The organism is Tolypothrix campylonemoides VB511288_2 (assembly GCF_045999855.1).
Classification (GTDB): domain Bacteria; phylum Cyanobacteriota; class Cyanobacteriia; order Cyanobacteriales; family Nostocaceae; genus Scytonema; species Scytonema bouteillei_A.
The window spans coordinates 115,344-230,686 of record NZ_JBFPMW010000010.1 but is presented as its reverse complement, the minus strand read 5'-3'; the positions used below and the strand labels follow the sequence as shown (position 1 = coordinate 230,686).

Sequence of the window (115,343 nt, the reverse complement as noted above, 5' to 3'; positions counted from 1 at the left end):
GCGCTGGGATGACAAGTTATTGGCTTGGGCGATGAGCAATCCTGGGTTACGGGTGCAGTTATTCCGTTTTATTGATACTCTTCCTGCTTTACGCAGCAAACCAGAAATTGCAGCACACTTACAAGAATATTTGGGTGATGAGTCGGTAGAATTACCAGCAGCCCTAAAGGGGATGCTCAACTTTGCCAACCCTGATTCTGTACCGGGACAAGTCGCTGCTACGACTGTTGCAACAGCGACGGAAACATTAGCTCATAAATATATTTCTGGAGAAAACATCAAACAGGCGCTCAAAACGATTGAGCGCCTGCGGAAGGAAAAAATGGCTTTCACCGTAGATTTGCTGGGTGAAGCGGTTATTACAGAAGCAGAAGCACAGTCTTACTTGGAACGGTATCTGGACTTGATGCAACAACTAGTGGAAGCATCTAAGAATTGGTCGCCAGTTCCTGCAATTGACTTAGCTGATGGAGAACCTTTGCCAAAAGTCCAGGTTTCTGTCAAACTGACAGCGTTTTATTCTCAGTTCGACCCTCTCGATGCTAAGGGGAGTGAGGAACGGGTGAGCGATCGCATCCGCATTCTTTTGCGTCGTGCTAAGGAACTTGGTGCTGCGGTTCACTTTGATATGGAACAGTACGCCTACAAGGACTTAACTCTCAGCATCCTGAAAAAAATCTTGCTGGAAGAGGAGTTTAGAAATCGAACCGATATTGGTGTCACCATTCAAGCTTACCTGCGCGATAGCAATCGAGATGTACAAGACTTGATTGCATGGGCTAAGCAGCGCGGTTACCCAGTCACAATCCGCTTGGTAAAAGGTGCTTATTGGGATCAGGAAACTATCAAAGCGTCTCAAAAACACTGGGAACAACCTGTCTATAATGACAAAGCTGCTACAGATGCTAACTTTGAGCAACTGACAGAATTGTTGTTACAAAATCACCAATACGTATATTCTGCTATTGGCAGTCATAACGTGCGTTCTCAAGCACGAGCTATGGCGATCGCAGAAACCTTAAATGTCCCCCGTCGTTGCTTTGAAATGCAAGTTCTCTACGGTATGGGTGACAAAATAGCTAAAGCTTTGGTTGATAGGGGATATCGGGTGAGAGTGTACTGTCCCTACGGGGAACTCTTACCGGGAATGGCATATTTGATTCGGCGTTTGTTGGAAAACACGGCTAATAGTTCTTTCCTGCGTCAAAATATGGAGAACCGCCCGGTGGAAGAATTGATTGCACCCCCTGTTGTAGGACAAGGGGACAAGGTAGACAAGGATAACTCCCCATCCCCCCCTCTCCCCCTCTCCCCCTCCTCTTTCATGGGTGCGGCGGATACTGATTTTGCTGAAGAGGCGGAGAGAACAGAGGCGAGTCAAGCTTTTCAAGCCGTGCGCGAGCAACTAGGTAAAACTTATTTACCGTTGATTAATGGTGAGTATGTCAGTACCCAACAGGTTATAGATTCTGTTAACCCTTCTCATTTTAGTGAAGTGGTCGGTCAGATTGGGTTGATGAGTGTAGAACAAGCCGAACAAGCTATGCAAGCCGCAAAGGCTGCTTTTCCTGCTTGGCGCAAAACTCCTGCAAAGGAACGGGCTAACATATTGCGGAAAGCCGCCGATCTGATGGAACAACGCCGTGCGGAACTGTCTGCTTGGATTGTTTTAGAAGTTGGAAAACCAGTGCGGGAAGCTGATGGCGAGGTTTCGGAGGCGATTGATTTTTGTCGCTATTATGCTCTGGAAATGGAGCGGTTAGATGAGGGTTATAATTACGACATTTCTGGGGAAACCAACCGTTATATTTATCAGCCTCGTGGAATTGCTGTAGTGATTTCGCCTTGGAATTTCCCACTAGCGATCGCAACGGGAATGACAGTTGCTGCTCTAGTTGCTGGTAACTGTACTCTCCTCAAACCCGCAGAAACATCTTCTGTGATTACAGCAAAACTGACAGAAATTTTGGTGGAAGCGGGAATCCCTAAGGGTGTCTATCAATACGTCCCAGGAAAGGGTTCTCAAGTGGGTGCTTATTTGGTGAACCATCCCGATACTCACGTCATTGCTTTTACTGGTTCTCAAGAAGTTGGTTGTAGAATCTACGCAGAAGCCGCAGTTCTGAAACCCGGTCAAAAGCATATGAAACGCGTCATTGCTGAGATGGGTGGTAAGAATGCCATCATCGTAGATGAAAGTGCCGATTTAGACCAAGCTGTAGTTGGCACCGTACAGTCAGCATTTGGTTATAGCGGACAAAAGTGTTCTGCTTGTTCGCGAGTGGTGGTGCTCGAATCGGTATATGATACCTTTGTACAAAGGTTTGTAGAAGCGACGAAATCTCTAAATATTGGTGTAGCTGAGTACCCCAGCACCCAAGTAGGACCCGTGATTGATGCTAATGCTCGCGATCGCATCCGGGAATATATTGAAAAAGGTAAGGCTGAGGCAAAAGTTGCTTTGGAAATGCCTGCACCGGATAATGGATATTTCATCGGTCCCGTGATTTTTGCAGATGTTTCTCCAAATGCCATCATTGCCCAACAAGAGATTTTTGGTCCTGTTGTGGCGGTGATTAAAGTGAAGAATTTTCAGGAGGCTTTGGATGTTGCTAATGGGACTAACTATGCCTTAACGGGAGGTCTTTATTCTAGAACTCCTTCCCACATTGAAATGGCTCAGGAAGAGTATGAGGTGGGCAATTTGTACATTAACCGCACGATTACGGGTGCTATTGTCGCTCGACAGCCATTTGGTGGTTTCAAACTATCAGGAGTTGGTTCCAAGGCGGGTGGACCGGACTACTTGCTGCAATTTTTGGAACCCCGTACAGTAACGGAGAACATTCAGCGTCAGGGTTTTGCGCCTATTGAAGGGGCTGAATAGATGAGCTAATGGCTAATGGCTAATGGCTAATGGTAGAAACACAATTAGCTATTAGTCCCTTTTATGCCATTTAATAACCTATAGGTGTAGGGGTGGGCATTGCCCACCAATATTAAATGTGCAGCACAACCCTACCTACTAATGGTAGAAACACAATTAGCCATTAGCTATTAGCCATTAGCCATTAACTAATATGAAAAATTACAACCACCAGGGAAAGAAATTTAACAGCCTACTGATACTTGGTATTATTTGGTTTTTGGGGGCTGTGTGCGATCGCATTTGGTTTGCTTTGGATCGCTCTATTCCTGCGTGGGATCAAGCAGATTACCTAACAGGTACATTAAACTATTGGCAAGCGCTGCAGAATCCGCAGTGGTGGAACTTGGATTGGTGGCAGGGTCTGTGGTTGTTGTCTTCTAAAATACCGCCTTTGACGTATATACTGGCAGCTGGTGTTCAAAACATGTTTGGCACTGGACCGGATGAGGCGGCTCTGGTCATGCTTTTATTTAGCGGGGTTTTACTGGCATCGGTTTATGGTTTGGGTAAAGTATTGTTTGATGAGTCTGTAGGTTTGTGGGCGGCTTTTTTGTGTCAAGTTTTACCTGCTCTTTATCAACTGCGTCTGGATTTTCTACTGGATTATCCTTTAGCGGCTGTTGTGACTTTGAGTTTCTTTTGCTTGAGTGTTTGGCGCAGTTTTGGAACTGTAGAGACGGTAAGGGCGCAGAGGAAGAAGAGGGTTGTTGAATGGTTGTGGGTGTTGGCTTTTGGTTTGTCGTTTGGGTTGGCGTTGTTGGTTAAGCAAACGGCGTTGATATTTCTTTTCATTCCCATAGTATGGCTTGGAGTGGGATCTTTACGCGATCGCCGTTGGGGTCGTTTGGCTCAACTGGTAGGTGGCTTGTGTCTGTCGGTGTTGGTTTTTGGTCCTTGGTATCGTACAAATTGGCTGATTGTTCTGACTTCTGGAAAACGAGCGACTATAGATTCTGCGATCGCTGAAGGTGAAGCACCTCTCAATACATTACAAGCATGGATTTATTACTGGCAACAATTACCGAATCAAGTTTCTCTTCCGTTGTTGTTGGTACCTGTTGGTGCTCTACTGTTTTATTGGGGTTGGTCAAGGTTTAAAAAGGGGATAGGGGGACAGGGAGACAAGGTAAAATCTTCACTTAAATGGTTGGCGGTATTTCTGGTAGGTTCATATTTATTGTCGTCTTTGAATATTAATAAAGATAGTCGCTATGCGTTACCGTATTTACCAGCATTAACCGTATTTTTAGCATATGGTTTGACACGGTTGTCTCATCTTTGGGGAAAGCGGATTCGATGGGGTACGGCTGCTTTGGCTATCTTGCTTATGTTGTGTAACTTGTTTCCTATTGCGGGTGTTATCGGTGGTTGGATGACACAAGCTTTAAGTCCCAATCAGTATTATCCTTACATGGCAGAGGAGTTTCCGCACAAGCAAGCGATCGCTCATATTGTGCAAACAGAACCGTATTTACGTTCTACTTTAGGAGTTTTGCCATCAACAGCAGCAATTAATCAACACAATTTCAATTACTATGGGGCGCTACAAAATTTTCAAGTTTACGGACGTCAAGTGGGGACGAGAAAAAAATTTGTAGATAGGGATGTGCGATCGCTAGAATGGTTTCTTACCAAAACGGGCGACCAGGGATCGGTTGGAGAAACTCAAGCCAGTATTGCACGAGCTGTAGAGCAAAGCAAAGATTTTCAACTTAGCAAATCTTGGAATTTACCTGATGGTAGCCCGCTCAAGCTTTTCCATAAAAAAACACCAGCAGTAGAAGTAAAACAAATTGGTGTGACTGGTGTCTCGAGCGATCGCCTAACTTTATCTCAAGTCGCAGTCCCACAAAAAGCTCCACCAGGAATTCCAGTCCCAGTAACTTATGAATGGTCTGGTTCCTGGGAGCAACTACAAAATGGCTTACTCCTGCTAACTTGGAAAACCAACTCCCCAGTCTCCAGCCCCAAGTCCCCATCTTCGTGGATACACGATCGCGCTATAGGAATGGGGGCTTTGCGTTCTGGTACCAAAAAACCAGAGGGTACATTCAGGGCGATCGAAAGAATGGCAATGCTTCCTCCTGCTAATGTAGCACCGGGGATTTACTCATTAGAGGCGATTTATCTCAACAGGCTTTCGGGAGAAAGTTATCCAATTCCAGTACCAAAAGTTACATTACAAATCGACCCTAAAGCCCCTGCTACACCTGCGCCAGAGTTGGATTTGGTCACTCAATTAAGAATTTTAGGTACAAATTTACCTAAAGGACCGAAAGCATTAAGTCAAGTCTTTGATGAAGTAGGACGTATTAATCAGTACGATCCAATTCAGGATTATTTGGTACAAGCACGATTAACTTTAGAATACCGCTTGCAACAAATTCCTTCAAATATAGAATGGACATATGCTTTGGCTTTAGCAAATGTCTTACAGCGACGGGTAGATGGAGCTATTGCTGCTTTACAACAAGTGACTCGACTAGATTCAGAAAACCCTTACTCCCACGCTTACCTGGCATTTGTTCAACTGTATAATTGGCAACCTGCTGCTGCACAAAAATCCCTTGAACCCAGTTTAGCGAAAAACCCAAACGTACTTGAAATAAAAGCTCTTTCTGGCGCGGCTGCTTTAATGCAAGGTAATTTAATTAAGGCATGGCAAATTTTGAAAGAGATTAATGGTTAGAGGATGTTTGTAAGGTTCCTCTAATGAGTTTCTAAGAGGTAGACGCGATTTCAATCCCAAACGTGTTTTTTCACTCATTGGGATGCTCCCTTTTCAAACATCCTCTAAGTCAAATACCTTAGAAGCACTGATTCTAGTTGCACAATACCAATGGGTTTGCTCAGACAGTCGTTAGCACCGACTTGTTTGACTCGTTCGCGATCGAAAACTACAACTAATGGTGTCATCATCACAACGGGCAAATTTTGTAAATCGGGTTGTTGTCTCATCTGTACCAGCAAATCCCACCCGCTAACATCTCCCAACTCCACATCTAACAAAATTAAATCGGGATGTTGGGTTCTCACTAATTCTAAAAATCCATTACCGTGGTTCACTCGCTCAACCTGGTAACCTATTGTCTGAAGATAATCTTGCAGCAATATGGCGGTATGTTCTTCATGCTCCACAAGCAAAATACGTTTTTTCTTGGATAGGAGGGAGGATGGGGTAACAGGGGAAGAGGCGAAAGGATTACTCTCTACATCCTGATGTTGTTCATTGGGCAAAAATAAGGTAAAACGGCTTCCCTGTCCCAAGGTTGATTCTACAGTTACATCTCCACCATGCAACCGCGCTAACTTGCGTGTTAGTGCTAAACCCAAACCAGTCCCTTCGTATTGACGGCTGAGGCGACTATCAAGTTGTTTAAAAGGTTCAAATAAAAATTGAAACTGACTGGAGTCGATACCAATACCCGTATCTATCACAGTAAATGCAATACCTTGTGGTAATTTTTTGACTTCTAGCGTTACCTTACCTTTCTCTGTAAATTTGATAGCATTTGATATAAGATTCAGTAACATTTGTTTCATTCGACGCTCATCTGCTACACAAAAGCTAGCTTCTTCATCAATTTCTACTGTTAGGAGCAGTCCCTTTTCTATAGCACGCTCGCTGACTGTTGATATGACATAATTACAAATATCATTTATATGTATGGGTGATAGAAAAAGTTCTTCTTTACCTGCTTCTACTTTAGATAGATCTAGAATATCATTTATTAGTTCTAGAAGATGTTCTCCACTACTATAAATACAGTTAATATATTCTTTTTGCTTGTCATTTAAAGAACCAACAATTTTCTGTTGCAGTAACTGAGACAATCCCATAATTGCGTTTAAAGGTGTTCGCAATTCGTGACTCATTGTTGCCAAAAACTCACTTTTTGCTTTACTCCCTGCTTCTGCTGCATCTTTACTTTCAAGGAGTTTCAATTCTGTTTCTTTGCGCTCGGTAATATCCTCTATCATAACTAAGTAAAATTTGGGCTCTCCATTTGTATCGGGAATCAAAGATATTCTTAAATGCGCCCACATCAAGCGCCCATCTCTATGCAGAATACGCCTTTCCATATCCAAGCGTTCCCGCACTCCCGATCGCAATTCTTGATAAAGTTCCAAATCATCTGTATTATTGAAAATATAATCTGTGAAGTTTCTACCGCATAGCTCTTGTTGAGGATATCCCAACATTCGACACAACGCCGGATTGATATCCGCTATTTTTCCGTGCATCTCAACCAGTGCAATCCCCATAGAAGAATTTTCTACAATGGCTCTGAACCATGCTTCGCTCTGCTGTAAAGCTTCACGTGCAGCATTGCGCTCGCTCACTTCTACTGCTAGGGCTACAAAATCTGCGATCGCACTTGCAAAATTCTCTTCGTCCGATGTCCACTGACGGCTACTTCCTATATGTTCGTGACGGACAACGCCAATAGGACGACCTCCCAAGCAAATTGATACGTCTAATAGAGATGTAATACCCAACACGGAAAGATAACATTCCGATAATTCTTGAGTTCTCTTATCTTCTAGGGCATCATCAGATGCTATAAAATTCTGTTCTTCTAAAGCTTGGAAATAGGCAGGATAATTCGCTTTTATAAGTGACATACCAAAGGTATGACACATTGTCATGGAATTGTATAAATCTATACACTCTAGTTTGGAACCATCTCGATCGTACAACCACACACTAACGCGTATCACCTCTAAAGCTCTGGCGGCGGCTTCTGTGATTTCTTCTATGGTCGCTTTGAAATTTCCTTGCCCAAAAGTACGATTTCGCGCAAGTTTTACCAAAGTTTGGCTTTGTCCGCGCAGACGTTTTTCTCTTTCTCGCCAAACATCTTCTGCTTGCTTTTGGGTTGTGATATCTCGAATCGCGACCACCTGTATTTGCTGTCCTTGGTAAGGAATGTTCTTACCTTGTATTTCAACCGGAAAAGTGACACTATCTTTCTTAACTACAGCTCCTTCATAGGGTTTTCCGTATCCAGAAAGAATATTTTTTTTTACTAATTCCTGTGAATCAGGGGTAAACAGAGCAAAAGCACTTTTGCCAATCAATTCAGAGACTTCATAGCCACTCAGGTTTACTAAAACACTGTTGACATCAATGATAATACCATCTCTGTGTATGATAATCCCTTCAGAACTAGCGTCAGACAGATATTTAAATCGTGCTTCTCTATCTTGCGAAGATGGTGTGTCCTTCTGCTGAAGGCTTTCCTTAGCTATTGGCACATCAATTTGCTTGCTTTGAGAAGTCTTTACCTGAGGTTGATTGTTCTTTAAAGATTCACGCGGCTGTTGTTCGCTTGCACATAGTACGATTGGCTGCAACCGTTGAGAGACGATCGCTCTATTCATGAAAAAGTCCGGTGTGCTCATGGTTACTACTTGTTGTTGCGTCGCCTTATCCTACAAGTTACCCGCTACCACAATTGCTAAATTTAGAACTAGCACGTGCTATGGTGAGACCATCTATAATTTTTAGCATCGTAATAAATCTCCAATATAAATTCAAATTTGCCTTTTTAAATATGTAATTGCTATTCCACACACTTAGTAATCTTTCAACTTCAGTTACTCTTTGTATGATTGACCTAGAGAAAGATTCGGAAGTGCGTGAGTTCTGTAACAATCGATCGTATATCCTTGTGGAGGTGGAGCAATGGCGGATGATGGCGTAAGAATTGTCTCCTTAATTCCTGGAGGGACGGAAATCTTGGCAGTCCTGGGGTTAACTGATGCAATTGTGGGTCGCTCTCATGAATGTGACTTTCCCCCAGAAATTAAAGATCGCCCTGCTTGTACGCAAGCGCGTATAAACACCAATGCCTCTAGTAATGAAATTCATGATAAAGTCAATAATTTGTTACAATCTGCCCTTAGTATTTATCAAATTAAAATAGATCTTTTAGAAAAGTTACAACCTACTCACATTGTGACACAAGACCAATGTGATGTCTGTGCTGTTAGCCTAAAAGATGTAGAAGAAGCAGTTGCGACTCTTACCAATGTTGCGCCCAAGATCGTTTCTTTACAACCAAATGTTCTTCAAGATGTTTGGGCAGACATTGAAAGAGTGGGTAAAATTTTTGGGGTAGACTCCCGACCGATACTAGAAAATTTGGAAGCTCGGGTAAAGATAGTAGAACAAAGAACACAAGGTTTGTCCCAAACAGAACATCTGCCCACAGTGGCTTGTATTGAGTGGATTGACCCTTTAATGGTGGCTGCTAATTGGATTCCTGAGTTGGTGACTCTAGCGGGAGGTCAACCTCTTTTCAGCGTTACAGGTCAACCTTCCCCTCATTTAACCTGGGATACGCTAATTGCCAGCAATCCGGATATCATTATTTTCATGCCTTGCGGCTTTGATTTAAGTCGAACCCGTCAGGAAGCCCAGTTGATAAGCAACCACCCACAATGGCAACAACTCCATGCTGTTCAAAGTGGCAGAGCCTATATTACTGATGGAAACGCCTACTTTAATCGTCCGGGACCGCGATTGGTAGATTCATTAGAAATCTTGGCTGACATTTTGCACCCAGAAATTTTCCAATATGGCTATAAAGGACAAGGTTGGGAAGTTTTATAAATTATAAATTATGAATGATGAATGATGAATGATGTTTTTGTTTCACAATTCATAATTCATAATTCATAATTCATAATTCATCCATCCATTCAATTAGCGGTCTTAGCGTAGTGGGTAAGGCAGTTTCACTAACAGTGACAGTATGTTCTTTTCCGTTATCTTCTACTGTCAATTTATATTGAAAGCGGTCAGGTTGAGTGGGGGAGGCTGTTATATGTGCTGGTAAATTGAAAAAATTGGCTGCTTCTACTAATTGAGGTAGTTGTTTTGCTTTCTCTTGAGAGAGGTTGGCTGTATCAACAGTTTTTTTCTTCGTTATTCCAGCAAAACCGCCCATTCGTTCGCACGAGACTCGCATAATCAATAATTAAGAAATTTTACAAAACTCCTACCGTTTGCCAAGCATTTTGCACCGCTTTTTGCTCTCGACTTCCTTGACCGTAGAGTTCTCCTGCGACTTGAACGGTTGCATTTGCCCCTCGTTTAAAATTCGCGCCAGAACGCAAGCGATCGCGTAAAGTTACATACCATATTTTACCCGCTTTCTCCCAAGCATAACCACCAATTTCTGTTGCTGCTAGATAAAAAGCACGGTTGGGAATTCCCGAGTTAATATGAACTCCTCCATTATCATCGCTACCAGTATAGATATCATCAACTGACCCTGGTTGTGGATCTTTTCCCAGTACGGGATCGTCATAGGCGGTTCCTGGAGCTTTCATCGAACGAATACCTACACCTTTGACATTTGAGGTCAATAAACCTTCCCCAATCAGCCAATTGGACTGTTCGGCGGTCTGATTTTTAACTCGTTGTTTCACTAAAATACCAAAAACATCGGAAAAGGATTCGTTAAGCGCTCCCGATTCTCCGTAGTATCTTAGGTTGGCTTCATACTGAGTGACACCATGAGTCAGCTCGTGTGCAATCACATCAATAGCTTTGGTAAAGCGCTGAAAAATTTCTCCATCGCCATCACCGTAGACCATCTGGTCACCGTTCCAAAAAGCGTTATCGTAATTTACACCATAATGTACGGTAGAGTCCAAACGCAATCCTTTATCATCAATAGAATTTCGCTCATACACTTGGTAATATAAGTCATAGGTTGCGCCCGCCCCATCATAAGCTTCATTAACTGCTGGGTCTTGGCTGGGAGGATCGCCCTCAGAACGTACAAGTTGACCGGGGAGATTTTCATTGCTTTTAGCATCAAAGACACTTCGGCGCTTTTGACCTGGAGAGACGGCAAAATTGACAGCACCTACGGTATTTCGCCGCCCGCGAAATTGCGCCGAAACATTTAATGTGCGAAAAGCCCATTCACGCTGTTGGGTATTGCCATTGACTGCTAGGTTTTCCAGTATATAAGGTGGAACAATACAGCATATGGAACATCTAACGTTCATTTGATGCTCGCATCCAAAGCCGAGAGATTTTTTCTTTTTTTGAGACTGCAAAAGATTTTCTCCTTTCTAGAATTCTATAAAGAATGATAGATGACGAATAAAGTATAAGGGATGAACTATATTTCACATATGAATCTAAGGTTTGAGAGAAGGTCGCTCTCTGATATTTTTTCACCATGGGTTTTGAGAAACTGTATCTCTAGAACAGATAGAATTTTCATCCTTTATTCTTGATACTTCATAGTTGATTGTAAAAATTATTCAAAATCAGTACACTGAGATGAAGTCAGAGTGCTGGAGCAGGTTGAAAGATGACTATTGAAGAAGCATTAGTTCTTATAGATACAGCGCTGCATCCAGAGTCTTTAAGTGACTTGCAAGAGTTAATATTACGTCATTCCTGGGAAGGCAAGAGCTATCCTGAAATTGGAGAAATCTGTGGTTATGACCCTAACTATGTAAAAGACGCAGGGTCAAAGTTATGGAAATTACTTTCTAAAAGCTTGGGTGAAGAAATATCCAAAAGCAATTTCCGAACGATTATAAGACGCCTTGCTGCAGCAGAAGGAAAAGCGGTACAGGCTCAACAAGGGGGAGATAGTGAAAATTCTAGCCTCCCACCCACCACTCACCACTCACCACTCCCTAAAAGAGATTGGGGTGATGCGGTGGATGTCCCCATTTTTCTTGGGCGCATGCAGGAATTCAACACGCTTCAGCAATGGATCGTAGAAGACAAATGTCGCTTAATTGCATTGTTAGGGATGGGAGGTATCGGGAAAACAGCACTGTCTATCAAATTTGCGGAACACATTCAAAATGAGTTTGAGTATGTTTTTTGGCGGTGTCTTCGGAATGCGCCACCTGTAGAAGATATGTTGCTCAGCTTACTGCAATTTTTATCCAATCAACAGGCAACAGAAGCAACTCTACCAAAAGATACAAATGGCAGAATTTCCCAATTGATAAATTATTTACGCTCCTCGCGTTGTTTGCTCGTTTTAGATAATGCTGAAACAATTATGGGTGGAGGGAATCGCGCAGGACAGTATTTAGAAGGGTATGAGGGCTACGGTGATTTGTTCCGACGTATAGGAGAAGCTCGCCATCAAAGTTGCTTGCTGTTAACAAGTCGGGAAAAACCTAAGGAATTTGTTGTGCTCGAAGGGGAAATGCTTCCCGTTCGCTCATTACCGATCGCTGGTTTACCGGAAACAGATGTTAGAGAAATATTAAGAGTCAAAGGTCAGTTTTCTGGTTCTGATAATGACTGGCAATTGCTAATTTCTCACTATGCAGGCAATCCTCTAGCACTGAAAATAGTGGCGGGAGGAATTCAAGATTTATTTGATGGGAATATTTCCAATTATCTAGAAATTTTAAATCAAGGAACTTTGATTTTTGATGATATACGGGATTTATTAAAACTCGATTTTTGCCGTTTGTTAGAGCTAGAAAAAGAGGTGATGTACTGGCTGGCAATTGAGCGAGAACCAGTTTCCATATTAGAGTTAAGAGAACATATTATTTCCCCAGAATCGAAGCAAAAATTACCGGAAACTTTAAGAGCTTTGGGTCAGCGATCGCTTATTGAAAAAACAGCGCATGGTTTTACTCAACAGCCCGTAGTTATGGATTACATTACAGAACGATTGATTGAAGAATCTCATCAAGAGATAGTCAGTGGAGAAATAAAAATTTTTCACAATCATTCGCTGTTAAATGCCCAAGCCAAAGACTATATCAGAGAAGCTCAGATTCGCCTGATCGTCAAGCCGCTGATAGACAAGCTTCTGGTTGCTAGCAATCAAATGAAATTAGAAAATCGGCTAAAGCAAATTATAGAACAAGAGCAACAAAAAACTCCACCAAAACCGGGATACGTAACAGGTAATATTGTCAATATTTTATCTCAACTAAAAGTCGATTTAACAGGTTATGATTTTTCTCATTTAACTGTATGGCAAGCTTATCTACAAGATACGTGTTTGCAACAAGTTAATTTTGCAGGAGCAGACCTGACAAAATCAGTTTTTGCAGAAACGTTAGCGAGTGTAACTTCAGTTGCTTTTAGTTCCGATGGCGAGTTGCTGGCAACATGCGATGTGAATTGTGAAGTTCGCTTGTGGGAAATTAAAGACGTTCAAATCAGATACATAGCATCTTTACAAGGGCATACAAACTGGGTACATTCTGTAGCGTTCAGTCCTGTTTCATCTAGCAAGCCTGAAGGAATGATAGCAAGTGGAAGCGAAGATGGAACTGTTCGGATTTGGGATATCAGCAAGGGTGAGTGCATCCAAGTGCTGCAAGGACACACCCGCAGGGTTTGGTCAGTAGCTTTTAGTCCAAATCCAACGGATTCTCCACTAGGAGGTATTGTTGCTAGTGGTGGTGATGACTGCACCATTAAACTCTGGGACATAACTGCAGGAAAATGTCTGAAAACTCTGCACGAACACACTGAAGGAGTGAGTTCAGTTGCTTTTCATCCTCGAGGACATTTACTTGCTAGCGGTAGTGGAGATGGTACAATTCGTTTTTGGGATGTTGCAGGGGGTCAGTGTCTGAAAATCCTGGAGGGACACGAGGGTGGCGTTAGTTCGGTTGCTTTTAGCCCTGATGGCAGTTTACTGGCAACTGGTAGTGAAGACAGAACCGTGCGGTTGTGGAATATAAAAGAAGCACGCTGTCTCAAAATTTTTCAAGGACACGTGGGTTTAGTTTGGTCAGTTGCTTTTAGCCCTGATAGCAATTTGCTGGCTACTGGTTGTGAAGACAGAACCGTGCGTTTGTGGGATATTTCTGAGGGAAATTGCATTAGGGTTTTAGATGGACATACCAATCGTGTTTGGTCTGTGGCTTTTAGTCCCATTTTGCAAAATGGGTTCGGTAGCATTTTAGTAAGTGGTAGCAAAGACCAAACTGTAAGACTGTGGAATGTCTCTAACGGTAGTTGCTTGAGAACTATACGCGGATACACTAATTGGATAGGATGGATCGCCTTTAGTCCTAATGGGAAGTTATTGGCGAGTGCAAATGAAGATCGAACAGTTAGGCTGTGGAATGTTGCTGATGGCAAATGTCAAGTAGTTCTGAAAGGACATACCCATCAAGTTTGGTCTGTGGCGTTCAATCCTAATGGAAAAATTGTAGCAAGTGGCAGTGAAGACCGTACAATCCGTCTGTGGAATGTGGATGAGAGCCGATGCACTCATGTTTTATCAGGGCATACCAGTCGTGTTTGGTCGGTTGCTTTTAGTTCGGATGGTAAAACTTTAGCAAGTGGTGGTGGGGATTATACGATTAAAATATGGGATGTGGATAGCGGTAAGTGCAGGAAAACATTAAACGAACACGCGAGTTTGGTTTGGTCAGTTGCTTTTTGTCCTACTCCTGCGAGTGCTTTATATCAAGAAGGAATATTGGCAAGTGCTAGTGGCGATCGCACAATTAAAATATGGGATATTCACACTGGCGAATGTATAAAAACTTTAGAAGGGCATAAAAGTTGGGTTTTTAGTGTTGCCTTTAGTCCTGACGGCAAAATGTTAGCTAGTTCTGGTGCTGATGGAACTATTAGGTTGTGGGATATCTCGGAAGGAACTTGTATAAAAGTTTTACAGGCAGATACCAAACTGATTTTACAGATAGCTTTTATGCCAGACCTAAAAAAGCAAAACCTTCCGCCCTTACTAGTAAGCGGTACTGACGATCGCAAAATCCTAATTTGGGATATTTCCCAGGGCAAATGTATTAAAGTTATACAAGGGCATAACGCTTGGATTTGGTCAGTTGCACTTAGCGCGGATGGTAAAATTTTAGCAAGTGGCAGTCAGGATGAAACTATTAAGTTATGGGATACGAACACCTATGAAAATATTAAAAATCTCGTGCCGGAAAAACCCTACGAAGGAATGAATATTACCGATATTAAGGGTTTAACCCAAGCAAATATTGCTACTTTAAAATCTTTGGGTGCAGTAGAATTTGGGAGGGAGGAACAAGAGAAAGATTCATTATAAGGAAAAGCGGCTATCGAGTGGGTATATATATATGTTGTTGAACACATATTAAATTGCTGAGTAACTGCAAATGTTAAAGCAAAATAATAAACCCTCCAAAACAAAAAACCCCCCAATCACCTTAATACTTCAGGTTTTTACCTGGATAGAAGTGATTGTATTGGTAGCAGCAAGCATTCTTTTATTCTTTTTTCCGGAGCTAAGCAATTCTCGTTGGGTATGGAAAATAGCCCCTTTCAACTCACACTTTTTAGGTGCAGTTTATTTAGCAGCAATCGTACCAACAGCTATGCTATTAGTCGTGCGCCAGTGGAAAATTGCACGGCTGATCGTACCCATGCAGTTAACTTTTACCATCGTTTTGTTAGTAGTTTCACTATTTTATCTAGATCGTTTTAACTTTAGCAGACGGATCACCTGGGGTTGGTTCTTCCTTTACACTATTATTCCCTTCACCGCAGCCTGTCATATTTGGCTGTATCGGCGTTTGCGACCGGTTGAATCTACTTTTGTGTCTTCACCATGGCGCTTTTACCTGCGAGTACAGACATTATTACTGACTTTTTACGGTTTGGGTTTACTATTTATCCCAAATACTTTTACTGCTTTTTGGCCTTGGAAAGTCGATAGCTTTCACAGTCAGTTGTACAGTGCTGTGTTTTTTACTCTTGCTATCGGTGCGTTTTTGCTATCCCGCGTCTGTTTGTATACAGAACTATTTACATTAGGATTAACAGAATTTGCTTTAGGATTGGCACAGATTTTAGGAGTTTTGAAAGCTAATGCAAAACTTCATAAAATTAACTGGTCGATTCCCAGTACCTGGTTTTGGATTAGCATTTTTGTGTTGCTACTGATTTCTGGAGGCGCGATGATGTTGCAATCTCGTACTTCTCAAAAAACAGCGATCGCCGATCGGTGACCATTTGAATTACATTTGAAAATTTGAATGTACTATAAATTTAAAAAAAGAGTCAAAAATCTTACGGTTTTACGCCTGTATCTCTGGTTAATAGGTAGTAGTTTGTTTGTACAGGGTATGGTGTCAATGGTTGTGACAGTAGCCAACTTTCATCTACCCACCTTCATTCATAAACTCATCATTACGGACCCTTTGCATTCTTTTATTCATATAAGCTGGGGGTTAGCAATATGCATCTTGCTTGGGATCGGAATCAGCAAACCTCGGCTTGTCCTCTTAGCTTTATCATACGGTATTTTTATACTTCTTCTGGGATTTACAGGCATATTTATCCACCATCCCTTTGGCATGCAACTTGGAAGAGGTGAAAATGCCTTTCATTTCCTGAGCAGTACAATAGCTTTGCTACTTGGTATTAGGGTGATGAAAGATTTCTAAATTCTCTGCTGGTTTTAAACCCAGGAAAAAGGAAATATGCTCGGCAATTTGCTGTTGTTCTTTCAATTGAGAACTGAAATAGAGGGTGAATGGAACACGTTCCCCACATTCCATTACCAAAACGACTCGATAAGTAAATCTTTTTGTATTGTTTCGATACTTTTCAACCACTACACGGAGAATATCTTGAGTTGCATATTCTGTTTGAGAATGGTTGAGCAACCCGCGATTATGCAGCGTTAGTTTTCCCAAGTTTTTGTTAATTGTGCAGGTGCTAACCGTGCCAAATATAGCTAAAGTCATAACACCTGCAAGGACAAATATGCTTCCAAATATACCACCAACAATATATCCTTCCAAGCGATAATCTTCCTGTATGACAAGTTCTTTTATATGAGGTTTTTGGAGAAATACCTCTATCTGCTTTGCCCACATTTCTACCGTTTCATAGTCGGACGTACTTACAATGACAGGAATTTTTTTCCGATCTGTTAATAATAAAACCTGATAATAGGAATTTTGTTTCTTATCTTTTAAAATATCAATTTCAGCACTCTGGATGTTAGCGATCGGTATAGTTTGTTGAGTTGACCAAAGCAGACTAGCAGAAGATGCTTCACAGACAGACCGATCGCGGCGACATTTTAAAGTGTGTACCTGTCCACCAAAAACCGCTAGTGACAAACCAGCTAAAAAGAATGTTGCACTAAAGATCCATGTGAACCAGGGTCGTAGTTGTAGTGTTAAATTATTAGGATTTTCTTGAAGAATTTTCATGGCAAACCTTTATTTTAAAAATAAACGAGAGGTATTTTTTGGTATAATCGAAACTGTATATTTTTCCGATAATTCAAGTCCTTATTTAATTACTATAAATATTTCTTGTAAATTTGACAGTCAAAAATAGTCAGAATAGGTGAGGAGTTTTTTACAAAAAGCATGACTTCTCTGAGCTAAAAAGACAAAGGTCATATTTAGTCATATTTAGTCATATTTTTACTATGTAAGACTCGGAATTTTTGGAAAAATGGCTGCAATATTATGATAATTAATATAGGTATTGCTGAAGGTCACCCTATACGTAATTCCTTACCTCCAGAAGATTACCAATCTTCGTTCTCTCTTTCTTCGTGTTCTTTGTGTCTTTACGGTTCATTCAAATAAATCATTTGCTCGTAAAAAGAGAGAATTGGAATTAAGTTCCCCCCTTTTTTAAGGGGATTAGGGGGATCGCAACCGCAAGAATGTACTATATAAGACTTGTGTACGCCACCGTAGCCTAACAGGTGAGGGGAGTGAGTTTGAGGTCTGTCGAACTCACATGAACTTGGAAGTATTATCGTAAAATGAACTATGAACATTGAAGAAGCTCTTATACTTTTAGATAATTTACTCAAACCAAAAAGCTTAAATTCCATTCAAGAAATGGTGTTTCGTCACGCTTGGGAAGGAATGGGCTATCAAGAGATGGCGCGTCATTGCGGTTATGATGCAAACTATTTAAAGGATGTCGGTTCTAAATTGTGGAAATTACTTTCTCAAACACTGGAACAGGAAGTAACAAAAAGTAATTTTCGTGCTGTTTTAGGAAGATACACGCGCAGTCTTTCCACGCAACCGTCTTTACAATCTCCTCAAACTCAGTTAGAGCATGCGATTGTTTCTTCTCAACGCACTTCTGAAGCAATTTCTCATCAAAATGATAAAGTGGCTTCAGATCGAGAAAGTACTCACTCAAATTTAGCAGTTTGCGAACAAGCGATCGCACATCCACGTGTCGATTGGGGAGAAGCTGTTGATGTTGTCGTTTTCTACGGACGGAATGAAGAGCTTACAGAGTTTCAAAAATGGATTTTTGATGAAGAGTGTCGGCTCGTCGCATTATTAGGTATGGGAGGACTTGGTAAGACAGCGCTATCGGTGAAGTTAGCAGAACAGCTTCAAGAACGCTTCGATCGCATTATCTGGCGTTCTTTACGCAATGCTCCCACCATTGATGAAATTCTTGTTGATTTAATTCAGTTCCTTTCTCAATCTCAAGAAACTGAGGTGACTTTAGCAGAAGATACTGATGGTAAAATTCTACGCTTGTTAGAGTACTTGCGTTCTTCACGCTGCTTGCTAGTTCTTGATAATGTAGAAACAATTTTATGTGGAGGAGATTCACTGGATGAAACTGACACCATACGTGTTGGTAACTATTTACCTGGATATGAAGGTTATGGAAAACTTTTTAAACAAGTTGGGGAAGTCCGACACAAAAGTTGCTTGTTAATAACGAGTAGGGAAAAACCAAAAGAGTTTGGTGCTTTAGAAGGGAATGGTTTTCCAGTTCGTTCTTGGCAATTAACAGGATTACAAGCAGCAGAAGCACGAAAAGTTGTTCAACTGAAAGGTGGTTTTGTAGGTTCAGACGAAGATTGGGAAACTGTTATTAAATATTATGCGGGGAATCCCCTAGCATTGAAAATAGTGTCTGCGGCTATTCAAGAAATATTTGATGGAGATATTTCTCAGTTCGTAGAATTTTTAAAGAAAGGACTGTTTGTTTTTGACGATTTGTACGATTTACTGGAGCATCAATTTAACCGCTTGTCTAAAGCAGAAAAGGAAATTATGTACTGGTTGGCAATTGAGCGAGAACCAGTTTCCTTATCTGAACTACAGAAAAATATTATATCACCGCTTGCCAAACAGAAATTACCGGAGACTTTAAGAGCTTTGGGACAGCGATCGCTTATTGACAAGCAAGGGATATTTTTCACTCAAAAACCGGATTTAATGGAGTTAGTCACTCAGAAATTTATTGAACATATCTTTGAAGAAATTACCAACATTCAATTTTCTGTTTTGCACAGTCATTTTTTGGTTAAAGACCGGGCAAAAGACCAGATTAAAGAATGGCAAACACGATGGATATTAGCACCACTTACAAAGAAATTAATCGAACGGCTAGGTAGTGAAGCTAATTTAGAAAATCGACTCAAAGATATTTTGGAAAATCTCAAAGAAACTCAGAGTTTGGAATTGAGTTATGCAGAAGAAAATATTATCCACATACTTCGTTATTTAAATGAGAATTTAGAGGATATCTGAAAGACTTCAATCGGGGAAATTAGGGAGCATCCCAAAGAGCGCCAAAAGCCTGCAAGAATAGAATTCACCAACGGCAGGCGCTATCTCAAGAGCGGAGAAGCTACGCGAACAACGGGTGGCTTTGGGATCCCCACTTCATGGGGATGGGGTCAGAATCCCCATTCCATCATTCCTTCTGCCATCTGCCTCCTGCCTTCTGCCTTCTTCAATACAGTGTTACCACAAGCAACTGTTGCAACATTGAAATCTTTCGGTGCGGTAGAAGTATAAGACGATAGGATTGTTAAGTATAAGTAAGAGTAGGTTAGATATGAATAACGTTAATCCCGAGGAATTCAGTACCAAAGATAATGATACGCCTTTAGAACAAGAGCTTACGGGTAGTGAACGTGGAAAAAATTACCAAGTTTCTCGGCGATCGCAGTCCGTTACCATTCAGCAAACAGATGGTACAACCATTGTCCACCACTATACTCGTGAAGATGGAATAGTTACGATTGACCCAGACGTCAGAGAATATTTTCCCAATGCAGAAGCAGTTAACAATGCTTTACGCACGCTGATTAACTTGGTTCCCAAGAAACACAACTAAAGAATAGTGATAATAAGCGGTTGATGAAAGCTATATATTAAAGATGATGGTTGTGAACTTGTAGCGCAAGGGCGTTTAAGTGAAGGTGATGTACAGTTTTTTCAACGATTGTAGCAGTTGTTTATAGAAGCACGAGAAACAGAGCAATTGGAACGGGAGCAAACAAAAAATTAAAAGAGAACATAAATCTCAAAAAGTGAGGAGAATCCGACAGACTAGAGATAAAAACAACTAATAACAATCCAATCCATAAGTTTTGAACAATGGGTGCGTATGAGCCACTCTAATATAGAGTCTTTGCTGGAAGATTGTCTTTCAGGCGATCCTTCCAGACAAACACCAGCGATCTTGAAGCTACAAGATTTGAAAGCTTATGAAGCTGTTCCAATCTTAGTAGAATTGCTCAGTTCCTATGAAAGCAATATTAGAGGACTTGCGGTGCAGACACTAGGATGGCTTGGGGATGAAGAAATTCAGACAGTTGGTCCTGCGCTGATGAAAATGTTAGCCGATTCAGAAGAGCTTGTTAGGTCTGAAGCAGTGGATGCACTCGCCACGCTAGACTACAAACAAGCGATTGAAGCAATCAAGTCTCTCCTACGCAGTGACTCTAATTGGATTGTAAGAGCTTCAGCAGCAGAAGCATTAGGTGATTTGGCTGAAGTAGGAGACTCAGAGGTTTTGGCAGAGCTTGAGTTAGCCCTCAACGATCCCATTGAGCCCGTGCGAGCTTATTCAGCTTGCGCTATTGGGCTTTTAGGGACACAAGAGATTCTACCCAAACTTGACGTATATTTCTTATCAGAGGAGTCTTTAGACACAAAAGCTGAAATTTTAGCCGCCAGATACCGATTAGGTGTTCGCAATGATTTAACCGAGCTACTAAAGTTACTTGAAGGTGCTGATGACCACCTAGTATGTGTCATTCTTAACATTCTAGGAGACTTAGTACAACGTAAAGTCCCTGTAACCCTTGCAGATGATGCGCTGCAGATTCGTCAAATTCTGACTGGGATTGCACAGTCTTTCCCTATTCACCAAGGTCATGCTGAAAAAGTTATTGCTCGATTAGAAGCAGTAGAACTCCAATTACAACTCGAATGAGAGCATATCGGGTAGGGGATCGAGACAGATGAGACAGAAAATGGCTTCTGGTTTCTCAGTCGCTAATCTGACTGATACTGACTGGAGTGAGGACCCGAAACGAATGCAATAAATTCCAAAACTTATCAAAATCAAAACTTCTTGGATCAATTCTTTGACCGGAACGATCGACCGCTTTGTGAGTTGTAATTCTTTCATCAGGTACGTTACTTTGAGCAATCAACCAGGCGAGAGAGTAATACTGCTCTTCCGTGTAACCACTGTGAGTTGTTTCTTTAGTCCCGACACCAGAAGGTGGAGTTTCTAAACCGATGTGATAGGCAAAGTTATTTACAGATGGTGGTAAATCTGGGTTAGTCTTTACAGTCTCTGCTCCTTGAGGACCTTCAAAAACTGAATTACCCGCACCAAAAGCTCTCTTATCTGGTGGAACCAAGTAAACGACAGTACCATCAAGCTTAATCATGGTGTGGTAACTAGCTTGGACATTCTCATCCTCGTGGGAATTTTTAAAAAAATTAATGGCACTCGATGCAGGAGCAGCCGTTTCATGAATCACTACAATAGGTTGATTGTTAACAGGTGTACCATTAACATCTGTTGCAAACCGATCGCCATAGTTACTTGCATTTGCCCAAGCGATCTCATATCTAGGTTTGTAAGCTGCATAAGCTGCAGTGGTTTTTACTGAATAACTCAGAGTTTTTAGAGAGTTATTCTTTTGAGTTTTCTGAGCTTTTAGACGAGAATCGGAAACTTGGTTGGGGATCGCCACCTTTACCTTTGGTGTTGGTGCTGTTGTTACCTGTTTGAGTCGAGAATCTGCTTCAGATGCAGTCTTTTGTGGAGTTGGTGTGATTTCTGATTCTTTGGATTGAGATTCTAAATCTTCACTCTTGATAGTAGCTTTTGTATCCAATGCTTTTGTGTGTTTCTCAGGTTGGAAATCCACGTATTGATTGGAAACGGCGGGTGTTGAATTAGAAGCAACTTCTCGATCTTGGAGAAAATCTGCTCTTCCAAGAAGCAACCCCAACATCAAACCGACAAGCGCCAGCATTCCCAGTACGACACCAGTTGTTTTTATTCTAATTCTCATTTTTTAACACTTTTATCAAAACTTTTACATTTCAGATGTAAAAGCAATAATTTTTAATATAATTTACAAATATAAAATTATACTCAAAATTCCAATCTGTCCATAGGTATAAATATGGCTAATAGCTAATAGCTATTAGCCCTCCCTTGTATCTCCATTACGGAGACGCTGTGTGTAAGGCACACGCTCCGCAATGCCGCAGGCTATGTCTGTAAGGGCTATAAGCCAGTCGCCAGGGTGCGGGTTTCCCGCACCGCACTAATCTCACCATTAACCATTAACCATTAGCCCTCCCTTGTTTGCCCTCCCTTGTTCGCCAGTCCCCAGGGCGTGGGAAACCCCTCCCTTGTTCGCCAGTTGCCTACGGCGGGAAACCCGCCTACAGCACTGGTCTCACCGCCTGCTTTCTCTGGACTCACCATTAGCCATTAGCCATTAGCCATTAGCCATTAACCATTAGCCATTAGCCATTAGCAAAATTTACTCGTCAGATTGCCCAACTCTACGAATATTGAGAATGTCGCTCAGTTTCTTAATTTGGGTGAATAGCTGTTCTAGTTGAGAGCGATCGCGTATCTCGATCCCCAAGTCAATGAGCGCTGGTTGACCGTTGGAAGTTTTAACTTGCGCGTGACGCACGTTAATACCTTGGTCGCTCAGGCGTGAAAGAATATCCTTCAAAACTCCCACTCGATCTAATGCTTCAATCTGAACATTCACTGGATATGTTTGAGGACGACCGTAGGGTTCACCTGCTGGGTTCCAATGAACTGGAACTAAGCGATCGCATTCCACATTATCTAAATTTTGACACCCCTGGCGATGGATGGAAATACCCCTACCGCGAGTCACAACACCGATAATTTGTTCTCCAGGAATGGGGGTACAGCAACCAGCTAAATGGTGTACCAATCCTTCGACTCCGACAATGGGCGAATCTGTGGAACGTGAGGTTGTTGGCGTGGATTCTTTTAGGTTTTTTGCTGCTTGAGATAATTCCTTCGCCAGATCGCTTGTTGAAACTGCTATTGCTGGTTGTTGTGCTTTTACCAGTTCTCGCCAACGGTTAAGCACGAGGCTTAGGGTCACTTCACCGTAGCCTAAAGCAGCAAGCAAATCTTCACAAGAATGATAATTACATCGCTCTGCAACTGTCTGCATTGGTTGCGACTTAATCAAGTTCTCCACACCGGATTTACCCAGTTCCTTTTCCAATAACTCCCGACCGCGAGCAATATTTTCTTCCCGGCGCGATCGCTTGTACCATTGCTTAATTCTGTTCTTTGCGGCTGAAGTTCTGACAAAGTTCAACCAATCCAAACTTGGATGGCTGTTCTTTTGCGTCACAATCTCTACAATATCGCCATTTTGCAGGCGGGTTGACAGGGGAACCATTCGCCCGTTCACCTTTGCACCCGCACAGTGGTTTCCTACCTCTGTATGAATGCGATAGGCAAAATCCACCGTACTGGAACCGGGGCTCAAAGAAATCACATCTCCTTTGGGCGTAAAGACATATACATCATCTTCAAATAAATTGTCTTTAACACTTTCAAGGTATTCCTGAGCATCTTTTAGGTCATTCTGCCATTCTAGTAACTGGCGCAACCAAGTAAACTTTTCATCGGTTGCTGTCATATGAGTTGTGAAAGAACCGCCCGTTTCTTTATACTTCCAGTGAGCCGCAATTCCATATTCGGCAATCCTGTGCATCTCCAACGTCCGGATTTGCACTTCTAAAGGTCGCGCCCACGGACTGATCACACCTGTATGCAGTGATTGATAACGGTTTGGCTTGGGTAATCCAATGTAATCCTTGAATCTCCCAGGAATCGGGCGGAAAGCATCGTGTACTATTGCCAAAGCACGGTAACATTCTTCATTGGTATTTACGATAATTCGCAGCGCTGCCAAATCGTAAATTTCGTGAAATTCTTTATTTTGGCGCTGCATCTTTTGAAAGATACTGTAGAGGTGCTTTGGACGCCCGCTGATATCAAGGCATTGAATTCCTGCTTCTACCAACCGATTCCGCAAAGTTTCGGCGACACTTGCCAATCTCTCTTCTCTCGCGCCTCGTTTTTCCGCTACGTACTCTTGAATTTGACGGTATGATTCCGGTTCTAAGTACTTAAAGGAATAATCCTCTAATTCCCATTTAATCCGCCAAATCCCCAACCGATTTGCCAAGGGCGCAAAAATTTCTCGTGTTTCTAAAGCGATCGCTTTGCGCTTGTCTTCGCTAAGGTGCTCTAGAGTCCTCATATTGTGCAAGCGGTCTGCCAACTTTACCACAATCACCCGAATGTCCTGCGCCATTGACAAGAACATTCGACGAAAATTTTCTGCTTGGCTTTCGGTTTTGCTTTTGAAGTTAATTTTAGAAAGCTTTGTTACACCTTCTACCAATTGCCGAACTTCCGTACCGAAGTGCTGCTCGATTTCTTCAATTGTGACATTTGTATCTTCTACTACATCATGTAGTAGCCCAGCTGCTATCATAGCAGGACTACCACCTAGATCTCTGAGTATACCGGCAACAGCGACTGGATGAGAAATATATGGCTCTCCCGACTTGCGGTACTGACCTTGATGCAATTGGTAGGCAAATTCAAATGCCCGAAGAATTAAAGATGTTTCATTATGCCTTCGGTCATCTTCAGCTTGGGCGCTTAGTGTAGATGACCCATCTAGGCATTGCTGTAGCCATTCCGGAAGGGTAATATCAATTCTGGAAGTTAATACAGTGCTGCTCATAGAATAGCGCCAATGGTAATTTAGTGATAAGGTGCAAAAGGGTAAACGGTTGGCGGCGATACCGTCAACAGAAAGACTAACTAACTGACAGACGCAAGGAGAATTTGCGTTTTGGCTGTTTGTCGCCTTAAGGTGTCAGTGCAAATTATCCAGTGCGAATGTCCCGTATCATAAGTTGTAAGTGTTGATATATAGCAAATACCGCCCCGAATACCATTCGAGACGCCAGATTTTGAGATAGAGTTTAGAAAAGTTTAGTCTATCAAATTTTTTTTTGACATTACCTTGTCTTTAAATACTATCTCAATAACTGCTGCATGTCTCTAATTCGTCAGAAATACGACTCATTTGCAACTCAATTGAAGCAACTGCATTCCGAAATTGCTGCTACTCAATTGGATGCACCCGAAATCAGGCAACGTGTAATAAGCCTGCAGAATTTTTTTCAGCAACAGATTGTACCTTTAGTGAATGAGGACACAAGCAGTCTCAACGGGCGAATCCAGTCTTATTCGACTGAAATGAGCAAGCAGCTGCGACTGTTGGAAATAGATATCACGTTTCTCCAAGGAGCGCGGCAAACTTCCACTGCCAAAGGTAGGCTAGATGCCATCGGCAATCGCCTAACCACTCTCATTGAATACTGCAATGCCTTATTGGAATAAATAGTACCAGCAGAAGAAGCAATATAACAAAGGAAATAATTAAAAATAATGAAAATAATAATTTGAATTTACTATTGCATTTTAGATTGATATTTTTCTTGTAGCTGTCGTAAGCTTGACATATTTATAATTGGCTTAACTGTGCCTAAAATTTGACAAGATTTCATGTCAAGAATTCTTCAAATTTTTAGTTTGGGAGCCAAAAAGTTAACAAAAACAAGCTTTTATCAAGTCCAATCAATCTAAATTTCGATGCAAATCTTGGATTTTTCCATGGGGATCGCAATAAATTTATTTTCTCTAAATAAAAAATATTATCTAAATAAAACTTACAGAGTTATTTATGAACCTCAGGTTACGTGTTACTGAATTTTCTCTATAAAAAGATTAAAATAATTCATTAACCAGTTATCTCTTATACCATTTTGAATTTTGGATGTGTAGATTTTGGATTGGGAAAGCTTTGCCTGGATTAAATTTCACACAACAATCGGGTCAACTATGTATGACTTTTTAGCAGGGGGAATAAATCAGTCATCGAGCCGGGGAGCGCGGGTGAATCTAGCGATCGACGAGGGCGTCCCTCGCCCTAGCGACGGGCGTATAGCTCTTGCTTGTATAGCTTGCAGTATCACGTAACCTCTCTACCCAAAGGGTTTGTGACACTAAGTTGAAGGAGAAAAAGACTTCTGCGATAACCCTGATGTCATTGATGCAGTCGTGTATCCTAATGTTAAAACTTGGTAGATAAAAGCTAATAGTTATGAATGAATCTTTATTTTGTATTGACAATTTGAGAGTCGCCTATCCGCGCCGAGGTGATGAAGAAATTAAGTGGGCAGTAGATAGCGTGTCTTTCACGCTACAGCGCGGTGAAAGAATGGGATTGGTAGGAGAATCTGGTTGTGGGAAGTCTACTTTAGGACGAGCTGCAATGCGTTTGCTCCCCTTATCGACACAAATTGAGGGAAGAGTGACTTTTCAAGGACAATCTGTGTTTGATATGAAGCCCGAACAGTTACGAAAATTTCGGGGAGAAGCAGTAGCGCTTATTTTCCAAGATCCAATGACTCGTTTAGATCCATTAATGACCATTGGAAATCATTGCTTGGAAACTCTCAAGGCGCACTCGCCTCAGTTATCTACCCGAGAAGCTAAGGAAATTGCGATTGCTACTTTAGAAAAAGTGAAAATTCCTGCCACTCGTTGGAATCAGTATCCTCACGAATTTAGTGGCGGTATGAGGCAAAGAGTCGCCATCGCTCTAGCTTTACTCCTTAAACCCAAGTTGATTGTCGCTGATGAACCCACCACTAGTTTAGATGTAACGGTTTCTGCCCAGATTTTACAAGAACTCACGCGGTTGTGCGGTGAAGAAAATATGGGTTTGTTGCTGATTTCTCACGATTTGGCACTGGTGGCGGAGTATTGCGATCGCATTGGGGTGATGTATGACGGCAAAATGGTAGAAATGGGTTCATCCAAAACAGTCTTTCAACAGCCGCAGCACGAGTACACACAATCGCTTATTAAAGCAGCTTTGCACATTCAAACAGTGGATGAGGGGTTAGGTGCTGACGATGGCGGGACAGGGAAAGACGCTTCCCAATTACCAATCCCCAATACCCAAACCCCAATCTTGCGAGTGACAGAACTGCAACAGCACTACACCTTAGAACCCAATTTTGTAGAACGATTGTTGAAAAGGGAAAGTCAAACGATCAAAGCAGTCGATGGGATTGACCTCGAACTCTACCCTGGGGAAATTTTAGGATTGGTTGGGGAATCTGGTTGTGGAAAGAGTACCTTATCGCGAACAATACTCCAACTGATTCGTCCGACGGGAGGTAAAGTTGAGTTTTTGGGACAAGAGTTGACCGCTCTTTCACGTCAAGGCATTCGCACTTCGAGACGACAAATGCAGATGGTGTTTCAAGATCCTCATGCTTGTTTAAATCCAGCAATGACGGTAGGACAAAGTATCGCCGATCCTTTACTAATTCATAAGTTGGCGAGTCCAGATAAGGCAAAACAAGAAGTGTTGTGGATGCTGGAAAAAGTAGGGTTAAAGCCATCAGAGGTTTATTATCAGCGATATCCTTCTGATTTATCTGGGGGACAGCAGCAACGAGTCGCGATCGCTCGTGCATTAATTACTCGTCCCAAACTCCTGATTTGTGATGAACCGGTGAGTATGTTAGATGCTAGCGTACAATCACAAGTTCTGGACTTAATGTTACAACTGAAAGAGGAATTTGAGTTAACTTACTTGTTCATTACTCATGACCTTTGGTTGGCAAGATTTTTGTGCGATCGTATTGCCGTCATGAACAGTGGCAAAATAGTAGAAATCGGGCAGACAAAACAGATTTTTGCTTATCCACAACATCCGTATACAAAAACCCTTTTGTCTGCCGCACCTCTGTTAGCACGAGTCTAATTTCTACCTATTTTAGAGTCTTATTCAGCACTTGCTTCAATCAACTTAGGAACTCTTACACCCGAACCATGTAACTCAACAAATCTATTAAACAACCACATTGTTTCATGTTTTGAAAGCCTGTTGCGGTCAATAAGATTGCTAAGATTTCTCTCAGCTAATTTACGATAGTAAGGCAAATCTTCAACCAATGTTAAATAAGAGGCAAGGTGGAGCAGAATTTGCAGGAATGGTTTTGGCCAATCCAAATCGCTGTAAATGTCAATAAAGAAATAATGCTCGTTCTCTGTTAAAGGATGAGCGGTAAACATGACAGTAATTCTTTTTTCTTTATAGACTGGAACGCTGAGTTCCACAGTATAGGGAGTGTGCAAGATTAAATCCACCTCTGCAATTGGTTGTCTCCAAATTCTTAAGACATTAAAAGGAGAATCCAAATATGTTTCAAAGGTAATTGTGCCTCCAATCGGTGTAGATTTGATTTGGTTAATTCTGACAACCTTTAAATTATTGAGACTAAATTTATGAATTGTCTCTAAATGTCTTAAATTTAACAAATGATAAATCTGACAGAGATAGGGAAAAGGTAAGATATATTCCTGACTTATCATATGTCGTCTTTTCAACTTCAAACTTCCTGTTTGAGCGTCACATTCCACGCTTTCTTCAGGTTTCAGATACAGCCAAGTTAAGAAAAAGAAAGAAGCTGTTAAGAGATGGATTAACTCTATAGTTGATAGGTAACCGTCAGCAAACGCTGCGATACTTCTATCGGTAATGCCAAAAACCCAAGATGGAATACCAAAGAGCCAGACTCCATTTTTTACCTTGATGAAAAAAAGACCAATTTCTTCTTCTATCAATGATGTATTGTTCTTTAATTCAATACTTTCATTTTCAATGATATTATTTTCAGGCATAATAAATTACAACCCCAAGATTGACTTGGTATAATTATTTTTTCTATTTAATTTCAGTTTAAAAACTGATATTTCAATCAACCTCTACCTATAGCTGTAAGTATTCTTCATATTGATTTTGAAAATTTTGGCTTATAGTAATAGATATATTTTGAAAATCATATATGTTCTTCAAATGTAGATATTTCTATTGAGAAAAAGTCATCTGTCTTATGAAGGGATAGCTATTAGACTTAAGTAGTAATTGCGTAAGAAAGTTTAGGGCTAACGAAATTCACAGCTAAGAGGATGGAGAGTATCCCAATTTGGAAAAAACAAGTTTGCGATTGAAATCGCGGCTATACAAACGAAACCTGCCTACGCAGGTTATTTTTTAAGAAAGTCCACGTAGGTGGTGAGTCCAGAGAAAGTAGGCGAGTTTCCCACGCCCTGGGGACTGGTGAACCCAGAGTGGGGTTTCCCCCAACCCCACTTCGTGGGGACCCCAAAGCCCCCCGTTGTTCGCGTAGCGTCTCCGCTCCTGAGATAGCGCTTGCCGTCTAGAATTCTATTCTGAGGGCATTTTGCCAAAACAGGATGCTCCGAGAGGATGTTTGAAAAGTCTTGGTTGAATGTAATTCGCTGTTATTGGAATGAAGTCTACCTGCGCGGACTCATAGATTTTTCAATAAAAGAGCTAAAATTTCTTATTGCTTTGTTAGAGATCCATGAAAGTTGTATGGCAATCCTGTTTAATTTGCAAAATCCTCGTAGTACAGGCATTGCCAACCTTAGCGATGTTCGCAATCGCAGCTATACAAGCAAAAACCACCTACATGGGTTTTAATATCTTGATTTTCCGTTAGTCCGCGCAGGCGGACTTCGTTTGTATAGTAGCTAATTGTATTCGCCCGAGACTTTTCAAACATCCTCTTAGTAGTGGATATTGCCGACCTTACAGTCGTTAAAATTTTTCCTGGATGATTGGGATTGTTATATAATTTGCTAATATTTTTATTTTTCAATTTTTATTTTATACAGTAAATAATGATGATCCGCAATGCCACTGAAATTGATTTACCTGTAATTGTGGCAATTTACAATGCTGCTATTCCCAGTCGTTTGGCAACTGCTGATTTAGAACCAGTGTCTGTGGAAAGCCGCCTTGCGTGGTTTAAGGGTCGTTCACCCTTGAAATATCCCCTTTGGGTTATAGAACTAGATGGTCAGGTAACGGGCTGGTTGAGTTTACAATGTTTTTACGGGCGACCGGCTTATCATGCTACTGCTGAAGTCAGCATTTACATTGCCCCAGAATATCATCGACGTGGTTTGGGACAACAACTGCTATCCCAAGCGATTAACAAAAGTCCGAGTTTGGGTATCAAAACTTTATTAGGCGTTATCTTCGCTCACAACGTGCCTAGTTTGAAACTTTTTGAAACATTTGGCTTTCAATCTTGGGGACGTTTGCCTAATGTTGCAGAACTAGACGGTATTGAGCGCGATTTGGTTATTATGGGACTCCGAATTAAATAGATATAGGGAATCGACGATAGGGAGTAGAGAATTTTCACTCCCTGACCTCGTTTTTCGGAATCGCTTCAGGGTAAGGGGTAGTTTTGTACAAGTACTACTGACTTCTATCCTAATTTTAAAAACTTCTATGAGGATACCATCTTTACAAACTTATAATTCCATCTTAGCTTCAACGGCTTTAACTTGCATTGGTATTCTAGTTACTACCGTTGGTATCACAACAGGATTAAATAATTATTCTTTTGTTAAAAAAGCAATATCAACACAAGGAACAGTCATTAATAATTTGCATGACTCAACAAAAAGCTCTAATTCCTATTACCCATTGGTAAAATTTACAGCACGTACAGGAGAAACGGTTGTATTTGAATCTAAGGTGGGAAGCAGTTCTCCTAAATATACGAAGGGCGATCGGGTAGAAATATTGTACCAACCTCAAAAGCCCAATGCTGCCATGATTAATACCTGGATACATCTGTGGTTTTTTCCTATCATTTTTTCCACTACTGGCTCTCTTTCTGTATTGATTGGAGCCGCTTTACTAGCAAGAGAATTAAAGCAAAATAAGTTTTTAACATTTACCAATGACCAGTTAACAGTAACTGGCGATCGCTAACCAGTTGATACTTGGAATTAACAGTAATAGATTTGAATTAAAATTTTAAAATTACGTATATTTAAAAAAAATCAATTGAATTATTAACATCTTTATTTTTCGTAATAAAAAATATTTTTGTAACTGCAAGCTTTTATTTTAAGATAATTTCTATAGCAATCCCAAACCATTCACGAAAAATTTTAAGTACAGTAGGGTGGAGAATGCCCATCAGATTAGGCTATTAAGCTTTTTATTTGTTACTAATGGTTGCCTTATTTACACCTAACTGTACTAGTCATCGAGTATTGGACATGGGTTGTCAGTGATTTTTCCTTGTTTCCCTTGTCCTCATTTCTGGAGGGACTTTATGCAGGAAGAGAGAAGGCAAATTAGAAGAACAGGGTGGGAAATTACAGAAGGTGTAGCCGGATACATATTTATGGCACCCACTCTTCTGGTGTTAGGAACTTTTGCGATCGCGCCCATTCTCTTGGCTATTTTTCTTTCTTTCCATAAAGTTAAACTGTTAGGTGGAATCAAATATGATTTTGTTAGTTTTCATAATTTTCAAAGATTAGTCGAAGATGACAGACTTTGGATTGCTCTACTCAATACAGTTCAATATGTTGCTATAGTCGTTCCGCTCCAAACTGCTCTTGCTCTCATTCTTGCTGTCACTCTTAATTCAGGTATTCGAGGAAAAAACTGGTGGCGTGTTCTCTACTTTTTGCCAACAGTGACATCTTCCACTGTGCTGACGCTCATATTCATGTGGATTTATAACACTAATGGATTGCTGAATGATTTTTTGGCTTTTCTAAAATTACCGACTTATAACTGGTTGGGAGATCCAGCAGTTGCGCTTAAAGGAATTATGCTTATGAATATTTGGTCAACAGCGCCATTGTTCATGGTCATTTACTTAGCAGCACTACAGGATATTCCACGTTCTCTTTACGAAGCTGCTGCAATTGATGGAGCTAATAGTTGGCAACAATTTATTTATATTACGATTCCCATGCTTAAACCAGTTACCTTCTTTGTGGTAACAATGGGAGTTATTGGCACTTTTCAACTGTTCGATCAATCGTATATCTTTTCCAATGGCAGTGGTGGACCCAACAACTCCACCCTAACAGTTGTTTTGTTGATCTACCAAGCTGTGTTCCGGAATTTACAAATGGGTTATGCTGCTGCGATCGCTTTTATACTTGCAGCCATCATTATTAGTATCACCTTAATCCAGCGGTATTTTTTTGGAGGAGAAAGGATTTGAAAAAAATATCCCATCACTTTTGGCTGAAAATCTTGCTCTATACGGTACTGACCTTTTACGCAGTTATTACGGTTATTCCCTTTTTATGGGCGCTTTCAGCATCATTTAAAACCCTTTCTGAAATTGCCAGTGGAGAGCCAACATTCTTTCCCAAGAACTTCACTCTTGATAACTACAAACAAATTTTTTTACAAGAACCTTTGTTTTTGCGCTGGCTATTTAACAGTACAGTCATTGCCATCAGCGTGACTCTCTTAAACCTAATTTTCAATTCAATGGCGGGTTACGCGCTAGCAAGGTTAAATTTTCCAGGTAGGCGCTTTTGGTTTTTCCTGATTTTAGCAGTGTTAGCAGTTCCCGCACAAATCACTTTAATTCCTACCTTTTTGATCCTAAAAAGCTTTAACTGGTTAAATTCTTATCAAGGAATGATTGTTCCCAGCATGGTAAATGCTACCTTCATTTTTATGATGCGGCAATTTTTCATGAATTTTCCCAAGGAACTCGAAGAAGCCGCCCAGCTAGACGGACTTACTACTTTTGGTATTTTTCGACGCATTGTTTTGCCTTTAGCAAAACCCGCACTAGCTGCACAAACAGTTTTTGTGTTTATGGGGAGTTGGAATAACTTTTTGCTACCTGTCGTGATTTTGTTTGACCCTGAAATGTTTACCCTTCCCCTAGGTTTAAATACTTTCAAAGGTCAATACATTAGTTACTGGAACTATATTATGGCAGCTTCTATGGTGTTCACGTTACCAGCACTCGCGATCTACGCCTTCTTCAACCGATACTTTATTGAAAGCGTCACTTTTACGGGAGGGAAGGGATAGAAATCATTCAACAGGCGTGATTTAAATTTTCGAGAATATTTTGCATATTTATTTAAGAATTTGAGAAAGAATTGTTGGGTCTTGAATTTCCTTGTCTCGTGCCAACAGTAAGACTTTAGAAACGATTTCAGCGGTTTTGGGGTCATTATCAGCAAAAGGTAAAAACAGCCGTCTTCTATGTTGGGAATAGGCGGGAACAATACATAATGCCCCGCCTGGTTGACGGTGAACGATACCACTGCCTAAATGAACCGAATAACTACCAAGATGCCCTTCGATAAATGCGCGTGAACCTTGATGTTTGACATTCGTTAGTTTTAACAATCGGCAAGTTTCCCGAATTAGGGATGCCCGCATTTCCACAGTTGAAGCACTTGCTTCTGGATCGACGCTGGATTGGTGGGCAACGCTGACAACCAAATCTAAATCGCGCATCGCCTCACTAAAAATTTGAGGTGGGATTTCCTCCAATGGTAAGGGTTTCCACTCACCTTGCTTGGAGAAGTAGGTGCCTTCTATAGTCAATCCGTCCGCTGCTATAGAAGTAAAGAACCCATTTACAAACGTCACCCAAACAGCAATTCCCAATTCATGAAAAGTTCGCCGCACCCCTTCATCTAAGTGTGTTACCCATCCCCTTTGAGCGAATAACCCCAGTGCTTGTCTGGTATATACTTGATGTCCGGCGTAGCGACGTGAAATTGTCCCTTCTGCTTTTTCTGCTTGTGTTAAAATGTATAACTCGCGAAAAACTTGCTTGAAGGGTTGTGTACGCCCTTTGCGAAAGCAGTCTTGTTGCCAAAGATGCCATTCCCCTGTTTGCAGCAAATTGTAGGGGTGGGCAATCTGGAAATGAGAGGAAGTTATCGGGGTGATACGATCGCCTTGAGATTGTAGTGCTTGCCCTTGTTGCACTAGGTAGCCAAGCTCGCCTTCTTCACCAAGAAAAATTAACTTTGCCAGCATTGGGGAGAGGACGGGATGTTTTGAGAGTTGCTGTAATTCTTCCCTTGTAAAGGTATCCCCCCTACACATAGCTTGCTCTAAAGACAATCGCATCCGTGAAGCTTGTCTGCTTATCTCCTGCTTGCGGACTTGCAGTTCCTTAACTTTGGGATCTTTCTTAGCTTTCGCTGGAATGGATTTTAAGGGTTTTCCCTGTTTTATCGCTGTTATTTTAGCTTCCCCTGTTTGTGCGATCGCCAAAGATATCGTAACCCCATCAACTGCAACAGTTAACGGATTATCTACTAAATCCGCTACAGCTTGGGCTTCCATTGCCCACTCCAAACGCTGTGGATCGGGGTAGCCTGCAGTGCGAGCAAGATTTTCCATTGCAATTCTCGCTGCTAAGAGCTCGTTTGCCTGCTTTTGAGAGCCAAATTGACGGCTGGTTCGCAAAAAATCTTGTATAATTTGATATCTTTCTAAAAGATCGCTATTGCGCTTCTTGCCTTTTGCCAATGGCAACAGCCCCAATGCCCGCACGGAATCTTGATGGCGTTTTTGAGTGATGCTTGTCACCAAAGCTGCTTTCTCGATTTGCCCCAACATAGCATTGGCAAAAAGTTGTACTCGTTTATAACGATGACCTTTTGATGCATACTTGGCTACTTTGTCAAGTTCTCGCCATTTTTCTTTACCAAGTACTTTGTAAATACGGGCAAACCAATCCACATCAACAGCACCGTCTGTAAGGTTTTGCCCGGACAGCGGAGTGCGATCGCTAACTTGCGCTGTCCAAGTTTCGCGGATTTCCTCGTCAACATACCACCACTTATAATCTTGAATGTGGGCATGAATCCACCACACGGCTTCCGCAAAACCCGACCAATTCAATGCCGCCTCAACATAACTAGCCCATTGTGGTGCGTAGAACGCTAACTCAATTAGCCTTTTTTGAGAAATTTTTGCAGCGCTGGCTTGTTGAGCAAACTCCTGGGGCGTATCGGATTCCGCAGGAAAGGAAACTCGAATCAGGTGACACAAGACATCAGCTTTACTACTAACATAAATGTCGCCTCGGATAAACTTCCCTTTGGCAAAAGCTTGCAGTAACCGCACTAGGGTATGACTTCCCTCCACTGTACTTATCGCTGTAGCGAGTACAGATGCGGCAGTAGGTACATCTTTCCGCATGAGTTCTACTTCAATAATACGCTGGCGGCAAAGAGCACCTACTTCTCGAAGTATGGGATATTCTACTAACTCAGCAGGCAGTTTCCGACCTGTTACCCGACGCAAGTCCTGAAGCTCATACCGCCCTGGCTCACAGTCGAAAACGAGCAGTTGCTCTATTAAATCAGCTTTAGTGGCAGCACCAAGGCGAAAAGCCATCAAAACTTCTTCAAGTTCATGTCTGTGACGTGATAGTTTGGGTGAAGGTTTTTTTAACCAGTGCAGCAGTTGCCATAAGCGTATCTGTTGGTTGTCATTCCACTCTTGTGGACACACAGACCAATGATACTTTGCTAAGTTCAGCCAACGCAGGAGTGTCTCGCTAGATCGCCACCAATCAAAACCGTCACTACAGTCAACATAATAAGTGTCTACAGCAACTACTCCTGTGGTATTTTCCCAGTCAGTCCCGTCAATATAATAAATGTCTTCAGCAGCTACTGTCGGGTAATTTTCCCAGTCATCACAGTCATCATATACCCCGTCAGGAACTTGTGTTAGCTCTTCATTGGGAATTAATTCGAGAGTTGCTTGTACTGAAAGAGATTTGGCGGGAGCATCTGCTTCAGGTTCTTCAGGAATTAATGTGAAAATTGTTGCTACTGCGTCCAGTAAAAAATCTGCTGCTCCTGGCGGAGAATGAAGCCGCAATAGCCATTTGCAAACTATCTCAATAGTCACGTGATACCGCAGTTTGCACTCTTGGCTGTCAGCATAAAGAGTCTGCAAAGCTTCTTGCCACCAAGAATCCTCTAGGTAGATTTGTTCGCAATGAGAGTGACATAACGGTGCCAATACTCGCAAAATGTCTAACCCATCAGCATCTCGTAGTTCTTGAGGTCGCTCATTCCACCAATGCTCCCACAATTCTCGCAATGGCAAACGAGTTAAAGCTTCCTCCAAGGTTTTCTTGTAATCTGGTGCTGAAAAGTTTTTACCAACACTACCCAGTAATTCTTCTGTATTCCCCTGCCCGGTTTCAATAATAACAACAGTCTGGCGGTGTTCGTGGATAAGGTTATCAAGAGACTTGAGACAAGCCACAGCCGCAGGAGTCACGAATACGCGAGGATGCTGAACTTGGGGCTGAACCCGTGGACTGAGTTCCTTGGGATCGACCAGTCCCAGTCCATCCTTTAAGGTTGGCACATCATCACTTTCAGTATTTAAAATAACTTCTAATAGTTCAGTTTCTGCTGTTGTTCGCTTTTTGCGGTGCAATTCGTACTCTCTAACACGGGCTTGACATTTGCTAACGGCACGCTCTTTAGCTATCATTTCTCGCAGCAGTTCCAGCCCTGCAAGACGTCGATTGACGTTACCAGCACCAAGTAATCTTTCCGCAGAAGCTAAAGTTTCCTCATCCGACTGCTTGAGCAACAGCCCCAGGATACCCCGCCGCAAATACGCCGACTTCCGAGTTAACCGCTGCTCTAAATTTGTTGCTTCCACGACTGAAATATGACAAGTGGCAAGAGCTGCCAATGCTGCTTGCTGTACCCAACTACTTACATCACCTACCAGCGAAAACAAAGCATTGCGAATTTCATCATCCCACGGCTTTTCATCAGCCAATATTCTCGCCACCTCGCTGCGCTTATCAGCACTCATGAGAGACAAGTAGGGAAGCAACCGCTTGGGAGAACGCACCCCCAAATTACTGACTAAAGCATCTGCAACCGCTTTTTGTTCTGCTTTCAGTGTTATCCAATTCCAAACCAAAGGTTGTAAACTTTCTAACTGCTTGGGAAAACGTGGCAGAATTCGTTCTAAACGTTCAAATATATCGATATGTTGTAAGCTATGATCGGGATGTTCTACCTCCATCAAAGCAAGAGTGACAATACGTAAATCCTCATCCTCAAAAGCTGGTAAAAGTGCAACTTGCGCTTCAGGGACTTTTAGTTGACTCAGCAAATAAACTGCAACAAAACGACACTCGACATCAGGATGATTGAGAAACTCCGATATCCTAGCAATAGCAGCAATCGCATCCTCAAACGCCAGCGTCCACAAGGCAAAATAAACCCTTTGAGCATTTTCCTTCTCTTCCCTTTCTCTGCGCCCCTGCACCTCCTGACTCCTCAAAACTTCCCAACGCAACTCCGAGCTTTCCAAAAAGCCCAAAATTCCTGTCAAAACCTCCTTAACAACACGGTTATTCACCGACTCCAAATCAAAACCCAACCAGACACCGACAGCCCGAACTATCGCACCAAATCGGCTCAGATCGTGCTCTAAAATCAATCGCAGCATCCGTCGGAAAGCCTCCGGATGCGCCTCATCGATCGTTTCCAGAATCGTTTGTCTTAAACCCTCCTGTCGCTGTGCAGTCAACAGCAAATTTTCCACAAATGCCCAACCATCAGGACGAGAAGCAATCAGCAAAGCGCGGGTTACATGGCATCCCATCGCCCCAATTTCATGTTCTCCCCGTGCCGATGCTAGGAGAATGTTAAAAATTTCTTCTCCCTGGGAATCCCCTGTATCGATCGCGGCTGCAAACAAAATTCCCAAGGTATCTTCTGTATAAGCTCCAATGTAGGCGCACCAGGCAGCAAACCAACTTAGATCTCGGTCATATCCTTCGACAATGTAAACCAGATTGCTCAACCAATCACAACGCCTTGATTGGGTAAGTTCTGGGTTCGATGGAACACGGAACGATTTGCGAAGGTAACCAGACTGATAGGGAAGACGAGAGAACAATTGCCATGCTTGTTCCACATAAATACCTATCTGAGGGAAAAGCGCCGCAAATAGAGTTTCCCTTTCCTCTGAGTTGAAACGATCGAGCTTTTTAGCAGCAACCAATAGAGCTTCTCTAGCTTCCCAGTACCCAGCGAGAGGCTGACCATCTGAGTGCAGCCCTAAAATTCCCCATCCAATTTCACGAAGTGTTTCCGGTAGATGGGCGATACTCTCAACTCGCCTTTGTTTCCAATCCTGAATGCGGATAGCTTGAAGTTGCGCTTTTGCCTGTTCTGGATTTAACACCATTTATCCTCCCACCAGTGGTACTAAGCGCAAAAAGGTAAGGTGACTGTTGGGTTTGAGATAGACTTCCCCATCTAAGTCCAGCTGCTGTTCTTCATCAACAAAAACAAAGTACAGACCATCCTTAAAAGCTTGCAAAGCGTTGTCTACAGCCGCTTGTGAATCCACTTCGTGCTGTAGGACACGTCCTCCCATTTCTACTTTTCCCAGTTCCACGCCCTGCTGAATTTGTGATTTTGTAAGTACGTGGGTTAATCGTCGCTGCTCTTGCCTGGTGCAAAAAGCTTCTATATCTTTCAGTATAATTTCGGTAAGCAACTCTCGGAGTGTTAAACGGTTACTATCGGAAGAGAATTCAATTGGGAGAGGAACGCACCAATTAGCAAATAAAGGTTTAGCACGTCCCAATAGCTTGCCTTCAATAGCGACGGTGAGTTGCATAAATCACACTTGATTGCTGTTACCAGTTTAACTGAGGCAAATTGCGATCGCCATTTCTTGCCATGACGTAATCCAAAACTCTATCAGTGGTTTGGGCAACAAATTGCACGCGTGACGTGATATTGGTATTACAGCAGCTCAATTTCTACCAATTAAGTGTTAATCGCTCGTGGCTTATGGCAGTTGGCAGTTAGCCATGAGTTAATAGCACTGGAAATTAAGCATCGCAATATTTAGCTGTGTTGAGTGTCAAAAATTGTTAAGGGGAAATAATGTTGAGAAGAGTTATTGGCATTTTGGCGGCTACTGTTTTGCTGACGTTTCAATTTATTGTTGGTGATGCGTCAGCAGTGGAACTAGATGCAGCTACCCGCACTGTAAAATTAAATGAACAAGGTGAGAGTGTTGTTCTCAGCCTCCAACAAGTTAAATCAGGCAAAAGCTTATTTCAATACGCTTGCGCTCAATGTCACGTTGGCGGTGTGACCAAGACCAATCAAAACGTAGGGCTAGAACCAGAGACTCTAGCAGGGGCAACTCCACCTCGCGATAACATTGAAGCGTTGGTGGACTACATGAAAAATCCCACAACTTACGATGGCGAGGAGGAAATCTCTGAATTACATCCGAGCACCAAGAGTGCTGATATTTTCACAGAAATGAGAAATCTAAAGGATGACGATTTAGTAGATATTGCCGGTCATATTCTCTTACAACCCAAGGTTATTGGTTCCAGATGGGGCGGCGGTAAAATATATTACTAAATCCAGGTGAACCATCCAGTCAATAGTCAACAGTCTGTCGTCAATGGTTAACGGTCTATAGTCAAATAACGATTTCGTTATGGACTTTTGAGAGCAAACTATGGGCGATAGACTGTGGACTGTTGACTCTCTTTGTTTGGGGAGTAGGGAAGTGCGACGAGCAACGTCAGAGCAGGGGTCGATCGCTAAGTGTATTTCAGCAGCTAAAGGCTTAGTTACTATCTAACCTATCGTCGGCTGCTGCTTAAAAAAAAGTATCTACGACAGATTGTCATATTTGGGCTAATTTTTATTTAAAATGAATAGTGAAAGATAAAACCTGCTGTTAGGAGAAAGGTATGACATTCATTGCGTCAAGTTTACGGCGCTTTGGCTTAGCATTGTTAACACTCTTTTTAGTAGTTAGCAGCTTTGCAGTTTTCACTCCCAGTGCTTCTGCTGATACATACACTATAAAATTGGGTAGTGATAAGGGAATGCTGGCGTTTGAACCAAGCAAGTTGACAGTTAAACCAGGGGACACCATTAAGTGGGTTAACAATAAAGTTCCTCCCCACAACGTTGTGTTTGATGCCGCTAAAAACCCTGCTAAAAGCGCTGATGTAGCTAAGAGCTTCTCTCACAAGCAGTTGCTCATGAGCCCCGGTCAAGAATACGAAACAACTATCCCAGCAGACGCAACTCCTGGTGACTACACCTTCTATTGCGAACCTCACCGTGGTGCGGGTATGGTTGGTAAACTCACTGTTGCAGGCTAGTAGAGACACCTTTAACTCAAAATACTTTCCCCGACCAAGTACGCGAGAATCGCAGCCGCTTAGAGGGGAATATTGATGGTGACGAGTTTTATCCTCTCTTATGGTGATAAGAGCGATAGAGGAGGGGAAGCTCGTCACCGTAAATTTTTTATAGGAAAAAGAAAAATCGCGTTTGACACAAGGCTTTTCAGTAAAGCTTCTAGCAGACCGTAAAATATTTACTGGAGCGGTTTTTTTAGTTGCACCGAAGCCAGTTACAAGGAGAAGCCCTTGAAAAAAGTGTTATTGGTTGTGTTCGCGATCGCAGTATTAGTTATATTTACGTTTACGAGTTCAGTTCTTGCAGCCGAAACGTCCAATGGTGCTCAAATTTTTAAAGATAACTGTGCTTCTTGTCATATAGGTGGAGGAAACATCCTTATTGGCGAAAAAAATTTAAAAAAGGAAGCTTTATTAAGTTATCTGGAAAATTTTGAAACCGATTCCATTCAAGCGATTGTTTATCAAGTACAAAATGGTAAAAATGCCATGCCTCCTTTTAAAGGAAAATTAAGCGAATCAGAAATTTTACAGGTTGCTGCTTATGTTTTCCAAAAAGCCGAACAAGGCTGGTAAAAAAATCCTCTGGCTTACACACCAGAGGCTATCTTAATCGGGAAGCAAAGGTTTATTTTTATTAGTGGTTAGTTGTTCACCACTAACCACTAACCAACTTAACGATTCTCAAGCTGTCTTTTTTCTCGAATTTGGCGTAATTGCCGTATGAGTTTGTTTGGTTCATTAGAAGCTGAAGGCTTGTTGCTCTCTTCTTCCTGCGGTTGCGATGCTTGTTCTTGACTGGCTTGAGAAGTCGGTGCAGGCTGCTTGATAACTACCTGCTGTGGTTGAGATGATTGTTCGCGATCGCTTTGGGGTATTGTTACGGGCTGCTCGATCTTGGCTTCGCGTCGAGACGCTTGCTGGGGATTGGCTGGTAATACTAACGGAGTCCGCTTCAGAACCACTTCTCGATTGGTTTGTGTCACGGCTGCTGCTTCATTACCTTGAGGACGCAAACCACTGGCGCGATTGGTTTGGGGTTCTTTAGAAGATCCCTGTAAATTGACTCTTTGAGATTGACTGACGTTATCTTCTTGTCGTTCTTGAGGTAATTGAGGATTTAACTTTGGCGAACGCAAACGCTGAATAAGATTCTTTTGTGGATTGGAAGATGCTTGTACGGGAGTGGTTTGAGAGGGAGCAACGATTTCTTGAATCGTTTCTGGTTTGCTAACATCACTGTCGGATCTAAAAGCGATGTTAAATGGGTAAAATTTTGGTTTGCCGTTTGCTGATGTCGGGTTGTTTTGAAAATATTCTCTGATATATTCTCTCGCAGCCGTTTTCATCTCAGACGAGATTGAGTTATTGCGAAAGTTGATAGATTCTACTTGACCTTGGCTGTTGATCACCAAATCACCATCAACATTGCCTTCTTGAGCAACTTTTGAATTAACTGTTGCTGATATAGGCAGTCGTGTTTCGATGTTTGGGTATTGCCCTTTGATTTCCAAAAAGCGGTCAGTCGAAGAAGTTGTGCGTGATAACATCTCCCGAGATGCCACGGATGGCAATCCAGGCACTTTTACACCAGATTCTTGTTGCGGCAATTGCTCTATTTGAGGACCCAAAGCTATATTATGTTCAGCTTTTGGAGCTTCGCCAAGAGGAATGAGTGGTTTATAAGGGGAGGCGCTAGATACTTCCGTTCCTGGCTGTGTCGTTTGTGATGCCACGTTTCCATCTGCTGGCATTGGCATTTGCTCGGGAGTCACAGGAGCACCATTGTTAATCATCTCCTGTTGCTGCCTCAAATTAGCCGCTTGTACTGGAGGTACACTGTAAGGAATTGGAGAGCTAGTGAGGGGCTTAGCCTCGCCCAAGCTTACCCTTGGGTTTTGGTATCGAGGAAAAGGTTGTACTTGTTGACTGTATGAGGGTCTAATTTGGAAATCCCTGCTTGAGGCAATTTTTACAGACTGACTTTTTGGGAAAGACGCGATCGATACGTTAGTTGAGCTTGGTAGAGGAGGAATTGTCAAATTGCTAGCTGTTGCCGTTGGCGGTGGCAAAGGAGGTAATGCTGGAGTTGATTGAGGCAGCAAATTTGGTGGGGGGACTTGCGGAAGTATCGCCGCTTGAGTTGGGAGAGCGATTTGAGGCATGCCAGTTTGTGGCAAACGGTTCATTTCAGCCTGGTTCAACTCAACCAGTCCGACTGTTTTTGGTTTTGATGTTGATTGTTTGGAGCTAGATTCCATTGGCATCAACGGCATAACAAAAGCAATCACACCGTGAATGCCAAGAGAAGCTAGAGCTGCTATCCCAGTAGGCTGGCTTAAGAATTCTGGTATATTTTTCAGTAGGGAAACGTAAGACATAGCTATTCTCGTTCACTCGGCTCGCTTGGGATTATCTAGCAATTTTATATAGATCTAATGAAAAAAGTAGGAACTTTAAGTATCTTCCTCTACAAATAGTAACTTCTTAACAGAGACCGATGACCAGTGAAAAGTAGAAATCTCTATTTTTGTATACGACGTACTATTTTACTAGAAAGTTGCGCCTGTGGATACACCGACTGAAAGTTTGGGGAGTAGGGATCGGGGGTGGGGGGTTAAGGAAAAAATTAACGTTCTATTCCCTACTCCCCGATTTCAATTGCCGACCTTCACTATCAGCAATGAAAAGTAAGGTAACTTCAAATTTGGGCGATCGCTCAGGTCTGAATGTACAACCATATCAGGTAAAGTTGCCCTTTCAATTACCCAACTACTTTTTAGCAATCCTTTCTGTTGCAATATTTGCCACACTTGCTCGTATACCGAACTGACTTTTAGAAGTACGACAACATCTGCCCAATCTAAAACTGTTTTTAACTCTTCTACATTATAGATTGCTGGTAACACGACTAGCTTTTGTTGTCGAATAGTCAACGGTAATCCCAACACCGATGCTGCTGCCACGGGCGAACAAACACCTGGTATAAATTGTACTTTTGCCTCTGGATATTGCTGTTGTATTGTCTGTGCTAAATAAGTAAATGTACTGTAGAAACTGACATCACCTTCACAAGCAAAAGCAACATCTTGACCAACTTGTAAATATTGCCAAACCTGTTCTGCTGCTTTCTGCCATGCTTGTGTCAAAACTTTTAGATCTTGTACGTAAGGAAATGTTAAAGGTAGCAACAATTGCTCCGAACTCAGCCAAGGAGCCACAATTGTTTGTGCCATTCCTGCTTTATCCTGCATTCCTGCAGGGAATGCGACTACCGATGATTTTTGAAGTAACCGGAGACCTTTGACAGTAATCAGTTCTGGATCTCCCGCCCCTACGCTGATGCCGTAAAGAGTGCCAATCCTACTACTGACCGATAACCAACGACCAATGACCATTATCTTTAAATATTTTTAAGATTCTTAGATACAATTTAATAAAAATAAACATTTGTTGAAAAACAAGGAGTACGAGAACCATGCAAAGTACTCAGTTCGATATGGTTCTGCGGCGAATAGCAACAGTATTGTCTGTAGTCATTATTACTTTGACTATCATTGGTGCTACAACGGGCATTTTGCTATCTTTTTACTACGAACCCGCAGCAGGTAGGGCTTACCAATCATTGAGAGCGATCGACACTCAATTAAATTACGGTTGGTTGTTCCATAAAGCACACGCTATTGCAGGGAATGCAGTCATTGGGGTTTCGCTCATCGAGATCGTAATTCTGTTTGTCAGCAGGCAATTTACCAAGAGTTGGTTGACTGCTTGGATAAGTGGGATTTTGTTTACTCTCAGTGCAATCGGTTTGGGCTGGACGGCAATGATTCTCTCTTGGGATCAAGAAGGATTTTGGCGTTTTAGCATTGAACTGGGAACAATTGAGGCTATCCCCTTTATCGGTTCTTTATTGAGAGATATTTTGACAGGTGGTGCAGGAATTAGCACTGTAACCGTGCAACATTTGTACACCATTCACAGCTATATTGTCTCAGTGGCTGCTCTGGTGCTGGCTGTGGTGCATCTAGCAAGCGTGCTTTGGCAAGACAAGCAAACTTACAAAAAAGCAGAAGTTATTGAGAACAATAACTTACCACAGCAACCAATCAATGCTCAAGGTTAATGAAATTTCAAGAGGTAGGAGCATCGCTGGTTGAAAGTTGAGCTAAATTTGTTAGCGGTATTTCTTCAACCTCAGATAACTTTTCTAACGAGAGGCGAGTTGATTGCTTGCTACCGGACAAGCGTTTTAAAAGGCTTGGTCTGGGGTCGTGTAATAGGTAGATAATGCGATCGCCTACAAACCATTCTTGAGAAGCTGGCATAACCTGAATGCGCTCTTCTCGTTCTACCAAAAGCGGTACTAACTCGCCTCCCCCAATTAATCCTTGTAAATGCTCTTGCTGGCGTTCAAAATCAGCAGCACTGAGTGTTGTTGTGCCTAATTTTACCCGTCCGTCATTGAGGTAGTCATTCCAGGTTTTGATAGATAAATCTGAAAGGAAAGCTTGATTTACCTTGTTTTCTTTGACTGTTGTCGTTGCTTGCGGATCGCGAGGAAATACTGCTAAAACTCGTGGTGGATCGAACTCCTCAGCAGCGCGTTGCGCCAAAACAAAATTGACTTCGCCATTGCTAGTCATTGCTAAAAAAGTTCCTACTGAAGCGAGTCCAGCCTCTTCTAGGACCCCAGTGTCTAGAGCGCTACTAGCAATCACCCTAAGATTTTCTGCTTCTGCTTCAAGACAGCGTTGTGGATCGGTATCAATCATCACCACTTGTTCGCCCCGTTCTTGAAACAACCGAGCAATTAACAAACTCAAAGGATTGCAGCCAACAATCACTGCTCCAGTAGCCTCTGTTGAGGTAATTTGCAACCATTTGGCAACCCAGCCAGCAGTAAGTCCTTGGCAAACCACTGTCATGATAATGGTGAGGAACACCAATGCTTTAATCGCCTCACCACCGTTCACACCTCGTTGTGTCAGCAGAATTGCGAATAAGGATGCAACCGAAGCAGAAACAATTCCCCTTGGAGCCACCCAACTGAGAAATAGCTTTTGTCGCCAGTTGAGACCGCTATTCCAGGTACACAAGAGGATGTTAACCGGGCGGACAACAAACATCAGGACCAACACCGTGTACACACCGCCCCAACCTAAAGCAAACAAACTAGCAATAGATAGGTCTGCGGCAAGCAAAATAAATAAAACCGAAACACTCAGAATTGTCAGTTGACCTTTAAAGCGTCTCAACAATCTTTCTTCTGGGACTGAAGAATCTCCAAACACCACCCCGGCGACAACAGTTGCCATCAATCCCGATTCGCTGATAGCCATTTGAGACAAAGCAAATAAACCCCATAAACCTGCTAAAACGACTAGGTTTTTGACCTCAAATGAGAGAAAATTGGCTCGTTTGCAAATAAAAGACATCAGCCAGCCGCCGGTTGAACCAATAGCGCCACCAATGCTCAAGCGCATCATCAGGTTGCTAGCAGCTGAGACAAAGTCAGTATGGTTGTTAAGAATTGTGTTAAGTACTACGACAGCAAGAATTGCTCCTACTGGATCGACTAAAACGCCTTCCCCTTCCAACAAAGTTGCAACCTGTCTGTCAACATTGACTTGTTTGAGCAGGGGACTAATAACAGTGGGACCTGTGACGACTACTAGAGAAGCGAAGAGAAAAGCAATAGGCCACGGAAATTCACCCAACCAGTGAGCTGCCATACTACCACCAAGCAGCGTGATTAGAGTTCCGAGAGTGACAAGCAATTGAAGGCTAGACGAAACTTTACCCAATTCCTGTAGATCCAGATTCAACCCGCCTTCAAACAAAATAACTGCCGTTGCTAGGGCGACTATAACTTCTAACCCAGTGCCTAGCATATGGGGATGCAATAGCCCAATACCATTAGAGCCAAGCAGGATGCCAAACAGCAACAAAAAAACGATGCTGGGTACCTTGAGGTATGCAGCCAGCACTTGAGCGCTAATACCTGCAAAGACGGCTATTACCATCTGCAGGGTCATGTCAAATGATGCTTCCATGTTGTAGATTTTGACCGATATATTTCAAAATCTCTTATCAAGAACAGTATAGTTAAGTCGGTTGAGCGCAGTGTCACACCAGCTGTGTCTTGGTAAACCAGATATTTTTTTTATACTTAGTCTGATATGGTACTCCATTTTTTGAGTTTTGTTGCAATGGCATTGAGAATTGGGGGATGGGGAGATGGGGATTGGACGTGAGGCAAACGGAAATTTTTTCAAAAAATCTGTTGACATCTAAAGGAAAAGCCGTTAAATTAATAAAAGTGTGAAGCCAAGCGGTGACGCAAACGCGCCCCCATCGTCTAGAGGCCTAGGACACCTCCCTTTCACGGAGGTAACGGGGATTCGAATTCCCCTGGGGGTATTTAAAAAAAGCGAAAATAAAAATTAAAGAAGCAAATGCCATTTTACGGAATGGCATTTGCTTCTTTGCGTTATGTAGTTTGCACGCGGTGACATATAGCAGCCAAATTCAAGCGCATATCATTGCTCAAGCGGCGTTCGATCAACCCCACTGGCATGGTTAGTTTGGGCCAAATCTTAACGGTGTAGCAAAGACGAGTTCCACTACCTTCGCTTTGGGAACAAGGCGTTAATTGCCAGCTACCGGAAAACTCTTTAAAATCTCCCTCTACCATACGAAAATTAATTTCTTTGGGAAAATATTCCTCAAGATCGAGTACGACACGCGCACAAAAGTTGATGTTGAGAAATCGTTGAGCGCCAACTTGTTCTAGACGAATACCTCCTTTTGGGTGTTTTAGCAAACAACTTTTGGTAAGGTTGGGAACAAACTCAGGTAACGCTTCATAGTCTGTCAGCACTTTCCACACCTTATCCACTGGATGAGGAATTTGAAGCCAAGCAGTGATTTGTCTCTGTCGTTCTGTGATTTTCTCAATTTGAACCTCTACAGATTGCAAAGCAACCGCATCAATCTCCGAATCTAGTTGTTGACTGGTGTCTTCGCAAGCAACTACATCAAATTCTTTTGGGATGTTATGTTCTTCAATCACTTTTACCAATTTATGATTCGCTATCGTTAGAAAATTGGGGCAAAGTCAAACTAAAGCAAATTTTACTCAAGCTAGACTCCTCAAGTGGCTTGCTTTCAACGGCAATCTCGCCACCTAGGTGCTGAACCAAAGATTTTACCAACGCAAGTCCCAAGCCAGTACCGGGAGTCCATCTTCCCTTACCCCGACGGAACTTATCGAAGATGTAGGCAGCTTCTTCTTCAGAAATGCCACGTCCCACATTAGTTACCTTAATAATAACCCGATCGACTTGTTGGTTAACTTCGTGGCTGGCTTGTATGTTGACAACTGTTTCGTGCTCTGAGTACTTATAGGTATTTGTCAATAACTCTTGGAAAATTCTGTCAAAACTCTCCAATTCTGTCTGTATCGAGAGAGGCTCTTCTGGCAAGTTTAGGGATATAGCGATCCCTTTGTCTGCTAGTTTCTTCTCGAAAGATGCAGCTATATCCTGAATTTTTGTATTTAAATCTATTGTTTCTAGTTGCGGGCGCTCTGGATCGTTCTCCAGTCTTTGGAGTGTCAGCAAGTCATTAATTAAGTTAATTTCCTTATTACACTCTTCTTCTAGAATATCTAGATATTTCACTTGGCGATCTGCACCAATTCCAGGTTGGCGCAGCATACGCAATGCCATACGCATATTCGTTAATGGGTAGCGCAGGCGATCGCTCAAATTGCTTAAAAATTCATCTTTAAGTTCGTTGAGTTCTCTGAGTTGCTCAACGTATTGCCGAGTTCTTTCGTGCAGTTTTGCTTGTAGTTCCAAGCTACTTTGTAGTTTTGCCGTGCGCTCATCTACCAACGTTTGGACTTGGCGCAAAGTCTGGTTTTGGATGATGGCATTGCTTAATTGAGCGCAAATCATCTCCAATATATTGAGTTCTGAGGATTGCCAGCTCCGAGCATTTGCTTGCTGCAATACCATAAATCCCAAAACTTTACCCTGAATTTCTAATGGCATTAACAGCATTGCGGGCAGTGCTTCCATTGCGAATACTGAAGCTACTGTTGAATTATCTCTTATATCTGTACTATCATTAACGATTACAGGTTTTCCGGCACTGACAAAAGCACGCTGGCACAAACCACAATCGGAAAGGTAAAAAGAATTTTCCGAAGTACCCGATTTGTTTGTTGGAGCGCCTTCTTTGTCCCGGCACCACTCACCCACAACGTTTGCTTTCGCCTTGGGAATTTGTTTTTTTGAATTATTTCTAATAGATAGTGGATCTGTGTATTTCAAAAGGATCAGCAAACCCCTATCTGCCCCTAATGTTTCGGCGGTAGATGCTAATGCTAACTGGAGCATTTGATTTAATTCCCAGTTGCTACGACTGAGTATCGTTAATTGCTTGATTAAGTTTTGGTGCTGAGCACAAGTTTGTAAGTATTTGTGTTGGCTGGCAATTTGCTGTACCTGTACCACGTGGGAAAATGCGATCGCACAAGAAGATTCGACAGATTGTAGCAATTGTTTTTCTGATTCAGTCCAACTGTAGGGCTGTGACTTGATCAAGCTAATTACACCGTTATTTTTACCACCAAACCGGGTAGGGATTGATAAAACGGCTTTTGCGAGCGGTAAGTACTGACATCCATGGACCAGACTTTTTTGAATTGTCGCAATATCTTCTATCGTTATTGGTTCAGAAGCACATTCCATCACTGGTAAGTCCAACTGTTCCATCGCTGTAAATACTTCTTCTGAGGGAAGTAAGCCTGAGTACTCTTTAGCGTGCCAATTTGCACTCATGACTTCATTCGATACCTCAGTTGGTACCGTTACCAGACAACAGCAATCTACATCAAAGACAACTCCCAGAACTTTGGCAATTTCTTGCAGCATCATTGTTGGAGTCAGATCGCTGGCAATGATTTGGTTAAGTTTTTGTGCCAACTCGAAGGCAGGTTCTTCCTGATGCTGCATCAGCTTGACCGAATGTTGTTGTTGCTTTTCTATATCATCATTTGGGCGCTTTAGCGACGATGATAAAGGTTTGTTCATTCCTAGCACACTCTTGGACATTGACCCCATTTTCTTTTTACAAAATCTTTTAGCACATCATTCCTCGATCTCTCTGCTGCTGCACCCTAACGAACCTCAAATCTTTCCCTCACCTGTTATAGCCCCTTTCTATTTCAGATGACCAAGTTTCCGGTATGTTAAACAAATTTCTAAAAAAGTAAAAAATATGAAAAATATATTAAGATGCTTCAGCAGAATAATTGTTGGCTTTGGTGTACCTCGATAATTGACTAACTTGGACTTAGGATATCTCGCTTGTAACTATATATAAACCGTAATTTCTCTAGATTTGGAGCAAATGCTTCTTAAAGTATTTCCGCGCTAACACTGAGATGAAAAAATGTAAAAACGTAATATTTAATTCATATTCTCTAGATTCATTCCAGTACCTCTATTCCAGGATTTTACGAAGAAAACTCTTTTATTACCTGGTTTTATCAAAGAAAACCTCAATGTTTTCCACAGGTAAAAAAATATTTTTTCAAGTCTTTTTATATAACTCCATATACTTCATAGGTTCTTTATTTTTAAACAGAGGAAAATGTTAGATTATGTTAATTTTTTTTAAAAAAATCCTGTGACAGCAGAAACTACACAGAACCTTTAGCCTTTTCCCAATAACATTTTTTACCACTAATTTAAATTACTTATATTATAAAATAAAATAATTAATATAATTAATGTATTTAAAGAGAAAAATGCAGCCCGGTTGCCTGTGAGGAGTGCAACCGAGCTGCATTTAGTGCCACAAAAGTTTAATCGGCGACCAAACTTTCGACACTCAGAGGAACCATTTCGCCATTTCTTGTTAATCCTAATAACATTGGTTGTTTTGGTTGTATCAATTGACCGGTGAGCACACAGCGCTCTTCCTGTTGTGCTGTGGCGGATATGCTGGCTCGAATATCAGAGCGCGAAAACCTCGGCTTCCACTCACCCGACTTCTGCTGGACGTAATTCCAAAGGATATCTCGGATTAAAGCCTGATATCCCTGATTGCCAGCTAAGTCTTTTAGCTTATCCTTCAGTTCCCGTTCCAAACGGATGCTGGTAACTTCCATATCGGTGGTTGGGGTGCGAGCGATAGTATGCATCATTTTTTCTCCTTAAAGTATGGACAGGATAGTAATACAAGTGTAGTATGTTTAAAGGAATGTTCAATAGGTGAAATTTTCTGTGATATCCATTTACCCCATCTCCATCTCTACTTCCTCGCATGCTGCCAACTCCCGATTTAGTTGGGAATCAGCCGCCGTGGGAGTGGAGTATTTATTTATGGGGAATAATGGTAATCCAAATAAATTGCAACACGAAGAGGGCGATAGTGATTCAAGATATGCCAGCATTGGTGTACTGTACGCAGCACCAAAACTAGACAAAGAAAGCGGGAGGTACAGAGACCGGGAAACTGTACCGATATAAGACCAGAACGACAAGAAGAAAATGGTCAAATTTCCAACCCCCGCTTCCACAGGATAAGAAGCGGGGGTTTTTTGATGAGGAGTCAATCCGTGACGAGCGCAATGCAAGTTCTAGAGCAATCCTTGGTGGTGTTTTCCCAAAATTACTCACCATTGTGTTGGGTAAATATCAAGCGGGCGATTGTGCGGCTAGTAACAGACAAGGCGGTTTTGGATAGATGTGCAAGCAAACCTGGAGTAACAGGAGAGCATGAGGAATGCTGAAATTAACATACACCGAATCGAGCTTTTACATGGAGTGTCTGGCTCAATCGCTGGAAGAATGGGTAACTCAGCGAGTTATTCTCGCACTCCGAGTTGGTCAATGTTTGTGCGTTGAACCCAGCACGGCTTCCTTTTTGCTTCCTGTTGATTTACCAGGAGTTGAGGGACTTAAGGCGTCTGTTGTTCGCGAGGATAGCGAGATGATTGCTCTGTGTTCTTGCGATAACGACTATATAGAAGTCAGCCTGCGAGGTTCCTGGCTTTCTGATGGTTCTGAGGATGCTGATGGCGTTTTTGTGACCGCAATCAGCGATCGTTCTGAATTTTTTCTTCACAAATTGTGGCAACAAGCTCAACAGAGGGCTTCTGTCATGAGTGAATAATCTGGGGTGGGCATTGCCCACCACTATATATTTCGATCGTACTAAAGAAGGACGGGCAAGTTTCACAGAAAAGAACGGGCGAGACGCCCATCCTACAAGAATCAAGATATTTCTACAAGCTTATACTACACATTGTTACAAAGTAGTCCTCACTTCAACATGGGACAAGCGTGACGAAAAGCAATGCATTGTAAAACAAAACTGAATTGTTAAGTTTTGATGACTAATATTGGTGGATAGAAAATGTGCCTTAGAGATTCACATAACTTGTGACGCTTGGGTTTTGAGATATTGGATTAACCAAATCTTGACGAGTCTGTAGCTTTTCAATTTACAAAATTATACTAACTAAGCTAGGATTGCCATTATAATGATACACTAATACGATGTCATTACCGGACTATCTTTTCAAGCAACATATTGATTGAAGAGTTAGCTTTGGTGAGACTTCTTACGATATTGCTTTAAGTCATTCAATGCTTTCGCACATCTGCCTGTGGACAGAATGTGTGTGGGAGTGATGAATTGACAACTGTGGTTTCTGCTTAAATAGTGGTTGGGAAAACTCAAATTCTCTACACATATTGCTGTCAATAAAAATTTAGAGATTTCTTGAAGATACTTCAGAACATATAGAAAGTCTGAGAAAAATCTTACAAAAATCACTTTTACCTTGGCACTAAGAAAGTCTTAAATAATGTATTGCCAAGGTAATTTGATTGAGTTTTTAACTAATACAGAGAATAAGCAAAATACAGCGATCGCTTGATAGCAAAAATATTGTCATACATATAGTATTATAAGAAAAATAAATAGAATAAAAATCAGAAAAAAGAGAATAGAAATCAGAAAATTATGATAATAATGTATTAAGCAAACCAGTAAATAAACTGTTTGCAGAGCAACAAAACGCTTATTTTTTTAACACCCAATCGTTACGCAATCAGGTTAAAAAACAGATGGAATGGGAAGCTTTGCTACTAGGAATCGAGCCTCTTACTGCTATTGCAGTTGGACTTGGTGCAGTGGTTCTTGCACCTGTTATAAGTTCAGTGGGGTCTGCTTTAGGGCAAGATGGAGAAAAGCTAACTGAATCTATAACAGAATCCACACGAGAATTAACGAAGAAAGGTCTCGTATGGGGATTTGAGGCAGTAGAAAATGCCCAAGTTGTCTTTGCTCAGGCAGAAGAGTCATTTCGAGATTTGATAGCAGATGCAAAGGTAGAGCACGTACAAAGAAAAACTGTTTCTGAAAAAGTGGAACCCCAACACGTAGAAATCGTATCAGAGTAACGTAATCGATTCGATACAAATTCATAACTGAAATTATCGGTAACTATTTCTGCATGGTTGTTTGGAAATAAGTAATTTCCAAGCATCCAATGTTTGTATAAGTTTAACCCGATAAATTTTCAGTTGCAATTTAAGCAGAAAGGTAAAATATTGAGGTTAGACGGACAGACTGTGTATGGCTCTTCTCATCGAAATTGATACAGTCGCTCGGCACATTCATCTGTAATGTGTCGGTTGTTTCATGTGAGCCAAAATGAATGGAAAAATAACGCAAATTTAGGAATGTTAACCACAGAAAAAGACACAATTCAGTCTTCTGAAAACGAACAAGTGAGTTATCGAATTCTTCACAAGAACGAGCAACGTTTGCGGATTGAAACACCCAGAGTTGCATATGACTCAGAGTATTGCCAAACTCTCAAGCAGGTTATTGAGAAACTAAATTTTGTCACTGATGTTCGTATTAATCCTGCGGCTAGATCGATTTCGATAGAGTTTAGAAATCGGGATGTTGCCAGTAGTTTGATTCAGGAGAAAATTCTCAGATGTATTGAGTATGTCAGTGTTTTAGAAACTTCAGAAAACGTTGACTTTGTTAGAAATGATGAGACATTGTCAAAAACTCAATTTTCTGTGTCAACGACAACACAAGTAGTCGGGTATGAGGTTGTTCATAAAAATGAATGGCATATAAGGATAAACATTCCTCGACTGGCAGCAGATTCTGACTATGCTCTCAAGCTCAAATACCTTGTTGAGTCTATTGACGGAATCGCTGATGTACGTATTAATGCATTAGCTCGATCGCTAGCGGTTGAGTACGAATATCAAGCAGGTGCAATCGCGCTCGCACAAGCAGAACAAAAGCTATTTGAAGCGATCCAACAAGCTTTGAACATCGAGCTGGATTGGGAACTTGTCAATAGCTCAAAGCCAGAAAAAGACAATCAACATGAGATTGATTACTGGCAAAGGCTGGGTCCATCTGTACTGAGTCTAGTCCTGAGTTTTGGTGCCTTAATAGGCTTGCCCTTCCCTGGTTTTCTCGTGTCGGCAGCGATATTTTTTGCTGCTATTCCAGTTTTCCAACGAACAGCAGAATACATTGAGAAAGAACGCCAACTCAACATTGATTTCCTTGATGCTTTAACAATTAGTCTTCATACTTCCCTAGGCAATTACTTTGCTCCAGCATTCATGTTAAGCCTGATAGAAGGGAGTGAAGTGATTCGAGACATGACCGCACGCAGTACCGAACGAGCTTCTTTAAATTTACTCGATTGTTTGGGTAAGTACGCTCTAGTAGAACGTGACGGTAAAGAAGTGCAAATCCCAGTGAAAGACATTTTAGAAGGCGATCGCGTCGTTGTTTATCCAGGCGATCAAATTCCTGTAGACGGTCATATCATACGTGGTACAGGGCTGGTAGACCAATGCAAACTCACTGGAGAGTCAGTTCCCGTAACTCGTTGTGAAGGTGATGAAGTTTTTGCTTCCACCTTACTTGTAAATGGAAACCTGTGCATCTTAGCAGAACGCATGGGTAACAACACTCGTGCAGGTGTGATTGTATCGCTCATGCAGTCTGCTCCAGTGCATGATACTCGTGTAGAAAACTACGCCGCAACAATCGCAAACAAGGCTGTATTACCCACTCTTTTGGTAGGAACAGGCGTTGGTTTAGTAACTGGAGATTTGAATCGAGCGATCGCTTTGCTGACTTTAGATGTAGGAACTGGTATTAGAGTCTCAGTACCAACAGCAATTCTCTCAGCCCTGACTTACGCAGCTCGGAATGGAGTTTATATCCGTAGCGGTCGAGCTATTGAAATTCTTGCTCGTGTTGACACTGTTGTCTTTGATAAAACAGGAACGCTTACTCAAGGACACGCTAAAGTAACAGGTGTAAAACTCACTGATGCTGGAAAATCACAAAGAGAAATACTGACTCTCGCTGCTAGCGCCGAACAGGGATTGACTCACCCAGTTGCTGAAGCAATTGTCCGCCATGCCAAAGAAGAAGACATGGAGCTTTATGAGTGTGAGGAATGGAATTATCGAGTCGGACTCGGTGTCTGTGCCACCATCAATGGTATGCAACTCCTTGTTGGCAGTCATCGCTTAATGGCAGAAGAAAACATTAGCCTAGAGTACTTGGAGCAGCACTACCCAAATATCAAATCAGGTAGTAACTCCTTGATTTACGTAGCAGGAAATGGGCAACTGCTAGGAGTCATCCTATATAGCGATCCACCTCGTCATGAAAGCAAAGATGTCATAAAAGAACTCCGCGAACAAGGCATTAGCCCTTATATGTTAAGCGGTGATGTGACAAGAGTGGCAAAAGCGATCGCATCCGATTTAGGCATAGATAGCAATCAAGTCTACGCTGAAGCCTTTCCAGAACGAAAAGTTGAAGTCGTGAAAGCAATTCACGACAGTGGTAAAACCGTTGCTTTCTGCGGCGATGGCATTAATGATTCAGCAGCACTGGCTTATGCAGATGTTTCCATTTCCTTTGCAGGTGCAACTGATATTGCCAGAGAAACTGCAGATGTCGTATTGATGGAAGATGATTTGAGGGGCTTAACCCATGCTATTAAAGTTGCTAAGTACACAATGGATGTTATTTGGCAAAACGCACTCATTGTAGCCGTTCCCAACATTAGTGCAGCAGCGGCTGGCGTACTCTTTGCCCTCGATCCCGTACTGGCAATTATTATTAACAATGGTTCAGCACTCCTAGCTGAATTAAATGGCTTGCGCCCGCTTTTAGGTCCTGGCGGTTTGGCTCCCCTCAGCAGTTCTCTAGATGCTACGGATTTGGTTGAAGCAGAAAATCGATTGCATACTCATGTCAATGATACTTCTCTTCACGAACATGAGTTAGTAAAAACCTCTGAATGGAATGCCTCTCATTCAAATCAAACCGTTGTTTCCAGCGTCCAGGTTGCTGAAAGTGTAGCAGTTTAAATGATTTAAAACTTACAAAATGGCAAACAAAATCTCACCGCCTCAAAGCGCTCACGGCTTAAAATCAAACTGTCTATCTTTTGGAGAAGTTCTAGCTCAATCTTTTGCTGTCATAGCACCCACCACAATTCCTGCTTCAAATCTGGGCTTAATTGTTGCGCTTTCAGGGAACGGAACTTGGTTGAGCTTTCTTATCGGTTTGGTTGGACTAGTACTTGTCAGTATCAATATCAACCAATTCGCTAGTCGTTCGGCTTCACCTGGTTCCTTATACTCCTACATTGTTAAAGGGCTTGGATCGATAGCAGGTGTCATTTGTGGTTGGAGCTTAGTGCTGGCGTATCTATTTACAGGGATGTCAACTTTATGTGGTTTTGCTAACTTTAGTGGAGCGCTCATTGGTCAGTTGGGTATTCATCCCTCTAGTATTACGCTATTGGCTTTCGGTGCAGCAATTGCTTGGTATGCAGCTTATAAAGATATCCAACTTTCTGCAATAGCAATGTTGTGGATTGAAGGATTATCTCTTCTGCTAATAACAATCTTATGTCTTATTATTTGGTCAAAAACAGGCTTTGCACTCCACATACCTCAATTAACCCTACAAGGAGTATCTCCTGGTAATATAGCAACGGGATTAGTGCTGGTGATGTTCGCGTTCTCTGGTTTTGAAAGTGCTACGAGCTTGGGGGATGAAGCGAAAGATCCATTGAAAACAATCCCCAGGTCTGTCATTGGTAGCGCTATTCTGGCAGGTATATTTTTTACCTTCACAGCTTATGTTGAAGTGCTGGGTTTTAGTAACGCTGGTGTCTCGATTACCAAAAGTGAAGAGCCTTTAGGTTTTCTTTCTCAACAAGCAGGAGTTGGTTTTTTGGGAGTACTCGTTGCTTTTGGTGCTCTGTTTAGCTTTTTTGCTTGCGTCCTTGGTTGTATTAATCCTGCCGCTCGGATATTTTTCCTGATGGCACGACACGGACTGTTTCACTCGAAGTTGGGATCGGCACACACATCCAACAAAACACCTCACATAGCAGTGACAATGTGTTCTTTTGTGACATTTTTGGTACCTGCTGTTATGTCCTTCTTTAAAGTGCCTTTGTTTGAGAGCATGGGTTACTTGGGAGCTATGTGTAGCTACGGATTTTTAACTGTGTATGTTCTGATTTCAATAGCGGCTCCAGTTTACTTGCACAAAAAGAGAATACTTCGTCCAGTCGATATAATGTTCTCGATACTGGCGATCGCGTTTATGATTATCCCCATTGTGGGCAGTATAGGTATTCCTGGAAGTAAGATGTTCCCAGTTCCAGAAGCTCCTTACAATGTTTTTCCTTATCTGTTTTTATGCTACATAACAATCACTTGTGGCTGGTTTTTAAAGAAGACTTTCCGTTCTCCCAAACTTGTTTCAGAAATGCAGCAAGGAGTTGATGAAATTCATGCTAGATTTGGAGATTTAGAAAATTGAGGAGTATGTACCGATGCTCTGTGCTCTCAATCACACGGGAAAAACAACATTTCAGGGTCTGATGAAGCCGATGCGGACAATCCAAAACTCCACCGAATACCTGATTTTTCCTGACTCCAGGTTTGAAAAGCCAAAACCCCTTTATCTGCTTGGGCATTAATCGTGCTACTTGGAATCTGCCACAATTTTTCTAGCTGAGAAGCCGTTAAACCTGTTGTTACTTGTGGTGGGTTGCTCGGAACGTTATCGTTATCTGGCTGATTTTGCTGATATGGCTTCAGAATTGGCTTTTTAGTTGCTTGTTTAGTTGCTTGGGACTCTAGATGGTTTATGAGTCCCGCAACATCAGCAATTTCCTTACTGACAGACTCACCAATGAATCCTCCCGCTCTTGACATTACCTCAGAAGCAATTCGTTCTCCTATAGAGCCAAGCAATAAATGACCGAGCGCACCTCCAACAATCTCTCCAATAAACTCACCACCTATCTTGCTAGCTAGTTCTTCAGTTTCTACTTTTTCTACTTGTCTGGTGGAAGCTTTAATAAATTTTTGATTTTGCTGGTACAGATCTCCTGAAACTGCTTGCTCAAAACAACCAGCAATCTTATTCTGAACAACCTCATTTGAGATATTATTGGCATCGTAACGGATTGCAATGGAAGCAGCTTGGGGATTAAACCGCACGCGGACAACAGAATCAAGCGAATTCAGTAACTGCTCGAGTTTTTTTGCGTACTCTAGATTTTTTTTCAGTTGGGGAACGCTAATGCGGATGCGCCCTGGGGTAGCGTGAACGATACTATATTCTATATTTGATAGGGACTTATTCATATCTTGCTCAACTAGCATCACAATTAGGTAAAGATTTGAGCTGGAGATTAACAGTCTTGTTTTGTCCAAACATCTCTTAACATCACCAATATATACTTGGGCTTTTAATAAAAACAAATATTTTTAATTTTGAATTTGATAAATAAATTTTATGAAAGCGGGGTTGTTAGTTTTTAGTTGAGGAATATCAACCTTTTGCGTAACAAATCACCCGCTTGTATATAATTGTATTTATGTAGATTAAGAAGACACAGCCTCAGGCATTCATAGCCCAAAAGCAAATTCCAGCCAAAATTAAAAACGGTGTTCCAGGAAAGAAGGGGATAATAACCCCTACAATACCAATGACTAAACTTACGGTTCCTACAACTCCTAAAACCACTTTTTTAAGTGAATTCAAAACTTCAGTCATTAACCTTCTCCCTTGCTTGAAAATTACACGTATCAAACAATTGTTTCATCTTTATCATATCACTTGATGTTTGATTTTTTCTTGACGTGTAAGTCTTATATGTTATACCAAATCCAATACAAAGCAATTAAGAATATTAGTAGGTTGGATTTCGTTTCTCAACAATAAAAACACATTTTGATTTTTTCACAAAAATCCATGTAGTATTGATATCAAACTCGCTTTCATCAATCTTCTTTGTTAAAGGGCTAGTATCAATCATTTGGTGAAATTATAGAAAATATTAATATATTTCTTTAGATAGAAGACCAATGATATTTTAAGAAATATAAATAAATTAATATTTTTTATTTTAAAAAAATAATTAAAGTCTCATATAAAAATGTAAAATTAGATTTATTTATCTAGGAGTATATGAATCTAATTTATCGATTTTGAATTGAACAAAAAACAATATGACAAAGCTTTTATGATGCTATCAAGCCAGACGATAAACTCTCTTGACTGCTTAACTCTATGAGTAAAAGAAAATCTATATAAGTAGAGAGGTGCAAAAAAATAGAATTATGTAACGAAAAGTAAAGTTGCCTAAAAACCCCTTCCCTTCTGCCATCTGCCTTGTCATGACGACAATTTTTAATACCGACCTACTTATGACTTCCAGAAATTTGTCTAATTCAACCCAAAATTTGCAAGTGACAACCTTACATTCAGTTAATGGTACAGCAGGAAATCGCGAAATCTCGTATAGTATCGCTCATGCGATTCCCGGACGCATTCGTTTTTGTATTCCCAAAATAGCAACAGATTCTGACTATGCTGAAAAACTCAAAGCAATAATAGAAGAATCTAATTCTGGAATTACGGATGTTCGTATTAACGAGAAAGCTGCATCTATTGCCATCACGTATCGACCAGATACTATCTCAGACGACCAAATGCGATCGCACCTACTTAATTTGATTCAAGTTGCTCCAGATACTGTCCAGCCACCAAAAGTTACGGCGAGACCACTTCTAGGAGCCATTTTTGATGCTCTGATTAATTTCATAGACAGTATCCAAAATATAAATAAAGTGCGTACAGGTATTCAGTATGGGCGGTTTAAGACTGACTTTTGGAAGAATTTACTGTCTAAAACAAAAGCGATGACACAAAAGCTAAAGTCAGCCGTTATGTTCGTGTTACCTAAGCGAGAGCAAAAAAAAGCAGGGCATGATGTTGTTTGAGTTGAGACTTTTAGCATAAAATAGAGAGCGTAGCAAAACATTAGCTTGCACTCGTAACTACAAGCGATCGCTAACAAATCCACTAAAAGGGTACAAATTGGGTCTGTCTCTAGATTGATTTATTAAAGTTAGAAGTTCATTCTTCAGGTCGATACATAATCCACTGCTTTCGTATTAGAAAAATAGTAAGCTAACCCATATCGAAAGGTTCCTTGAAAGTTGCAATATGAGATCGGGTAAGTAGAAGCAATATATAGAAAAGCTTTGAGCTTTTCTTCCCAGTGAGGATTGCTGAGTGACTACTTCTCAAAACCCTTTCAAAGGACACCAATTGTAGTCAATTGTAGTTAACTATTGTGGTATCCAAAATTGACGGCAGATAAGTATTTATACTGTACTTGTCTGTTTGTGTTTAAAACCACGCATACGTGATTTTTGGATAACCTAAATCATTAGGAGGATTTAGATGAAGAAAGTTGGTTTTGATTTATCTATGCTACGCCCAGTACGTTTTGTAATTGCAGCGATCGCTTGTACCTTGTTGTTTTTCTCTAATGCTTTTCCTGCTGCTGCAACAGTTGGAACTAACACAAGCAATCCAAAAGAGGCTACAACACAGTTACTAGAAACCCAAAAAAGAACTGATGAAGCCTCTGCAAAACCACCTCTAAGCGCTGAAGATCAAATTGAGGCAACAAAGGGTGGTGGATTAAATGAAATTCAGGGAACAGCCGATATTGAGAAGCAGAAGCGTCCTGAAAATTCAAGCAACGCTACAACAGTAGAAGATGAAGTGAAGAATTTGTTAGACAAGGTAACCGGTAAGAACTAACATAACATTTCATACTTTTTACTGAATCTGGATACTTTTTTTGAAATGCATTTCAAAAGTAAATAGCGGCTTAAAATATTAGGTTTTGAGTCGTTGGTTAAAGACTCTACCAATCTTACCAATAGGATAGGCATCTTGATAGCTGATTGCAAGATGTCTATTTCTATTTATATAGGGCTTACACATATAGCAGTCGGTGTAAGCGGACTTAGCTTGTATAGTCGCGGTTTCAATCGCAAATGTATTTTTTCCAAATTGGGATGCTCCCGGTTAATTAGGCTTGCAACGCCTGAAATCCTAAAAATACCGTGGAGTTGCGTAAGCCCCGTTATCACGATCCTTCCTTAGATTGATGATGATATGGAATAAAAGTTGTGAACTTAGATAAAGAAGATAGCTGAGGGACTCCAAGTCATGCGTAAGTTAAATATTGGTTTGACAGAAGAGCAACGTCAAGGTGTTATTGAGTTGCTAAATAAAGATTTAGCAGATGCCTACGTACTTTTAGTTAAAACTAAAAAGTTCCATTGGGATGTTGTAGGACCTCAATTCCGTACTCTTCACGAACTTTGGGAAGAACAATATCAAACACTCACTGAAACTATTGATGCTTTAGCTGAGCGAGTTCGGACTTTAGGCGGATACCCAGTTGGGACTTTGCAAGGATTTCTAGATATTGCCACTCTTAAAGAAGAAGGTGGTAATGTACCTACAGCGACTGATATGGTGGCTCGATTGGTAGACGATCACGAGCAAATTATTCGTAACTTGCGGGAACACATAGATCGCAGTAGTGAGGACTTCCATGATGAAGGAACTGCTGATTTCTTAACTGGCTTGATGGAAGGACATGAGGAAATGGCTTGGATGCTGCGTTCTTTCATTGAAGGACAGTCTATTCAAGCTGACGGTTCAAATAGACTCGAACAAACAAAAACTCCTGTAGGTGTATAGGAAAGGTAATCAGTCAGGGCTACTAGGGTGGGTGTGTTTTTAAACGACTCGCTTAGCCTCCTAATTTTTGAGATCCCCCTCAATTCACTCCACGTGCTACAAGTAGAGAAACCCGGATGTCAGTTTCCTGGGTCGGACTAACCCTCCTACAGAATTGGCTTCCCTTAAAAGGGGACGAGTGAAGATTTGTCCCCTTTTAAGCAGGGTAGGGGGGATCGAAACCACAAGAATCCACTTGAGAAGACTTGTGTGTACGCCATAGCTTCTTCCCTCTAGGGAGCCCTACCTTTGCCAATTAGCAATCCCCAATCATCAAAGGAGTCTCTTAATGCCAGAACCATATAAAGCAGAACGTACTATCTCAGCAGTTGTTAAAGATCAAAATCAAGTTAACGATATCATTCGACGTTTACTGGATCGAGGTGTATCGAGAGACCACATCTCGGTTATGGGTAGAAACTTTCAATCAGAAACCCGAATAGCTGGTTTCATTAGTAAAAGAGATGTCATTTTAGGAGGATTGAGAACGGGAGCGATCTTTGGCTCTTTATTTGGTTCTTTCCTAAGCTTGCTGACTGGTGTTGGTGTACTGTTTATTCCTTTTGTCGGTCCAATTGTTGCTGCAGGTCCTATTGGTGCAATATTATTAGGGGCTGCAAGTGGTGCGATCGCAGGAAGTGCTGGTGCAGGTTTAGTATCCGTCTTAACTGCATTGGGAATGCCAGAAGACAAAGCAGCTATTTATCAAACTCGCTTGCAAGCTGGGGAATTCTTAATCATGGTAGAAGTTCCTGCTGAACGATCGGGAGAGTTTCAACTTCTACTGCAAAGTGCAGGTGGCGAAGAAGTTCATACAATCGAGCAAGCCTTACCTCGTGCATGTACTGGTGGTTGCAACAGCCCGGAAGATTTGTCTCCAGAAATTCGCTCTCATCTTTCTAGTGAAGCTCAAGGCACATTTATTGAGCGCTACAACACTGTCTTCAAAGAAACAAACGATGAATCCAAGGCCGAACAAGCTGCTTGGGAAACAGTTCATCAGCGGTATGATGAAGACGAAAATGGTATTTTTTCTAAAGTGAAGACGACTGTTTAGTAAGTGGTTAGTTGTTGTTAGTGCTAAAGCATACCAACTAACAACTAACCACTTTACGGTAATTTATAACTAGCAACTCTTATAGTTAACTGACCTTGTCGGGGATCTCGGCTAAAAATAAAAGCTCCTTTCTCCGTTTCATTCGTAGATAAAAAATCTATCTGAATATCCCCTGCTTCAGTCACTTCACCATTCATCCGTAACTCAGCAATAACCTGAATTGACTCTGCTGTTTCTCCCCCTAGATTCACAACTTCAAAGGGAACATAAAATTGTCCGTTAACTTGTCGAATCTCTTGCTTTTTGCTCACAGAAAGAACAGGAGGTTCTTGCTTATCGTTTAGCCAAGTGTAGCATACTAAACTAACAACCACTGCTAAGATAAATGATGCAACTCCAAAAGTAACCCATTCCGCCAGACTCCGCTTTGGATGCTGTTGTTCTTTTTCGGAATCTGTAGGTTCGTTTATCTGTTGGCTCATACAGCTAACCTTCCTGCTGCGCCTCCAATAGTGGCTGGTAAGCCTAGCAGCAGCGTATGTTCCAACCAAATTGTCCAAGGATCGTTTAAAGTTAGTTGCTGAAAGAACCACAACATAAATGTCGCTGCTAGCAGTGAAACAAGGTAAGACATGACAGTTTCACTTATGGGTCGTTGAAAAATTCCTTTTTGCTGTCTGCGCTTTTGCTGATTGGAAAATCCTGCTTGAAACACAATAGCGTAGGAAATTACTAAGGATGAAGCAATAATTAGCAGTACCCAAGGTGGAGACACTGCTGCTGCTAACATTGGAACCTCGTCTGTAGGTGCGATGTTAAAAGCAATGACAGTTGCACCAATTAAGGTTGCACCAATATCAGCAAGAGTAGCGCTTAATTCTTTGGAGTTTTGACTGTTTTTGCTGTCTGTTTGTTCTCTTGCATCTGTATTGCGCGTATCTCCTAAAAAATGGTTAGCTAAAGCTACACCCAAAGTAAATGGGACACTTTCAAAAATAATTTTACCTAAAGCTTCTTTCAGAGGTATTGTCGGTGTTATTTCTTGCAATAATATCAATATAAAAGTAGAGCAGAATATCCCGATCGCTATAGCTTCTACTGTGTCTGTTATTGATTGATAAGGCGGGCAATTCCGCTTGGGTCTCTTAAAGCCTTCTGTACGATTCAGTAAGAAAACTACGACGAACATAAGTGCTATAGCCAACATTACCACTGGTGGTTTTGCCCGTGACCCAATCCACCAAACTTCCATTGTATAAAGCAATGGGATACCAAATAAAAATCCTCCACAACTACCCCTGATGATGTCATTAATTTCACGTACACATATTTTTTTCTTCCGACTTTTTGCAAGCACCATAATACAAGTTTAATTCAATTTTTGCAGGCAACCTGTTCTAGATGTACGCGGACTTTTTTAGGTATAACAATTCTATTTGAAATCCAAACAAGGGAGACAAGGAAGAGGTGTTTGTATATCATTTAAAACTGCTATATTAAATTTTTCTGTCTTATCTTAACCTCAATAAAAAAATATTCGGTTAATTTGATAAATTAATTAACCGAATATTTTGTATCTTACGCTCATGTTATGATGATTATTAAATTTTTATGATAAATTTACGGCTAAATGACCAGTAACCTATAGGGTACAAGCCCCTAAATTTGTTTATGAAAAAGAGAATACAATTTATTAGTCAAACCCCATCTTTGTAAATATAGGGATAAGTTTGTCACTGGTCACCGATCGCTACTAAGCAGCACTACGAGTTACTAATCCCCACAGGAAGATAGCAATCATTGCTCCAAGAATTGCTACAAGTAGACCGGGAATACTCAAGCTAGCTGCAGCAAATTGTAGGGTTCCTGTTTCCAAGAAAGTTACTAAAGCACCTCCGATGAAAGCACCAACAATACCAAGAATCATTGTTGCCAGAATTCCACCACCTTGACGACCGGGATAAATGGCTTTGGCAATTGCTCCAGCAATCAGACCTAGTACTATCCAAGCGATGATGTTCATAACTGAAATTCCTCTTGTCTTAATGATTTAAAAACTAATTTATCAAAGCTAATTAGTTACCTCTTCTATCACAAGTTCAGTGCTTGTTCTGTCGCAAGAGTTATAAATATTTTTGTTAGTGGTTAGTGGTAAAAATGTTTATAAAAGTGGTATGGGGTGGACATATTATGCCCACCCCAGTTTATGGAGACTCTATACTCTCAATTGTGTATTATCTTGTAAATTTTAGGGCAGACTGTTCCCCATCCTAAGTAATAGTTAAATTTAACTGAAAAACATGGCAGAACTTGTCGAAAAGTTCATTGCTCCTCATCAGTTTTATGCAACTAGCCCGGAACGGAGAGCACGAACAGCCGCCTGAGTACGGTCATCAGCGCAGAGTTTATTCAGAATGTTACGGACGTGGGTTTTGACTGTCCCAACTGTGATATAAAGTTTCTCAGCAATTTGTCCGTTACTGCATCCGGCTACGATCAACTCTAGAATCTCTAGTTCCCTTTGTGTTAGTGGGTAGGTTTCTAAGACTTGCTCGTACTCTGAAGAGAGCGCTTCTATTTTGACGGTTTTTGGTTTATCAGTAGGCTGATCTTCAGGTAACCCTTGGCGCATTTGACGCAGTACAACGTTTGCGATCGCCGGATCTATCCAGGAGTTACCCGTGTGAGTAGCTTGGATTGCCTCAGTTAGCTTATCGATGCTAGTATCTTTCATGTAGTAGGAGTCTGCTCCTGCTGCGAAAGCAGCTAGTACTGCATCTTCTGTGTGCTCCATCGTCAGCACAAGAATTTTTGTGGACGTGTCGCCTGTTTCTGCTTGCCATTGCCTAAATCTTCGAGTTAGCTCGATTCCATCTATATCGGGTAAACCAATATCTACAACAGCAACATCTGGTTTAGCTGTTTCTAATAGTTTTAATCCTTTACTTGCATTTGGTGCTTCGCCAATAACTCGAAGTGTGCTGTTAGATTGTAATGCAGCTTTCAGCCCCATTCGTGTTAGGTCATGATCCTCAATAAGAACAATACTAATTTCGCTCATCGCTACACTCGCTCGCTCCTGATTGCATCTGTCTATAGCCGACTAAAACGCAAACGTTTTTATTATTTTCCAACACTCAGGATAGATGATATTTACTCCATCTTGCATCCACCGATAGAAATAAGGTATTTTTTATCTATTTGTCATTGGATACAGATCGATATCTAGCTGGAGATATATGGCTCCTTAACAAAAGGTTGTGGAATACTTATACAAATTCTATTTCTTTCTATATAAAGTCTTCTAGTTCTTGCAGTATATAGAGATGGGGGAGTTTCATTCTTACTTTATCTCTCATCTCAATCCAAATACTAAATCCTATAAATAATCTCCTGTCACAATATTAAATTTTTCTTATAAAATTAAAGAATAATAATATTTTATATTAGCAAAAATAAGTTGTTTAAAATACGATAACCATTGTAGAAGAGAGCCACCATAGAATTCTTATGAATTTCAACAACCTAAGATATGTTGAAGCATTCTGAATCTAGTACCACTTAATTGGAAAATCGCAGAATGAACCTACGTTTAGAGGCAGAGAAGGTACAACTAGAGCTTTACGCCGAGATTGTTAAAAATATGCAATTTGGCTTGATGGTATGGCATCTAGAAGATCCTAAAGAAGTCACTTCATTCCGATTGGTTACTAACAACCCCGCAGCCAGTCGCCTCACTGGGATGTCTCTACAAGACTTTATTGGGAAACGAATCACGGAATGCTTTCCCAGTACATACAAGGAGAATAAAGGGACTTTGGAATTGTATGCGGAAGTGGCGCTGTGCGATCGCCACATAGACCAATATGAAGCTTACTGTAGTGACGAACGAATATCGGGTAACTTTTTTAGCATAAAAGTGTTTCCGTTACCAAACCGATGTATTGGGATTGTATTTGATAATATTACACACCAAAAGCAAGCAGAAGAAGCATTACGCGAGACAGACGAACGGTTTCGTGCAACTTTTGAACAAGCAGCCGTTGGGATCGCTCACGTAGCTATAGATGGTCGATGGTTGCGAGTGAACCAAAAATTATGTGAAATCGTTGGTTACTCCTATCAAGAACTTTTAGAACAAAGGTTTCACGACATTACTCATCCAGACGACTTGGAAAATGATTTAAACTGTATCAAGCAGCTACTAGCGGGTGAAATCGATCATTATTCGTTGGAAAAGCGCTACATTCACAAGGATGGCTCAATTGTTTGGATCGATCTGACCGTTTCCCTAGCAAAGGAAGAAAGAGGAGAGGGGGAGAGAGGGAGAGGAGGAGAAAAGGAGAACGGTTCTACCTTATCTCCCGTGTCTCTTCCCGGTAAGCCCAAATATTTCATTGCTGTCATAGAAGAAATCAACGAGCGTAAAGCAGCAGAAATAGCCTTGCTGCAACGAGCAGAAGAGTTAGTACGCGTAAACACAATTCTGGCGCAAACCACAGCAATGTTAAAAAAACGTAATGACGAACTCGATCAGTTTGCTTACGTGGCGTCTCACGACCTTAAAGCACCCCTACGCGCCATTGCCAGTCTTTCAGAATGGATGGAAGAAGATCTCGCAGACACTCTTCCCGAAGAAAACCAACAGCAGATGCGCTTGTTGCGAGGGCGAGTGCGCCGAATGGAATCTTTAATCAACGGGTTGTTAGAATATTCAAGGGTGGGACGCACTCAAGTGCCATTGTCGGTGGTCAATGTTGCTTCACTTATCAAAGAGATTGTTGACTCCCTTTGTCCCCCGCCTACGTTCACGATTGAGGTAGAACCAGATATGCCTACCTTTGTGACCAAGCGCTTACCTTTGCTACAAGTATTTAGCAACTTAATTGGGAATGCTGTCAAGCACCATTCTAGAACTGATGGTCGTGTCATGATTTCCGTGCAAGACCGAGGAGCGTTTTATGAATTTGCTGTTTCTGATGATGGACCTGGAATTGCTCCTGAGTTTCACGATAAAGTTTTCCTGATATTCCAGACCTTAGAAGCTCGCGATCGCAAAGAAAGCACTGGAGTCGGGTTGGCCATTGTCAAGAAAATTGTTGAAACCGAAGGCGGTACAATTTCATTGCACTCTCAAGAAGGCGCAGGTAGCACTTTTCGCTTTACTTGGCTCAAACAACCCCTTGAGTAAGGAAGGCGCGGGTTAGGGGGAGTTCCCAACCCACGCATCCAAAATGGTATGATTTTCGTGCAGCTCTGACCAATGGCTGAAGACGCACTACTCGCCATACAATTACAATCGATTTGGAGCTGAGTCGGGTATCTCGTTTTACTGGGGCTTAGCTTGTTTTGCTATTTATATAATCATTTTAAGTCATGCTAATAGTATGATAATATTGTCATTTCCTGTTAAAGTCAAACTATTAGCTTTGAAAAATGAAATGTCTTTTTCGGTCGCCCGAAATTGAGATTGAGTACACTGTATTTAATCAAAGGAAATGTCAGACAGAGTGATAAACATTTTATTGGTGGAGGATGACGAAGTTGATGTAATGAATGTCAAACGGGCATTCAAAAAAGTAAATATTAATAATCCCTTATATCTTGCCACAAATGGGATAGAAGCACTGTCAATGTTACGTGGAACTAACGGTCAACAGCCTGAAGTTCCATCCGAAAGACGGTTGATTTTGTTAGATTTAAATATGCCTAAAATGGGCGGGATTGAATTCCTGCAAGAATTACGTTCCGATTCTAAATTGCGGGCAACCCCGGTGGTAGTAATGACAACTTCCAATCAAGATAAGGATAGAGTAGAAGCATATAATCTCAATGTTGCTGGTTATATTCTTAAACCTGTAACTTTTAATAGTTTTATAGAGTTAATGGCAACTTTAAACAAATATTGGACATTGTGTGAAATGCCATAGGTCAGCGCTCGCTGACAAAAAAGTGCCGTCAACTACCGTTAAGGTTTTAATAAGATGATTTTGATGACAGTTAAAATAAGAAAATTTGGTTATACCAACAGTAAATCCTATAAAAAAAGATTTCTGTGTTGAATAATGGCGAAAGCTAAGAGTGATGGAAGAGAAACTAAAAGTTTTAGTTGTAGATGATGACGAAGTAGACCGCATGGCAGTGCGTCGCGCATTGACAAAAGCCGGTGTACAAATGCAACTTTTTGAGGCAAGTGATGGCAATAGTGCGATCGCTACCTTATCCAATAGTTCCTATGATTGTGTCTTTCTCGACTATCGCTTGCCAGACCAAGACGGCTTAAGTCTACTTCACAGTTTACGTTTAAAAGAGATTCGAGTGCCAGTTGTTGTTCTTACAGGTCAGGGAGATGAGCAGATAGCAGTGGAACTGATGAAAGCTGGTGCTATTGATTACCTCTCGAAATCCAGGATATCCTCAGAAATTTTGGCACAGGTGCTGCGAAATGCAATTAGAGTCCATAGAGCAGAAATGCAAGTCGCTTTGGCCAATCAACAATTGCGAGAGAGTAACGATCTCCTCACTCGGAAAAACCAGGAATTAGAAATACAGCGAAAACAAATTGAAATACAAAATTGGAAACTGGTGGAAGCATCAAGACTGAAATCGCAGTTTCTAGCAACTATGTCTCACGAATTGCGAACCCCAATGAATGCCATCATTGGGTTTTCTCAGTTATTATTGAGACCAAAATGCGGACCATTAACGCATCAACAGAAAGATATGGTAGAGCGGATTCTAAATAATGGCAAGCATTTGCTCATGTTACTTAATGAAGTTCTCGACTTTTCTAAACTAGAAGCGGGAAAGTTAGATTTAAAGCCAGAAAACTTTGATTTATCAAAGGTGGTTAATGCCACTATCCAAGAAATGCGATCGCTAGCGGAGGAGAAGAATTTGTCTTTGGTAGTTAAAATAGAATTACCAAACTCTTTGGTATTTAACGACCCAACTCGTGTACGACAGATTGTAACGAACCTGCTTTCAAATGCAATTAAGTTTACAGAGTCTGGAAGTATTAGAGTTGAGGTTAAAGAACTCTCTCCCGAGCAACTGCAGCTTGCGGTTTACGATACCGGAATTGGGATCGATTCTGCTGATATAAAGCAAATTTTTGAAGCTTTTAGGCAAGTCGATCAGAGTACAACTCGCAGGTATCCGGGTACGGGTTTGGGTTTGCCAATTATTAAAGCATTGTTGCAAATGATGGATGGCACAATATCTGTAGAAAGTCGTTTGGGAGAGGGATCGGTGTTTCGGATTGAGATGCCTCGTAAAATATTAGCATCAAATCAACAAAGTGCTGATGGGGCAGTGAATTCTCCTTCTTATTCAAATCAAACAAATCTATGGCGTCAGCAGGAAATGGCTCGCTTTGCTCCAGAAGGTATGCAAAGGAAAAGTAGGGACTTATAATTTTAAGATTGTAAAAGAAAATCAAGTTATAAATTCTTTTCAAAAAAAGTCGATAAATTTATGATGTCTGGCGAAACTTCTAAAGTAGATCGAATTCTTGCTGTCGATGATACTATTGATAACCTCATCTTACTTCAAACCATGTTGGAAGTAGAAGGATATGAGGTGGACTTAATATCAGATGGAGCGAGTGCTTTAAAGCAAATTCTCAAATCTCCTCCAGACATAATTCTATTGGATGTGATGATGCCAGGAATGGATGGATATGAGGTCACGCGTCACATCCGCAAACATCCCGAAATACAATACATCCCCATCCTGCTGTTAACAGCACATATTGAAGTGAGTGTTGTGGAAGGTTTGGATGCGGGAGCAGATGATTTTATCCGCAAACCATTTGACCAAGACGAACTGCTTGCGAGAGTGCGATCGCTACTGCGTCTCAAGCACAGCATTGACGAGCAACAAAAAATGGCAAAAATGCGGGAAGACTTTGTGTCTCGTCTCACCCACGATTTGCGAACCCCCCTAGTTGCAGCAGATCGGATGCTGAATTTGTTTGAACAGGAAACGTTCTGCAAAATTTCGCCAGAAATGAAAGAGGCGATCGCCGCCATGATTCGCAGCAATCAAAATTTACTAGAAATGGTAAATAACTTGCTTGAAGTGTACCGCTTTGAAGCAGGTAAAAAAACCATGCAACTTGATAGCTGTAATATGCAGCAGATTGTAGAAGAAGTTGCTCAAGAACTGAGTCCTTTGGCACTAGAGAAGGGTTTAACTGTATCTGTCGATACCAAATCCTTGAAAGAAATAGGGGATAGTGCTGGTACAGTTATGGGCGACAAACTCGAGTTAAGGCGAGTCGTCAGCAACCTCATAGGGAATGCTATCAAGTTTACCGATACAGGAGGAATCGACATTCGTATTTCTGAAACACCGACGAGCCAAAAAGATAAAGCTTGGGTTGTCATTGATGTCAAAGATACTGGATACGGTATAGCACCCGAAGATCAAGCCTTTCTGTTTGAACGTTTTCGACAAGGAAAACACAAACGTGCAGGTAGTGGGTTGGGGCTGCATCTCTCGCAACGTATTATTGAGTCCCACAAAGGAAAAATTCAAGTGTCTTCCGAACTTGGTAAAGGCAGTGTATTTACAGTATGCTTGCCAAAGCAAAGTTAAAAAGCAAAAATGATAGTATTCTCAGTCACTGTCGGGTTTTCCCTTCTATACCAAGCGATTGTAGCCCGTCATATAAAATACTGCGTTCGGATGGTGATTTTAAACAACGTCTCTCATTACAATGCAAATAATGGTTCATGAATCTTAGCTGATTACAATACATGAAAAATTACATCGCTAATGAGAACTCAAAAAGCCAAGAATGAAGAATTATGAGTGGGGAATCTAGAATTCCCAACTCACAATCACTAATTCTTACTTTCTGACTTTTCCATAGCGATCTAAATATCTAGGAATAAAACGCATGACTCCATCAACACCAACTCGCGGTCAGGTAGAAAGAACATTAACACAGCGCATTCAAGCTCTATATCGAGAGCGATTGGGACATCAACCCAGTAAAATCACTTGTCAATTATCAGAGCATAATGTAGTCCTTGTTTTGGAAGGTTCTATCACCCAACCAGAACAACTACTTGCTCAATCAGGTCGAGTAGAACTCGCCGAGCAAGTTCACTCGGACTTAGATGATGCAATTCAACCACAACTTAAGGCACTTATAGAAGAGACTTTAAATGTTTCTGTTATTGAGCTATTAAGCGATGCAACACTAGCCACGGGTCGCACTGGAATTATTGCCCTTCTGACAAATGCTCCAGAAGTTCGCACTCCTCCCACTCCAACTTCTAAAATTAGGCGTAAACCTTCATCTGGGAGTGGAAACAACCCAGAGAAAACAGCACTGTAAAATTATTCCTGGCAGAAATCAAATGCCGAACCAACATTTAATTTTCTCTTTAAATAAGACCGAACCATATCTTCTAAATCTTCGATCATGTAAGGCTTACTGATATAGTCGTCAAATCCTGACATCAAAATGCGTTCTCTATCCTCCGTGCTAGCTAAAGCAGTGATTGCAATAGCTGTAATGTGCCTGGTAAGCGGTTCTTGCCTCAGAGAACGCACCACATCAATACCGCTTTTTCCTGGTAACAGGATATCCAACAATATCAGATCGGGTTGGTATTCTTTGGCAACGAGTACTGTCGTTGAACTATCTTTTTGACAAATCAGCCTACAGCCAAGCGAATCGAGCGCGTAACTTAACAGCAGTAAATTATCATCATTGTCCTCTACTGCTAAAATTAGGGGTGGCTGAATATTGTGCCGCTTGTTGTCGCTCATAAATGCGTGTGCCAGTTCCATTGCTTCTCCAGAAGTTTTTGCTGTGCATACATCGTTTGTCTTGAGAGAACAAACGAGGCATTCCGCGAGCGGTTGATTGATAGCGCTCTCTCCAGACTGGCTCGTCTCTCAACCTTACAAGTTGATTGTTCTTGCTCGCTCAGATAACGAGATTCAGCTTTTGAGAATTCTCCTAGGCTAGCAGAGCAAGATGCTTACTCATTAATTATATGCAAAGTAGCTAGAAATTTTATCAAAAAACTCATAAGTACTTAATATATTTAAGCATTATTTAACGTAGTATCATCAAAGTGGCTGATTTCTTTGCATTTTGTTATACAGAGCCAATACATATCAAATTGGCTGAATTAGCCTTTGTATAACAACAAAACTTTACAAACATATTTTATGAGTAATAAATTATACTTAAACATTTTGTTGCAGTTCTTCTCACAAAAATGAATTTATATAAGTATAAATGCGTTAATCTGATGGAAAATTTCAGGGGTTTTTGAAAAATAACTATTATTTGGACACTGAAGACACCTTATGGACATCAAATACAGGAATACTTCTAACTAGAGTATGAAAAACTTTTGCAACCCTTGACTTTTTTGTAGTATACGTGTAGTATATAAATAACAAAAAATAAAGAATGTTTTAAGTCTATTTTCTTTGTTCGTTTATCCATAAAGGACGGAAGCTCTCATCCTACACAATGGGATAATTTATTTTTTGCAGTTCTCTTATATATTGCTTGAGGCGATCCCAATGTTTGTTAGGTGTCAAAGACGATTCATACAAAAATTCTTGCCAGTTAAATTTCAAAGCCATCAAACAAATACCTATTTGCGAACAGACTCAAGTTATGAGCGAACATCGTTTGGGCGAGATTGTAATTGAACGTCCTCGCCATGGAATGAGGATAAGTTTAAGAAAATGCACGGGATACAAGAAAACCCTACAAAAAATTACAGACGAAGCTGGGGAAGATGGGTTGCTCAGCCCGTACTTAATTAAACCAAGACATCGCACAAAGAGCTTTTCAGATCATCTCGGACCCCTTTACCGTTGGTTGCGTTCTAAAGTGGGAAAGCCTTGGAATGAGGTGTATGGAGAACTATGCTTGCACCTTGACATAACAACGTTGTCCGGGCAACACATACTCTTTCACGTGTGGGGTTTCGTGGAACGGGATGTCATTATAATCGATGGGATTCCTTATAAAAAAAGTAACCAATCCCAACCACTAGGCAAATACAGTGGGTATCGGTGGAGACAGTATTTATATGTTCACCCAGATACTGGGCTTCTCTGTCTCGTTGAGCCAATACCAAACACACCGACCAAAAAGCCAGATGATGTCGTTGTTGTAAATAACTACCATCAGTATCGCAAAATTAACGATATCTGGTACTTGGTTGTGTTTGCTGATTTTCCCAGTATGCCGGGAAATTATTTAGCAACCGACGTTTTACTTCAGTTAAATCTTTATCGTTGGGATGCTTGTAAAAAATATGGCAGGGAAATCTACGCGCTCGGCAAACAACAGTGTAATAAAAAGGAAATCAAGCATATCAAGCACTTGCTTGAGAAAAGAGCGCGATCGATAGCATGGGAAAGTATCAAACGACCGAAGAAATAAACAACTTAATCACTTCCTTTGAGGATTGTACTTTGCCTCGATGTCAGTGGACTCATGCTGCACACTTAACTGTTGCCCTGTGGTATCTCACTCAATACGAGGTAAAAGAAGCAATAGAGCTCATTCGTGAGGGTATTAAGAAATACAACTTTGCCATGAAGATCGAGACCACCAAAGATGGTGGGTATCACGAAACATTGACCCTATTCTGGATTCAGAGAGGGAGTCAGTACCTTTTGAGTGCTCGGACTCAAGATTCTTTGTTGCAACTGGTCAATGAATTCGTCGATTATTACCAAGATCGGCACTTACCGTTTCAATATTACACTCGAGATTTACTAATGTCTTGGGAGGCTCGTAATACTTGGGTTGCACCTGATTTAAAGCCTTGAGTTGGACATTGAAAATTTCTGGATTTCACACAACTACAAACCGTTATACACATGATATGAGTTGAGGTTTTATGACGCAAATCAGCACAAAACTCGTTCAACAACTACGTCAAAAAACTAGTGTTGGGATTATGGATTGCAAAAAGGCATTGCAAGAAAATAATAGCGACCTTATTAAAGCTGAAGAATGGCTGCGGAAAAAAGGTTTAGCTAAAGCGATCGCGATCGCAAATCGCGTATCTGCGGAAGGGCTTGTAGAGAGTTACATCCATAATGGTAGTCGAGTCGGTGTGCTGATAGAAGTCAACTGCGAAACTGACTTTGTAGCTCGTAACGAGAAGTTTCAAACCCTAGTTCGAGACTTAGCCATGCAAATTGCTGCTTATCAAAATATAGAGTATGTTAAGGTAGCTGACATTCCACTGGAAGTCGTAACTAGGGAAAAAGAAATTGAAATGGGACGAGATGACATAGCTAACAAGCCCGAAGCAGTCAAAGAAAAAATAGTTCAAGGAAGGATTGAAAAACGCCTCAAAGAAATGTCTTTGATGGATCAACCTTTCCTTCGGGATTCAAGTAACACTGTAGAAAATGTCATCAAGCAGCATATAGCCTTACTGGGTGAAAATATCCAAGTTCGGCGCTTTGTCCGCTTTGTTTTAGGTGAAGGTATTCAGGTGGATGAATAAACAAGGCTTTTAGCATAAAGTCGGAAAAACAGTAGCAATCGCTGCTGTTTTTTTAATTTGTTCGTAGTGGTGCTAAAGCTGTTGTCACTCATTTTGTGGCGATCGCTGAAAAAGTTGTCGTCTCGTTGCTAGAAGTTGCAAACCTTTACTTACCATCAAAATGAGTAACACGACAACTAGAGCTATAGCCAAAAGAGGAACAAAGATTGCTAGGGCTGAGAGAACGATCGCACCCACAGCCTCTATGGTGGAAATAACACCGTTACCGAAACCTCCGGTGAGTGCTGTTGAAGACAAACGAGTCATCCCCATGAAAGTTTGGATAATTCCTGCAGCACCACCACCAGCAAGAACGGCGACTGTCCATTCTAATAAAGGAGTCGTGGTATCGTGAACCAAAGCTTTAGTGATAAAAGTTCCTACCGCGATCGCAGTAGGTGTGGAGACGACATCCAAAGCATGATCGACCCAAGGAATGTAATAAGCTGCAACCTCAATACAAGTGGCTACAGCAAAGGCTATGAGTGCCGGATATGTTCCAATCCAGCTAAAATCTGGTGAAAGTGGTAAATGCCCGTAGATGGCAGCGATACTCATGACAAGAGGTGGTACAAAAATGCGAAAGCCACAGGCTGCACTGAGAGCAATACCTATACCTATACTTAATAATGTATCCATAGGGTTACGACTTCATGCCCGATCTCGCGAACGGGTTTAAATGTCCAATATTACTTAGTAATTTAGAAAAAATTTATAACAAAGGCATCTGACAAAAGAGTTGTCAATCAAGAATGATGGCTATTCCTTAGGCGACGAAGGATCGGGACTGTTTTTACGAGGTGTTAGTTTTTCTTCTACCTGAGGTTGCGGATTTACTTTAAGAACAGGCTCATTTGGAGAACTTTGTCTTTGTCTGAGAATTTGAATTTCTCTCTCTATCAAATCCTGTCCTTTATTAAAAAAGTCTTGAGAGTTAAAGGGAACTAGATCGCGAGAGAAACGTTGAATTTCTGTTGACGTTAGAGGAGGGTTGACTTGGACAGCATAAGCAGAGGTTTGTCCAACGAGTACAAAAGGCACTAAGTATAATAAAGCTTTGGTTTTCATAAAATGAAAAGGCAGCAGTTGTCACGCTATAACTGCCATGTGGTAGGAACAGGTTATAAACCCTCTTGTGTTGGGTTTATAACTACTAAGATAAACCAAAACACTTTTGGCTGCCCTCCTACAAATGGGTGAGCTATTCAGTCGTCTACATTCAATAAATCACAAAGTTTTGCTTGGGGTAGGCAGTGCTCGCCAATACTGAACGATAGGCACTGCTCGCCCTACAAAAGCCCGACAAAGTTGTTTACCAAGCACCTCTATTGAAAAATTATACCAATTTGAAAAAAGAAGGTGACAGACAGTTGAGTAAAATTCAGCCATATAAGGCTTTTTCAAGCCAAAATGGCATTACCTCTGAACTTCTTTGAGGATTTGAACAATTTGGTCATATCTATTTTGATGACCCTGCTGCTGAAACAATTCTGCTGCTTTTTGTAAATCTTGGATTCCTTGTTTTGTCTTCTTTGTATTTAGGTAAAGAATTCCCCGGTTTTTATAAGCCAGAGCATAGTCTGTTTTGAGCGCGATCGCTTGGTTGTAATCCTCTATCGCTCCTTGGCGATCGTGCATTTGCAATTTGACATTTCCTCGATTCAGATAAGCAGAATAAGGTCCTTTATCTGTCCAGTTATTGACTTGAATTGCCTTTGTATAATCAGCAATAGCTGCTTTTTTATCACCCATATTTTGCTGGACAATGCCTCTGTTGTAGTAAACTTCAGAGTCTTGAGGATTTATACGGATGGCTTGGTTATAATCTGCTACTGCTCCTTTATAATTACCCATCTCATCCCGTAATTGTCCTCGGTTAATATACGCGTCAACAATCGCTCCTTTACCCCAGCTTTCGTTGATTTGAATTGCCTTATTGTAGTCAGCAAGCGCTGCTTCTTTATTGCCTAAGTCGTAATACGTTATCGCTCTATTGTAGTATGCCAGTGAATAGCGGGGATTCAGGCGAATTGCTTGGGTATAATCTGCCAATGCTCCTTGCAAGTCTCCTGCATTAGATTTTTCCAGTCCTTGATTGAGCAAATCACTGGCATTACTTTGAGGGCTTTCTATTGGTGCTGGTGTTTGAGCATAAACTTGAGGAACATTTACTAGAACAGCGATCGCACCCAGAACTGCAATGGAAGTTGAAGTTAATCTCATAACTTTATATATAGTTGTGTGATTATACAGGAAGTCAATTCCTTTCAACTTAGGATGCCCAATTCCACTGCAAAATAATCACTTCAGTCTTTTGTTTTCTCTTGACACGTTTCCTCGATTAAAAATGTAAAAACACGTAACCCATGTCCCATAGCTTCTAAATTATAGAGGGAGTACATAGCGTGAAGAGACTTTTTTTTGCGACAAGAGCTATTTCTGACAAAAATGGAAGTTGTCGCCGTATATTTTGAAGAAAATCCAAAGTTTTTCTGTGCGCTGCGGTTTCTTGATGGAAAGCAAAGTTATCGGCTGCCTTTTGTAAGTCTGTAATTGCTGCTTGTTTGTAACCTAGCAAGTCATAGGCTACACCTCGGTTGAAATGAGCACTGGCATTGTTTGGCTGTAGTTTGAGCGATGCTGTAAAATCCGCAATCGCACTCTTGTTATCCCCACTTCGCCCACAAACGCAACCTCGATTGTAGTAAGCTCTGTAGTTGTTGGGATCGAGACGAAGTGCTGTTGAGAAGTCGAGCAAAGCGGTTTGTAAGTTTAGCAACTGAAAATGAGCTAGTCCGCGCTCGTTATAGATTTCTGCTAGAAGTAGATTGGATGTCTGAGGAATCTGAGTTAACGCCAGATTGTAATCAGATATTGCTTGTTGGTAATTCCCCAACATAGCGCTGGCGACTCCTCGGTTGTAGTAAGCCTTAAAATTGTTGGGTTGAAGTGCGATCGCTCGATCGTTGTCAGCGATCGCTGCTTGGTAATGTCCGAGTCTGTAGCGTGCTAATCCCCGATTTAGATATGGCTCGGCATTGTTAGGGGCAAACTCTATGGCGCGATCGCAATCTGCAATGGCATTCTGATAATCTCCTAACTGAAGATTGGCAAGACATCGATTGCTATAAGCAGCCGTAAAATGACTTCTCAGTTGAATAGCCTCTGTAAAATCTTTAACAGCTAGGCGGTAATTGCTATCGAGCATCTTTTCTACACCTAACTTAAAAAAGTCGCCTGCTGTCATTTGGATATTAGGGGCGGGTGATGGGTATGCAGGTAAGGTGAGAAAAAAACAGACAAATCCAACAGCAATACTGAAATTGAGTATGAATCGAAAGCATTGATTGAAGTGATTCACAGGCGATGGCTCACATAAATTACAAGGTCAGGGGTTAGGAGTCAGGGAAAAACCCAATGCCCAATCCCCCCGATCGATATTTATACGTGCTAGTGCATACAGTCCGCGATCGCGACTGAAACTCTATTTCCAGTCCTTATTATTAGCTTCGTCTAGCACATATGCTGCTACATCTTCTATTTGCTGGGGTTGTAAACGACCTTTAAAGGCAGGCATTGCATTTTTACCATTTGTGACTTGAGCAATGATGGCTTCAGATGAGTTCATTGCATACTTGTCTAGGGCATCTTTCTTCAGGCTTTTCTGAGCTTGAACTAAGTTCTTACCACCTGCATGACAAGAGGCACAATTGGCGTTAAAAATTTTGGCTCCTTTCACGGCGTCAGATGCCAAAGCAGGACGGTTAAAAGCAAAAGTTAATATTGCTATAGCCAACAACAGCACTGAAATAACTTTTTTCATCCTTTGTCTCCTCTACAACAAGACTCATTCTAGAAAATCCTTCATAATTCTCTGGCTCTTGCTTTGTGGCGTCAAAAGACAATCTGTCAAAGTTGGCTTGCTGTTGCGCTTTTATTGCAATAACAAGTTATTGCAATGCCACCTTTTTACAATGCATTTAAAACGTCTATTTGGTTTAAAATTTGTGATGAGGGAACTTTAACTGCATTCTTTAAAGATACTTAACAATTCATGGGACAGTATGAACGCCTAATTCTCATGGCAGAGGACGAACTGACACAGTACAGTACCGATGCTCGTAAAATAGAAAAACTTCGGCAGAAGATTGGTCTTTCTGTTTCCGCAAAAGAACAACAAGAAGTCAAAAAAGTACTGCTTGCTGAAATGCCCTCCGATCCGATCTCTCAACTTGTGGAAACGCAGCGTCAAGCAGTGGCGCTACCTTTTTGGGGAATTGCCGGTCTGGGTTTGTTGCTAGGAATTTCTTTTATGCAACCTTTGGACTTGCTTGCTACTGTAATTGGTACGGCGATCGCCATCCGCGTGCAAAAGTGGGGCTGGAGGCTGCAAGCCAAACGGTTGGTGTTACAAACTCTGGAAGATATTGAAGAGCGAATTCAAAAAGAGCGATCTGTGTAATAAAGTGCGATCGCTTTGCAAAGGGCATCACTAAACGGACTCATTTAACTCGATCTTAAAAACACTGTCAATTTTCCGAAAATTCTTATACTAACTTTATTTTTTTAACCTGAAATTTATTTCTCCCGGTTCGCTTGTTTTTTTAGGAGTTAGACGAAAGAGAAGCAAAAGCGTGAAGGCGAAATTTGATGGCAAAGTGGAAAGCGAGTGGGCGTAAGTGGTGGTGAAAAAAGCGCTGCTTGACATTGTGTAGTATGTGTATTATAAAAGGATTGTACTGCATAATCTAAACACGCTAGGCGAATGATGGCTTGTGCCACTTTACGCTCGCTTAACTAAAGTATTGGAGTCCTATTCATAAATTGAGTAACTTTTATCTATCTACGATTATTGGCGTTGCATAAAATAGGGATGAATCCTTGAACCGCGTTCTCGAAGCGTGCCGACGAAGGAGGCACAGACACGAAGTGCGCGAAGAAGTTAGATTTTTTCGTTTACAACAATTCAAAAACACCCCGCAATTACGCAACACCCGATTTTTTATCCTTAATCCTTTATCTTTCATCCTGATTGAAAGCTGTCGATAATTCACAGTGAGATTTTGTCGTGTTCTAGAAAAAACTATTTCAAAATATGTAACTTGTGTAGAGGAGGTAAGTTATGAGCACATTTAAAGTTGAGGTTGTAGAAATCAAGAGTGTAGATCCTCACCCCAACGCTGATAGATTGGACATTATAAATTTGGAAGGAATGGCATATCAAGTTATCAGCGCCAAAGGAAACTTTCAACCTAAAGATTTTGCATTTTATTTTCCTATTGATAGTGTTATTCCAGAAGACTATCTCGATAAATTTGGAATTCGTCCTTATTACTCCAAAAAACTTCGTGCTGCTAAACTGCGGGGCATTTTTTCTGAAGGCTTGCTCATTCCTGTAGGGGAGAATTTTACAGGAAATCCTGGGGATGACTATACTGAATATTTCGGTGTAACTAAATATGAATATCCAGTTCCTAAAGGAATGAGTGGAGAAATGGAAAGTCATATCGGGCATTATAAATTTCCCAGCCCCGAAAATCTCAAGCGCTACAAAGACGTATTGATAGAAGGCGAGGAAGTCGTCATCACAGAAAAGCTACACGGAACTAACTTCACAGTATTAGTAGATGCTGATGGCAATACTCATATTGGCAGCCATAACTACTTTTGGAAAAATAATGAGGTGAATAAAAATCTAGTTTATGTTCGTGCTTACCACGAGAATATTGTTTTACACAAACTTCCTCCTCTCACGCAAGTTTTTGGAGAAATCTATGGTGTCCAAGATATTAAATACGGTTTACCAAATGGCAAAATAGGGCTGGCTTTATTTGCTGTCCGTCAGGATAAACAGTTTCTCAATCACACCGATTTTGTTGCTTTTTGTGAAGAATTTTCCTTACCAAGAGTACCCGTACTTTATCAAGGTCCTTATAGTTGGGACGCTGTGTCACAATTTAACAACGCCAATAGCACACTCAGCACAGACTCTATAATGGAAGGTGTTGTTGTGCAACCTACCGTTGAAAGACACCATCCTGAAGTAGGTAGGGTTGTTCTGAAATTAATTAGCGACAGATATTTACTTCGCAATGAAGGAACAGAATTACATTAATAAGGATCAAAGAAAAATGGTAGGTTGGTTTGAGCGACAGCGAAACCCAACAAATATTCCATCAGGTTAGGTTTTTCCGTAAAAATTACGCATATCATTATTTAGACGTAACGGCAAAACCAACAAATATATTATTTGGTTGGGTTGAGGAACAAAACCCAACCTACCCCATCTTAATAAAGAAAATTTACTTAAATCTTAAGTATGACTGGTGCAAGTAGTGTTAAATATGGATACAATGTTACAGGGTTATGAGGTAAAAATAACGCCATGCAAGTTTGTACACGAGAAGCCAAACATCCATAACAATCGCTCCTACCAATATCTCACATAAAAAAAGACATCATATTAACACTGCTGCACCATTAAAAATCATGGACTTTGATTACTACAGACACAGTGAAGGCGCTCCCATTAATAGCAATCGTCAAAGTTTACTGGAAAGTGGCTGGCGACCATTTCATCGAGAGTTGGACTGGGAGTTTGTTTGGCATCTCTTCTATAACGATACGAAAGAACTGACTCAAAAAAGTTTGAACTTAGCAAGTAGTGTTACTGAGGTTTTAGGAAGAAATAATTACACTTGGTGGGCTAATTTATTAAATGTGGTTTCTGACAACACGCGTTATGAGGTAGAAAAATTTTGGAACTATATTACACCTGACCCCCTCACGCCAGATCATCGTTATAAAGATGTCCTCAGTACCGAAACACCTATTGTCCATTTTGTCAGTCGCAATAGCATACCGATTGATTACGTTTTGAATCGCCTTCAAGAAATTACTGTATTGCGGGTTTTAAAATTATTGGAATGTCCTGATATTATTACGCAGCATTATTTAGAAAGAGACTTTTATTTTCCTATAGAAAAGTTTGTCAATTGGGAACGATTGGACGTTGTTAACACTGTGTATGCGTACTGGAGCAAGCATGATGTTTGGTTGCAGATTGATGCTTACGATCGCGGCAGACGGCAATATACTATCATGGCAAAAAATTTAGCACCTCTGATTAATAAAGCAACTTACGATTTGGCAGTCATGCTCAGTGGGTATCAAAGCCGTGTTGGTAAGGTTCACAGTCAATTTCCCATTCGCACCTTTCCCAATGATATTCAAAGCTTTACCGATACAGTACAGCAAGCAATTCTCAACCAAAATCAGCTTGCTGTTTTGGTACATGGAGAACCGGGAACGGGAAAAACAGCTTGGACACAAGCAGTCGCAAAAGAAATTTTGATGCCTTTAGGGTATGTCATTTTCATTTTGGATCACGATGCGATCGCCAACTTTGTTCCGCCAACGTACTTAGAAAAAATTTGTATTATCATTAATGAAGCCGATAATTTGGCGCAAGACCGTGCAAGTGAAGTTGCCCAATACAGTAATAAAACAGAACATATTTTGAGTTTGCTAGATGGCACTTTATATCAAAGCGTGATAGAAGATTCAGGAATTCAAATACAGCAACAGTTGGTTATTATCATGACTTGCAATACAACAGAAAGACTAGATCCTGCCATGTTACGAAAGGGTAGAGTCGATTTAATGTATGAGTTTATTCAGAAATTTGTTTAGAGGCTATTGGCAAAATTACCAGTTACCACACAAGTTGGAAGTAAGCACTTACATCCAATTCAATGATGATGTCAAGTCAATGAAGGACAGGTCAAATGTCAGAGCATCTCGCTGTCTCCATTACTGATGTAGAAACTGCAGCCAAACGGTTAGCTGGGGTTGCTCACCGCACTCCCGTTCTAACTTCAAGAACAGTTAGCGATCGCACGCACTCTCAGGTATTCTTTAAATGCGAAAATTTTCAACGCACTGGCTCGTTTAAGTTTAGAGGTGCTTACAACGCACTATCACAATTATCAGAAGAACAGAAACAAAAAGGCGTACTGACATTCTCATCTGGAAATCACGCCCAAGGAATAGCCCTTGCCGGACAACTCCTTAAAATTCCTACCACAGTTGCCATGCCCGATGACGCCCCCAGTGTGAAATTAGCTGCAACTCGCGATTATGGTGCTGAGGTAATTTTGTACGATCGCAAACAAACCAACAGGGAAGAATTAGCCCACAATTTATTAAAAGAAAAGGCGTTGACACTCATTCCTCCTTACGACCATCCTCATATTGTGGCGGGACAGGGTACAGCAGCCAAAGAACTTATTGAAGAAGTTGGTGAATTGGACTTACTGTTAGTAGGTTGCGGTGGTGGTGGTATACTCTCAGGTTCCGCCATTGCAACCAAAGCAGCTTTACCCAACTGTCGGGTGATTGGAGTAGAACCAGCCCTTGCTGACGATGCAACACGTTCCTTTCACACCAAAACTTTGCAAACAGCAGACAATCCCGATACCATTGCTGACGGTGCGCGGACTCCTTATTTAGGTCAACTGACTTTCCCGCTAGTATTGCATTACGTTGATGATATGGTTACCGTATCTGAGGAAGCTATTATTCGCACCATGTTCTTTTTATGGGAACGCCTTAAAATTGTTGTTGAACCCACAGGAGCCCTAGCGGCTGCTGCTTTGTTAGAAGGTGTTGTGAAAGCACCAGGGGCTAGGGTTGGTGTGATTATTACGGGTGGTAATGTCGATTTGGCAAAATTGCCAGTGCTTACCACTCGATCGTGAATGGTTAGCGATCGCTGTTAAGGTAGCCAAAACTCTGGCAAGATCGATTTACCAATTTGACGTGCTGTTCTGTTGGCGATTCTTGCCAGTTGGATGTGAGTTTCATCGACTTCCACGGGTATAATTTGTGCTGGAAAACCTTCTCCCAAATAGGAAACCACCAAATTTGCAGCTTCCAATCCCGTCACGTAAGCCTTTTCCTGAGACCACGAACCATGACGGTTTGCAATCCAGTCACCGCTCACAAACACGTTTTTAAAACTTGTCCTTGCTGGTAACATATAGCGATAACTACCAGGAGCAAAGTGAGAAACCGCCTGTGGTAAACGAATTACACTGCGATCGATAACTTTTGCTTCCCCAAATGCTGGTACGCAACTAGTTAAATAACGCTGCACTATCTGTACGATTTCCTCATTCTCCAAAGATAAAAACTGATTGGCGTGATAAAAATCAACTTCAACAACGGTTCCCGGCTCATTGCGATACTCGTCATGCAATGCGTTTAAATCAAAAAATGTCCAGCCCGTGGTTGCATCAAATCCAAAGCAAGCATTAGAAGGACGCTTAATATCAATTTTGCGGTCAAACCATAGCCGAGTTGCCAAAACATCAATTGCTCCTAAATTACCCACATTGCGGAATTCTTCTCGACTTTGCAAGCTTGGGCTGTTAGCAAGAATCTTTTTCATACCCGTAATACCAACAGCAAAAATGACTGCATCAGTCTCAAAGACTTCATCAGAACAAACAACCCCTGTCACCCGATTCTCACTATTCACTATTACATCGGTGACGCGACGGTTTGCTAGCACCTTTGCACCAGCTTTTTCAATGCGTTCTACCCAAGGACGAAAGATTTTTTCGCCTACAGTTCCCCGACACCAAACGACATCAAAATCTGGTTGATGTGCCAGGATGAAATAGTAAAGCATTCCTATCGTTGCTGCAGCCGAACATTGTTCTCCTGGTGCAAACAAGCCTACTAGTAACATGGGTTCAAAAGATTCGCGGTAAAGCCTTGCAGAAACGCCAAAATCTTTGAATAATTCGCGGGCTGTAACAAAGTCATAACGCCGCCATGCTTCATCGGAATTATCAAAATCAATCACGGCGTAGAGTAAAGGTAAGGCGCTAATGCGATCGATAAGTGGCAAACGCTTAAACTGGGTGTAGAGGAAAGTCCCTAAAGGTGTTGGGAGTCGCGGTAGATTTTGAAAAATCGGTGATTCCACTTCCAATCCCAAGGGTGAATATTGAGACGAACGAGTCCATGTGGTAAAAGGGTTGATTCCCAACTCATCAATTAGGGCAAAGATATTCCTGTATGGATACCAAAAACCATGAATACCCGCTTCTACGGAACGCCCTGCGGCTGTTTTCCAACCTGCTACCAAGCCTCCCGGATAAGAACCAGCCTCTAAAAGTGTCACTTCATACCCTTGTTTTGCTAGGTGGTAAGTTGCTCCCAAACCAGCCCACCCCGCACCAACAACTACTACCCGTTTCCCATGTGACACTTCTGCCATAACAGCCTCCGTTTATCTTTATCATCCACTATAAAATTTTCAGACGGTTTGCGGTGGGTTTGATTGTTTTAGTGGAATATACTGAGAAACAAACTTCAAGTCAAAATAAATCGCCAAAAAAACACTTGCGGGTAATCTTACTTCAGAGTATAACCAAGAACATATTGATACTTGGTTAGGAGCCGTAACAATGAATTCATCAGTTAATTCTAAAGTCAGTCTCAGTGACTTTCAACTTAGGGATGGTATTTATTTTCCCAAAGACTACGAAGATTTGAACAATACAGAGCACAAACAAAGATGGGACAAAATTGGTAAAACCTATTACGGTTCCCAAAAAATTGAACAAGCAGAGGAAACATCGGCGCTGAAGAAAGATTACACTCTTCTTACCGGAAGACCTGGAGGAACTTGGACTAAATTTCCTCTGAATAAATCTGTGAATTCTATTCTTGAGATTGGTTCGGGTTACGGTAGGATTCCATTGTTTTTATCGAAAGACAAGAACTTGCGATGTCAGAAATATTACGGTATTGATATTTCAGAACCTTTACTGAGACGTTTGCTAAAGTGCAAGCAAGAATATGATTTTTTCCCTGGAGCAGAATTCCATATTATTTGTGCGTCGGCTGAACTGTTACCTATAGAAGATAATTCTGTAGACTTAATCATCTCTAATTGTGTATTTATGCATATACCAGAAGCACAAATCAGAATCTTGATGGCAGAAATGTCTCGCGTTCTGAAGCCCGGAGGAATTTTCGTTTTCAATCATTCTTTCCACAACAAAGCTTGTCCATCTCATAAAATTCATAATTTTATTAGAAGTTTAAGCCCTGCAAAAAACCCTGTTTATCTCAGACAATATTCTGCATCGGAAATTCAGGAAATGCTAGCGGCTTCTGGGCTAAAAGCGAAGTGTTCGCAATACACCGTAGAACCCACACAAGAGTATGCTATTGTCCCAGAAACAATCAAAGGTATCCCGGTACCTTTTGCTAAAGCAATTAACACGCGCCTTAAACCTTCTTCGACTTCTATGAGAGAAACTTTGGCTTATGGTTTCAGTGCTTACAGTACTCAACTAGGTTAAGGTCTTCTAAATCTAACAATATTTCGATATATCTTGATAATGCGGGCATTTTGCCCGCAATCAATATTGAAGAAGGCAGAAGTACGAAGGCAGAGGGCAGAAGGTTCCATTTAGAAGGGGATTCAGACCCCTCCTAAATGGTAGCGACTGAACGGAGTTCAGTCGGGGTCTTAAACCCTTGTTCCCTTTGGTCACTCGCAGAGAGCGGAGCCAGTATTCTCGAATGCCTCCAGCAAAGCTGCCCTCTGCCTTTCTTGATAAAACATGAGTTTGATGAAGTCAACACAGACCTCACGCCGAACCACTAACCACTAACCAAACACTATGAAACTTTATCAAAAAGCTCAGCCTATAGAAATGGCAACCGAAATTTGGTATGAATGGCGCAAGCAGAAGTTACCATTGTCTTTATTCCTGGCAATGTGCTTTAACCTTTTGCTTGCACCTATAGTGTATGCTGCTACCGCTCAAACATTTTCTCGAAATCAAGCTTGGGCTTTGGGTTTGTTAGGTCTAGTCACGGTAGGGCTTTCTATCTATCTGTTTTTCGTCATGTTTGTACCGGAGAAATTCTAATGAGTTTTTTACCTAACCCCTAACTAAGCTGTTATCCCTTTAACGATCGCACTGGACATTGTGTCTGTGTCGAGTAAATTCATGTCTTTTTGCGAATCAATAAAACAGCACTCTACTAAAATGGCTGGCATATTAGTATTTTTAATAACATACAAATGACTGCCATCTTTAACTCCACGATTGACAAATCCGAGTTTGGCAATTTCATTTAATACAGACTGGGCAATTTTTCTACCTGCGTCACTCATGGCATAGACTTCAGTACCATAGGCTTGTCCGTTAAAGGCATTAAAATGGATAGAGACAAAGGTATCAGCTTGAGCATTATTTGCTGTTTCGCATCTTTTAGCAAGTGATTCCCTAACTGTATCAGCTTGTGAGGGTTTGCACGATACAACTTCATGCCCTAAATCTTTTAACTTAGATATAACTTTAGTACCTACATCTAAAGTCAGTTTATCTTCAATTTGGATTCCTCTCGCTCCCGTATCTGGAGGGCAATTATGTCCAATATCAATTGCAATTTTCATTTTCTTGACCTCAGATAATTAGCTTGCTTTCTCTTTATAATTACAATTTTAGTTTTCACAATCGAGTTAGATTTAGCACAAAAAATATTGGCATATATCTAAAAAAGAGACTATAATAAATCATCAAAAAAATAGTATTTTTGAGATTTCTGCCAGTCTTATCTCTTCGGATGATGACTTATTTTTTATATAAAAACTAGGAGAGATTTACCGAATTTTACCGACAAATAGAAAACAAGGATGAAAGTAAAAATGCGATTTGAGAAATACCAATTTGTTATTATATGAACTAAAAATGGGAATAGAATTAGCTACTACAAAAATGAAGCTCGCCTAGGTGGAATAATAAAAAGATGAAAATTTTGAAACCCGTGTAGGAGCGTTTAGCCAGTATAGCTGCGAATTGTATTTGCCAGGAAAAGTATTCAATAAGACTATAAAAAAATCATCTAAAATAGAAATGTAACAATAAGAAAAGCTGTAAATCTCAGGCATGAAACGTATTGTCCTGGTTGCTGGGTTTGAATCGTTCAACGCTGACTTGTACCGTAAGGCGGCTTTTTTGGCTACCTCCCGCGTGGATGAGTTGGATATTCGGGTGTTTAGCGATCGCGACATAACCGCAAAGCGTACTGAGGTAGAAGCAGCTTTAAAAGGTGCTGATGTCTTTTTTGGCAGTTTGCTGTTCGATTATGACGAGGTACTGTGGTTGCGCGATCGCATCTCTAGTATCCCCATCCGCCTGGTATTTGAATCAGCATTAGAATTAATGAGTTTAACCAAACTGGGTGCATTTGCCATTGGGGATAAGCCTAAAGGAATGCCTAAACCAGTAAAGTTTATTCTGGACAAATTTAGCAATGGGCGAGAAGAAGACAAGCTAGCAGGGTACATTAGTTTTCTAAAAATAGGACCAAAGTTATTAAAATTTGTGCCAGTACAAAAAGTACAAGATTTACGTAACTGGCTAATTATATATGGATATTGGAATGCAGGCGGCTCGGAGAACGTCGCTGCTTTATTTTGGACATTAGCAGAAAAATATTTGGGTTTGAAAGTTGGGGAGATTCCCGCACCAGTAGAAACCCCAAATATGGGGCTGTTACATCCCGACTACCCCGGTTATTTTGAATCACCCCGTCAGTATTTGGAGTGGTACTACAAGAAGATTGGGGGAGAGGGAGAAGGAGACAGGGGGAGGAATTTTTCCCCCTCCCCAGTTGTTGGAATTCTTCTATACCGCAAACACGTTGTGACAAAACAACCTTACATTCCCCAACTGATTCGCCGTTTTGAAGAAGCAGGTTTAATACCTTTACCTATCTTTATTAATGGTGTAGAAGGTCATGTAGCCGTGCGGGATTGGATGACAACGGATTTTGAAAGCCAAGCCAGACAACAAGGACGTGTAGAAACTCCTTCCCTTTCTCCAGAAGCTGTTAAAGTTGATGCGATCGTTTCTACAATTGGCTTTCCCTTAGTTGGTGGTCCTGCGGGTTCTATGGAAGCAGGGCGTCAAGTGGATGTAGCAAAACGCATTCTCAGTGCTAAAAATGTACCTTATATTGTTGCTGCACCGCTACTGATTCAAGATATTTACTCGTGGACGCGTCAGGGAATTGGGGGTTTGCAAAGTGTTGTTTTATACGCATTACCAGAATTAGATGGAGCAATTGATACAGTTCCCCTCGGTGGATTGGTAGGAGAAGAGATTTATTTAGTTCCGGAAAGAGTACACCGGCTCATCGGGAGAGTGAAAAGTTGGATTAATCTGCGACAAAAACCAGCGTCTGAAAGAAAAATTGCAATTATTCTCTACGGTTTTCCCCCTGGTTATGGTGCTGTGGGAACAGCTGCATTGTTGAATGTACCCCGCAGTCTTTTAAAGTTGCTTTATGCGCTTAAAGAGCAAGGTTATACTGTTGGAGATTTACCAGAAGATGGGGAAGAGTTGATTCGCCAGATAAAAGAAGCGGATGAGTTAAGATGGGGAGAAGAAAAAAATTTCTCCCCCGCTCCAGAAGGAAACTCGAGTCTCTCTGTGTCTCCTTCCTCTGTCAATGTCCGCACTTTAGAAAAATGGTTGGGATATCTCCGCACATCCCGGATTGAAAAACAATGGAAATCTCTAACGGGAACGGGTATTAAAACTTATGGTGATGAATTTCACATTGGTGGTGTTTGGCTGGGAAATGTATGGATAGGAGTACAGCCACCGTTGGGATTGCAAGGCGACCCCATGCGCTTGATGTTTGAACGGGATTTAACGCCTCATCCCCAATATGCTGCTTTTTATAAATGGTTGCAAAATGAGTTTCAAGCTGATGCTGTGGTTCATTTTGGAATGCACGGTACTGTAGAATGGTTGCCTGGTTCTCCTTTGGGGAATACGGGTTATTCTTGGTCTGATATTTTGTTGGGAGATTTGCCGAATCTATATATATATGCAGCGAATAACCCTTCTGAATCTATTTTGGCAAAGCGTCGCGGTTATGGGGTGTTGATTTCTCACAACGTACCTCCTTACGGTCGTGCGGGGTTGTATAAGGAGTTAGTGGCGTTGCGGGATTTGATTTCGGAGTATCGCGAAGATCCAAAAAAGAATTATCTGCTGAAAGAGGCAATTTGTAAGAAAATTCTGGATACGGGTTTGGATGCGGATTGTCCTTTTGAAGATGCTAAGCGTTTGGGAATCGCGTTTAGCGTCGAGAACGTTCGGATGTTTAGCGATCGCGTTTTTAACGATTATCTTGCAAAGTTATATGAGTATTTGCAGGTTCTGGAGAATCGGTTGTTCTCTTCTGGATTACATGTTTTAGGGGAAGCACCTGGTGAGGAGGAGTTAGGGTCTTATTTAGAGGCTTATTTTGGGAACGAACTACAGAGTCGCAAAGAAGAGGAGGGGTTGATTAGAGAGTTATTGAGTCAAACAACAGATGAGTTGGCGAATTTGTTGCGAGGGTTGAATGGGGAGTATATTCCTCCTGCACCGGGAGGGGATTTATTGCGGGATGGTGCTGGTGTTTTGCCCACGGGTAGAAATATTCATGCTTTAGATCCTTACAGAATGCCATCTCCAGCTGCTTGCGAGCGAGGACGAGAAATTGGGCAAAAAATCATTGTTCAGCATTTGCAAGAACATGGGGCGTATCCGGAAACTGTAGCGGTGATGCTGTGGGGTTTGGACGCTATTAAGACAAAGGGAGAATCTTTGGGGATTCTTTTAGAGTTGGTAGGTGCGGAACCCGTGAAAGAAGGTACGGGGCGGATTGTCAGGTATGAGTTGAAGTCTTTGGCGGAGGTGGGACATCCCCGCATAGATGTTTTGGCAAATTTATCGGGAATTTTTCGGGATAGTTTTGTCAATATTATCGAGTTGTTGGACGATTTGTTTCTTCGGGCTGCTGAGGCTGAGGAACCGGAGGAGCAAAATTTCATTAGAAAGCATGCTCTTGCGTTGAAGGCGCAAGGGGTGGAAAATGTATCGGCTAGGTTATTTTCTAATCCGGCTGGTGATTTTGGTTCTTTAGTAAACGATCGGGTGGTTGATAGTAATTGGGAATCTGGGGATGAGTTGGGGGATACTTGGAAGGGTCGCAATGTGTTTAGTTATGGAAGACAGGACAAGGGTCAAGCCAGACCGGAGGTTTTGACTCAGCTTTTGCAGAGTACCAGTCGCATTGTTCAAGAAATTGATTCTGTGGAATATGGTTTGACTGACATTCAGGAGTACTATGCCAATACGGGTGGTTTGAAGAAAGCTGCTGAAAAACAGCGCGGTCAAAAGGTGACAACGAGTTTTGTGGAGAGTTTCTCGAAGGATACGACACCTCGGAATTTAGACGATCTGTTGAGGATGGAGTATCGGACTAAGTTACTAAATCCGAAATGGGCGGAAGCAATGGCGAGTCAGGGTTCGGGGGGTGCTTATGAAATTTCCCAACGGATGACAGCCTTGATTGGTTGGGGCGGTACTGCAGATTTTACGGATGATTGGGTGTATGACCAAGCTGCTGATACTTATGCTTTAGATGGAGAAATGGCAGAGAAATTGCGTCAGGCAAATCCGGAAGCGTTCAGGAATATTGTAGCAAGGATGTTGGAGGCAAATGGGCGGGGTTTCTGGCAAGCGAGTGAAGAGAAGTTGCAGAAGTTACGCGAGTTGTATGAATTGACGGACGAGCAATTGGAGGGGGTAACGACTTCATAAGTCGCTAAAGTGATACATTAAGATCCCCCTAAATCTCCCTTAAAAAGGGGGACGAGTGAAGAATTCCCCCCTTTTTAAGGCTAGGGGGATCGTCTGTCTTTAAGGGGGTAGCTAAAATCTAAAATCCAAAATGAAGGAGGGTTTAGCTCAAGTTATGCCCGCGCAAAGTATATGCTAGAAGCAGCAGAGGAAAATTGGATACAGGCAGATTTAAAAGCATGGTCTGAATGAGTAATATATTTTTACACAGTTTTGTAAAGTTGCTTAGCGCACTTCCTTCATTACAACGTGCGATCGCATTAGACCGCACTAATCGTTATAAAGATGCATGGAATACTGTTTCATCTGTATGGCGTAACGATGAATTGCGCTACTCAGACAGTGAGGGAAAGGAAGAAGAAAGCCAACGCTTTATACAAGCAGTGAAAATATTACACCAGTTCTTACTAGCTAAACAAGACGAGGCGTCCTGATGACTTCAATTGTATCACCAGAACAAATTGAGAACCTTTTGATTAATGAGTTACAAACTCGCGATCCAAGAGCGCAAGTCAAGGTCAAGCGTACCACATTGGGATGGCTCACAATTCAAGTTATTACCAGTTTTTTTGAAGGAAATACAACAGAAGAACGTGAAGAAAAAATTGATAAAATCTTAGAAACTATAGATATGAACTTGAGCCAGTATCCAATTGCTGGTTATGATTTTTTAACTCCAAAAGAAGCAAACGAACAACAGCCAGAATATATACAATTGCCTCTTTGGTCTGATATTTTAATGGCTTCAGACGCCAACCAACCAATTCAATTAGAAGAAGACAGTCCGAAGCGTCCATTAGTAGTTACTTTTTACTCTTTTAAAGGAGGAGTTGGTCGCTCTACTGCTTTAGGATTGGTAGCAGGTATACTTGCAAGTCGCAATCGTCGAGTCGTGATGGTCGATTTCGACTTGGAAGCCCCTGGAATTTCAGTTTTATTTCGCTCTGATGTTGAAAACTTCAATCAAGAGCAATTTGGTGTTGTCGATTATATATATCAACGATATTTAACTCCCGAAGAGAATTTTCCCAGCCTTGAGGACTGTATATTTCAAGTCAACTTACCAACTAGAGGCGAACTTTTTTTAGTACCAGTTGGAGAATATGATGAAAATTATATTCATAGATTGGCAGAACTTGATAGGAGAACATTACAACAATTTTATACAAGTACAAATAATCCTATCAGGCAACTGATAGAAGACATCAAAAAGCAACTGAATCCAGATGTTATTTTAATTGATGCGCGTCCTGGTTTTAATGATACAAACGCGATCGCATTATTCGACCTAGCTGATACTGCCATCATTTGCTTTTCGCCTACCGACCAAAGCTTTGAAGGGTTGCGCTGGGTTGTACGGGCGGCTGGAAAACAGCGTGACTATCAGGGAAAGCCAGATCTACGCTTTTTACTAACACCCATGCCACCTGTTGCAGCCGAACAGCGTCAAATTTGGATAAGTAAAGTTGAAAAATGGCTCGAAGAAAACTGGATTTTGCCTCGTGGTATAACCGTGAATGAAGTTTACTATCAAGTTCCTTATAACCCTAACATTACAACTTTATACAGTCTAATTAATGACGTTCCTCTAAGTTTGCTAAACGACTACTTGCCACTTGCAGATGCAATTGATGCTAGCTTACCTGATATTCAACCCAATGTAGCAACTACAATTGTTCAAAATCCTGATACAATATTGAACGAGTTGCAATTTGAAGCAGCAAGAGCACAAGATTTAGAAGCAGATAGTATTCCAAATATATTCCAGAGTACAGAAGATTTTCCACAATTTCTTAAGAACCGAACTTGGCTGATACGAGGAGCTAAAGGAACTGGTAAAAGTTTATTATTTAGATTATTTGTAGAGCAGCCAGAAAAAGCAAAAGATTTGGCTCGGCTTGATGTAGATTTAAGTAATGTTAACTTTATACCCGGACACGGTGAGCCTAGACTGCTTGGACCAATTTTAGAAAGCAGGGACTTGGAGAGCTACGAACGACAAGTGGGAGAGAATAGCTGGGCTACCTTTTGGCTAAATTACGCGCTATTGCAACTTTGCCATTCTATACCGGAGTTGCAATTGCTTACTAATTTAGACGAACAGTTAATTGCTTTGAGTTCGCAAGACAACCCTTCACACACATCCATTGTTTCTTGGTTAGTTGAGCATACTCACTCGCCACAAGCAGCTTCAAAAGCTATTGATGAATTGCGTGCGATTGATAACTGGTTGCAAACGAATAATTTACGCGCCTGGTTACTTTATGACGAGTTAGATGCTAGCTTTGGGTCGAGTCAACAGGACTATGTTCGTCGAAGAAGAGCACTGGAAGCTCTGCTTGCATGGTGGTTAGAAAGCGGAACAAGTTTGAAGTGCATTGTACCCAAAATCTTTTTAAGAGAAGATATTTGGGAGCAGCTCAACTTTACCAATAAAGGACATTATGTTGGGCGTTCTGTGCAATTGCGTTGGGGCGAAGTTGACCTCTGGAGACTGGTGCTACGTCAAGTTCTGAATAGTTCTGATACCCTAAGTCGCTCTTTGGAGCAAAATTTGGGAGTGACAATAGCTCGATTAAATACTATCGAGTTAGAGCAATTGCGTAGAAGCTTGTATCCTCTGTGGGGTGAAAGAATGGGTCGGACAAAAAAAGCTTATACCTACAACTGGATTCGTACCCGTATTGCTGATGGTCAAAAAAACTGCTTTCCACGGAGTTTGATATTGCTTTTAAAAGAAGCTGTTAAGCGTGAGAAAGGCTTTTCCACAAAGTACAATCCGGAAGTTCTTCTGCGTCCTAAAGCATTGATTGATGCTTTTCCCTACGTTTCCGAGCAAAGAGTGGATGAAGTACGCAATGAATACCCCGAATTGGAAGAATATTTGAGCAGACTGCAAGGCGAGCGATCGCCTATCGACTCTAACAGACTTACTGAAATATGGAACATAACGGATAGTGCATTAGCTCTTCGTGTAAAAGATATGGTCGATGCTGGTATTTTTACAGAACGCTCTCGTCCTCAAGATCCGACTCCTCGCGTTTATGCTGTTGCTGAATTGTATCTGTACGGATTAAAAATGGTTCGTAAGGGACAAAGGTAAAGCACAGAAGAATACAGGGGTTATATCGCGTCAAAAATCAAGCTGGACATCTATAGGGCAAAACGGTAGCAGCAGTTACGTGAGTTGTATAAGTTGACGGATGAGCAATTGGAGGGAGTGACCCCATAATTTGTATAGAAGTTGTTAGTTGTTTAGAGAATAGATTCATATTTCTTGACATAGATATATTAATTTATGTCCACTTACTTAACGACAGAATTGTTATCTAGTTATTCATAAGTAGAGAGGCGTAAAAAAACCGAATTATGTAACAAAAAGTAAACTTGACTAAAAACCTTTTCCCTTCTGCCTTGTCATAACAACAATTTTTAATACTCACTTATACCAATTTAATATGAAGCTGCATACAATTAGCCTGCGAAGGCAGGCTTTGTTTGTATAGCCCCACTCTTCTAGAGTGAGGGCAATAATGTGCAACTTCACATAGAATTGGTATTACTTAATAAAGTTTGTGAATAACATTTTTTATATAAAAAAGCTTTAATTGCTATATTTTAATATTTTCAAATTTGAATTTGATTTGTCCGATGCCAGCCCTAACTTCCTTTATATTATCAAGGCGAGGTCACAAGCCCAAAGAATTAATGGATTAGGGGAGGAACAAATCGTGCGTAGCTACCAAAGCGATTTACTCAGCCGCATTATTACCAATGCTATGGATAAAAGCTCCAATGATATTTACGGTGTGCGAGGCTTTATTATAAAGCGTATCCAACAATTCAATCTCAACGCAGAAATCAACTATACAACTGTCCTGGCTGAAGCCTATTATCGGATATACGCTCAAATTATCAATAAAGATAAAGAAATTCAAAATATGGAAAGCTATATTAGAAAGGTTGCTATCAATTTTCTAATAGAAACTCTTCGGAAGAGGCAAAGAGAGTGGAATTGCGGTCAAAGATTAGCCCGAATGTCTCTGAAGGAACATTTGAATGCAGAATATGAAAAGCTCGACAAAGCCTTTACAAAGTCTCAAATTGCAAAAGCTCTAAAAAAGTTAGAAAAGAGACAAAGAACTCTTTTCAGGTTGAGAGTCTACGCGGATTGGAGCTATGGAGATATTGCTACATATTTTGTTCGATTGGGATGGGAGCAATCGAGTAACAGCACAACACATAATAAATTATCCAAACAGTATTCACGAATATTGGAGAAACTGCGGGATTCTTTAAGTGAATTGTAACAGCGAGATTCCGTGCCATTTTGTTAATTTTTTTGACAAGATGGCACGAAATAACAGGATTTTCCATTTTCAGGTCAAATTAAATTTTTTAGATGTTTGAGTGAGGTCAGTATGTCCTTCGATTTAGCAATTGAATATTTTCTACTGGCAAGCCGTAACGAACTATCCGAATTAAATGCTATGAGGATGGAAGAAATTTTGGAGATGGCATCAAATGATGAATATTTAAATAGATTAATTGCTCAAACCGATGCGCTAGTTTTTGAAGACCTTTGCCAAGAAAATCCTACTTTTGTAAAAACAGTACTCTGCGAACATTATGAATGCGCTCCGGCTACAGCCTTTAATACTTCAGACAATAGTGAAGCTCTGCTGCAAGTAGCAGAGCGCAATGGAATGCTTGTGTTAAATTCTTTAAATTCTCACAACACAAAACCCGTCATAAGCCGCAGCCGCGCCCGTTTAATGGAGGTTTATCGCCAAAATCAGGAGAGAATAAAACAAGAGTCATTGATGATTAAAAACCAGTCTTGGCATTATGGAAGCGAAAAAATTATAGGAAAAATGTACTAGTTTTTCTCAAGCAACCTTATATTTTTCCAAACTTTGCGATACTAACTAATACCAATTTAATATGAAGCTGCATACAATTAGCCTGCGTATAGCCCTTACGGGCATAGCCTGCGGCATCGCGTAGCGTGCGCTTTGCGCTTAGGCAGGCTTTGTTTGTATAGCCGCACTCTAGAAGAGTGCGGGCAAATAATGTGCAACTTCACATAGATTTGGTATAACATAATGAATTTGAAAGCCCCTCGCAAGCAGCAACTCTAGGGGCAATATGTTACGCAAACTATTTGTTTGCAGGAGGCTCGGGGCGATCGCCTTCGCCACGAGGATGAGGCGGAACACCAAGTGCGTCTTTTAACTGTTGTTCGGTGACACCCAACTTCGCCGCCACCGCTTTCAAATCGGGGCGAGGCGGACGCTGATTTGGAGCGGCTCGATCCGGAGGATTGGCAGGTACCCCCAGTGCATCCTTTAACTGTTGTTCGGTGACACCCAACTTTGCCGACGCTGCTTTCAAATTGGGGCGAGGGTGAGGTCGAACACCAAGCGCATCTTTTAACTGTTGTTCGGTGACACCAAGCTTTGCTGCTGCAGCTTTCCAATCGGGGCGAGGTGGTCGCTGATTTGGGTCAGCTTGACTTGGAGGATTGGCAGGTACTCCCAGCGCATCCTTTAACTGTTGTTCGGTAACACCAAGCTTTGCTGCAGCGGCTTTCCAATCAGGGCGAGGCGGTCGCCTTTGTCCTTCTGGTTGTTGGTTGGGTTGTTGTGCAGCCTGGGCAACCCGATAAGATGGATGAGCGGCATTTACCTGATTCAGGAAAATCAAACTAAGTGTACCAGCCACAACGGGAATTGCTATTACCACTCCTGCTTTATTAAACCTCACAGTCATCCTCCATAAGATATATTCTTTATGTTTTTCATTGAAGTCGCTGACAATTACAGTTTGCCGTGCATTTAAATGACAACTATGTAATTTTTCTACCTAGTAGAGGTCGATCTGAAATCGAGACGAAAGCGAATAAGTACGCTCATGTACTTATTTTTTCGTTGTTTGTAAGCTCAATCTAATTTACACTGTCTAATACCAGTACCCAGTCATTACCACGACCCGACGTAGAAGGTTGAAACCTTTGCGTGCTCTTATTTGAAAATTTGCCGATTACCCTCGATCGCCCGGTACGCGGATTAAACCAGTACGCTTGGACCTCACTGCCGGTTATTTTACGAAGATCGGCATTAATTGATTGACCAGTTGGAGTGTAGATGAACGCAAACAAACCATTTGCCGCACGAGCGGCTGCGATCCGATCGGCACCATCTCCTGCTGGTCCTACAATCATCGCGGAATCGGGTACTAACTGGTTAAAGGGTCTCGATTCAAATAATCGACGCATATATCCCATTTCTGTTGAACCGGGATGTTTTAATGCTTTACGCCACGGTGTTCTAGCAGAGGAGATAGGCTCGCGTCCTTCCTGCCACATTTGCCATATGTTATGGTTGCCGTAGGTGTGACCTAACGCTCCCGATAGCATTGACCAATACGCAGCCTGTCTGACATCGGCATTATCAAACCAACCTTTCTCAGGATTCCAGCCAATTGGGTGATCCTCATATCGTGGTTCGCCATCTAGCACTGGTTTGGGTGGATTCAGCGCGTAATCTTGAAGCGTGGCTTCATAGTTAGGCAGATTGGGTTGAGTATGTCCTGACTGGAACATATTAAAAGCCAACCATTCATCCTTCTGGAACCATATAGATGAACTACTTCCCCCTTGAGGATGAAAAGTCATTAAATGTTTGCCTTTATGTCCCGTCTGCAATCCTTTTGCCATTGCACGAATGATAGCGAGATGCTCTTCTCGATCTGGATTTCGATCGCCCCCCAAAATCCAAATAATGGGTTTATCCTTATACCGATTCCCCAGGTATCTACCATAAGCCTCAGCATTGGTGGGGTTAAATATTTCCGGTCCCACACCCCAAGCTTTGTTCCATTTATCTCCCCAGGTAGGCAACATACCGATATACAGACCCAACTCCGCAGCTCTGTTCACAATGTAATCCACGTGCTGGAAATAAGCTTCGTTAGGTTGGGTGGGATCGTTATTCTTTAAAGGTTTGTCACCGTAAGGATTCGGTGTATTTAGCCCATCAACTTCTGCTAGCACCACCGCCTGAATGACTGTAAAGCCCTTAGACGCTCGATCTCGCAGATAAAGATCGGCTTCTTCCCGATTTAATCTGTGAAATAATTCCCAAGCTGTATCTCCTAGATAAAAGAAGGGTTTGGTTCCTTCTTTTTGGTATAAAAACCGTCGATCCTTGCCCACAATCAGGCGATCTGGTAAAGGTTCTAGTTCCTGGGCAGTCGTGCCAGAGATCAAGAACAAGGAGATGAGAGTAGCATAAAAAAAAGTGGGTTTTTTGTGTCGCATCAAAGTATTGTAAGAAAAACAGATCGTACTCTTTACTGTATAAAATATAAAATTTGCGATCGCACCGGGCTAAGTTCTATCTATATTCCCCTGATAAGAATGGCGCTTTTTAAAGATGCTTCTCATAAACGATTTCATAGGGTTGATACCCTGCTTTACGGTAGAACATCGCTGCTCTTTCATTGCTACATAATAAACCGACTCTGACAACTTCCAACTTTAAATCGATGAACCAATTCTCAGCGGCTGTCATCAGTGCAGTACCGACTCCCCGCGCTCGCGTTGTTGGCAAAACGTATAAATCGGAGATGTAACCATATTTTCGCTCCTTTTCAACAACGTGCAAGTCTCCTTCATCAAGTTCTTCTACAAAACAGACTACAAAACCAATGATGCGTTCCTCGGACTGGGCTACGTAAATCTGACCGTCTTGCTTCTTAACAATTTCTTCAAGATACGCAAAATGCTCATTCCCAATCTGAGAACCTGATGGTCTGTTAGGATGAAATTCAGATTCAACATCTTGAAGCATTTCCATTAGTTTCACTAACACCGGACGATCTTGAGGTTCGGCAGTGCGAATTTTAAAATCAGATGGCATAAATTAGTATTTCATGTCGAACCAAGATTGTATTCATGAATTTACATGAATTTGTGCTACTGTCAAGAGGTACATATCTATATACTTCAAATTCCCGAGCGTGAATCTTGGGTAGTTTGGTATTCAGGGCTCGCGGTTTCGAGCGTTGAAGTTTCCGCTTTGATGTCAGCACGACTTGAACCATTAGTCATTCCCTCAGCGATATGACATTTAGCGATCGGGCTCTCGGTACAATACCTAATTAATATCCACAAGCGGACATTTTGTAAAGATTTCTATTTGTTTCTGTCGATCTACTTATTATTACGTTTGGTAATTATGTTTTATCAAATGAAAATGTAGAAATTTCTGAGGACAAATTACAACTATAAATGCTAACTAAGGATTATAATTTTTAGACTTGGGTCTTTTATGACTTCAGACCACCATTTTTCAGTAGGATATTCTCTTCGTCCCAGTACAAGTAAAGACACATTCAAAATCCTTCAAATATGCTATTTTGAGGTTAAAGCAATAGGCTTGTTTTATATTTTTTTACTGCCATCTTTAATATATTTTGGTGAACCGTTCAAATTTCTGTTAATTGGATGGGGTCTGCTCTGTATTGCAATGGTTATCTTCAGGTATTTTTCCTTCTTATCAATTATTAAATTAGCACAATCATGGGTTATTGAATGCGATCGCGAAATTGTAGCTTGTGCAGTCGTTAAAAATTGCCAGCAGTATTCAGAACTTTTCAGGTTGTATGTTAAGTATAGTCATCGAAACAAAGGTTTAGGGACTTGTTTGGTGAAAACTCTTTTGAAAGACGTCAATAAACCTGTTTATGTTGTGTCCGTTCCCAAAGCGCTTTATTTTTATAGGCGTCTCGGTTTTGTACCAATCCCCAAGTATAGATTGCCACAAATATACAGTCAACTTTCTCGCCAAGGGTCAATCATCCTGGGATTTATCAAGGGAGGAAGCGACCAATAACCATTCACCAATTAATCGTCCGCCTGTGCGGACTACGTTTTCTAGCTGCTATCGTTTGTGCAATAAGCTACCGCAAGCTTAGGGAACACAAAAAAATAAATTATCCCAAATCAGAAATTAACGTATAGGGGCGCGGCGGCCTTGCGCCCTTACAATGGGATGATTTTTTAACCTGAAGAGAAGTCTTGATGAACGGTAAGAGTACTCGAGTAGGTTTTAGGATAGGGTGGAACTGACTGAAATCAATGAAGCCACACGATCGCGCTGTCCGGGTGTCCAAGTTTCGCCTAGCAGTTTGTAGTTCATGCGGGGAAAGAAACCATAGCGCTGTCCTAATTCCCCACTCAGCAACGTCATGCGTTCAATCGTGCGGGCGTTCTTCAAGCGACCCGCATCGATGTAGCGAAAAGGTGTGTTTTCTGCCACTTGGATCGACGCTGCTTTCGCGGATTCATCATCACTGACAACAAATACATCGCTGACGGTATCGCCAAACGTCGGTTCATCAAACACTTCCCACCAGACATTTTTGAACGCTCCTACAACTCGTGTTTTGGGAAAACGGTGTTGAATCTGTTCTGCTCCGCTTGTATCCCAGGGCAAAATAAAATCGGTGTAAGTGTCGTTGAACGGGTTAGAAATATCCACATACACCTTGCCATCTAGCTGATTCCGCAAGGGTTCCAACGTCTCCAACATCCCATCTCTTAAAAATATCGCAGGCAAGACAATATCGGCATCGGCTGCATCTTGATAACTGCCAGATGACAAGGTTGTTTGACCTAACCCACTCACAATTACAGCAGAACGGTTTGGATCGCGAGAACCTAGGATTACTTGTTGCCCTGCTCGAGCAAACATCTCTGCCAAACGCACGCCCATTCTGCCAGTTCCTAAAATTCCGATTGTCGTCATAACGATTCTTTTGCTTCCTACTAGTTGGATGTTTTGTAAGTAAAAAAAATTAGCCTTTGACTAACTGCATCAATTGCTCGATCGTCCTATGGAAATGCGCTGCTCCACCTCGAACACGAGCAATTAGCATTCCTCCCTCCAATAACTCAAAGATTAAAGCTGCCATAGCTCGGATGTCTCCAGTAAACCGAAAACTACCATCCTGACAACCATCCTCAAGCAGAGTAGCTAGCTTTTCTTCATTTGCTTGATAGAACTGACGAATCCGTTCTACAGAAGGATGGTTCAGGGTTGCTAATTCTGCCCCTAACATCGCACACAAACATACTTTATCTTGGCTCCCATTACTCAGGGTGGCTTCATACAAACCGCAATATCGCCGCAGTTTTACCTCTGACGAATCGCTAGAAGCAAGAATACCATCTACAATTCTGAAGAAGCGATCGTTGTATCGGTCAAGTAGCGCCGCCAGTAAATCGTCTTTTTTAGGAAAATGGGTATGAATACTTGCCTTGCGAATGCCGACAACTTCGCTAATGTCTTGATAGCTCATCCCATTCACGCCGAGACGCTGAATCAGATCTTGAGCTACATCAAGAATTTGTGTTTTAGTATCTACTTCCTTCATAAAACCATCCTACCTATAGGTAGGTTTTATGTCAAGCACAGAATGCGTCACTGTGGTGATTGAATGCGATCGCCAATGCTCTGCCTTCCGGACAATCATTATCGAGAAAATCTGAACAAAGCCTGGAGCCGGACTCTGGGATATGAAACTTCAGAATGCTTGAACCATTCAATGCATGATTATCTTTATGCTGAAGATCGCGAACTTTGGCTGAAATTTTTGACTCAAGTGCATGCAAACTTGGAGCTTGCTTGTTGGGAACTGAGGTTTCATCATAAAAATACAGAAATTGTCTGGCTGGAATTATCAGCCCGTTCCAAAAGTCAGGGAGAAATTTCTGGCTCTTTAACAAATATTACCGAGCGCAAACAGGCTCAAGCGGCTCTGAAAACAGCAAATCAAGCGTTAGAAACACGAATTGAGCAGCTTCGTATCGAAAAGCAAGAACGCAAGCAAGCAGAAGCAACACTACAAGTCACCTTACAAGAACTATCGCTTTGTGGTGTTATCTCCCGATTTGCAATTTAGGCTAGAGACAAATCCTACAACGAGAAAACGCCAAATCGAGCTATTCTCTCCAAATGATTCTTATTTCACGACTTACCCCATTAGCGAGCAAATGTATCGATTGTTGCAAGATATTTGTCAGTGTCAACCTAAGTGGAGCGATTATGCAACAGCTAACAATAAAGAGTGGCTTTACGAGCTGATTTACAAGGGTATCCTTTACTTAACTCTGGAAGTTCCTAAGTCTAATCGAAATCAGCGATTGAGCGATCCACCTAATATGGATATGGAAGGATTAAAAATCAAAGAATTACAAACCAAAACCACTCCTACTTGTATGTCTTCTTACTTAGCTTAAAAAATCTGTTCAAGCTCGTACTCTAGTAAAGCACAAGTAACGTTGCAAGTCGTCCTCAACAGAGGGTGTACAGCCGTCGGGTAGACGGTTAAAATGCTCGCTGAGGGGGAGCATCCGGTTTTAGCAAAATGCCCTCAGAATAGAATTCTGGGGCTATACAAACTAAGTCCACCTAAGCGCAAAGCGCACGCTACGCGTTGCCGCAGGCTATGCCCGTAAGGGCTATACGCGGACTTACCAAAACAATACCAGGTGGACTTTGTTTGTATAAACGTGATTTCCAATCGCTCCAATATTTTTTCCAATTTGGGATGCTCCCCGCTGAGGGAAAATTCATTGGAATCCCTGTGAAGCGAAAATCCCACAGATTTTTGCCAAGAAGATGAGCATAGCAAAATCTTGGTAGCCGTGGGAGTGTCAACAGGTGTTAACTTTATACCTAATATCTCCAAAATCAAATAGGAGCCTTATATTTATTATCCCGTTGCGTAAGTTTTGCTGATTTTCCCTGCTGGCGATATTGCCACATAATAAAACCAGTTAGAAGGAGAAGGGTTGGAGTCAATCCAACAAATACATAAAGTATGCGAGATGGGAACCCCCAAAAAGTGCCGTAGTGTAGGGGTTCAAAGGCGGCTAGCACGCTATCTCCTAGCGGTAAATTTCTACTATCATCTATATGCAAGACTTTACCACTGTATCTATCTAAATACACTCCACTTTGCCCGTACAATGTGGTTTCATGAGTCTGGCGTTTGCGAATATACACTGCATCTTCAGGTTCGCTGGGCATGGTGATGGAGAACGTTGCAGCATTGGGAAAAACTGTAGCAGAATTTTGCAGTAATTGCGATAACTGCAAAGGAGCGAGATTGGAATTAGGTTGAGAGGTGATTTTGGGTGGTTGAGAAGTGCCAGTGACGGCATAAATCAATGGATATGACCAATCAGAAAAATTCCAACAAAAACCCGTGAAAGCTGTCAGGAAAAGAAAAATAGCTGCCACAACTCCGACGACTTTGTGAACATCAAAGTTAACTCTTTTGGGATGGGCATTTAACTTAATTTTAAATCCGGTGATTAGCTTGCGCCAACCCGGCCACAATATTAACCCAGTCAGGCACAAGATACACAACAATAACCCTGCAATACCGACCGCAATTTGACCGTTCTTACCTAACAAAAGAGCGTAGTGAAGGTAGAGAAAGACCCGTTCAATACTGGAATCCGCTAGATTCCAAGCCATAATTTCACTTGTGTAAGGATGAATGAATATGCGAGTCAGTTTATCAGCAGCATCAAAAAGATCTGCTTGGTAGGGCGCTTTAGCATTGGCAGGTAATCTAATGGAGTACAACTTGAGATTGGAACGATTGGGGATGTCTGGAGACAAACTGCTTTGCTTCAAGGCAGAATTTACTGTTTCCAACACAGTATCAATAGAAACCATTTGCGCCTGGGGGACTATCTGCCCAATTTGCCGGGAGATGAAAAATTGCTCCATCTCAGGCTTAAAGACTAAAAGACTGCCGGTTAAACCGATAAAAGCTATTAGTATCCCTACGGCTAAACCAAGATAGCGGTGCAGGATAAAAGCTATGTCACGGAATTTGCGGGATTTCATAACGGATGTGGTACCTCTCAATTGATTTCAAATTAGAACTTGACTGAGACGGTTCCCAAAACTGTGAACGGTGCGCCAGGAGACAGCAGGAAACCTTGTGAATCGTAGTACTTGATATCAAGGAGGTTTTTAAAACTCAGTCCCACTTGGTAGTTTGCTTTCCGGTAAAAGATTGTGGCATCAGTTCTTGCGTATGAAGGAATTGTAATGGTATTGGGTACAGTAACTTCGCGATCGCCTACGAAAAAGACTCCCGCGCCAAAACCCAACCCTTGCAAACTGCCATTTTGAATCTCATAAGTTGTCCACAAACTAGCGCTATATCTGGGTGCATTTGCCAATCGATCGCCCACTGGTAGATTATTGTCCTCGCTAACATAGGCATCGTTATGGCTAAAAGAAGCTATGACATTCCAACCGGGTAAAATCTCTCCAGCTATATCCAATTCAATACCCCTGCTTTTCACTTCTCCTGCAGCAACGGAAAAGTCAGTATTATTCAAGTCAGTCGTGGATACATTAGTCTTAGTAATCTCATAAGCTGCTAATGTTGCCGTCAGTTTACCATTTAAAAACTCACCTTTGACTCCCACCTCGTACTGCGTTCCGCGTTCTGGCTCTAGTGGCGTTCCATTAGCATCTATGGCAGATTCGTTTGGTTTAAAAGCACGAGTATAACTCGTATAAATAGACAGATTTTTGAGAGGTTGATAAACGAGTCCGATTCGTGGTGAGAATACCTCATAGTAACGCTTTGTAATATCGGTTTCAGCACCATTGATAATGTCAGAATTATATTCATCTCTGAAACGGACAAAATCAAATCTTCCACCCAGCAACACCTTTAAATTGGGTAGCAGTGACACCGAATCTTGCACGTACAGCCCTACTCTATTTGTATTTCTCTCTTGCTCAAAGCCTTCATCAAAAGTGGTTGGAACTGCTGCCCCATAGACTGGATTCAGAAAATTAAGTGCAGGTACGTCATCATAGTTGATAAGAAATTTGTACCCATAAACGCTTCTACTTAACTCAAAACCTAACAGTAATTCATGGGCAATTGAGCCAGTCTTAAATTTGCCTACCAAGTCGTTTTGCCAACCATAATCTCTAGAATAACCATCTACCTTGTTGTATCTTCTATCAACAAAAGGATCTTCTTCGCTAAATCTTTCTTCAAGATCGACTGGCTGAAAGTTAGAACGATAGTCGTCAACAGTTTGTACGGAAACTCCACTGCGAAATCGCCAATTATCGCTGAACTGATGAGCCAAAGCAACATTCACCCGGTTGGCAAAGAGATCGTAGCGATCGCTTGGTTCGCCAAAGTTAAAACTAATTGGTAAGTTTAATGATTCATTATTTGGCATTAAACCGCGATCGTAAGACTGATTGAGGTTAACGTATTCATACTGCAAATCTAAATTGGTAGTATCGCTTAACTTCACTCTTAAGCTAGGAGCAAAAGTATAAAGCTCTTTAAAAGCAAAATCTCGGAACCCGCCAGTGTTTTCGTAAGCAGCAATAAAGCGATACAAAGAACTGTTGTCTTGGGTTATAGGTCCGGAAATATCAATTTCTGGTCGGTAATAACTATAGCTACCAGCAGAAAATGTGGCTGAGTAATAAGGTTCGTCCAGTGGTTGTTTGGTGATATAGTTGACAACACCTCCCGGTTCTAGTTGACCGTAGAGTACTGAAGCAGGACCTTTGAGAACTTCCACCCTTTCTATTGTGGAAGTGTCAGTATATGCGCTGAAATTATCGTGTCTGAAACCATTTCTGAGGTTGGTGTCGGTATCAAAGCCGCGAATGGTATAGGTATCAGCGCCAACTAAATTGATTTTTGGTGTTACACCACTGACATTACGTAAAGCATCTGCAATTCTTTGGACTCGTTGATCCTCAATCACCTGTCGGGGAACGACTTGAATAGCTTGGGGAATCTCTAAAATCGGAGTATCAGTTTTAGTTGCAGTATTAGCGTCGGGAACGTTATATTCTGAATCCTGCGAACCTGTCACCACCAATTCAATAGGTTCATCTGTTGATGCGGTAGGTTGTTCCGGCTGTTTTTCACTAGCAGGTTGTTCCGGTGGTGGTGTCTGTGAAGATGTTGCAACTGCTGTAAAGCTAAAAATTAAACCCTCATCACTATCAAATAACTCAACTGTTGGTAAACTCGTTTCACCGATCGCTTTCACTCGAATGCTATTTGCGTCTTGATTGATAACGGTAACTTCTATAATTCCTGCAACTGGCTTTTCTTGACGAAACATATTGCCATTCGGTAAACGCAGTTGGGCATTGGCAATATCAATAATGTATGTGTTGCCTTCTTTTTTAGGCAGCACTTGCAATTTGTCTCCTTGAGGAGTCTCTAAAATGACTTCCACACCCTTATCAGTTGCGTTTACCTTAACACCAGTCACGAGAGTCAGAGACTGGGGAGTGGGTAATTGAGAAAAAGACTGTGACTGGTTAATCTGCCCGGTTTGATAGGCTTTCTGTGCCCAAACAGGTTGAGCCATGACTGTTACTCCGGTCAAGCATAAACCGAAGAACAGCTGCACTTGTTTCTCCATCATCCCCTCACACACAAATATCTCTATACCAGAGTAGGAAAAGTTTTTTCTCCACTCCAGTTAAGAATATATTTCAATAAGGTAATTGAAAATGACTGTAATTTACAATACTGTTTTGACTGATAAACGGATTTTTTTGCAGGGCAAACGGATTTTTTCCGGAAACTGATAGCAATTTGCTGTAATTTAAATGCTTTAACAGAATTCCCCCGTCGCAGGGGCGGACGGGGTATTTGAGCCTGTCTAACCCTGTTTTAACCTTCCCTTGCTTAAGTTAGGGAGCGTCGGAGGTGGTAGTATGAGCTTCAGGTAAGACTTAGGATTAACCCCAAATCGCTTGCGAAAAGCAGCGGCAAAACAGCTTTGATTCCCGTAGCCAACAGCACTTGCGACTTCCTTGACATTCATGCGACCTTCTAGAAGCAACTGGCGTGCTTGTTCCATTCGCTGTTGATGCAAGTAACCAAATACCGTAGTCCCAAAAACTTGACGAAAGCCCAGCTTGAGCTTGCAATCGTTCAGTCCAGCCTGTCGCGCTAATTCTAGCAATGAAGGTGGGTTATCTAAATGACTCATCAAAATTTCCTTAGCATAATGAATTCTGTCAATGTCGTTGGGCTTAAGCATAATTGGTGTTGCTACTGAATCTTCAGCTTGCATCAACTGTTCCAACTTCAATGCAATCAATTCCAAACACTTTGCTTCTAAATAAATATGTTTTGTCAGACCTTGATAGGGACAATTTAAAATTTGCTCAAGTGCTAACTGCATAGCGGTATTGGTCATACCGATTTTATAGCAAGATTGTTTGGGAATCTCAATTAAGCGTTTGAGGTCGGGAGAAACTTGTCTGCATCGACTGGCGATAAAACTATTGAGTAAGTCAGGAGAATCTAAATGAATATCAACTTTCAAAATTCTCTGTTTGCCTGAAGCTTTAATGGTTTCTTCATGCAAAAAACCACTGCTTTGAAAGAAGTTTTTTTGAGCAACAGTATCTCTCCAACTTCCAGATATTTGAAATCCAAATTCTACCTCGTTAACATAGATTTCCTGGGGTGGAACTTTCACAATCAAATCATCATGAAATTCTTCATCGATAATCAACAAACTCATTCCATGTAATTGTATCCATCGTTCGTGGCCTATACCAAGTTGTTTGGGGCATAAGTTGATAATATCCGAACTATCTGATGGATCTGGATATTGCGACTGCGTATTTTGGTTGCTTTGTTGCCAAAGTTGTTCGTAATCTGATAGTGAAAAGATATTTGCCATGCTTTGTTACTGCCGCTAGAGCCATCTACCAATTGAGTTGAGTAATCTTGAAGTCTTATAGAGAAATATTATCAAATAATGGAAGAAAACCTGCGAACGTTTTACATTCGCAGGCTGTTTTTAGTATTGTGTAGTACGAGGTATTCCAAATATTTATCTGTGAGAGTCGGCTAAATTATGCAACCAGGAGCGCGATAAGCCAGCATCTCAATGGTTTCAGCCGTACCGCATCAGCATATCCACTATCCCAACGTACAAAAATACTTTCTCTGGATATGAAAGCTGAGCTTTCAAAAACTTTTGAGAGCCTTGGTTGAGCAGCAGCAATGCTCAGTCAAGCTATCAACAGTAGACACTACACGATTTATTCTTGGTTGGCAAAAGTACAGAAAAAAGGGAGAATAATTCCAAATCCTACATATTAATACAATCAGGCCAAAAAATGTACGAAAAAATGTTTCAATCGCTAGATCGGCTTGTTGTACTTAGTGAACAGCAACGTGAAGATCTTAAAAGGGTGACAACACCACAAGAACTTCCCAAAGATTCAATATTATTGGAACAAGGACATATCTGCAATCACCTACATTTTCTTGTCGAAGGCGCAGTTAGATATTATTATCACCAAGATGATAAAGAAATAACTTCCGGTTTTAGATTTGAGGGTGATTTTATTAATTCTTTTTATAGCTTTATTTCTAGAAAACCCAGTAAAGAAAGTATTATTTTAATGTTGGACTGCAAATTAGTAACAATTAGTTATGACAGTCTGCAATATCTTTATAACAAAGATTCAGTATGGAATAGGCTGGGTCGGTTATCCATCGAAAGTTATTATATTCAATTAGAAGAGCATTTTTTTTCACTGCAGTCTCAAACAGCATCAGAGCGTTACGCTCATTTACTGCAACAATATCCAGATATTCTCAATCGAGTCAAGCTAGGACATTTAGCATCGTATTTAGGTGTAACTCAAGAAACACTAAGTCGGATTCGTGCTAAACATCGTAATCGTCAACGGTTACGAAACTAATTCTAATAGATCCGCAAAAATATCAGTAATTATTCAAAAAATAAAAATTTGAATTCAGATAACTTTTTGGCTCAATTCGATAAGCAGCAAATAATTACACTCACTGGCTTTAACAAGAAAGGCAGAGGGCAGAGGGCAGAAGGGATTTATCACTTCTGCCTGATACCGTCGATACGGGTGCGCGATCTTCGGGAGCAACGGGTTTAAGTCAAGCGCCATAATCTCCGAGAGGCGCGGTCAACAATAACGGTGCGGGTTTAAATCCCCACCTAAGTGCCTTCTGCCCTAGTAGCGAGCGTACTTCTGCCTTCGCTTTAATTTAATTAGATAATAATTGTATTTACAAGATTGAATATTTTTTTTAAGAACTGCTATTTTTGATATTTATCAAATTTGATTTATATCAAGAAAAGCCTCTAGATTTACCCCAATTAGCCAAACTAAGATGAAGCTATCAACCAAAAATAAGCAAACGAAAGGAGATAGCCATCATGGGTTTCAAATATATCGGCGAATTAGCAACTCAAGAAAACGTCAATCAACTCTTGACACTGGTTGATATGGTGGTTGGCGGACTCACTGACACAGAAAATGTTTTCGATATTGAAGATGCACTACGCGATAGCGAACAAATGCAAAAATGTTTGCAAGTTGTGCGTCAACATCCAGCTTCTGCACAAATGCTAGAAGAGCGTTATCTGGGAGCAGAATTTGATTTAGATACTATGCTGCAAATGCCTAAAGATTCTCTAGGCTGGACTTATGCAAAAGTTCTAAGTACGCTTAATTACGATCCAGATTTTTATCGCAAACGTGAAATCAAATCAGATGTTGATTATATCACTCATCGCATTCGGAAAACCCACGACTTGCATCATATTTTGACTGGTTTTAGTTTTGATAACTATGGGGAATTAGGTGTAATTTCTGTAACTGTGGGTCAGATTGGTTATCCAGGCTTTGCCTTTATTGACGTTGTCGCATTACTATTAGGTTTCCTCTCTAACAAGCATCAACGTCAAGGTATTGATGTGGCTCTAGAATATGATTTTGACTTGATTTCTCAAGGGGTAAAAATTGCGCGTCTTGCACAACCATTGTTCCCAGTGAAGTTTGAAGAAGGACTAGATCGCTCTCTTGCTGAATGGCGTGCAGAGTTGAATATTGTGCCTGTTACAGAAGGACATTGGAGTTGGTATAGCTATCCTCATTTACGAAATGCAATTGAATTGCCCTCAATCTCCCAAGAGCCTCAACTTGTTAGTGTTTGAACTAACAGTAATTAGCTGAAGTTGGAAATCTTGCAAATAGAGACGGACACGCCTCATAATCAAGCGTGTCCTTAATTAAAGATTTGATGCTTGGAGAATTTAATGAGCAATACAATTTCTGCATTTCTGAAAGATAGCCACGTTTTAGTTACTGGTGGAACGGGTGGATTAGGACTTGGTGTTACGCCAAATGTTCTCGCGCACAAACCTACGAGCGTGACAATTCCTTATACTAACGCACAAAACGTTGAGCGATTAAAAAGTGTTCTCCCTGTAACTGATTTAGATCGTATTCAATTTGTTAGAGCTAATTTATCAGAGGAATCGGCTGTGAAAAATTTAGTCAATGATATGGAAAGAGTCGATGTTTTGATTCATCTCGTTGGTGGGTTTTCGATGGGAAAAACCCATGAATATCCTTATGAAAAGTGGAAAGCCGATCTAGAACTGAATTTAAATCTTGCTTTCCTGGTGTTGAAGCACAGTTTAAGAAGGATGTTTCAAAACGGCTATGGACGAATTGTGACAGTAGGTTCGCGAGGAGCCGTACAACCAGGGGGACAGTTAGCAGCCTATTGTGCTGCCAAAGCTGGATTAATTGCGCTGACCCAGGCGATCGCTGATGAAACGAAAGGGGCAAACATCACTGCTAATATCGTTTTACCTAGTGTAATCGATACTCCCACCAATCGAGATGCAATGAATACAGAGAATGCTTCAACTTGGGTTAAACCCGATTCTATAGCACAGGTAATCTGTTTTTTAGCTTCAGAAGCCGCTCTTGATATGAGAGGAGCAGTTGTTCCTGTGTATGGCAATATCTAAACTCAATTCTTTATACGAATGCCATTATCCAAATCTGGAATTGATATTCGTGTAATAGACAGCATTAACACAAGAGATATTTTTATAATTTTACGTTTTGATTACCCAAAGTTAGACTATGAACGCCTTATCCATTTTATCAGCGAGTGAACTCGATCTTGCTTTGCAAGAACTGCAAGGTTGGAGTATTGAGCGAGGAAAACTCCATCGTCAATTTCAATTTTCATCTTTTGTTGAAGCCTTTGGATTTATGACTCGTGTGGCACTGGTGGCAGAAACAATAGGACATCATCCAGAGTGGTGCAACGTATACAACCGAATATCAGTCGATTTAACAACTCACGATGCAGGTGGAATTACAATGAACGATATACATCTGGCTCACAAAATGAATGAGCTAGCGGAGTAATACGTTCTTTACAGATACGCGTGCAACCTTCGATCGCTCAATTTAGACCACTCAAGTTCTTTGAGTTAAAATGCGATTTAATTGTTCTGTGCTTGAGCTATTCCCGCGACTCAGCCCCAGACCGTCTTGAAGAGCGCTGACGAATCGAATGGCACATGAAGATTTGAATCTTCGCGTTTTTAATTGACTTTGTTGGCGAATTCTTTAAGATCGATTTGTCCAAAGTCCAATGTATGATTAAGTTACTGATCAAACAGCAACCTGCTATCGACATCAGTTCAGATACGGTATTGGGTGGGATTGAGGAATTGGGAGGTAGGTGGTTGATTTTGTTTGAAACACCACGGCTGGTTGTCCGTCAATTGCGCCACTCTGACGCAGACGCGCTGTTCGCGGTGTATAGTGACCCTCTTGTGGTACGGTGGGTCGGCGATGGAACGCCTTTAACGCACGAACTGTGTGTGAAATGGATAAAGATATCGCTTCGTAACTACCAGACTAAAGGTTTCGGTGCTTCGGCGGTCGTAGCCAAGTCAAACTCCCAATTCATCGGCTGTTGCGGAATTATTTACGACCCACAACGAAACGAGCCAGAAATTATCTATGGCTTTGGTAAACGCTGGTGGGGGCAGGGCTTTGCCAGTGAAGTTGTAAGACCCATGCTTGCTTACGGTCTTAAGCAATGTGGGCTGAAGCGAATACTCGCAACCATTGCGCCGGAGAACTTGGCATCTGTGCGTGTTGCAATCAAAGCGGGGATGGTATTTGAGCGAGAGGAAATAGAGGCGGATGGATCTCCTACGCTCATATATTCTATCGATCCAAACACAATCAAAAATAATGATATCAAAATCATAGATGCCTCACCATAAGCTTTTTTGAAAGTAATGCTGTTTAACTTCCTTGCGACGCATTGGTTGAGGCACAAATCCTTCTGGAGGCTTAAGCAGAAACAGTTGAGGAAAGAACGCTCGTACTTTGCGCGAGCAATTCTACCATACGCTCAGCGACACCCATTGCCGATGCGGGATTTTGTCCGGTCACGAGGCGATCGCTCGCGAACACCTTGGCTTGAAAATTGGGTGCTTTCTCCACAGTTGCACCGCGTTCAATCAGCTTCGACTCCAATAAAAACGGTACAACTTGACTTAATTCCACTGCGGCTTCTTCTTCGTTGGTGAAGCAGGAAACAATTTTATCTGCAACCAAATACTCACCATTAGAGAGTTTGACATTCACAAGCCCCGCCGGACCGTGACACACTGCTCCAACCACGCCGCCACGCTCGTAAATCGCTGTCGCAATGCGGGATAGAGAGGCGTTATCGGGGAAATCCCACATAGTTCCGTGTCCACCTGCATAGAAGATGGCATTGTACTCGGCTGGATCGATCTGCTCGGGGCGCAGTGTGTTTTCTACTTGTGCGACTTTTTCTGGATTGTCCAGGAAGGCTTTGTTGAGCGGGTCATTTAGGTCAATCCCGGTCATGGGAGCTTTGCCACCTTTAGGGCTGACGTATTGAACGCTCAAACCTGCTTTGTCGAACACTGCAACTGGATGGCTCACTTCTGGCAAGTAGAACCCGGTTTCTTTGCCTGTATCTCCTAATGTGTCATGACTGGTTAAAACGACTAAAACTTTTGCAGACATAGTATGGCTCCGTGAGTCAAAAACGCGCTATTCCAGGCAAACACTTGTTTTATATAAGAATGTGCCTGATAGTTCCATGCTAGAAGCAACTTATCTAAAATACAAATTATAAAAGTTGGGTCTTTCCATAAATATAATTATGGTAAATTTGGAATGGTATCGTAGCTTTATTGAGGTCTATCGGGTTGGAACCGTATCGGGTGCAGCACAGGTGTTGCATTTAACACAACCTGCAGTCAGTCAGCACATTGCAGCTTTGGAGTCTACCTTGGGTACGCAGTTGTTTCAACGCGTGCCGAGGCGGATGTTACCAACCGACGCGGGAAAGCGGTTGTATACTCAAACTGTCGCTGCTATTGAAACGCTGGAATCGATACCAACTAAGTCAGCCATGGCTGATGCTCCACTTCTCATCAGGCTGGGAACACCGCCAGAATTTTTCTCCGAATACATACTGAAATGTCTATCTCTATCTGATACAACGCTGTTTTCAATTCGATTTGGATTAACCCAGGAATTGATTGAGCAACTCTTGGAGAAGAATCTTGATTGTGTCATTGCTACGCAAAAAATTCCAAAATCGGAACTGGAATATCAACTCCTAGTTGAAGAAAGCTTTTGGCTAGTTGGACCACCGACAGCGATCGTTCCAGTGTCTCAAGATGTCTTACAGGCTGATTTAACACTGCTAGAACAGTGGCTAAGCCAACAACCTTGGATTGCTTATAGTGAGGATTTACCAATCATTCGGCGATTTTGGCGGGTGGTTTTTGGTCGTCGCTTGAATGTTAATCCACAGTTTGCAATCCCAGATTTACGCAGCATTCGGAGTGCGATTTCTCTTGGTTTGGGTTATAGTGTTTTACCAGACTATCTCTGCAAAGAATGGATTGCTGAAAATCGTCTAACGCTAGTTCTTAAACCAGCAAAAGCTGTAACAAATCACATCTGGCTAGCTTACCGAAAATCGGAAAGACAGTCACAACAAACAGCAATGCTTTTGAACTTACTAGAATCTGCATCTAATATATATAGCTAATACCAATTCTATGTGAAGTTGCACATTATTGCCCTCACATTGGAAATGTGGGGCTATACAAACAAAGCCTGCCTTCGCAGGCTAATTGTATGCATCTTCATAGAAAATTGGTATAAGCTGAGAAAGTAGGTTGCTGATTGATTCTCCTTTTTATTCTTTAGCTGCACGTGCTTTACGATTGTGCGACCAGCGATAAGCTGAGTACAGCTTGCGCTTCGCGATCGCTACAATAAACATGAAGATATCTAACCAATTCTGGACGTTGGGATGCAGTCCATCTAAAATGTTACTAGATTGATGTTTGGCAAACCGAAGCGAGGCCTAAAACCTGG

Annotated in this window: 95 protein-coding genes, 1 tRNA gene and 2 pseudogenes (1 of these 98 only partly in view); 59 read left to right on the top strand and 39 right to left on the bottom strand. The window is 41.4% G+C overall.

The genetic code is table 11. The features are described 5' to 3' along the window. Both pruA and AB0756_RS27040 read left to right on the top strand, forming a co-directional pair. A protein-coding gene (gene pruA, locus AB0756_RS27045; protein WP_063779454.1) for an L-glutamate gamma-semialdehyde dehydrogenase crosses the window boundary here: on the top strand, window positions 1-2,887 show its 3' portion. 116 nt of this gene lie to the left of the window's left edge; the window shows 2,887 of its 3,003 coding nt (coding positions 117-3,003); its start codon lies beyond the left edge, outside the window; it ends in the stop codon at window positions 2,885-2,887. Between the two features lie 193 nt (window positions 2,888-3,080). Further along, window positions 3,081-5,618 carry a phospholipid carrier-dependent glycosyltransferase gene (locus AB0756_RS27040; protein WP_050045268.1) on the top strand — a complete coding sequence of 846 codons (2,538 nt, stop codon included), beginning with the start codon at window positions 3,081-3,083 and terminating at the stop codon, window positions 5,616-5,618. 104 nt (window positions 5,619-5,722) lie between these two features. On the opposite strand, the gene AB0756_RS27035 is transcribed toward AB0756_RS27040, so the two are convergent. Then, window positions 5,723-8,335: a PAS domain S-box protein gene (locus AB0756_RS27035; protein ID WP_237265930.1), complete on the bottom strand. Its 2,613-nt coding sequence runs from the start codon at window positions 8,333-8,335 to the stop codon at window positions 5,723-5,725. A gap of 283 nt (window positions 8,336-8,618) precedes the next feature. On the opposite strand from AB0756_RS27035, the gene AB0756_RS27030 reads away from it, so the two are divergent. Next, entirely contained in the window at window positions 8,619-9,548 is a 930-nt protein-coding gene (locus AB0756_RS27030) for a cobalamin-binding protein (protein ID WP_050045267.1), read from the top strand. 70 nt (window positions 9,549-9,618) lie between these two features. Here the strand turns inward: AB0756_RS27030 and AB0756_RS27025 are convergent, their stop codons facing one another. Together AB0756_RS27025 and AB0756_RS27020 are read right to left on the bottom strand one after the other, a co-directional pair. Continuing rightward, the gene (locus tag AB0756_RS27025; RefSeq protein ID WP_038071820.1) at window positions 9,619-9,906 is read right to left on the bottom strand and encodes a protealysin inhibitor emfourin; all 288 of its coding nucleotides are present in this window, start codon (window positions 9,904-9,906) and stop codon (window positions 9,619-9,621) included. Between the two features lie 19 nt (window positions 9,907-9,925). Continuing rightward, window positions 9,926-10,957 (bottom strand): M4 family metallopeptidase, encoded by a 1,032-nt coding sequence (locus tag AB0756_RS27020; RefSeq protein WP_050045361.1) that lies wholly within the window; start codon window positions 10,955-10,957, stop codon window positions 9,926-9,928. 311 nt (window positions 10,958-11,268) lie between these two features. Here AB0756_RS27020 and AB0756_RS27015 point away from each other — a divergent pair, with 311 nt between their 5' ends. Further along, a complete protein-coding gene (locus AB0756_RS27015; protein WP_038071817.1) occupies window positions 11,269-14,982 on the top strand; it encodes a WD40 domain-containing protein in 3,714 nt (1,237 codons plus the stop codon). 70 nt (window positions 14,983-15,052) lie between these two features. Then, a complete protein-coding gene (locus tag AB0756_RS27010) occupies window positions 15,053-15,904 on the top strand; it encodes a hypothetical protein (RefSeq protein WP_050045265.1) in 852 nt (283 codons plus the stop codon). 405 nt (window positions 15,905-16,309) lie between these two features. Here the strand turns inward: AB0756_RS27010 and AB0756_RS27005 are convergent, their stop codons facing one another. After that, a complete protein-coding gene (locus AB0756_RS27005) occupies window positions 16,310-17,119 on the bottom strand; it encodes a hypothetical protein (RefSeq protein ID WP_038071815.1) in 810 nt (269 codons plus the stop codon). A 576-nt stretch (window positions 17,120-17,695) separates the two neighbouring features. Here AB0756_RS27005 and AB0756_RS27000 point away from each other — a divergent pair. The 3 genes from AB0756_RS27000 to AB0756_RS26990 all read left to right on the top strand — a co-directional run bounded on the left by AB0756_RS27000 (window position 17,696) and on the right by AB0756_RS26990 (window position 21,134). After that, window positions 17,696-19,438, top strand: coding sequence for an NB-ARC domain-containing protein (locus tag AB0756_RS27000; protein WP_050045264.1), 1,743 nt, complete (start codon window positions 17,696-17,698; stop codon window positions 19,436-19,438). A gap of 310 nt (window positions 19,439-19,748) precedes the next feature. Beyond that, window positions 19,749-20,030 carry a hypothetical protein gene (locus AB0756_RS26995; RefSeq protein ID WP_038071813.1) on the top strand — a complete coding sequence of 94 codons (282 nt, stop codon included), beginning with the start codon at window positions 19,749-19,751 and terminating at the stop codon, window positions 20,028-20,030. A gap of 273 nt (window positions 20,031-20,303) precedes the next feature. Continuing rightward, window positions 20,304-21,134: a HEAT repeat domain-containing protein gene (locus AB0756_RS26990; protein ID WP_050045263.1), complete on the top strand. Its 831-nt coding sequence runs from the start codon at window positions 20,304-20,306 to the stop codon at window positions 21,132-21,134. A 55-nt stretch (window positions 21,135-21,189) separates the two neighbouring features. Here AB0756_RS26990 and AB0756_RS26985 read toward each other — a convergent pair whose 3' ends face one another. Further along, window positions 21,190-22,233, bottom strand: coding sequence for a peptidoglycan recognition protein family protein (locus AB0756_RS26985; protein WP_038071811.1), 1,044 nt, complete (start codon window positions 22,231-22,233; stop codon window positions 21,190-21,192). 480 nt (window positions 22,234-22,713) lie between these two features. After that, the gene (locus AB0756_RS26980; RefSeq protein ID WP_038085349.1) at window positions 22,714-24,990 is read right to left on the bottom strand and encodes a RelA/SpoT family protein; all 2,277 of its coding nucleotides are present in this window, start codon (window positions 24,988-24,990) and stop codon (window positions 22,714-22,716) included. Window positions 24,991-25,307: 317 nt separating this feature from the next. Here AB0756_RS26980 and patD point away from each other — a divergent pair, with 317 nt between their 5' ends. Both patD and AB0756_RS26970 read left to right on the top strand, forming a co-directional pair. Next, a complete protein-coding gene (gene patD, locus AB0756_RS26975) occupies window positions 25,308-25,655 on the top strand; it encodes a heterocyst frequency control protein PatD (RefSeq protein ID WP_038085350.1) in 348 nt (115 codons plus the stop codon). A 763-nt stretch (window positions 25,656-26,418) separates the two neighbouring features. Further along, entirely contained in the window at window positions 26,419-28,095 is a 1,677-nt protein-coding gene (locus AB0756_RS26970; RefSeq protein WP_038085352.1) for a dipeptide ABC transporter ATP-binding protein, read from the top strand. A gap of 20 nt (window positions 28,096-28,115) precedes the next feature. Here the strand turns inward: AB0756_RS26970 and AB0756_RS26965 are convergent, their stop codons facing one another. Further along, window positions 28,116-29,015, bottom strand: a complete 900-nt coding sequence (locus AB0756_RS26965) for a hypothetical protein (protein ID WP_038085354.1) — start codon at window positions 29,013-29,015, stop codon at window positions 28,116-28,118. A gap of 589 nt (window positions 29,016-29,604) precedes the next feature. Here AB0756_RS26965 and AB0756_RS26960 point away from each other — a divergent pair. From AB0756_RS26960 to AB0756_RS26940, 5 genes are all read left to right on the top strand, one after another. Continuing rightward, window positions 29,605-29,841: a hypothetical protein gene (locus AB0756_RS26960; protein WP_038085357.1), complete on the top strand. Its 237-nt coding sequence runs from the start codon at window positions 29,605-29,607 to the stop codon at window positions 29,839-29,841. A 200-nt stretch (window positions 29,842-30,041) separates the two neighbouring features. Next, window positions 30,042-30,533 (top strand): GNAT family N-acetyltransferase, encoded by a 492-nt coding sequence (locus tag AB0756_RS26955; protein ID WP_038085359.1) that lies wholly within the window; start codon window positions 30,042-30,044, stop codon window positions 30,531-30,533. A gap of 127 nt (window positions 30,534-30,660) precedes the next feature. Beyond that, a complete protein-coding gene (locus AB0756_RS26950) occupies window positions 30,661-31,149 on the top strand; it encodes a DUF3592 domain-containing protein (RefSeq protein WP_050045262.1) in 489 nt (162 codons plus the stop codon). 349 nt (window positions 31,150-31,498) lie between these two features. Then, entirely contained in the window at window positions 31,499-32,407 is a 909-nt protein-coding gene (locus tag AB0756_RS26945; RefSeq protein ID WP_038085361.1) for a carbohydrate ABC transporter permease, read from the top strand. Next, window positions 32,404-33,240, top strand: coding sequence for a carbohydrate ABC transporter permease (locus AB0756_RS26940; protein ID WP_038085363.1), 837 nt, complete (start codon window positions 32,404-32,406; stop codon window positions 33,238-33,240). Before AB0756_RS26945 ends, AB0756_RS26940 begins: the two co-directional genes overlap by 4 nt. Window positions 33,241-33,288: 48 nt before the next feature. On the opposite strand, the gene AB0756_RS26935 is transcribed toward AB0756_RS26940, so the two are convergent. Further along, window positions 33,289-38,418: a DUF4132 domain-containing protein gene (locus AB0756_RS26935; protein ID WP_050045261.1), complete on the bottom strand. Its 5,130-nt coding sequence runs from the start codon at window positions 38,416-38,418 to the stop codon at window positions 33,289-33,291. Beyond that, entirely contained in the window at window positions 38,419-38,856 is a 438-nt protein-coding gene (locus AB0756_RS26930; RefSeq protein WP_038085365.1) for a hypothetical protein, read from the bottom strand. A gap of 272 nt (window positions 38,857-39,128) precedes the next feature. Here AB0756_RS26930 and psbV point away from each other — a divergent pair, with 272 nt between their 5' ends. The 4 genes from psbV to petJ (AB0756_RS26910) all read left to right on the top strand — a co-directional run bounded on the left by psbV (window position 39,129) and on the right by petJ (AB0756_RS26910) (window position 40,993). Beyond that, window positions 39,129-39,620, top strand: a complete 492-nt coding sequence (psbV, locus tag AB0756_RS26925) for a photosystem II cytochrome c-550 (RefSeq protein WP_038085367.1) — start codon at window positions 39,129-39,131, stop codon at window positions 39,618-39,620. Window positions 39,621-39,720: 100 nt separating this feature from the next. Next, window positions 39,721-39,846 (top strand): hypothetical protein, encoded by a 126-nt coding sequence (locus AB0756_RS26920; RefSeq protein ID WP_272899755.1) that lies wholly within the window; start codon window positions 39,721-39,723, stop codon window positions 39,844-39,846. A gap of 112 nt (window positions 39,847-39,958) precedes the next feature. Next, window positions 39,959-40,378, top strand: a complete 420-nt coding sequence (gene petE, locus AB0756_RS26915; protein ID WP_038085369.1) for a plastocyanin — start codon at window positions 39,959-39,961, stop codon at window positions 40,376-40,378. Window positions 40,379-40,648: 270 nt separating this feature from the next. Further along, window positions 40,649-40,993 (top strand): cytochrome c6 PetJ, encoded by a 345-nt coding sequence (gene petJ, locus AB0756_RS26910; RefSeq protein WP_038085372.1) that lies wholly within the window; start codon window positions 40,649-40,651, stop codon window positions 40,991-40,993. Between the two features lie 98 nt (window positions 40,994-41,091). On the opposite strand, the gene AB0756_RS26905 is transcribed toward petJ (AB0756_RS26910), so the two are convergent. Both AB0756_RS26905 and AB0756_RS26900 read right to left on the bottom strand, forming a co-directional pair. Beyond that, on the bottom strand, window positions 41,092-42,798 hold the full coding sequence (locus AB0756_RS26905; RefSeq protein WP_050045260.1) for a hypothetical protein: 1,707 nt from the start codon (window positions 42,796-42,798) through the stop codon (window positions 41,092-41,094). 276 nt (window positions 42,799-43,074) lie between these two features. After that, a complete protein-coding gene (locus AB0756_RS26900; RefSeq protein WP_050045259.1) occupies window positions 43,075-43,815 on the bottom strand; it encodes a precorrin-2 C(20)-methyltransferase in 741 nt (246 codons plus the stop codon). 80 nt (window positions 43,816-43,895) lie between these two features. On the opposite strand from AB0756_RS26900, the gene AB0756_RS26895 reads away from it, so the two are divergent. Then, window positions 43,896-44,543 (top strand): cytochrome b N-terminal domain-containing protein, encoded by a 648-nt coding sequence (locus tag AB0756_RS26895; RefSeq protein ID WP_038085379.1) that lies wholly within the window; start codon window positions 43,896-43,898, stop codon window positions 44,541-44,543. A 7-nt stretch (window positions 44,544-44,550) separates the two neighbouring features. Here the strand turns inward: AB0756_RS26895 and AB0756_RS26890 are convergent, their stop codons facing one another. Then, window positions 44,551-46,473, bottom strand: coding sequence for a cation:proton antiporter (locus tag AB0756_RS26890; RefSeq protein WP_050045258.1), 1,923 nt, complete (start codon window positions 46,471-46,473; stop codon window positions 44,551-44,553). A gap of 294 nt (window positions 46,474-46,767) precedes the next feature. Here AB0756_RS26890 and AB0756_RS26885 point away from each other — a divergent pair. Next, a tRNA-Glu gene (locus AB0756_RS26885) sits at window positions 46,768-46,840 on the top strand. 70 nt (window positions 46,841-46,910) lie between these two features. Here the strand turns inward: AB0756_RS26885 and AB0756_RS26880 are convergent. From AB0756_RS26880 to AB0756_RS26870, 3 genes are all read right to left on the bottom strand, one after another. Continuing rightward, entirely contained in the window at window positions 46,911-47,492 is a 582-nt protein-coding gene (locus AB0756_RS26880) for an SRPBCC family protein (protein WP_038085465.1), read from the bottom strand. Window positions 47,493-47,502: 10 nt separating this feature from the next. Continuing rightward, window positions 47,503-49,521, bottom strand: coding sequence for a sensor histidine kinase (locus tag AB0756_RS26875; protein WP_167844736.1), 2,019 nt, complete (start codon window positions 49,519-49,521; stop codon window positions 47,503-47,505). Between the two features lie 776 nt (window positions 49,522-50,297). After that, entirely contained in the window at window positions 50,298-50,636 is a 339-nt protein-coding gene (locus tag AB0756_RS26870) for a ribbon-helix-helix domain-containing protein (protein WP_017746024.1), read from the bottom strand. An 82-nt stretch (window positions 50,637-50,718) separates the two neighbouring features. Here AB0756_RS26870 and AB0756_RS26865 point away from each other — a divergent pair, with 82 nt between their 5' ends. The 6 genes and pseudogenes from AB0756_RS26865 (at window position 50,719) to AB0756_RS26840 (ending at window position 57,349) form a co-directional block, all read left to right on the top strand. Continuing rightward, window positions 50,719-50,964, top strand: a complete 246-nt coding sequence (locus AB0756_RS26865) for a hypothetical protein (RefSeq protein WP_336604380.1) — start codon at window positions 50,719-50,721, stop codon at window positions 50,962-50,964. A 53-nt stretch (window positions 50,965-51,017) separates the two neighbouring features. After that, window positions 51,018-51,170 (top strand): annotated as a pseudogene (locus AB0756_RS26860) (HNH endonuclease); the annotation flags it as partial. Window positions 51,171-51,220: 50 nt separating this feature from the next. After that, on the top strand, window positions 51,221-51,610 hold the full coding sequence (locus tag AB0756_RS26855; protein WP_038085387.1) for an alr0857 family protein: 390 nt from the start codon (window positions 51,221-51,223) through the stop codon (window positions 51,608-51,610). A 959-nt stretch (window positions 51,611-52,569) separates the two neighbouring features. Next, entirely contained in the window at window positions 52,570-52,905 is a 336-nt protein-coding gene (locus tag AB0756_RS26850) for a hypothetical protein (protein WP_038085389.1), read from the top strand. A gap of 282 nt (window positions 52,906-53,187) precedes the next feature. Continuing rightward, window positions 53,188-55,878: a heavy metal translocating P-type ATPase gene (locus AB0756_RS26845; RefSeq protein WP_063779452.1), complete on the top strand. Its 2,691-nt coding sequence runs from the start codon at window positions 53,188-53,190 to the stop codon at window positions 55,876-55,878. A gap of 19 nt (window positions 55,879-55,897) precedes the next feature. Then, entirely contained in the window at window positions 55,898-57,349 is a 1,452-nt protein-coding gene (locus AB0756_RS26840) for an APC family permease (RefSeq protein ID WP_038085391.1), read from the top strand. A 26-nt stretch (window positions 57,350-57,375) separates the two neighbouring features. Here the strand turns inward: AB0756_RS26840 and AB0756_RS26835 are convergent, their stop codons facing one another. Together AB0756_RS26835 and AB0756_RS26830 are read right to left on the bottom strand one after the other, a co-directional pair. After that, the gene (locus AB0756_RS26835) at window positions 57,376-58,200 is read right to left on the bottom strand and encodes an HMA2 domain-containing protein (RefSeq protein WP_137986118.1); all 825 of its coding nucleotides are present in this window, start codon (window positions 58,198-58,200) and stop codon (window positions 57,376-57,378) included. Between the two features lie 238 nt (window positions 58,201-58,438). Further along, window positions 58,439-58,594 (bottom strand): DUF454 family protein, encoded by a 156-nt coding sequence (locus AB0756_RS26830; protein ID WP_137986117.1) that lies wholly within the window; start codon window positions 58,592-58,594, stop codon window positions 58,439-58,441. 653 nt (window positions 58,595-59,247) lie between these two features. On the opposite strand from AB0756_RS26830, the gene AB0756_RS26825 reads away from it, so the two are divergent. From AB0756_RS26825 to AB0756_RS26810, 4 genes are all read left to right on the top strand, one after another. Next, window positions 59,248-59,823 (top strand): HMA2 domain-containing protein, encoded by a 576-nt coding sequence (locus tag AB0756_RS26825; RefSeq protein WP_038085472.1) that lies wholly within the window; start codon window positions 59,248-59,250, stop codon window positions 59,821-59,823. A gap of 466 nt (window positions 59,824-60,289) precedes the next feature. Continuing rightward, window positions 60,290-60,655 carry a hypothetical protein gene (locus AB0756_RS26820; protein WP_038085392.1) on the top strand — a complete coding sequence of 122 codons (366 nt, stop codon included), beginning with the start codon at window positions 60,290-60,292 and terminating at the stop codon, window positions 60,653-60,655. 414 nt (window positions 60,656-61,069) lie between these two features. Further along, window positions 61,070-61,609 (top strand): Dps family protein, encoded by a 540-nt coding sequence (locus tag AB0756_RS26815; protein ID WP_038085396.1) that lies wholly within the window; start codon window positions 61,070-61,072, stop codon window positions 61,607-61,609. A gap of 328 nt (window positions 61,610-61,937) precedes the next feature. After that, window positions 61,938-62,705 (top strand): ChaB family protein, encoded by a 768-nt coding sequence (locus AB0756_RS26810; RefSeq protein ID WP_038085398.1) that lies wholly within the window; start codon window positions 61,938-61,940, stop codon window positions 62,703-62,705. 53 nt (window positions 62,706-62,758) lie between these two features. On the opposite strand, the gene AB0756_RS26805 is transcribed toward AB0756_RS26810, so the two are convergent. The 4 genes from AB0756_RS26805 to AB0756_RS26790 all read right to left on the bottom strand — a co-directional run bounded on the left by AB0756_RS26805 (window position 62,759) and on the right by AB0756_RS26790 (window position 65,766). Further along, a complete protein-coding gene (locus AB0756_RS26805; protein WP_038085400.1) occupies window positions 62,759-63,187 on the bottom strand; it encodes a TIGR02588 family protein in 429 nt (142 codons plus the stop codon). Then, window positions 63,184-64,065, bottom strand: a complete 882-nt coding sequence (locus tag AB0756_RS26800) for a TIGR02587 family membrane protein (RefSeq protein WP_038085403.1) — start codon at window positions 64,063-64,065, stop codon at window positions 63,184-63,186. Before AB0756_RS26800 ends, AB0756_RS26805 begins: the two co-directional genes overlap by 4 nt. A gap of 393 nt (window positions 64,066-64,458) precedes the next feature. Continuing rightward, window positions 64,459-64,728 carry a GlsB/YeaQ/YmgE family stress response membrane protein gene (locus tag AB0756_RS26795; RefSeq protein WP_038085405.1) on the bottom strand — a complete coding sequence of 90 codons (270 nt, stop codon included), beginning with the start codon at window positions 64,726-64,728 and terminating at the stop codon, window positions 64,459-64,461. Between the two features lie 318 nt (window positions 64,729-65,046). Continuing rightward, on the bottom strand, window positions 65,047-65,766 hold the full coding sequence (locus AB0756_RS26790) for a response regulator (protein ID WP_038085408.1): 720 nt from the start codon (window positions 65,764-65,766) through the stop codon (window positions 65,047-65,049). Window positions 65,767-66,285: 519 nt separating this feature from the next. Between AB0756_RS26790 and AB0756_RS26785 the strand changes: the two genes are divergently transcribed. From AB0756_RS26785 to AB0756_RS26765, 5 genes are all read left to right on the top strand, one after another. Next, entirely contained in the window at window positions 66,286-67,896 is a 1,611-nt protein-coding gene (locus tag AB0756_RS26785) for a PAS domain S-box protein (protein WP_038085410.1), read from the top strand. A gap of 307 nt (window positions 67,897-68,203) precedes the next feature. After that, window positions 68,204-68,635: a response regulator gene (locus AB0756_RS26780; RefSeq protein ID WP_038085412.1), complete on the top strand. Its 432-nt coding sequence runs from the start codon at window positions 68,204-68,206 to the stop codon at window positions 68,633-68,635. A gap of 154 nt (window positions 68,636-68,789) precedes the next feature. Continuing rightward, the gene (locus AB0756_RS26775; protein WP_038085414.1) at window positions 68,790-70,121 is read left to right on the top strand and encodes an ATP-binding response regulator; all 1,332 of its coding nucleotides are present in this window, start codon (window positions 68,790-68,792) and stop codon (window positions 70,119-70,121) included. Window positions 70,122-70,181: 60 nt separating this feature from the next. Beyond that, window positions 70,182-71,306 (top strand): ATP-binding response regulator, encoded by a 1,125-nt coding sequence (locus tag AB0756_RS26770; protein ID WP_038085416.1) that lies wholly within the window; start codon window positions 70,182-70,184, stop codon window positions 71,304-71,306. A gap of 304 nt (window positions 71,307-71,610) precedes the next feature. Further along, window positions 71,611-72,054: a DUF2294 domain-containing protein gene (locus AB0756_RS26765; RefSeq protein ID WP_038085418.1), complete on the top strand. Its 444-nt coding sequence runs from the start codon at window positions 71,611-71,613 to the stop codon at window positions 72,052-72,054. Window positions 72,055-72,056: 2 nt separating this feature from the next. On the opposite strand, the gene AB0756_RS26760 is transcribed toward AB0756_RS26765, so the two are convergent. Continuing rightward, complete coding sequence (locus tag AB0756_RS26760) at window positions 72,057-72,512, bottom strand: response regulator (protein WP_038085420.1); 456 nt, start codon at window positions 72,510-72,512, stop codon at window positions 72,057-72,059. A gap of 690 nt (window positions 72,513-73,202) precedes the next feature. Then, complete coding sequence (locus AB0756_RS26755) at window positions 73,203-73,325, bottom strand: hypothetical protein (protein ID WP_272899756.1); 123 nt, start codon at window positions 73,323-73,325, stop codon at window positions 73,203-73,205. 34 nt (window positions 73,326-73,359) lie between these two features. Here AB0756_RS26755 and AB0756_RS26750 point away from each other — a divergent pair, with 34 nt between their 5' ends. From AB0756_RS26750 to tsf, 3 genes are all read left to right on the top strand, one after another. Further along, window positions 73,360-74,136, top strand: a complete 777-nt coding sequence (locus AB0756_RS26750; RefSeq protein ID WP_050045254.1) for a hypothetical protein — start codon at window positions 73,360-73,362, stop codon at window positions 74,134-74,136. Further along, window positions 74,106-74,528, top strand: coding sequence for a hypothetical protein (locus AB0756_RS26745; protein ID WP_038085423.1), 423 nt, complete (start codon window positions 74,106-74,108; stop codon window positions 74,526-74,528). The genes AB0756_RS26750 and AB0756_RS26745 overlap by 31 nt, the downstream gene beginning before the upstream one ends. Window positions 74,529-74,599: 71 nt before the next feature. Next, window positions 74,600-75,217, top strand: coding sequence for a translation elongation factor Ts (gene tsf, locus AB0756_RS26740; protein ID WP_038085475.1), 618 nt, complete (start codon window positions 74,600-74,602; stop codon window positions 75,215-75,217). Window positions 75,218-75,301: 84 nt separating this feature from the next. Here the strand turns inward: tsf and AB0756_RS26735 are convergent, their stop codons facing one another. The 5 genes from AB0756_RS26735 to petJ (AB0756_RS26715) form a co-directional block, all read right to left on the bottom strand. After that, on the bottom strand, window positions 75,302-75,895 hold the full coding sequence (locus AB0756_RS26735) for a DUF4126 domain-containing protein (RefSeq protein WP_038085426.1): 594 nt from the start codon (window positions 75,893-75,895) through the stop codon (window positions 75,302-75,304). A 120-nt stretch (window positions 75,896-76,015) separates the two neighbouring features. Continuing rightward, complete coding sequence (locus tag AB0756_RS26730) at window positions 76,016-76,324, bottom strand: hypothetical protein (RefSeq protein WP_038085429.1); 309 nt, start codon at window positions 76,322-76,324, stop codon at window positions 76,016-76,018. Between the two features lie 348 nt (window positions 76,325-76,672). Further along, entirely contained in the window at window positions 76,673-77,479 is an 807-nt protein-coding gene (locus tag AB0756_RS26725; RefSeq protein ID WP_050045253.1) for a tetratricopeptide repeat protein, read from the bottom strand. A 157-nt stretch (window positions 77,480-77,636) separates the two neighbouring features. Further along, window positions 77,637-78,503 (bottom strand): tetratricopeptide repeat protein, encoded by an 867-nt coding sequence (locus AB0756_RS26720; RefSeq protein ID WP_137986149.1) that lies wholly within the window; start codon window positions 78,501-78,503, stop codon window positions 77,637-77,639. Window positions 78,504-78,740: 237 nt separating this feature from the next. After that, entirely contained in the window at window positions 78,741-79,079 is a 339-nt protein-coding gene (petJ, locus tag AB0756_RS26715) for a cytochrome c6 PetJ (RefSeq protein WP_038085431.1), read from the bottom strand. A gap of 231 nt (window positions 79,080-79,310) precedes the next feature. On the opposite strand from petJ (AB0756_RS26715), the gene AB0756_RS26710 reads away from it, so the two are divergent. The 4 genes from AB0756_RS26710 (at window position 79,311) to AB0756_RS26695 (ending at window position 84,015) form a co-directional block, all read left to right on the top strand. Next, window positions 79,311-79,718: a hypothetical protein gene (locus AB0756_RS26710; RefSeq protein ID WP_038085433.1), complete on the top strand. Its 408-nt coding sequence runs from the start codon at window positions 79,311-79,313 to the stop codon at window positions 79,716-79,718. A 660-nt stretch (window positions 79,719-80,378) separates the two neighbouring features. After that, window positions 80,379-81,371 (top strand): RNA ligase (ATP), encoded by a 993-nt coding sequence (locus tag AB0756_RS26705; RefSeq protein WP_038085435.1) that lies wholly within the window; start codon window positions 80,379-80,381, stop codon window positions 81,369-81,371. Window positions 81,372-81,745: 374 nt separating this feature from the next. Beyond that, window positions 81,746-82,948: an AAA family ATPase gene (locus tag AB0756_RS26700; RefSeq protein WP_038085438.1), complete on the top strand. Its 1,203-nt coding sequence runs from the start codon at window positions 81,746-81,748 to the stop codon at window positions 82,946-82,948. 95 nt (window positions 82,949-83,043) lie between these two features. Beyond that, complete coding sequence (locus AB0756_RS26695; protein ID WP_038085439.1) at window positions 83,044-84,015, top strand: threo-3-hydroxy-L-aspartate ammonia-lyase; 972 nt, start codon at window positions 83,044-83,046, stop codon at window positions 84,013-84,015. Between the two features lie 17 nt (window positions 84,016-84,032). On the opposite strand, the gene AB0756_RS26690 is transcribed toward AB0756_RS26695, so the two are convergent. Continuing rightward, window positions 84,033-85,544, bottom strand: coding sequence for a hydroxysqualene dehydroxylase (locus AB0756_RS26690; protein WP_038085442.1), 1,512 nt, complete (start codon window positions 85,542-85,544; stop codon window positions 84,033-84,035). A gap of 190 nt (window positions 85,545-85,734) precedes the next feature. Here AB0756_RS26690 and AB0756_RS26685 point away from each other — a divergent pair, with 190 nt between their 5' ends. After that, window positions 85,735-86,637, top strand: coding sequence for a class I SAM-dependent methyltransferase (locus tag AB0756_RS26685; RefSeq protein ID WP_050045251.1), 903 nt, complete (start codon window positions 85,735-85,737; stop codon window positions 86,635-86,637). 324 nt (window positions 86,638-86,961) lie between these two features. Then, on the top strand, window positions 86,962-87,213 hold the full coding sequence (locus AB0756_RS26680) for a potassium-transporting ATPase subunit F (RefSeq protein WP_038085447.1): 252 nt from the start codon (window positions 86,962-86,964) through the stop codon (window positions 87,211-87,213). Window positions 87,214-87,242: 29 nt separating this feature from the next. Here AB0756_RS26680 and AB0756_RS26675 read toward each other — a convergent pair. Beyond that, window positions 87,243-87,743: pseudogene (locus tag AB0756_RS26675) on the bottom strand (N-acetylmuramoyl-L-alanine amidase); the annotation flags it as partial. 493 nt (window positions 87,744-88,236) lie between these two features. Here AB0756_RS26675 and bchH point away from each other — a divergent pair. The 5 genes from bchH to AB0756_RS26650 all read left to right on the top strand — a co-directional run bounded on the left by bchH (window position 88,237) and on the right by AB0756_RS26650 (window position 96,875). Continuing rightward, entirely contained in the window at window positions 88,237-91,953 is a 3,717-nt protein-coding gene (gene bchH, locus AB0756_RS26670; RefSeq protein WP_038085452.1) for a magnesium chelatase subunit H, read from the top strand. Window positions 91,954-92,180: 227 nt separating this feature from the next. Next, on the top strand, window positions 92,181-92,426 hold the full coding sequence (locus AB0756_RS26665; protein ID WP_050045250.1) for a hypothetical protein: 246 nt from the start codon (window positions 92,181-92,183) through the stop codon (window positions 92,424-92,426). Further along, complete coding sequence (locus AB0756_RS26660; protein WP_167844737.1) at window positions 92,426-95,095, top strand: P-loop ATPase, Sll1717 family; 2,670 nt, start codon at window positions 92,426-92,428, stop codon at window positions 95,093-95,095. Before AB0756_RS26665 ends, AB0756_RS26660 begins: the two co-directional genes overlap by 1 nt. Window positions 95,096-95,723: 628 nt before the next feature. Then, the gene (locus tag AB0756_RS26655) at window positions 95,724-96,302 is read left to right on the top strand and encodes an RNA polymerase sigma factor (protein ID WP_167844738.1); all 579 of its coding nucleotides are present in this window, start codon (window positions 95,724-95,726) and stop codon (window positions 96,300-96,302) included. 111 nt (window positions 96,303-96,413) lie between these two features. Beyond that, the gene (locus AB0756_RS26650) at window positions 96,414-96,875 is read left to right on the top strand and encodes a hypothetical protein (RefSeq protein WP_038109795.1); all 462 of its coding nucleotides are present in this window, start codon (window positions 96,414-96,416) and stop codon (window positions 96,873-96,875) included. A 277-nt stretch (window positions 96,876-97,152) separates the two neighbouring features. Here the strand turns inward: AB0756_RS26650 and AB0756_RS26645 are convergent, their stop codons facing one another. From AB0756_RS26645 to AB0756_RS26635, 3 genes are all read right to left on the bottom strand, one after another. Beyond that, on the bottom strand, window positions 97,153-97,764 hold the full coding sequence (locus AB0756_RS26645) for a hypothetical protein (protein WP_050045248.1): 612 nt from the start codon (window positions 97,762-97,764) through the stop codon (window positions 97,153-97,155). Window positions 97,765-97,939: 175 nt separating this feature from the next. After that, window positions 97,940-99,313, bottom strand: a complete 1,374-nt coding sequence (locus AB0756_RS26640; RefSeq protein WP_082051604.1) for a glycoside hydrolase family 140 protein — start codon at window positions 99,311-99,313, stop codon at window positions 97,940-97,942. A gap of 109 nt (window positions 99,314-99,422) precedes the next feature. After that, window positions 99,423-99,914 (bottom strand): GNAT family N-acetyltransferase, encoded by a 492-nt coding sequence (locus AB0756_RS26635; RefSeq protein ID WP_038080379.1) that lies wholly within the window; start codon window positions 99,912-99,914, stop codon window positions 99,423-99,425. A gap of 609 nt (window positions 99,915-100,523) precedes the next feature. Here AB0756_RS26635 and AB0756_RS26630 point away from each other — a divergent pair. Continuing rightward, a complete protein-coding gene (locus AB0756_RS26630; protein ID WP_162002284.1) occupies window positions 100,524-100,889 on the top strand; it encodes a GNAT family N-acetyltransferase in 366 nt (121 codons plus the stop codon). 216 nt (window positions 100,890-101,105) lie between these two features. On the opposite strand, the gene AB0756_RS26625 is transcribed toward AB0756_RS26630, so the two are convergent. Beyond that, window positions 101,106-101,804, bottom strand: a complete 699-nt coding sequence (locus tag AB0756_RS26625; RefSeq protein ID WP_038080377.1) for an NADPH-dependent F420 reductase — start codon at window positions 101,802-101,804, stop codon at window positions 101,106-101,108. Between the two features lie 49 nt (window positions 101,805-101,853). After that, complete coding sequence (locus AB0756_RS26620) at window positions 101,854-102,432, bottom strand: TetR/AcrR family transcriptional regulator (protein WP_038080375.1); 579 nt, start codon at window positions 102,430-102,432, stop codon at window positions 101,854-101,856. Between the two features lie 75 nt (window positions 102,433-102,507). Between AB0756_RS26620 and AB0756_RS26615 the strand changes: the two genes are divergently transcribed. Further along, window positions 102,508-102,960 carry a PAS domain-containing protein gene (locus AB0756_RS26615; protein WP_038080374.1) on the top strand — a complete coding sequence of 151 codons (453 nt, stop codon included), beginning with the start codon at window positions 102,508-102,510 and terminating at the stop codon, window positions 102,958-102,960. Beyond that, window positions 102,932-103,297, top strand: coding sequence for a hypothetical protein (locus AB0756_RS26610; RefSeq protein WP_202048645.1), 366 nt, complete (start codon window positions 102,932-102,934; stop codon window positions 103,295-103,297). Before AB0756_RS26615 ends, AB0756_RS26610 begins: the two co-directional genes overlap by 29 nt. A gap of 454 nt (window positions 103,298-103,751) precedes the next feature. On the opposite strand, the gene AB0756_RS26605 is transcribed toward AB0756_RS26610, so the two are convergent. From AB0756_RS26605 to AB0756_RS26595, 3 genes are all read right to left on the bottom strand, one after another. Then, window positions 103,752-104,921 carry a PepSY-associated TM helix domain-containing protein gene (locus AB0756_RS26605; RefSeq protein WP_038080372.1) on the bottom strand — a complete coding sequence of 390 codons (1,170 nt, stop codon included), beginning with the start codon at window positions 104,919-104,921 and terminating at the stop codon, window positions 103,752-103,754. Between the two features lie 32 nt (window positions 104,922-104,953). Then, entirely contained in the window at window positions 104,954-107,452 is a 2,499-nt protein-coding gene (locus AB0756_RS26600) for a TonB-dependent siderophore receptor (protein ID WP_237265932.1), read from the bottom strand. 297 nt (window positions 107,453-107,749) lie between these two features. Next, the gene (locus tag AB0756_RS26595) at window positions 107,750-108,784 is read right to left on the bottom strand and encodes a helix-turn-helix transcriptional regulator (RefSeq protein ID WP_050045246.1); all 1,035 of its coding nucleotides are present in this window, start codon (window positions 108,782-108,784) and stop codon (window positions 107,750-107,752) included. A 442-nt stretch (window positions 108,785-109,226) separates the two neighbouring features. On the opposite strand from AB0756_RS26595, the gene AB0756_RS26590 reads away from it, so the two are divergent. From AB0756_RS26590 to AB0756_RS26570, 5 genes are all read left to right on the top strand, one after another. Then, window positions 109,227-109,817: a Crp/Fnr family transcriptional regulator gene (locus tag AB0756_RS26590; RefSeq protein WP_038080371.1), complete on the top strand. Its 591-nt coding sequence runs from the start codon at window positions 109,227-109,229 to the stop codon at window positions 109,815-109,817. A gap of 491 nt (window positions 109,818-110,308) precedes the next feature. Continuing rightward, window positions 110,309-111,088 carry a Coq4 family protein gene (locus AB0756_RS26585; RefSeq protein ID WP_038080370.1) on the top strand — a complete coding sequence of 260 codons (780 nt, stop codon included), beginning with the start codon at window positions 110,309-110,311 and terminating at the stop codon, window positions 111,086-111,088. Between the two features lie 126 nt (window positions 111,089-111,214). Next, the gene (gene fabG, locus AB0756_RS26580; protein WP_038080391.1) at window positions 111,215-111,913 is read left to right on the top strand and encodes a 3-oxoacyl-ACP reductase FabG; all 699 of its coding nucleotides are present in this window, start codon (window positions 111,215-111,217) and stop codon (window positions 111,911-111,913) included. A gap of 118 nt (window positions 111,914-112,031) precedes the next feature. Continuing rightward, window positions 112,032-112,322 carry a 4a-hydroxytetrahydrobiopterin dehydratase gene (locus AB0756_RS26575; RefSeq protein WP_038080369.1) on the top strand — a complete coding sequence of 97 codons (291 nt, stop codon included), beginning with the start codon at window positions 112,032-112,034 and terminating at the stop codon, window positions 112,320-112,322. Window positions 112,323-112,555: 233 nt separating this feature from the next. Continuing rightward, a complete protein-coding gene (locus AB0756_RS26570; RefSeq protein WP_038080367.1) occupies window positions 112,556-113,194 on the top strand; it encodes a GNAT family N-acetyltransferase in 639 nt (212 codons plus the stop codon). Between the two features lie 70 nt (window positions 113,195-113,264). Here the strand turns inward: AB0756_RS26570 and AB0756_RS26565 are convergent, their stop codons facing one another. Further along, window positions 113,265-113,972 (bottom strand): type 1 glutamine amidotransferase domain-containing protein, encoded by a 708-nt coding sequence (locus AB0756_RS26565; protein WP_038080365.1) that lies wholly within the window; start codon window positions 113,970-113,972, stop codon window positions 113,265-113,267. A gap of 139 nt (window positions 113,973-114,111) precedes the next feature. Here AB0756_RS26565 and AB0756_RS26560 point away from each other — a divergent pair, with 139 nt between their 5' ends. Further along, the gene (locus AB0756_RS26560) at window positions 114,112-115,011 is read left to right on the top strand and encodes a LysR family transcriptional regulator (protein ID WP_038080362.1); all 900 of its coding nucleotides are present in this window, start codon (window positions 114,112-114,114) and stop codon (window positions 115,009-115,011) included. Window positions 115,012-115,343: the final 332 nt, after the last annotated feature.

What these genes read in the sequence shown, in the direction of transcription:
- AB0756_RS26665 (WP_050045250.1), top strand. Translation starts at nt 92,181, where the DNA reads ATGAGTAATATATTTTTACACAGTTTTGTAAAGTTGCTTAGCGCACTT.
- AB0756_RS26840 (WP_038085391.1), top strand. Translation starts at nt 55,898, where the DNA reads ATGGCAAACAAAATCTCACCGCCTCAAAGCGCTCACGGCTTAAAATCA.
- AB0756_RS26845 (WP_063779452.1), top strand. Translation starts at nt 53,188, where the DNA reads ATGTTAACCACAGAAAAAGACACAATTCAGTCTTCTGAAAACGAACAA.
- AB0756_RS26750 (WP_050045254.1), top strand. Translation starts at nt 73,360, where the DNA reads ATGAGCGAACATCGTTTGGGCGAGATTGTAATTGAACGTCCTCGCCAT.
- AB0756_RS26745 (WP_038085423.1), top strand. Translation starts at nt 74,106, where the DNA reads ATGGGAAAGTATCAAACGACCGAAGAAATAAACAACTTAATCACTTCC.
- AB0756_RS26920 (WP_272899755.1), top strand. Translation starts at nt 39,721, where the DNA reads ATGGGCGATAGACTGTGGACTGTTGACTCTCTTTGTTTGGGGAGTAGG.
- AB0756_RS26735 (WP_038085426.1), bottom strand. Translation starts at nt 75,895, where the DNA reads ATGGATACATTATTAAGTATAGGTATAGGTATTGCTCTCAGTGCAGCC.
- AB0756_RS27035 (WP_237265930.1), bottom strand. Translation starts at nt 8,335, where the DNA reads ATGAGCACACCGGACTTTTTCATGAATAGAGCGATCGTCTCTCAACGG.
- AB0756_RS26690 (WP_038085442.1), bottom strand. Translation starts at nt 85,544, where the DNA reads ATGGCAGAAGTGTCACATGGGAAACGGGTAGTAGTTGTTGGTGCGGGG.
- AB0756_RS26810 (WP_038085398.1), top strand. Translation starts at nt 61,938, where the DNA reads ATGCCAGAACCATATAAAGCAGAACGTACTATCTCAGCAGTTGTTAAA.
- AB0756_RS26965 (WP_038085354.1), bottom strand. Translation starts at nt 29,015, where the DNA reads ATGCCTGAAAATAATATCATTGAAAATGAAAGTATTGAATTAAAGAAC.
- AB0756_RS26645 (WP_050045248.1), bottom strand. Translation starts at nt 97,764, where the DNA reads ATGACTGTGAGGTTTAATAAAGCAGGAGTGGTAATAGCAATTCCCGTT.
- AB0756_RS26620 (WP_038080375.1), bottom strand. Translation starts at nt 102,432, where the DNA reads ATGAAGGAAGTAGATACTAAAACACAAATTCTTGATGTAGCTCAAGAT.
- AB0756_RS26895 (WP_038085379.1), top strand. Translation starts at nt 43,896, where the DNA reads ATGCAAAGTACTCAGTTCGATATGGTTCTGCGGCGAATAGCAACAGTA.
- AB0756_RS26785 (WP_038085410.1), top strand. Translation starts at nt 66,286, where the DNA reads ATGAACCTACGTTTAGAGGCAGAGAAGGTACAACTAGAGCTTTACGCC.
- AB0756_RS26595 (WP_050045246.1), bottom strand. Translation starts at nt 108,784, where the DNA reads ATGGCAAATATCTTTTCACTATCAGATTACGAACAACTTTGGCAACAA.
- AB0756_RS26710 (WP_038085433.1), top strand. Translation starts at nt 79,311, where the DNA reads ATGGGACAGTATGAACGCCTAATTCTCATGGCAGAGGACGAACTGACA.
- AB0756_RS26945 (WP_038085361.1), top strand. Translation starts at nt 31,499, where the DNA reads ATGCAGGAAGAGAGAAGGCAAATTAGAAGAACAGGGTGGGAAATTACA.
- AB0756_RS26660 (WP_167844737.1), top strand. Translation starts at nt 92,426, where the DNA reads ATGACTTCAATTGTATCACCAGAACAAATTGAGAACCTTTTGATTAAT.
- AB0756_RS26695 (WP_038085439.1), top strand. Translation starts at nt 83,044, where the DNA reads ATGTCAGAGCATCTCGCTGTCTCCATTACTGATGTAGAAACTGCAGCC.
- AB0756_RS27015 (WP_038071817.1), top strand. Translation starts at nt 11,269, where the DNA reads ATGACTATTGAAGAAGCATTAGTTCTTATAGATACAGCGCTGCATCCA.
- AB0756_RS27025 (WP_038071820.1), bottom strand. Translation starts at nt 9,906, where the DNA reads ATGCGAGTCTCGTGCGAACGAATGGGCGGTTTTGCTGGAATAACGAAG.
- AB0756_RS26720 (WP_137986149.1), bottom strand. Translation starts at nt 78,503, where the DNA reads ATGACAGCAGGCGACTTTTTTAAGTTAGGTGTAGAAAAGATGCTCGAT.
- patD (WP_038085350.1), top strand. Translation starts at nt 25,308, where the DNA reads ATGTCTCTAATTCGTCAGAAATACGACTCATTTGCAACTCAATTGAAG.
- AB0756_RS26900 (WP_050045259.1), bottom strand. Translation starts at nt 43,815, where the DNA reads ATGGTCATTGGTCGTTGGTTATCGGTCAGTAGTAGGATTGGCACTCTT.
- AB0756_RS26630 (WP_162002284.1), top strand. Translation starts at nt 100,524, where the DNA reads ATGGTTATCTTCAGGTATTTTTCCTTCTTATCAATTATTAAATTAGCA.
- petJ (WP_038085431.1), bottom strand. Translation starts at nt 79,079, where the DNA reads ATGAAAAAAGTTATTTCAGTGCTGTTGTTGGCTATAGCAATATTAACT.
- AB0756_RS27030 (WP_050045267.1), top strand. Translation starts at nt 8,619, where the DNA reads ATGGCGGATGATGGCGTAAGAATTGTCTCCTTAATTCCTGGAGGGACG.
- AB0756_RS26730 (WP_038085429.1), bottom strand. Translation starts at nt 76,324, where the DNA reads ATGAAAACCAAAGCTTTATTATACTTAGTGCCTTTTGTACTCGTTGGA.
- AB0756_RS26600 (WP_237265932.1), bottom strand. Translation starts at nt 107,452, where the DNA reads ATGGCTCAACCTGTTTGGGCACAGAAAGCCTATCAAACCGGGCAGATT.
- AB0756_RS26820 (WP_038085392.1), top strand. Translation starts at nt 60,290, where the DNA reads ATGAAGAAAGTTGGTTTTGATTTATCTATGCTACGCCCAGTACGTTTT.
- AB0756_RS26615 (WP_038080374.1), top strand. Translation starts at nt 102,508, where the DNA reads ATGCTCTGCCTTCCGGACAATCATTATCGAGAAAATCTGAACAAAGCC.
- AB0756_RS27000 (WP_050045264.1), top strand. Translation starts at nt 17,696, where the DNA reads ATGAACATTGAAGAAGCTCTTATACTTTTAGATAATTTACTCAAACCA.
- AB0756_RS26870 (WP_017746024.1), bottom strand. Translation starts at nt 50,636, where the DNA reads ATGCATACTATCGCTCGCACCCCAACCACCGATATGGAAGTTACCAGC.
- tsf (WP_038085475.1), top strand. Translation starts at nt 74,600, where the DNA reads ATGACGCAAATCAGCACAAAACTCGTTCAACAACTACGTCAAAAAACT.
- AB0756_RS26950 (WP_050045262.1), top strand. Translation starts at nt 30,661, where the DNA reads ATGAGGATACCATCTTTACAAACTTATAATTCCATCTTAGCTTCAACG.
- AB0756_RS26640 (WP_082051604.1), bottom strand. Translation starts at nt 99,313, where the DNA reads ATGCGACACAAAAAACCCACTTTTTTTTATGCTACTCTCATCTCCTTG.
- AB0756_RS26805 (WP_038085400.1), bottom strand. Translation starts at nt 63,187, where the DNA reads ATGAGCCAACAGATAAACGAACCTACAGATTCCGAAAAAGAACAACAG.
- AB0756_RS26565 (WP_038080365.1), bottom strand. Translation starts at nt 113,972, where the DNA reads ATGTCTGCAAAAGTTTTAGTCGTTTTAACCAGTCATGACACATTAGGA.
- AB0756_RS26755 (WP_272899756.1), bottom strand. Translation starts at nt 73,325, where the DNA reads ATGGCTTTGAAATTTAACTGGCAAGAATTTTTGTATGAATCGTCTTTG.
- AB0756_RS26625 (WP_038080377.1), bottom strand. Translation starts at nt 101,804, where the DNA reads ATGACGACAATCGGAATTTTAGGAACTGGCAGAATGGGCGTGCGTTTG.
- AB0756_RS26585 (WP_038080370.1), top strand. Translation starts at nt 110,309, where the DNA reads ATGGGTTTCAAATATATCGGCGAATTAGCAACTCAAGAAAACGTCAAT.
- AB0756_RS27005 (WP_038071815.1), bottom strand. Translation starts at nt 17,119, where the DNA reads ATGAAAATTCTTCAAGAAAATCCTAATAATTTAACACTACAACTACGA.
- bchH (WP_038085452.1), top strand. Translation starts at nt 88,237, where the DNA reads ATGAAACGTATTGTCCTGGTTGCTGGGTTTGAATCGTTCAACGCTGAC.
- AB0756_RS26985 (WP_038071811.1), bottom strand. Translation starts at nt 22,233, where the DNA reads ATGAGAATTAGAATAAAAACAACTGGTGTCGTACTGGGAATGCTGGCG.
- AB0756_RS26575 (WP_038080369.1), top strand. Translation starts at nt 112,032, where the DNA reads ATGAACGCCTTATCCATTTTATCAGCGAGTGAACTCGATCTTGCTTTG.
- AB0756_RS26760 (WP_038085420.1), bottom strand. Translation starts at nt 72,512, where the DNA reads ATGGAACTGGCACACGCATTTATGAGCGACAACAAGCGGCACAATATT.
- AB0756_RS26815 (WP_038085396.1), top strand. Translation starts at nt 61,070, where the DNA reads ATGCGTAAGTTAAATATTGGTTTGACAGAAGAGCAACGTCAAGGTGTT.
- AB0756_RS26635 (WP_038080379.1), bottom strand. Translation starts at nt 99,914, where the DNA reads ATGCCATCTGATTTTAAAATTCGCACTGCCGAACCTCAAGATCGTCCG.
- AB0756_RS26775 (WP_038085414.1), top strand. Translation starts at nt 68,790, where the DNA reads ATGGAAGAGAAACTAAAAGTTTTAGTTGTAGATGATGACGAAGTAGAC.
- AB0756_RS26680 (WP_038085447.1), top strand. Translation starts at nt 86,962, where the DNA reads ATGAAACTTTATCAAAAAGCTCAGCCTATAGAAATGGCAACCGAAATT.
- AB0756_RS26605 (WP_038080372.1), bottom strand. Translation starts at nt 104,921, where the DNA reads ATGAAATCCCGCAAATTCCGTGACATAGCTTTTATCCTGCACCGCTAT.
- AB0756_RS26935 (WP_050045261.1), bottom strand. Translation starts at nt 38,418, where the DNA reads ATGGTGTTAAATCCAGAACAGGCAAAAGCGCAACTTCAAGCTATCCGC.
- AB0756_RS26700 (WP_038085438.1), top strand. Translation starts at nt 81,746, where the DNA reads ATGGACTTTGATTACTACAGACACAGTGAAGGCGCTCCCATTAATAGC.
- AB0756_RS26855 (WP_038085387.1), top strand. Translation starts at nt 51,221, where the DNA reads ATGCTGAAATTAACATACACCGAATCGAGCTTTTACATGGAGTGTCTG.
- AB0756_RS26830 (WP_137986117.1), bottom strand. Translation starts at nt 58,594, where the DNA reads ATGACTGAAGTTTTGAATTCACTTAAAAAAGTGGTTTTAGGAGTTGTA.
- AB0756_RS26850 (WP_038085389.1), top strand. Translation starts at nt 52,570, where the DNA reads ATGGAATGGGAAGCTTTGCTACTAGGAATCGAGCCTCTTACTGCTATT.
- AB0756_RS27020 (WP_050045361.1), bottom strand. Translation starts at nt 10,957, where the DNA reads ATGAACGTTAGATGTTCCATATGCTGTATTGTTCCACCTTATATACTG.
- AB0756_RS26905 (WP_050045260.1), bottom strand. Translation starts at nt 42,798, where the DNA reads ATGTCTTACGTTTCCCTACTGAAAAATATACCAGAATTCTTAAGCCAG.
- AB0756_RS26995 (WP_038071813.1), top strand. Translation starts at nt 19,749, where the DNA reads ATGAATAACGTTAATCCCGAGGAATTCAGTACCAAAGATAATGATACG.
- AB0756_RS26795 (WP_038085405.1), bottom strand. Translation starts at nt 64,728, where the DNA reads ATGAACATCATCGCTTGGATAGTACTAGGTCTGATTGCTGGAGCAATT.
- AB0756_RS26765 (WP_038085418.1), top strand. Translation starts at nt 71,611, where the DNA reads ATGACTCCATCAACACCAACTCGCGGTCAGGTAGAAAGAACATTAACA.
- psbV (WP_038085367.1), top strand. Translation starts at nt 39,129, where the DNA reads ATGTTGAGAAGAGTTATTGGCATTTTGGCGGCTACTGTTTTGCTGACG.
- AB0756_RS26825 (WP_038085472.1), top strand. Translation starts at nt 59,248, where the DNA reads ATGACTTCCAGAAATTTGTCTAATTCAACCCAAAATTTGCAAGTGACA.
- AB0756_RS26980 (WP_038085349.1), bottom strand. Translation starts at nt 24,990, where the DNA reads ATGAGCAGCACTGTATTAACTTCCAGAATTGATATTACCCTTCCGGAA.
- AB0756_RS26990 (WP_050045263.1), top strand. Translation starts at nt 20,304, where the DNA reads ATGAGCCACTCTAATATAGAGTCTTTGCTGGAAGATTGTCTTTCAGGC.
- AB0756_RS26835 (WP_137986118.1), bottom strand. Translation starts at nt 58,200, where the DNA reads ATGCTAGTTGAGCAAGATATGAATAAGTCCCTATCAAATATAGAATAT.
- AB0756_RS26790 (WP_038085408.1), bottom strand. Translation starts at nt 65,766, where the DNA reads ATGAGCGAAATTAGTATTGTTCTTATTGAGGATCATGACCTAACACGA.
- AB0756_RS26890 (WP_050045258.1), bottom strand. Translation starts at nt 46,473, where the DNA reads ATGGAAGCATCATTTGACATGACCCTGCAGATGGTAATAGCCGTCTTT.
- AB0756_RS26770 (WP_038085416.1), top strand. Translation starts at nt 70,182, where the DNA reads ATGATGTCTGGCGAAACTTCTAAAGTAGATCGAATTCTTGCTGTCGAT.
- AB0756_RS26570 (WP_038080367.1), top strand. Translation starts at nt 112,556, where the DNA reads ATGATTAAGTTACTGATCAAACAGCAACCTGCTATCGACATCAGTTCA.
- AB0756_RS26780 (WP_038085412.1), top strand. Translation starts at nt 68,204, where the DNA reads ATGTCAGACAGAGTGATAAACATTTTATTGGTGGAGGATGACGAAGTT.
- AB0756_RS26955 (WP_038085359.1), top strand. Translation starts at nt 30,042, where the DNA reads ATGATGATCCGCAATGCCACTGAAATTGATTTACCTGTAATTGTGGCA.
- AB0756_RS26685 (WP_050045251.1), top strand. Translation starts at nt 85,735, where the DNA reads ATGAATTCATCAGTTAATTCTAAAGTCAGTCTCAGTGACTTTCAACTT.
- AB0756_RS26875 (WP_167844736.1), bottom strand. Translation starts at nt 49,521, where the DNA reads ATGAACAAACCTTTATCATCGTCGCTAAAGCGCCCAAATGATGATATA.
- AB0756_RS26705 (WP_038085435.1), top strand. Translation starts at nt 80,379, where the DNA reads ATGAGCACATTTAAAGTTGAGGTTGTAGAAATCAAGAGTGTAGATCCT.
- AB0756_RS26590 (WP_038080371.1), top strand. Translation starts at nt 109,227, where the DNA reads ATGTACGAAAAAATGTTTCAATCGCTAGATCGGCTTGTTGTACTTAGT.
- AB0756_RS27010 (WP_050045265.1), top strand. Translation starts at nt 15,053, where the DNA reads ATGTTAAAGCAAAATAATAAACCCTCCAAAACAAAAAACCCCCCAATC.
- AB0756_RS26650 (WP_038109795.1), top strand. Translation starts at nt 96,414, where the DNA reads ATGTCCTTCGATTTAGCAATTGAATATTTTCTACTGGCAAGCCGTAAC.
- AB0756_RS26930 (WP_038085365.1), bottom strand. Translation starts at nt 38,856, where the DNA reads ATGCAACTCACCGTCGCTATTGAAGGCAAGCTATTGGGACGTGCTAAA.
- AB0756_RS27040 (WP_050045268.1), top strand. Translation starts at nt 3,081, where the DNA reads ATGAAAAATTACAACCACCAGGGAAAGAAATTTAACAGCCTACTGATA.
- petE (WP_038085369.1), top strand. Translation starts at nt 39,959, where the DNA reads ATGACATTCATTGCGTCAAGTTTACGGCGCTTTGGCTTAGCATTGTTA.
- AB0756_RS26970 (WP_038085352.1), top strand. Translation starts at nt 26,419, where the DNA reads ATGAATGAATCTTTATTTTGTATTGACAATTTGAGAGTCGCCTATCCG.
- AB0756_RS26960 (WP_038085357.1), top strand. Translation starts at nt 29,605, where the DNA reads ATGTTTGAAAAGTCTTGGTTGAATGTAATTCGCTGTTATTGGAATGAA.
- AB0756_RS26560 (WP_038080362.1), top strand. Translation starts at nt 114,112, where the DNA reads ATGGTAAATTTGGAATGGTATCGTAGCTTTATTGAGGTCTATCGGGTT.
- AB0756_RS26800 (WP_038085403.1), bottom strand. Translation starts at nt 64,065, where the DNA reads ATGGTGCTTGCAAAAAGTCGGAAGAAAAAAATATGTGTACGTGAAATT.
- AB0756_RS26725 (WP_050045253.1), bottom strand. Translation starts at nt 77,479, where the DNA reads ATGAGATTAACTTCAACTTCCATTGCAGTTCTGGGTGCGATCGCTGTT.